101 protein-coding genes and 1 riboswitch (1 of these 102 cut by a window edge) are annotated in these 113515 nt (G+C 60.5%); of the genes, 56 read left to right on the top strand and 45 right to left on the bottom strand.

Going from position 1 to position 113515, the window contains the following annotated elements; all coding sequences use genetic code 11:
- Positions 1–443: the 3' end of a bifunctional phosphopantothenoylcysteine decarboxylase/phosphopantothenate--cysteine ligase CoaBC gene (coaBC, locus tag AC1DV6_RS16940; RefSeq protein WP_477979517.1), read on the top strand. 784 nt of this gene lie to the left of the window's left edge; the window shows 443 of its 1227 coding nt (coding positions 785–1227); the start codon falls outside the window, past its left edge; its stop codon occupies positions 441–443.
- Positions 440–889 (top strand): dUTP diphosphatase, encoded by a 450-nt coding sequence (dut, locus tag AC1DV6_RS16935; protein ID WP_477979491.1) that lies wholly within the window; start codon positions 440–442, stop codon positions 887–889. The genes coaBC and dut overlap by 4 nt, the downstream gene beginning before the upstream one ends.
- 300 nt (positions 890–1189) lie before the next feature.
- Here dut and AC1DV6_RS16930 read toward each other — a convergent pair whose 3' ends face one another.
- On the bottom strand, positions 1190–1723 hold the full coding sequence (locus AC1DV6_RS16930) for an FKBP-type peptidyl-prolyl cis-trans isomerase (RefSeq protein WP_477979489.1): 534 nt from the start codon (positions 1721–1723) through the stop codon (positions 1190–1192).
- Between the two features lie 16 nt (positions 1724–1739).
- Here AC1DV6_RS16930 and AC1DV6_RS16925 point away from each other — a divergent pair, with 16 nt between their 5' ends.
- The 3 genes from AC1DV6_RS16925 (at position 1740) to AC1DV6_RS16915 (ending at position 3721) form a co-directional block, all read left to right on the top strand.
- Positions 1740–2873: a JmjC domain-containing protein gene (locus tag AC1DV6_RS16925; RefSeq protein ID WP_477979487.1), complete on the top strand. Its 1134-nt coding sequence runs from the start codon at positions 1740–1742 to the stop codon at positions 2871–2873.
- Entirely contained in the window at positions 2860–3363 is a 504-nt protein-coding gene (locus tag AC1DV6_RS16920) for a hypothetical protein (protein WP_477979485.1), read from the top strand. The genes AC1DV6_RS16925 and AC1DV6_RS16920 overlap by 14 nt, the downstream gene beginning before the upstream one ends.
- A 157-nt stretch (positions 3364–3520) precedes the next feature.
- The gene (locus AC1DV6_RS16915; protein ID WP_477979483.1) at positions 3521–3721 is read left to right on the top strand and encodes a hypothetical protein; all 201 of its coding nucleotides are present in this window, start codon (positions 3521–3523) and stop codon (positions 3719–3721) included.
- Between the two features lie 150 nt (positions 3722–3871).
- On the opposite strand, the gene bamC is transcribed toward AC1DV6_RS16915, so the two are convergent.
- The 5 genes from bamC to AC1DV6_RS16890 are packed head-to-tail and all read right to left on the bottom strand — an operon-like array spanning position 3872 to position 7834.
- Positions 3872–4963 carry an outer membrane protein assembly factor BamC gene (bamC, locus tag AC1DV6_RS16910; RefSeq protein ID WP_477979481.1) on the bottom strand — a complete coding sequence of 364 codons (1092 nt, stop codon included), beginning with the start codon at positions 4961–4963 and terminating at the stop codon, positions 3872–3874.
- Positions 4964–4988: 25 nt separating this feature from the next.
- Positions 4989–5885: a 4-hydroxy-tetrahydrodipicolinate synthase gene (dapA, locus tag AC1DV6_RS16905; RefSeq protein ID WP_477979479.1), complete on the bottom strand. Its 897-nt coding sequence runs from the start codon at positions 5883–5885 to the stop codon at positions 4989–4991.
- A gap of 33 nt (positions 5886–5918) precedes the next feature.
- Positions 5919–6482, bottom strand: coding sequence for a class I SAM-dependent methyltransferase (locus tag AC1DV6_RS16900; RefSeq protein WP_477979477.1), 564 nt, complete (start codon positions 6480–6482; stop codon positions 5919–5921).
- 1 nt (position 6483) lies between these two features.
- Positions 6484–6609, bottom strand: coding sequence for a hypothetical protein (locus AC1DV6_RS16895; protein WP_477979475.1), 126 nt, complete (start codon positions 6607–6609; stop codon positions 6484–6486).
- A 4-nt stretch (positions 6610–6613) separates the two neighbouring features.
- Complete coding sequence (locus AC1DV6_RS16890) at positions 6614–7834, bottom strand: MFS transporter (RefSeq protein WP_477979473.1); 1221 nt, start codon at positions 7832–7834, stop codon at positions 6614–6616.
- A gap of 126 nt (positions 7835–7960) precedes the next feature.
- Between AC1DV6_RS16890 and AC1DV6_RS16885 the strand changes: the two genes are divergently transcribed.
- The 5 genes from AC1DV6_RS16885 (at position 7961) to AC1DV6_RS16865 (ending at position 14976) form a co-directional block, all read left to right on the top strand.
- Entirely contained in the window at positions 7961–9943 is a 1983-nt protein-coding gene (locus AC1DV6_RS16885) for a DNA topoisomerase IV subunit B (protein WP_477979471.1), read from the top strand.
- Positions 9915–10796: a lytic transglycosylase domain-containing protein gene (locus AC1DV6_RS16880; RefSeq protein WP_477979469.1), complete on the top strand. Its 882-nt coding sequence runs from the start codon at positions 9915–9917 to the stop codon at positions 10794–10796. The genes AC1DV6_RS16885 and AC1DV6_RS16880 overlap by 29 nt, the downstream gene beginning before the upstream one ends.
- Positions 10797–10823: 27 nt before the next feature.
- Complete coding sequence (gene parC / locus AC1DV6_RS16875) at positions 10824–13202, top strand: DNA topoisomerase IV subunit A (protein WP_477979467.1); 2379 nt, start codon at positions 10824–10826, stop codon at positions 13200–13202.
- 58 nt (positions 13203–13260) lie between these two features.
- Entirely contained in the window at positions 13261–13914 is a 654-nt protein-coding gene (locus AC1DV6_RS16870) for a hypothetical protein (protein WP_477979465.1), read from the top strand.
- 96 nt (positions 13915–14010) lie between these two features.
- Positions 14011–14976 (top strand): chemotaxis protein, encoded by a 966-nt coding sequence (locus tag AC1DV6_RS16865; RefSeq protein WP_477979463.1) that lies wholly within the window; start codon positions 14011–14013, stop codon positions 14974–14976.
- A 34-nt stretch (positions 14977–15010) separates the two neighbouring features.
- Here AC1DV6_RS16865 and AC1DV6_RS16860 read toward each other — a convergent pair whose 3' ends face one another.
- Positions 15011–15868 (bottom strand): DMT family transporter, encoded by an 858-nt coding sequence (locus tag AC1DV6_RS16860; RefSeq protein ID WP_477979461.1) that lies wholly within the window; start codon positions 15866–15868, stop codon positions 15011–15013.
- Between the two features lie 72 nt (positions 15869–15940).
- On the opposite strand from AC1DV6_RS16860, the gene AC1DV6_RS16855 reads away from it, so the two are divergent.
- Both AC1DV6_RS16855 and AC1DV6_RS16850 read left to right on the top strand, forming a co-directional pair.
- The gene (locus AC1DV6_RS16855) at positions 15941–16315 is read left to right on the top strand and encodes a DOPA 4,5-dioxygenase family protein (protein ID WP_477979459.1); all 375 of its coding nucleotides are present in this window, start codon (positions 15941–15943) and stop codon (positions 16313–16315) included.
- 129 nt (positions 16316–16444) lie between these two features.
- Positions 16445–19093, top strand: a complete 2649-nt coding sequence (locus AC1DV6_RS16850; protein ID WP_477979457.1) for a PAS domain-containing protein — start codon at positions 16445–16447, stop codon at positions 19091–19093.
- A 3-nt stretch (positions 19094–19096) separates the two neighbouring features.
- Here AC1DV6_RS16850 and AC1DV6_RS16845 read toward each other — a convergent pair whose 3' ends face one another.
- Positions 19097–20131: an aminopeptidase gene (locus AC1DV6_RS16845; protein ID WP_477979455.1), complete on the bottom strand. Its 1035-nt coding sequence runs from the start codon at positions 20129–20131 to the stop codon at positions 19097–19099.
- Positions 20132–20243: 112 nt separating this feature from the next.
- On the opposite strand from AC1DV6_RS16845, the gene AC1DV6_RS16840 reads away from it, so the two are divergent.
- Positions 20244–20642 carry a nuclear transport factor 2 family protein gene (locus AC1DV6_RS16840; protein ID WP_477979453.1) on the top strand — a complete coding sequence of 133 codons (399 nt, stop codon included), beginning with the start codon at positions 20244–20246 and terminating at the stop codon, positions 20640–20642.
- A gap of 82 nt (positions 20643–20724) precedes the next feature.
- Here AC1DV6_RS16840 and AC1DV6_RS16835 read toward each other — a convergent pair whose 3' ends face one another.
- Genes AC1DV6_RS16835 through AC1DV6_RS16825 form a run of 3 tightly spaced genes read right to left on the bottom strand, consistent with a single transcriptional unit; the run spans position 20725 to position 26560 of the window.
- On the bottom strand, positions 20725–22125 hold the full coding sequence (locus AC1DV6_RS16835) for an efflux transporter outer membrane subunit (protein WP_477979451.1): 1401 nt from the start codon (positions 22123–22125) through the stop codon (positions 20725–20727).
- Positions 22118–25273 (bottom strand): efflux RND transporter permease subunit, encoded by a 3156-nt coding sequence (locus AC1DV6_RS16830; protein WP_477979449.1) that lies wholly within the window; start codon positions 25271–25273, stop codon positions 22118–22120. Before AC1DV6_RS16830 ends, AC1DV6_RS16835 begins: the two co-directional genes overlap by 8 nt.
- Positions 25274–25285: 12 nt before the next feature.
- On the bottom strand, positions 25286–26560 hold the full coding sequence (locus AC1DV6_RS16825; RefSeq protein ID WP_477979447.1) for an efflux RND transporter periplasmic adaptor subunit: 1275 nt from the start codon (positions 26558–26560) through the stop codon (positions 25286–25288).
- A gap of 149 nt (positions 26561–26709) precedes the next feature.
- On the opposite strand from AC1DV6_RS16825, the gene AC1DV6_RS16820 reads away from it, so the two are divergent.
- The 3 genes from AC1DV6_RS16820 to AC1DV6_RS16810 all read left to right on the top strand — a co-directional run bounded on the left by AC1DV6_RS16820 (position 26710) and on the right by AC1DV6_RS16810 (position 30005).
- Complete coding sequence (locus AC1DV6_RS16820) at positions 26710–27333, top strand: TetR family transcriptional regulator (RefSeq protein WP_477979445.1); 624 nt, start codon at positions 26710–26712, stop codon at positions 27331–27333.
- A gap of 185 nt (positions 27334–27518) precedes the next feature.
- Positions 27519–29063 (top strand): serine hydrolase, encoded by a 1545-nt coding sequence (locus tag AC1DV6_RS16815; protein ID WP_477979443.1) that lies wholly within the window; start codon positions 27519–27521, stop codon positions 29061–29063.
- A 183-nt stretch (positions 29064–29246) separates the two neighbouring features.
- Complete coding sequence (locus tag AC1DV6_RS16810) at positions 29247–30005, top strand: hypothetical protein (RefSeq protein WP_477979441.1); 759 nt, start codon at positions 29247–29249, stop codon at positions 30003–30005.
- Positions 30006–30167: 162 nt separating this feature from the next.
- Here the strand turns inward: AC1DV6_RS16810 and AC1DV6_RS16805 are convergent, their stop codons facing one another.
- From AC1DV6_RS16805 to AC1DV6_RS16775, 7 genes are all read right to left on the bottom strand, one after another.
- On the bottom strand, positions 30168–32474 hold the full coding sequence (locus AC1DV6_RS16805; protein ID WP_477979439.1) for an FdhF/YdeP family oxidoreductase: 2307 nt from the start codon (positions 32472–32474) through the stop codon (positions 30168–30170).
- Entirely contained in the window at positions 32467–33084 is a 618-nt protein-coding gene (locus tag AC1DV6_RS16800; protein ID WP_477979437.1) for a nitroreductase family protein, read from the bottom strand. Before AC1DV6_RS16800 ends, AC1DV6_RS16805 begins: the two co-directional genes overlap by 8 nt.
- A gap of 6 nt (positions 33085–33090) precedes the next feature.
- On the bottom strand, positions 33091–33921 hold the full coding sequence (fdhD, locus tag AC1DV6_RS16795) for a formate dehydrogenase accessory sulfurtransferase FdhD (protein ID WP_477979435.1): 831 nt from the start codon (positions 33919–33921) through the stop codon (positions 33091–33093).
- Between the two features lie 111 nt (positions 33922–34032).
- Positions 34033–34782, bottom strand: coding sequence for a molybdate ABC transporter substrate-binding protein (modA, locus tag AC1DV6_RS16790; protein ID WP_477979433.1), 750 nt, complete (start codon positions 34780–34782; stop codon positions 34033–34035).
- A gap of 66 nt (positions 34783–34848) precedes the next feature.
- Positions 34849–35085, bottom strand: a complete 237-nt coding sequence (locus AC1DV6_RS16785) for a hypothetical protein (protein WP_477979431.1) — start codon at positions 35083–35085, stop codon at positions 34849–34851.
- Between the two features lie 33 nt (positions 35086–35118).
- Positions 35119–35781, bottom strand: coding sequence for a DsbA family protein (locus AC1DV6_RS16780; RefSeq protein ID WP_477979429.1), 663 nt, complete (start codon positions 35779–35781; stop codon positions 35119–35121).
- A gap of 2 nt (positions 35782–35783) precedes the next feature.
- A complete protein-coding gene (locus AC1DV6_RS16775) occupies positions 35784–36650 on the bottom strand; it encodes an MBL fold metallo-hydrolase (RefSeq protein WP_477979427.1) in 867 nt (288 codons plus the stop codon).
- 124 nt (positions 36651–36774) lie between these two features.
- On the opposite strand from AC1DV6_RS16775, the gene AC1DV6_RS16770 reads away from it, so the two are divergent.
- From AC1DV6_RS16770 to AC1DV6_RS16755, 4 genes are all read left to right on the top strand, one after another.
- On the top strand, positions 36775–37665 hold the full coding sequence (locus tag AC1DV6_RS16770) for a LysR family transcriptional regulator (RefSeq protein ID WP_477979425.1): 891 nt from the start codon (positions 36775–36777) through the stop codon (positions 37663–37665).
- 364 nt (positions 37666–38029) lie between these two features.
- Complete coding sequence (locus tag AC1DV6_RS16765) at positions 38030–40153, top strand: EAL domain-containing protein (protein ID WP_477979423.1); 2124 nt, start codon at positions 38030–38032, stop codon at positions 40151–40153.
- A gap of 92 nt (positions 40154–40245) precedes the next feature.
- Positions 40246–40560 (top strand): glycine zipper domain-containing protein, encoded by a 315-nt coding sequence (locus AC1DV6_RS16760; RefSeq protein WP_477979421.1) that lies wholly within the window; start codon positions 40246–40248, stop codon positions 40558–40560.
- Between the two features lie 24 nt (positions 40561–40584).
- Positions 40585–40989: a DUF2177 family protein gene (locus AC1DV6_RS16755; protein WP_477979419.1), complete on the top strand. Its 405-nt coding sequence runs from the start codon at positions 40585–40587 to the stop codon at positions 40987–40989.
- Between the two features lie 16 nt (positions 40990–41005).
- Here the strand turns inward: AC1DV6_RS16755 and AC1DV6_RS16750 are convergent, their stop codons facing one another.
- Positions 41006–41617, bottom strand: coding sequence for a glutathione S-transferase family protein (locus tag AC1DV6_RS16750; protein WP_477979417.1), 612 nt, complete (start codon positions 41615–41617; stop codon positions 41006–41008).
- Positions 41614–42873 carry an MFS transporter gene (locus AC1DV6_RS16745; protein WP_477979415.1) on the bottom strand — a complete coding sequence of 420 codons (1260 nt, stop codon included), beginning with the start codon at positions 42871–42873 and terminating at the stop codon, positions 41614–41616. The genes AC1DV6_RS16750 and AC1DV6_RS16745 overlap by 4 nt, the downstream gene beginning before the upstream one ends.
- Positions 42874–43182: 309 nt before the next feature.
- On the opposite strand from AC1DV6_RS16745, the gene AC1DV6_RS16740 reads away from it, so the two are divergent.
- Positions 43183–43923, top strand: a complete 741-nt coding sequence (locus AC1DV6_RS16740) for a hypothetical protein (protein ID WP_477979413.1) — start codon at positions 43183–43185, stop codon at positions 43921–43923.
- Between the two features lie 31 nt (positions 43924–43954).
- On the opposite strand, the gene AC1DV6_RS16735 is transcribed toward AC1DV6_RS16740, so the two are convergent.
- The 3 genes from AC1DV6_RS16735 to AC1DV6_RS16725 are packed head-to-tail and all read right to left on the bottom strand — an operon-like array spanning position 43955 to position 47657.
- On the bottom strand, positions 43955–44791 hold the full coding sequence (locus AC1DV6_RS16735) for a transporter substrate-binding domain-containing protein (protein ID WP_477979411.1): 837 nt from the start codon (positions 44789–44791) through the stop codon (positions 43955–43957).
- Between the two features lie 23 nt (positions 44792–44814).
- Positions 44815–45417 (bottom strand): L-lysine exporter, encoded by a 603-nt coding sequence (gene lysE, locus AC1DV6_RS16730; protein ID WP_477979409.1) that lies wholly within the window; start codon positions 45415–45417, stop codon positions 44815–44817.
- Positions 45418–45431: 14 nt separating this feature from the next.
- Positions 45432–47657 (bottom strand): molybdopterin-dependent oxidoreductase, encoded by a 2226-nt coding sequence (locus AC1DV6_RS16725; protein WP_477979407.1) that lies wholly within the window; start codon positions 47655–47657, stop codon positions 45432–45434.
- Positions 47658–47813: 156 nt separating this feature from the next.
- On the opposite strand from AC1DV6_RS16725, the gene AC1DV6_RS16720 reads away from it, so the two are divergent.
- The 9 genes from AC1DV6_RS16720 to pepF all read left to right on the top strand — a co-directional run bounded on the left by AC1DV6_RS16720 (position 47814) and on the right by pepF (position 59211).
- Positions 47814–48014: a CsbD family protein gene (locus AC1DV6_RS16720; RefSeq protein ID WP_477979406.1), complete on the top strand. Its 201-nt coding sequence runs from the start codon at positions 47814–47816 to the stop codon at positions 48012–48014.
- Positions 48015–48049: 35 nt separating this feature from the next.
- The gene (locus AC1DV6_RS16715; RefSeq protein ID WP_477979404.1) at positions 48050–48775 is read left to right on the top strand and encodes an SGNH/GDSL hydrolase family protein; all 726 of its coding nucleotides are present in this window, start codon (positions 48050–48052) and stop codon (positions 48773–48775) included.
- A gap of 59 nt (positions 48776–48834) precedes the next feature.
- Positions 48835–48939, top strand: a riboswitch (TPP riboswitch).
- 99 nt (positions 48940–49038) lie between these two features.
- Positions 49039–51171: a TonB-dependent siderophore receptor gene (locus AC1DV6_RS16710; RefSeq protein ID WP_477979402.1), complete on the top strand. Its 2133-nt coding sequence runs from the start codon at positions 49039–49041 to the stop codon at positions 51169–51171.
- 7 nt (positions 51172–51178) lie between these two features.
- On the top strand, positions 51179–51796 hold the full coding sequence (gene pnuC, locus AC1DV6_RS16705) for a nicotinamide riboside transporter PnuC (protein WP_477979400.1): 618 nt from the start codon (positions 51179–51181) through the stop codon (positions 51794–51796).
- Complete coding sequence (locus AC1DV6_RS16700; RefSeq protein WP_477979398.1) at positions 51796–52317, top strand: AAA family ATPase; 522 nt, start codon at positions 51796–51798, stop codon at positions 52315–52317. Before pnuC ends, AC1DV6_RS16700 begins: the two co-directional genes overlap by 1 nt.
- Before the next feature lie 338 nt (positions 52318–52655).
- On the top strand, positions 52656–55583 hold the full coding sequence (locus tag AC1DV6_RS16695; RefSeq protein ID WP_477979396.1) for an aconitate hydratase: 2928 nt from the start codon (positions 52656–52658) through the stop codon (positions 55581–55583).
- A 61-nt stretch (positions 55584–55644) separates the two neighbouring features.
- Positions 55645–56823, top strand: coding sequence for an FAD-dependent monooxygenase (locus tag AC1DV6_RS16690; protein ID WP_477979394.1), 1179 nt, complete (start codon positions 55645–55647; stop codon positions 56821–56823).
- A 67-nt stretch (positions 56824–56890) separates the two neighbouring features.
- A complete protein-coding gene (locus AC1DV6_RS16685; RefSeq protein ID WP_477979392.1) occupies positions 56891–57274 on the top strand; it encodes a PilZ domain-containing protein in 384 nt (127 codons plus the stop codon).
- 14 nt (positions 57275–57288) lie between these two features.
- Positions 57289–59211: an oligoendopeptidase F gene (gene pepF / locus AC1DV6_RS16680; RefSeq protein ID WP_477979390.1), complete on the top strand. Its 1923-nt coding sequence runs from the start codon at positions 57289–57291 to the stop codon at positions 59209–59211.
- A gap of 4 nt (positions 59212–59215) precedes the next feature.
- Here pepF and AC1DV6_RS16675 read toward each other — a convergent pair whose 3' ends face one another.
- From AC1DV6_RS16675 to hutC, 5 genes are read right to left on the bottom strand one after another with little or no spacing between them, the layout of a single operon-like run.
- Positions 59216–60595, bottom strand: coding sequence for a formimidoylglutamate deiminase (locus tag AC1DV6_RS16675; protein WP_477979388.1), 1380 nt, complete (start codon positions 60593–60595; stop codon positions 59216–59218).
- Positions 60592–61389 carry an N-formylglutamate deformylase gene (gene hutG / locus AC1DV6_RS16670; protein ID WP_477979386.1) on the bottom strand — a complete coding sequence of 266 codons (798 nt, stop codon included), beginning with the start codon at positions 61387–61389 and terminating at the stop codon, positions 60592–60594. The genes AC1DV6_RS16675 and hutG overlap by 4 nt, the downstream gene beginning before the upstream one ends.
- The gene (gene hutI / locus AC1DV6_RS16665) at positions 61386–62603 is read right to left on the bottom strand and encodes an imidazolonepropionase (protein ID WP_477979384.1); all 1218 of its coding nucleotides are present in this window, start codon (positions 62601–62603) and stop codon (positions 61386–61388) included. The genes hutG and hutI overlap by 4 nt, the downstream gene beginning before the upstream one ends.
- The gene (locus AC1DV6_RS16660) at positions 62600–63184 is read right to left on the bottom strand and encodes a HutD/Ves family protein (protein WP_477979382.1); all 585 of its coding nucleotides are present in this window, start codon (positions 63182–63184) and stop codon (positions 62600–62602) included. Before AC1DV6_RS16660 ends, hutI begins: the two co-directional genes overlap by 4 nt.
- The gene (gene hutC / locus AC1DV6_RS16655) at positions 63181–63882 is read right to left on the bottom strand and encodes a histidine utilization repressor (protein WP_477979380.1); all 702 of its coding nucleotides are present in this window, start codon (positions 63880–63882) and stop codon (positions 63181–63183) included. The genes AC1DV6_RS16660 and hutC overlap by 4 nt, the downstream gene beginning before the upstream one ends.
- Positions 63883–63964: 82 nt before the next feature.
- On the opposite strand from hutC, the gene hutU reads away from it, so the two are divergent.
- The 6 genes from hutU (at position 63965) to AC1DV6_RS16625 (ending at position 70611) form a co-directional block, all read left to right on the top strand.
- Positions 63965–65656 (top strand): urocanate hydratase, encoded by a 1692-nt coding sequence (gene hutU / locus AC1DV6_RS16650; RefSeq protein ID WP_477979378.1) that lies wholly within the window; start codon positions 63965–63967, stop codon positions 65654–65656.
- A gap of 24 nt (positions 65657–65680) precedes the next feature.
- Positions 65681–67231 carry a histidine ammonia-lyase gene (gene hutH / locus AC1DV6_RS16645; RefSeq protein ID WP_477979375.1) on the top strand — a complete coding sequence of 517 codons (1551 nt, stop codon included), beginning with the start codon at positions 65681–65683 and terminating at the stop codon, positions 67229–67231.
- Positions 67232–67323: 92 nt separating this feature from the next.
- Positions 67324–67944 (top strand): LysE family translocator, encoded by a 621-nt coding sequence (locus tag AC1DV6_RS16640; RefSeq protein WP_477979373.1) that lies wholly within the window; start codon positions 67324–67326, stop codon positions 67942–67944.
- A gap of 36 nt (positions 67945–67980) precedes the next feature.
- A complete protein-coding gene (locus AC1DV6_RS16635) occupies positions 67981–68796 on the top strand; it encodes an AraC family transcriptional regulator (RefSeq protein ID WP_477979371.1) in 816 nt (271 codons plus the stop codon).
- Between the two features lie 47 nt (positions 68797–68843).
- Positions 68844–70286, top strand: a complete 1443-nt coding sequence (locus AC1DV6_RS16630; protein WP_477979369.1) for a hypothetical protein — start codon at positions 68844–68846, stop codon at positions 70284–70286.
- 49 nt (positions 70287–70335) lie between these two features.
- On the top strand, positions 70336–70611 hold the full coding sequence (locus tag AC1DV6_RS16625) for a hypothetical protein (RefSeq protein ID WP_477979367.1): 276 nt from the start codon (positions 70336–70338) through the stop codon (positions 70609–70611).
- A 56-nt stretch (positions 70612–70667) separates the two neighbouring features.
- Here AC1DV6_RS16625 and AC1DV6_RS16620 read toward each other — a convergent pair whose 3' ends face one another.
- Complete coding sequence (locus tag AC1DV6_RS16620) at positions 70668–71765, bottom strand: AI-2E family transporter (RefSeq protein ID WP_477979365.1); 1098 nt, start codon at positions 71763–71765, stop codon at positions 70668–70670.
- A 178-nt stretch (positions 71766–71943) separates the two neighbouring features.
- Between AC1DV6_RS16620 and AC1DV6_RS16615 the strand changes: the two genes are divergently transcribed.
- The 6 genes from AC1DV6_RS16615 (at position 71944) to AC1DV6_RS16590 (ending at position 76853) form a co-directional block, all read left to right on the top strand.
- The gene (locus AC1DV6_RS16615; protein WP_477979363.1) at positions 71944–72933 is read left to right on the top strand and encodes a hypothetical protein; all 990 of its coding nucleotides are present in this window, start codon (positions 71944–71946) and stop codon (positions 72931–72933) included.
- An 18-nt stretch (positions 72934–72951) separates the two neighbouring features.
- A complete protein-coding gene (locus tag AC1DV6_RS16610; protein ID WP_477979361.1) occupies positions 72952–73455 on the top strand; it encodes a DinB family protein in 504 nt (167 codons plus the stop codon).
- 59 nt (positions 73456–73514) lie between these two features.
- Positions 73515–73814, top strand: coding sequence for a DUF705 domain-containing protein (locus AC1DV6_RS16605; protein ID WP_477979359.1), 300 nt, complete (start codon positions 73515–73517; stop codon positions 73812–73814).
- A gap of 96 nt (positions 73815–73910) precedes the next feature.
- Positions 73911–74390 carry an aspartyl protease family protein gene (locus AC1DV6_RS16600; RefSeq protein WP_477979357.1) on the top strand — a complete coding sequence of 160 codons (480 nt, stop codon included), beginning with the start codon at positions 73911–73913 and terminating at the stop codon, positions 74388–74390.
- Between the two features lie 299 nt (positions 74391–74689).
- Positions 74690–74965, top strand: a complete 276-nt coding sequence (locus tag AC1DV6_RS16595) for a hypothetical protein (protein WP_477979355.1) — start codon at positions 74690–74692, stop codon at positions 74963–74965.
- 19 nt (positions 74966–74984) lie between these two features.
- A complete protein-coding gene (locus tag AC1DV6_RS16590) occupies positions 74985–76853 on the top strand; it encodes a serine hydrolase domain-containing protein (protein ID WP_477979353.1) in 1869 nt (622 codons plus the stop codon).
- 112 nt (positions 76854–76965) lie between these two features.
- Here the strand turns inward: AC1DV6_RS16590 and AC1DV6_RS16585 are convergent, their stop codons facing one another.
- The 4 genes from AC1DV6_RS16585 to kynU all read right to left on the bottom strand — a co-directional run bounded on the left by AC1DV6_RS16585 (position 76966) and on the right by kynU (position 81530).
- On the bottom strand, positions 76966–78588 hold the full coding sequence (locus tag AC1DV6_RS16585; RefSeq protein WP_477979351.1) for a hypothetical protein: 1623 nt from the start codon (positions 78586–78588) through the stop codon (positions 76966–76968).
- Between the two features lie 33 nt (positions 78589–78621).
- Entirely contained in the window at positions 78622–79272 is a 651-nt protein-coding gene (locus AC1DV6_RS16580; protein WP_477979349.1) for a diguanylate cyclase domain-containing protein, read from the bottom strand.
- Between the two features lie 91 nt (positions 79273–79363).
- Entirely contained in the window at positions 79364–80239 is an 876-nt protein-coding gene (gene kynA, locus AC1DV6_RS16575; protein ID WP_477979347.1) for a tryptophan 2,3-dioxygenase, read from the bottom strand.
- 1 nt (position 80240) lies between these two features.
- Positions 80241–81530 carry a kynureninase gene (gene kynU / locus AC1DV6_RS16570; protein WP_477979345.1) on the bottom strand — a complete coding sequence of 430 codons (1290 nt, stop codon included), beginning with the start codon at positions 81528–81530 and terminating at the stop codon, positions 80241–80243.
- A 205-nt stretch (positions 81531–81735) separates the two neighbouring features.
- Between kynU and AC1DV6_RS16565 the strand changes: the two genes are divergently transcribed.
- Entirely contained in the window at positions 81736–81933 is a 198-nt protein-coding gene (locus AC1DV6_RS16565; protein ID WP_477979343.1) for a hypothetical protein, read from the top strand.
- Positions 81934–81950: 17 nt separating this feature from the next.
- Here the strand turns inward: AC1DV6_RS16565 and AC1DV6_RS16560 are convergent, their stop codons facing one another.
- Positions 81951–82895, bottom strand: coding sequence for a hypothetical protein (locus AC1DV6_RS16560; RefSeq protein ID WP_477979341.1), 945 nt, complete (start codon positions 82893–82895; stop codon positions 81951–81953).
- Between AC1DV6_RS16560 and AC1DV6_RS16555 the strand changes: the two genes are divergently transcribed.
- Positions 82894–83475, top strand: coding sequence for a Crp/Fnr family transcriptional regulator (locus tag AC1DV6_RS16555; protein WP_477979339.1), 582 nt, complete (start codon positions 82894–82896; stop codon positions 83473–83475). The two genes, AC1DV6_RS16560 and AC1DV6_RS16555, sit on opposite strands and share 2 nt — an antisense overlap.
- A 2-nt stretch (positions 83476–83477) precedes the next feature.
- On the opposite strand, the gene AC1DV6_RS16550 is transcribed toward AC1DV6_RS16555, so the two are convergent.
- Genes AC1DV6_RS16550 through AC1DV6_RS16540 form a run of 3 tightly spaced genes read right to left on the bottom strand, consistent with a single transcriptional unit; the run spans position 83478 to position 85972 of the window.
- A complete protein-coding gene (locus AC1DV6_RS16550; protein WP_477979337.1) occupies positions 83478–83780 on the bottom strand; it encodes a YkgJ family cysteine cluster protein in 303 nt (100 codons plus the stop codon).
- A 3-nt stretch (positions 83781–83783) separates the two neighbouring features.
- Positions 83784–84755 (bottom strand): ornithine carbamoyltransferase, encoded by a 972-nt coding sequence (argF, locus tag AC1DV6_RS16545; protein WP_477979335.1) that lies wholly within the window; start codon positions 84753–84755, stop codon positions 83784–83786.
- Complete coding sequence (locus tag AC1DV6_RS16540; protein ID WP_477979333.1) at positions 84752–85972, bottom strand: acetylornithine/succinylornithine family transaminase; 1221 nt, start codon at positions 85970–85972, stop codon at positions 84752–84754. The genes argF and AC1DV6_RS16540 overlap by 4 nt, the downstream gene beginning before the upstream one ends.
- Positions 85973–86205: 233 nt before the next feature.
- On the opposite strand from AC1DV6_RS16540, the gene AC1DV6_RS16535 reads away from it, so the two are divergent.
- Positions 86206–86541 carry a DUF3579 domain-containing protein gene (locus AC1DV6_RS16535; protein WP_477979331.1) on the top strand — a complete coding sequence of 112 codons (336 nt, stop codon included), beginning with the start codon at positions 86206–86208 and terminating at the stop codon, positions 86539–86541.
- Between the two features lie 6 nt (positions 86542–86547).
- On the top strand, positions 86548–90201 hold the full coding sequence (locus tag AC1DV6_RS16530; protein WP_477979329.1) for an ATP-binding cassette domain-containing protein: 3654 nt from the start codon (positions 86548–86550) through the stop codon (positions 90199–90201).
- Between the two features lie 115 nt (positions 90202–90316).
- Here AC1DV6_RS16530 and rpsT read toward each other — a convergent pair whose 3' ends face one another.
- A complete protein-coding gene (rpsT, locus tag AC1DV6_RS16525; protein ID WP_477979327.1) occupies positions 90317–90616 on the bottom strand; it encodes a 30S ribosomal protein S20 in 300 nt (99 codons plus the stop codon).
- Between the two features lie 207 nt (positions 90617–90823).
- On the opposite strand from rpsT, the gene murJ reads away from it, so the two are divergent.
- Positions 90824–92383: a murein biosynthesis integral membrane protein MurJ gene (gene murJ / locus AC1DV6_RS16520; RefSeq protein WP_477979325.1), complete on the top strand. Its 1560-nt coding sequence runs from the start codon at positions 90824–90826 to the stop codon at positions 92381–92383.
- A gap of 29 nt (positions 92384–92412) precedes the next feature.
- A complete protein-coding gene (locus AC1DV6_RS16515) occupies positions 92413–93264 on the top strand; it encodes a SirB1 family protein (RefSeq protein WP_477979323.1) in 852 nt (283 codons plus the stop codon).
- 9 nt (positions 93265–93273) lie between these two features.
- Here the strand turns inward: AC1DV6_RS16515 and AC1DV6_RS16510 are convergent, their stop codons facing one another.
- Positions 93274–94071, bottom strand: a complete 798-nt coding sequence (locus AC1DV6_RS16510) for a division plane positioning ATPase MipZ (protein WP_477979321.1) — start codon at positions 94069–94071, stop codon at positions 93274–93276.
- Positions 94072–94216: 145 nt separating this feature from the next.
- Positions 94217–95260 carry a phosphoribosylformylglycinamidine cyclo-ligase gene (gene purM / locus AC1DV6_RS16505; protein WP_477979319.1) on the bottom strand — a complete coding sequence of 348 codons (1044 nt, stop codon included), beginning with the start codon at positions 95258–95260 and terminating at the stop codon, positions 94217–94219.
- Positions 95261–95385: 125 nt separating this feature from the next.
- Here purM and AC1DV6_RS16500 point away from each other — a divergent pair, with 125 nt between their 5' ends.
- From AC1DV6_RS16500 to AC1DV6_RS16475, 6 genes are all read left to right on the top strand, one after another.
- On the top strand, positions 95386–96468 hold the full coding sequence (locus tag AC1DV6_RS16500; protein WP_477979317.1) for an AI-2E family transporter: 1083 nt from the start codon (positions 95386–95388) through the stop codon (positions 96466–96468).
- A gap of 9 nt (positions 96469–96477) precedes the next feature.
- Positions 96478–97170 (top strand): DnaA regulatory inactivator Hda, encoded by a 693-nt coding sequence (gene hda / locus AC1DV6_RS16495; RefSeq protein WP_477979315.1) that lies wholly within the window; start codon positions 96478–96480, stop codon positions 97168–97170.
- Complete coding sequence (locus tag AC1DV6_RS16490) at positions 97167–97841, top strand: histidinol-phosphatase (protein ID WP_477979313.1); 675 nt, start codon at positions 97167–97169, stop codon at positions 97839–97841. The genes hda and AC1DV6_RS16490 overlap by 4 nt, the downstream gene beginning before the upstream one ends.
- A 5-nt stretch (positions 97842–97846) precedes the next feature.
- Positions 97847–99424 carry a polynucleotide adenylyltransferase PcnB gene (gene pcnB, locus AC1DV6_RS16485; protein ID WP_477979311.1) on the top strand — a complete coding sequence of 526 codons (1578 nt, stop codon included), beginning with the start codon at positions 97847–97849 and terminating at the stop codon, positions 99422–99424.
- 15 nt (positions 99425–99439) lie between these two features.
- Complete coding sequence (folK, locus tag AC1DV6_RS16480; RefSeq protein WP_477979309.1) at positions 99440–99910, top strand: 2-amino-4-hydroxy-6-hydroxymethyldihydropteridine diphosphokinase; 471 nt, start codon at positions 99440–99442, stop codon at positions 99908–99910.
- A 64-nt stretch (positions 99911–99974) separates the two neighbouring features.
- The gene (locus AC1DV6_RS16475) at positions 99975–101522 is read left to right on the top strand and encodes a methyl-accepting chemotaxis protein (protein ID WP_477979307.1); all 1548 of its coding nucleotides are present in this window, start codon (positions 99975–99977) and stop codon (positions 101520–101522) included.
- A 289-nt stretch (positions 101523–101811) separates the two neighbouring features.
- On the opposite strand, the gene AC1DV6_RS16470 is transcribed toward AC1DV6_RS16475, so the two are convergent.
- The 3 genes from AC1DV6_RS16470 to AC1DV6_RS16460 are packed head-to-tail and all read right to left on the bottom strand — an operon-like array spanning position 101812 to position 105901.
- Positions 101812–102270, bottom strand: a complete 459-nt coding sequence (locus AC1DV6_RS16470; protein ID WP_477979305.1) for a RidA family protein — start codon at positions 102268–102270, stop codon at positions 101812–101814.
- Positions 102271–102280: 10 nt separating this feature from the next.
- Entirely contained in the window at positions 102281–103249 is a 969-nt protein-coding gene (locus AC1DV6_RS16465) for a transglutaminase family protein (protein WP_477979303.1), read from the bottom strand.
- Complete coding sequence (locus tag AC1DV6_RS16460; protein WP_477979301.1) at positions 103250–105901, bottom strand: circularly permuted type 2 ATP-grasp protein; 2652 nt, start codon at positions 105899–105901, stop codon at positions 103250–103252. It lies immediately after the preceding gene.
- A 125-nt stretch (positions 105902–106026) separates the two neighbouring features.
- On the opposite strand from AC1DV6_RS16460, the gene AC1DV6_RS16455 reads away from it, so the two are divergent.
- A complete protein-coding gene (locus tag AC1DV6_RS16455) occupies positions 106027–107118 on the top strand; it encodes a sensor histidine kinase (RefSeq protein ID WP_477979299.1) in 1092 nt (363 codons plus the stop codon).
- Entirely contained in the window at positions 107115–107888 is a 774-nt protein-coding gene (locus AC1DV6_RS16450) for a LytR/AlgR family response regulator transcription factor (protein WP_477979297.1), read from the top strand. Before AC1DV6_RS16455 ends, AC1DV6_RS16450 begins: the two co-directional genes overlap by 4 nt.
- Before the next feature lie 1008 nt (positions 107889–108896).
- On the opposite strand, the gene AC1DV6_RS16445 is transcribed toward AC1DV6_RS16450, so the two are convergent.
- A complete protein-coding gene (locus AC1DV6_RS16445; protein WP_477979295.1) occupies positions 108897–109676 on the bottom strand; it encodes a substrate-binding periplasmic protein in 780 nt (259 codons plus the stop codon).
- Positions 109677–109685: 9 nt separating this feature from the next.
- Complete coding sequence (locus AC1DV6_RS16440; RefSeq protein WP_477979293.1) at positions 109686–113234, bottom strand: transglutaminase family protein; 3549 nt, start codon at positions 113232–113234, stop codon at positions 109686–109688.
- Positions 113235–113515: the final 281 nt, after the last annotated feature.

Raw genomic sequence — 113515 nt, 5'->3', positions numbered from 1 at the left:
AAGCCGCCGTAGAACGTGCGCAAGCAGCTAGCATATTCATAGCAAGCGCAGCGGTGGCCGACTGGCGTCCGGCGCAGGCCGCGGACCAGAAAATCAAAAAAGACGGCTCCGGCCAGCCGCCGACGCTGGGGTTTGTCGAAAACACAGACATCCTGGCCACCATTGCAAAGTCGCCGCGCGCACAAAGTGGCGCGCTGTATTGCGTAGGTTTTGCCGCCGAGAGCCATGACCTACTGGCCCATGCCACTGCCAAGCGTGAACGCAAAGGCGTGCCGCTGCTGGTCGGTAACATCGGCCCGGCTACTTTTGGTCAGGACGACAATGCCTTGCTGCTGGTCGACGCCAAAGGTTCCAAAGAAATCCCCCGTAACAACAAACTCACGCTGGCCCGTTTGCTGGTCGCCGAGATTGCATCCCGCTTATCTGTTTCTTCCTCAAAATGAAAATCGACGTCAAAGTTGTAGACCCCCGCCTCATCGACAACCTGCCCAGCTACGCCACGCCTGGTAGCGCTGGTCTGGATTTGCGCGCTTGTCTGGACGCACCGCTGACACTTGAGCCCAATGCCTGGCAACTGGTGCCGACAGGCATGGCCATCCATCTAAACGATCCCGCTTATGCCGCACTGATCCTGCCGCGTTCGGGGCTGGGTCATAAGCACGGCATCGTGTTGGGCAATCTGGTGGGTTTGATCGACAGTGATTACCAAGGCCAATTAATGGTCAGCGCCTGGAATCGCAGTGATGTGGCCTTCACCATTCAGCCGATGGAACGCATTGCGCAATTGGTGATCGTTCCGGTGGTGCAGGCGCAGTTCAATATCGTGTCGGAGTTTGCTGCTGCCTCAGAGCGCGGTGAGGGTGGTTATGGGTCTACTGGGAAGCAGTGACGCTCATTCGGGATTGGTCCTCGCCCGCTGATAGTGCGGGGTAAGCCCCAAAGGGAATGTCCCCCGGCCTTCGGCCTCCTCCTTGATTTCCCAATGGGGCCAACCCCGCACCATCAGCTTGAGACACAGTAGCCGAAAGTGAAGTCCTGGTAGTTGACACGCCAACACCGTCTCAGATCAGGTGGGTTGGGTGCTCCCCGCAGCGAAATCAAGGGGGAGGCCGAAGGCCGGAGGACATTCGCGGAGGGGAGTATCCGACACGCATGATCCAGAAGGGGAGCTTCCGAGTCTGACCGTTAGTCAGTGCAAGTGATCGTTACCCGGACCTTGCTCGTGCAAAGGTTGAATACGAAAGAAGCCAGTACCGGCAGACCCACGACCAATCTCTTCGTCGGTTGCCTCACGAACACTTTCCACTTTCAAGCTGATACGAATCGCAATACCCGCCAGCGGGTGGTTGCCGTCCAGCACCACATGCTCGGGGTAAATGTCAGTCACGGTGTACAGCGTGTCGCGCGGTGCATCCGGGTTGCAGCCTTCAGGCAGGGCAGAGCCTTCAAAGGTCAGTCCTTCCTGCAAATCCACAGGGAACAGTTCGCGCGGCTCCAGAAACAGCAACTGGTCATTGAAATCGCCAAAGGCCTGTTCGGGTTCGATCTGTAAATCCAGCGTGGCGCCTGCAGAGTGTCCTTGCAGCGCAGCTTCAATCGGGGGCAGCAGGTCGTGGCCGCCCAGCAAAAATTCGACTGGATCGTCCAGAACGTCCAATACTTCGCCCAAAGTGTCTTTCAGCGTCCAGGTAAGGGCAACGACGCATTGCGGTGTAATTTCCATAGGCGAGAATTGTCCCATGAACGTTCAACAAACTCTTCCCCTGCTCGGCGGCCTGTCGCCTGCCACTTTCATGCGCCGCCACTGGCAAAAAAAGCCATTGGTGATCCGGCAGGCGATTCCCGGCTTTCAGCCTTTGCTGGACCGGTCCGAGTTGTTTGAGATGGCTGCCAGTGAAGATGTGGAATCCCGCTTGGTGGTGCACAAGGCGGTTAAGTCCGGCCCAGGCTGGCAGATGCGCCACGGGCCGTTTGAGCGCAAGTCCCTGCCGCCGCTGAAGCAAGCGGGCTGGACGCTGCTGGTGCAGGGCATGGATTTGCATGACGATGCAATGCATGCGTTGTTGAATCAGTTCCGCTTTGTACCGGATGCGCGGCTGGACGACCTGATGGTCAGCTATGCGAGCGATGGCGGTGGCGTGGGGCCGCACTTCGACAGTTACGACGTGTTCTTGCTGCAAGCGCGTGGTCGCCGCCGCTGGCGTATCGGCAAACAAAAAGACCTGACATTGCAGCAGGGCGTGCCGCTGAAAATCCTGGCGAACTTTGAGCCTGAAGAAGAGTTTGTGCTGGAAGCCGGTGACATGTTGTATCTGCCGCCGCGCTACGCGCACGATGGCATCGCCGAGGGCGAGTGCATGACCTATTCCATTGGCTTTCGCGCGCAGGGTGCAGCAGAGGTCGCGCAAGAGGTATTGCAGCGCCTGGCTGAAGGATGCACAGAAGAGGGCGCAGGGGTTTTGTACCGCGACCCGACGCAGTTGGCGGTGGAACAAAGCGCTGAGATTCCACGAGCGCTGGAAGCTTTTGCCCGAGCGGCTCTGGAGCAGGCATTGAAAGATCCGCTGGCAGTCGCACGCGCGCTTGGCGAGCACCTGAGCGAGCCCAAAGCCAATGTCTGGTTTGAAGACCAGGAGGATGCGCAACTGCAAGGCGCCATCCGGTTGGACCGCCGTACCCGCATGCTGTACGACGAACACCATATCTTCATCAATGGCGAAGGCTTTCGCGCGTCAGGGCGGGATGCCAAGCTGATGCGGCAGTTGGCGGATGCGCGTATGCTGGATGCGAAGGCGGTGGGTTCGCTCAGCGGCCCGGCCAAAGACCTGGTTCAAGAATGGATGGAAGCGGGGTGGTTGCATGACGAATCCTGAAGACCCTCAACTGTTGGCGACAGGCCCTTTCTCCGGCCCGGCGGAATTCACTGCGCTGGTACGCAGCGCCATCGCTTGCGCGGCGCGCGAGGGATGGAAGCAGATGACTTGGTGCGATACCAATTTTGAAGACTGGCCCTTGCGCGAGAAGGCTGTCGTAGAAGACTTGCACGCATGGGCTGGCACCGGTCGCAAGCTGGTGCTGCTGGCGCAGAATTTTGACGCGATAGAGCGGCACCACGCGCGTTTTGTGGATTGGCGCATCCGTTGGGACCATATCGTGGAGTGCCGCGTCTGCCGCCCGCGTGCAGGTACTGAATTCCCCAGCGTGTTGTGGGGGCCGCACTGGTTTATGCACCGGCTCGATTTGGTGCGCTGCCGCGGGGTATCCAGTTATGAAGCCCAGACGCGTGTGGGCCTGCAGGAGGAGCTGGAAGAGTTTCGCAAACAGAGCACGCCAGGCTTTCCCGCGACCCGTTTGGGTTTGTAAAGTTGGGCTGCGCCCACTTTTGGGGCATTTAGTCGCTGTTATATAATTTAGGGCTCTGGTAGGAGGAGATCGAACGCTTTTTACCAGGGCTTCGGCGGCTTGCTGCCTGAGCAATTTCCGGAAATTGTTTCGTCAACTCACTTAATTGTCTTTAAAAATGAACAAATCTATCGTTTTGGCAGCTGTTATCGCTGCTGCTGCTCTGGCCGCTTGCGGTAAAAAAGAAGAAGCTGCTCCTGTTGCCGCTCCTGCTGCTGCCGCTCCAGCACCTGCTGCTGCTCCTGCTGCTGACGCATCTGCTCCTGCAGCTGCAACTGCTGCTCCCGCAGCCGCTGCTTCCGAGCCAGCTAAGCAGTAATCTGCCCAAGCGAAAAAAAACCACCTTCGGGTGGTTTTTTTTCGTCCCCAAGTTGGGGATCTGATCAGTTGGGGTCAGAGCACATCACTGCGTGAGTGGTCTGACCCCAAAACTCGGCCCCAAGAGGCGCGAGTGGTCTGACCCCAAAGTTCACTTCAAGTCGTCAGCGATCACTTTGATGATGCGCTGTGCATTTGCGGAGTTGTCAGGTGCACCCTTGGCGTCCTGGATGGCCACAGTGGTCAGCTCGCCCTGGCTCTTGACTGTGATCTGGTACTTCAGCGCGTCAATCGCCTTCTCGCTGGAGAACAGCTTGGCAAAGAAGCCTGGCTCGTTGCCATCCTTGTCCGACGCGTAGCGCACGAAGTAAATGCCCTGTTTGCGGTCGCGGTCTTCGACGGTGAAGCCTGTGCGATCCAACGCCAGGCCGACACGGCGCCAAGCGCGATCAAAGCCTTCTTCGATCAGCACGACTTGCTGACCATTCACAGTGGATACGCTGGAGCTTGACTTCACGGGTGCGGCGCTGGAAGCGGCCACCAATGTCGCAGCCTGCTCCTTGGTGGATCCCAGTCGGACCATCAGGCGGCGCAGGAATTCGGCCTCGAGTTCGGGGTCCGTGGCGCGGGGCTGCCAACGGGTGTTGTCCTTGGACTCAGAGGTGTAAACCTCGATCATGCCGCGGTGGCTGATGTAGATTTCGGTGTTGCCATTGGCGTCGCGCTCCAGGCGGGTGCGGAACTTGTCGCGCTCACTGGTGGAGTACAGACCGTCGAGAATTTTGCCCAGCGCGGTGCGGATGAAATCCTGTGGAATCTTGGCACGGTTTTCGGCCCAGTCGGTTTCCATGATGCCCAAGGTGTTTTGGTCTTGGGTCAGGGTGAAACCGTTGTCGGTCCAGAAGTCTTTGATAGGCTCCCACAGCTTGTCGGCCGGACGGGCCACCACCAGCCAGCGCTGGTTGCCCTGGCGCTCGATGCGCACATCGCCCAACGTCGTGGCGGCAACAGGCGCCTTGTCGGCTACGGGCTGGTTGCCCTGAAAGCCGGAGGCAGACACGGCCCCACCCACCACGGTATAGCGGGTGTCTCTGGACAATTGGGTCAGATCAGGCGGTATATCCAGGGACGGCGCCTTGGCTTTTGCGTTACTGCGGTAATCAATCTTCTCGCCATCCAGGGAGGAGCATGCTGCCAATGACAGGGCAATGCCCAGAAGTGCCAATTTGGGGGAATGGTTCACAAATATCCTTAAAGGGAGAAAAACTTCAAATCAGGCCAGTGGATTGCATAACGCGCTCCAAGGTCTGCTGGTTGGCCGGTGTCAACGGAGTCAGTGGCAGGCGCAACGCCTCACCACACAGGCCCATGCGGGATGCTGCCCACTTCACGGGAATGGGGTTGGATTCAACAAAAAGCGTTTTGTGCAGAGGCAACAGGCGCATCTGGATGTCCATCGCCTTGGCAATGTCGCCGGCCATGGCCGCCATACAAAGTTCGTGCATCAGTTTAGGTGCAATATTGGCCGTGACGCTGACATTGCCATGGCCGCCGCACAGCATCAGTGCGACTGCGGTCGGATCGTCACCGGAGTAGATGGAGAAGCTTTTTGGAACTTCCTTGATCAGCCATTGCGCGCGTTCGATGTTGCCGGTGGCTTCCTTGATGCCCACGATGCCAGGCACCTGCGCCAGACGCAAAACCGTTTCGTGCGCCATATCGGCAACCGAGCGGCCGGGCACGTTGTACAAAATGACGGGCAGATCGCCAGTGGCTTCGGCAATCGCCTTGAAGTGCTGGTACTGGCCTTCTTGTGTGGGCTTGTTGTAATAGGGAACGACCTGCAACTGGCAGTCCGCGCCAACCTTCTTGGCAAACTGGGCCAGTTCAATCGCTTCGCGCGTGGAGTTGGCGCCGCAACCGGCCATCACGGGTTTGCGGCCTGCGGCTTGCTCGACCGAGACGCGGATGATCTCGCAATGCTCTTCTACCGTGACGGTGGGCGACTCGCCGGTGGTACCGACCACGCCAATGCAGTCGGTGCCCTGGTCTATGTGCCAGTCAATCAGCTTGCGCAATGCGGGGTAGTCCACCCCGCCGCTTTCCAGCATGGGAGTGATGAGTGCAACGATGCTGCCGCGGATCGGGCCGGTAGAGGAAGTCATGAAGGCAAATGTTTCAGGAAACGGGCATTTTAACTAGAGTGGATAGCGCTTTCGGGCCAGGTCTGTGTCACTGCCCGGTAAAGGCTTGACGGCCGCGATGCGCTGCACAAAACGCGCGGGCGCCTCCAGTGTGCCATTCTCATAGGCCACGATGTGCCAACCGCGGCAAAGTTCCAGCAGCTCGCCTGGTTGCAACAGGAAGTCTGCGCGACTGGGGCGGCCTACCGTTTCGTTGCCCATAGCGAAGGTTTCGTACAGCAAAACGCCACCCGGCGCCACGCTTTCAAGGATGGTGGGCAGCAGCGCGCGCCACAAATAATTGGTGACTACAACAGCGCCGAACTGGGTTGGATGCGATGCAGTGAGCAAAGGCCAGGGATTGGCTTCAATGTCTGCGGCAACCAGTGTGCCCGGGCACCGCGCTGCGTTGGCTGAGGTCAGGTCGCGGTCCACGCCAGTGACGGGGTGACCACGGCCATGGAACCACGCCATGTGCCGACCTGATCCGCAGGCCACATCGAGCACACTGGCGCCCGGCGGCACCAAGTGCGACCAACGGGCAATCCATGGCGAGGGAGGCGAAGTCTGGCAATCCACCTTAGAAACAGGCCCAGATCTGGTTGGAGATTTGCACCAGAAAATCGGGCTGCATATAAAGACTGGCGGCAGCGGCCAGGGCCAGCCCTGCTACCAGATACCAAAGCCAGTGCTTGCTGTGGTTCATGGTGTCAGTGGGCACCGGCCAGCGTCGGGCGGGCAATGGCCCGCTCCTTGATTGGCAAATTCACCAGCGCAGCCAGTACGCCCAGTGCAATCGCGATGTACCAGACGATGTCGTAGCTGCCGGTGCGGTCATACAGCACGCCGCCCAGCCAGACGCCCAGGAACGAGCCAATCTGGTGGCTGAAGAACACAAAGCCGCTGAGCATGGACAAATGTGCGACGCCGAAAATCTGCGCCACCGTCGCGTTGGTCACCGGAACAGTAGAGAGCCACAAGAAACCCATTACGCTGGCGAATATGTAGACGCTGGCGGGTGTCAGCGGGGCGATCAGGAACAGGGAGATGGCCACGGAGCGGGCGAAGTAGATGAAGGCCAGTATCTTTCGCTTGGCCATTTTTTGACCGAGCACGCCTGCTGTGTAGGTGCCGAACACATTGAACAGGCCGATCAGCGCCAGCGCGTAACTGGCGACTTCAGGCGACAGGCCTTTGTCTTTCAAATAGCTGGGCATGTGCACACCGATGAAGACGACCTGGAAGCCGCACACAAAGTAGCCGGCCATCAGCAACTGGAAGCTGGGGTACTTGAAGGCTTCTGCTACGGCCTGCATCACCGTCTGCTCCCGTTTCGGCGCAGTGCCGCCGGCAAAACCCGGTTCGCGCAGGCCCCAAGCCAGTGGCGCCATGATCAGCGCGGCCAAGCCCAGCAGCGTCAGCGCTTCTTGCCAGCCAAAGGTGCGGATGGCAAAGCCTTCGATAGGCACCATCAAAAACTGCCCGAACGAGCCGGCTGCCGCTGTGATGCCCATCGCCCAGGAGCGCTTGGCTTCGGGCACGTTGCGACCGATGACGCCGTAGACCACGGCGTAAGTGGTGCCGGCCTGAGCGATACCAATGAGGATGCCGGTGGACAGACCAAACAGCAATGGGGTATTGGCATAACCCATGCCGATCAGACCTAACGCATATAGAAGAGCGCCGCCCACGATCACGCGGAATGCGCCAAAACGGTCGGCAACGATGCCAGCAAAGATGCCACTGACGCCCCAGGCCAGGTTCTGGATGGCGATTGCAAAGGCAAAGGTTTCGCGGGTCCAGTCCCGGTCTTGGGTGATCGGCTGCAACCACAGCCCAAAGCCATGGCGTATGCCCATGGACAGCGTGACGATCATCGCCCCGCAGACGAGGACCTGGGTCATGGATAGGGTTTTGGGGCTGGTATGCATGCCGCCTAATGTAGCGATTTCGGGTTGGCGGCGCAGTGCTGACGATGACACCCTTGTCGTCAGTAGAATTGGCTTACTGTGGTTTCGTACAGTGAATGAGCATCCGCCGAACTACAATCCCGCGCTATGGCAACAAGCAACTCCGTCAAACCCAACTCCGAATACTCCGAAGGCTCTATCCGCGTCCTCAAGGGACTGGAGCCTGTCAAACAGCGTCCGGGCATGTATACCCGGACCGACAACCCGCTGCACGTGATCCAGGAAGTGTTGGACAACGCGGCCGATGAAGCGCTGGCCGGCTTCGGTAAGAAGATCAAGGTCATCCTGCATACCGACGGTTCGGTCACCATCGAAGACGACGGCCGCGGTATTCCGTTCGGCATGCACCCGGAAGAAAAAGCCCCGGTGATCGAGCTGGTCTACACCCGTCTGCACGCAGGTGGCAAGTTCGACAAGGGCAAGGGCGGCGCCTACAGCTTCTCCGGCGGCCTGCATGGCGTGGGTGTGTCCGTGACCAATGCCCTGAGCAAACGGCTGGAGGTGACCAGCTACCGCGAAGGCCAAGTGGCCCATATCGTCTTTTCCGGCGGCGACGTCACCGAAGCGCTGCAATTGCGCAAAGCCGGTGAAGGCGACCGCAAGTCGGGCACCACGGTACGCGCCTGGCCGGACGCCAAATACTTTGAGTCAGCGGCGCTGCCCATGGCCGAGCTGACCCATTTATTGCGTAGCAAAGCGGTGCTGATGCCGGGCGTCAGCGTGACGCTGGTGGTTGAGAAGACCAAAGACACACAGAACTGGCTCTACAAGGGCGGCCTCAAAGACTATCTGATGCAGACGCTGAACGGCGACCCTGTCATCCCGCTGTTTGACGGCGAAGGCTTTGCGGATGCGCAGAGCGACAACTTTGCCGAAGGCGAGGGCGCCAGCTGGTGCGTGGCTTTCACCGAAGAAGGCAACCCGGTGCGCGAGAGCTATGTGAACCTGATCCCCACCAGCGCTGGCGGCACGCACGAAAGCGGCCTGCGCGATGGCTTGTTCACGGCGGTGAAAAGCTTTATCGAGTTGCATAGCCTGCTACCCAAAGGCGTCAAGCTGATGCCAGAAGACGTGTTTGCGCGCGCCAGCTATGTGCTGAGCGCCAAAGTGCTGGACCCGCAATTCCAAGGCCAGATCAAGGAGCGCCTGAATTCGCGCGACGCGGTGCGCCTGGTCTCCAGCTTTGTACGCCCCACGCTGGAGCTGTGGCTGAACCAGCATGTGGACTACGGCAAGAAGCTGGCCGAGCTGGCCATCAAGGCTGCACAGACCCGGCAGAAAGCCGGGCAAAAAGTTGAGAAACGCAAGAGCAGCGGCGTGGCCGTGTTGCCCGGCAAGTTGACGGATTGCGAAAGCAAAGACATCGCCTACAACGAAGTGTTTCTGGTCGAGGGCGATTCGGCGGGTGGTAGCGCCAAGATGGGCCGCGATAAGGAGAATCAGGCGATCTTGCCGCTGCGCGGCAAGGTGCTGAACACCTGGGAGGTGGACCGCGATCGCCTGTTTGCCAATACCGAAATCCATGACATCTCGGTCGCTATTGGCGTCGATCCACACGGCCCGAATGACACGCCCGATCTGTCCGGCCTGCGCTACGGCAAGGTATGCATTCTGAGTGATGCGGACGTGGACGGCTCGCACATTCAAGTGTTGTTGCTCACGCTGTTCTTCCGCCACTTCCCCAAGCTGATCGAGACCGGCCATGTGTATGTGGCCCGCCCGCCACTGTTCCGTGTCGATGCGCCGGCGCGCGGCAAGAAGCCAGCGTCCAAGGCCTATGCCCTGGACGAGGGTGAACTTACCGCGATCCTCGACAAGCTGCGCAAGGAAGGTGTGCGCGAAGGTGCTTGGTCCATCAGCCGTTTCAAAGGCTTGGGCGAGATGAATGCCGAGCAGTTGTGGGACACCACGCTGAACCCAGACACGCGGCGTTTGCTGCCTGTTGCATTGGGCGCGATTGACTTTGGCGCCACCGAGGCGCTGATCACCAAGCTGATGGGCAAGGGCGAAGCGGCGGCGCGGCGTGAACTGATGGAGTTGCATGGCGACTCTGTTGAGATTGATGTTTGAGTTTGCTATAAAAAAAGTAGCTGCTTACGCACTTCTACTGTGCGCTGCAGCCTCTTTTGATGCAAAAGCAGATGTCTGGAGCTATGTTGATGAGCGCGGCGTGGCGCACTTTGCGTCCACACAACTGGATTCGCGGTACGAAGTTTTTTTTCGTGGTGGGATGAACCCCGATCCGCTGTCAGACGACAACCGCGCGGTGCCAGTGATATTGGACAGCTCGGCCACCAACAAAGTCATGGCCTGGCTGGATTCGTCCTCCAACTTCCGCTCGGTGGAGCATCTGGTGCGCAGTGCGGCTACCACGCACAAAGTGGATTTCGCGTTGTTGAAAGCTTTGATCGCCACCGAGTCCGGTTTTGATGCGTCTGCCGTGTCGCCCAAAGGCGCGGTGGGTTTGATGCAGGTGATTCCTGATACTGCGAACCGCTACGGTCTGATGGGCAACCGCAAAGTGTCGATACAGACCAAACTGAAAGACCCGCACACCAATTTGCAGGCGGGCACGCGCTATTTGCGTGACCTGTTGAACATGTTTCCCGGCCAACTGGAGCTGGCGCTGGCGGCCTACAACGCAGGTGAAGGCGCGGTGCAGCGGGCCGGCAACAAGATTCCCAATTACCCCGAGACGCAGAACTACGTGAAGACGGTGATGCAGCTGTACTACAGCCTGAATCCGATGGCATCCTCCCGGGGCGCTCGCACGCCGCTCAACGCCGCAAGCTCCGGCAATGGGGTTGTCACCAATATCAACCCATCCCCCGGTCCGCAAATCGGAACGACACGGCGCGGCAATATGGTGCCGTCGGTAACCAACATTCCCGCTGCGCCCGCACCCGCGACGCGCGCACCCTGACCCCAACCTGATTTCAATCGAACTGCCATGGACCAACCCACTCTTGACCTGTCCCGCCCCGAAGACGGAGGAGACGACGAACTGAACCTCGCGACCTACGCCCAGCGCGCCTACCTCGAATACGCACTGAGCGTGGTCAAGGGCCGCGCACTGCCTGACGTCTGCGATGGCTTGAAGCCCGTGCAGCGGCGCATCCTGTATTCGATGTCGCGCATGGGGCTGGGCTTTGGCGGCGCCAATGGCAACACCGGTGCCAAGCCGGTCAAGAGTGCCCGAGTGGTGGGTGACGTGTTGGGCCGCTTTCACCCACACGGCGACCAGTCGGCGTATGACGCGCTGGTGCGCATGGCGCAGGACTTTTCGCAGCGCTATCCATTGGTGGACGGTCAGGGAAATTTCGGTTCGCGCGACGGCGACGGCGCCGCGGCGATGCGCTACACCGAAGCGCGCCTGGCCAAGATCACCAGCCTGTTGCTGGACGAAATTGACCAAGGAACGGTGGACTTCCAGCCCAACTACGACGGCTCTACCGAAGAACCGTGCCAGTTGCCTGCGCGCCTGCCCTTCAGTTTGTTGAATGGCGCCAGCGGCATTGCGGTAGGCTTGGCGACAGAAATCCCGAGCCATAACCTGCGCGAGATTGCCGACGCCTGCGTCGCGTTGATCAAGACGCCAGCGATGGCGGACGCCGAGTTGTACACGCTGGTGCCCGGCCCGGACTTCCCCGGTGGCGGCCAGATCATCAGCCCGGCGAGCGACATTGCCGACGCCTACCGTACCGGCCGCGGTTCGCTGAAGGTGCGTGCCCGCTGGAAGATTGAAGACCTGGCGCGTGGCCAGTGGCAACTGGTCGTGACCGAGTTGCCGCCCGGCGTCAGCAGCCAGCGCGTGCTGGAAGAAATCGAAGAGCTGACCAATCCCAAGGTCAAAGCTGGCAAGAAGGCGTTGTCGCAAGAGCAAACGCAATTGAAAGCCAGCATTTTGAGTGTGCTGGACGTTGTGCGTGACGAATCGAACAAGGACGCAATGGTGCGTCTGGTGTTCGAGCCCAAGACCAGCCGCATTGAGCAGCAGGAATTGATTACGGCATTGCTGGCCCATACCAGCCTGGAAACTTCTTCACCGATCAACCTGACGATGGTGGGGCTGGATGGGCGGCCCACACAGAAATCGCTGCGCCAGATGCTGACCGAGTGGATCAGCTTTCGCCAGACCACGATTGAAAAGCGCAGCCGCCACCGCCTGGGCAAGGTGCTGGACCGCATTCATATCCTCGAAGGCCGCCAGCTTGTTCTGTTGAACATCGACGAAGTGATTGCCATCATCCGCCAGGCAGACGAGCCCAAGGCGGCGCTGATAGAGCGCTTCAAGCTGAGTGATCGTCAGGCCGAAGACATCCTCGAAATTCGCCTGCGCCAATTGGCGCGGCTGGAAGCCATCAAGATCGAGCAGGAACTGTCTGAGCTGCGCACCGAGCAGGGCAAACTGGAAGAAATTCTGGGCAGTCCCGCCGCGCTGCGCCGTCTGATGGTGAAAGAGATTGAGGCCGACGCCAAGGTATTTGCCGATGCGCGCCGTACGCTGATCCAGACCGAGAAAAAGGCCGTGGCCGAAGTCAAGGTGGTGGACGAACCGGTGACCGTGGTCATTAGTGAAAAAGGCTGGGTGCGGGCACGCACGGGCCATGGCCATGAAGCCTCCACCTTTGCCTTCAAGGCAGGTGACGGCCTGTACGGCACGTTTGAGTGCCGCAGTGTCGATACGCTCCTGGTGTTTGGCTCCAACGGGCGCATCTACTCGGTGGCGGTGTCGCTGCTGCCCGGTGGCCGCGGCGATGGCCAGCCGGTGACGACCTTGATCGAGCTGGAAAGCGGCACGCAAATACTGCATTACTTCGCAGGCCCATCCAATGCCACGCTGTTGTTGTCCAGCACCGGTGGCTATGGCTTTATGGCCACAGTGGAAAACATGATTTCGCGCCAGAAGGCGGGCAAGGCGTTTGTCGGTGTTGGCGAGGGCGAGACCCAATGCCGTCCCTCGCTGGTTTCTGGCGCCCAAGGCAGGGTCACTGTGGCGGGCACGCCTGCGCCGTTGGTGGCACCCGCAACCCATGTGGCCTGCGCATCGACCGGTGGCCGCATTCTGACCTTTGAGATCAGCGAACTCAAGACCATGGAAAAGGGCGGTCGTGGCCTGATGCTGATCGACCTGGAGGCCAAGGACACGCTGGCCGGTGCGGCGGCCTATACGCGCAGCATCCGCATTGACGGCATAGGCCGCGGCGGCAAGGAGCGCGACGAGACGCTGGAGATTCGCAGCCTGAACAACGCCCGTGCAGCGCGTGGACGTAGGGGCAAGGCGGCAGATCTGGGGTTCAAACCCACTTCCATTTGCCGTGTAGAGTGAGTAAATTCAGGGCGGTATCCAAAAAATCCATAAAACCGTTGTCGTTGACCCTAAAACTATGTTTTCCTTTGTCAAAAAGAAACCCGCTGCTGCCGTAGTTCCAGATGCAGACAATGCGCACGCCCAGCGCATGACGCTGGAGGAGCGCATGGCCTTCCGGCGCGAAATGCTGTACCAGAGCATTCGCGATACTTTTCTGGCCATGGAAGTCATCGCCAGCATGTACAAGTTCAAAGTGATGCCGGTTGATGAGCGCCACCACCGGTTTATCGTGATGATTGACGTCGCCAAATCCTTTGTGACCAACCGGCCCAACAAGACCAAGAGTTTTGCTGCCTTCGAGCAGATGATGCGGGTCGATGCCTACAAGCGCTTCGGTATCCTCATCAACGCCACTTACTGGCGCGTCAGCGAAACGGAGAGCCAGTTCGAGTTCCACGCCCGCGTCACCGATCACGGTGATTCCGCCGCTGTCACTTCGCGCAGTCAGGAAAGCGCCATAAAACCGGCCGGTCAGAGCCGCGTAGCGGCCATCGGCGGTTCCAACTACGAACCCATTTCGGAAGAAGAAACCCGCGCCTTCATGCAGGCATTGAAAGGCGGCTACGCACCGCCGCCTATGATGGTGGGTGACAAGGAGTACCAGAGCGATCTGGCACCGCTGGATGGCGGCATCATGATCGGTGGCACGCAGTACGGTAGTCTGGACTAGCGCACCGTATGGATCTGTACCTGGGTGGAAAATGGTTTCCCCAGGGTGCATACTGCTAGCCAGACTGCATTCAGTCTGAAAGCATTGGGAACACTTATGAACAGTCCAACGGTCGCAAAATCCAACGGTCAAGCCACCTCTGCGCGGGACCGCAGGTTTGAGCTGCTTTTGTTCCGCTTGGGCCAGGACTCCGGGCTGAAGCAACGCGAATTGTTTGGCATCAATGTGTTCAAGGTGCGCGAAATTGTGGTCGCGCCCCACATCACCTCCATCGTCAATGCGCCGAAATTCAACATGGGCTTGGCCAATGTACGTGGGCAACTGATCCCGGTGATTGACCTGCCCGGAGTGGTGGGCTGCGTTCCGCAAACGGATTCCCGTATCGTGCTGGTGACGGAATTTGCCCGTACCACGCAGGCTTTCCTGGTGGATGAAGTGGTTGAAATCGTGCAGCTGGACTGGAAACACCTGCAATCGGCAGACTCCAGTGGTGCCGGTTTGATATCCGGCATTGCGCGGCTGGATGGCGATGCGCCGGATTCCCGGTTGGCACAGGTGCTCGATGTGGAACAAATTTTGCGCAATGTGGCCCCGGCTTCGCAAGGCGCTGCGGTAGACCATTCCGCGCTGTCAGAACTCCATTTGCCGGAAGGCTCCACGATCCTCTTTGTAGACGACTCCGCGGTGGCCCGCGCGTTGATTGAAGAGGGCTTGAAATCCATGAATCTGCAATTCCAGGTGGCCAAGAACGGCAAGGAAGCCTGGGAGCGCTTGGCCACGATCCAAGCCGAGGCTACTGCCCAGGGCAAGATGGCGCGGGACAAAGTGGCACTGGTTTTGACGGATTTGGAAATGCCGGAGATGGATGGCTATTCATTGACGCACAACATCAAGCAAGACCCCCGTTATGCAGGGATTCCGGTCATCATTTACTCATCGTTGACCGGTACGGCCAGTGAAGGTCACGCAAACAGCGTGGGCGCTGATGCCTATGTTGCCAAATTCGAGCCCAAGGAATTGCGCGAATCGATTCGCCGTACCCTGGCGCTGCGCCACAACTGAGCCCGGTGTTTGTAAGCGCAGTGCCCTCGCCAGGTCACTTGCGGGCCAGATAAACCCCGCCAACGGTTAGCGCCATCCCGACGATGGCAAGACCGGCAAGCGTCTCGCCAAACAGCATCCATGCAAATAGCGCAGTGCAAGGCGGCACAAGGTAGAACAGGCTTGCGACGTTGACTGCGCTGCTCTGGCGTATCAGCCAATTCAGCAAACTCACTGCGCCAATGGACAATACCAACACCAGCCAGCCCAGCGCGAACACCAGCTCTCCGGTCCAGTCCACGTAAAAGCTTTCGAATAGCCAGGCAGCGGCCAGTGTGGCCAATGCAGTGGGTACAAATTGCGCAATCGCACCAGTGCGCCAGTCCAGGGTCGGGCAGTAGCGCTTCTGGTACAGCGTGCCTGCGGTGATACCGATCAGCGCAACGGCAACTGGCAGCAATGCCATTGCAGAGAAACCTGCACCGATCTTTCCGGCCACTACCAGCGCAACACCGGCCAGACCCAGCAGCAAACCCAGCCACTGTCGATTGAGTACTTTCTCGCCCAGCCACCATCCCGCACCCACCGCTGTCAGCAGCGGTTGCAAACCAACAATCAGGCTGGCAACGCCTGCTGGCAGGCCCATTGAAATGGCAATGAACACACCGCCCAGATAGATGCCATGTACCAGCAAACCCGCAACGCCGATATGGAACCAGTCCTGCGCGCGCGCAGGCCAGGGTGCACGCGATATCCAGGCAACGGGTGCCATCAGGCAAATCACAGCGACATAGCGGATCAGAAGAAAGGTCAGGGGCTGTGCATGTGGCAGGCCCATGCGGGCACCGAGAAAACCGGTGGACCAGAGCAGCACAAAGAGCAATGGAAAGGCTTGGGCGTAGCGGACTGGCATTGCGTTGATTGTCGGCGGCTTAGCTTGCAACAGCCTTGCGTGGGTCGTGGTCACCGTTAAGATGGCCCAACCATGTCGACCACTGATTCGTCTACTTCCCCTATTCGTGGCTACCACGCGCACATCTATTTTTCACAGAAAACAATAGCCCAGGCGCGTGCATTGTGCGAAGCGGCCGCTGCACAGTTCGACGTGGCAATGGGGCGTGTGCATGAGAAGCCGGTGGGCCCGCACCCGGACTGGAGTTGCCAACTGGCATTCAAACCCGCGCTATTTGGCGAATTGGTGCCGTGGCTGGCACTGCAGCGCAATGGCTTGGTAGTGTTTGTGCACCCCATCAGCGACAACGAGTTGCTCGACCATACGGACCGTGCAATGTGGATGGGCGCAGTGCGACCGCTGGACTTGAGCGTGCTGCATACCGGGCCAGGAGACGATGTCTTTTAGGGCATTTTGGCTGCGCATAGCAAGCTTTTAGCCTTCCCGAAGCAGCGTCATGCGGCGCTGATTGTTCAGCGCGTACACTGTCCTGAAATGAGCCCTTGGGAGGCTGTAGTCAATGGACAGAACTTCGCTATGCCCCAGACCCAATTGAAGCTTGCCAAGCTGGAACGGACCCAGTGGCGTATTGCCATTTTCGTGCTGGTGGCGTTTGGGCTCTTCCTGGCCTATTTCATTCACCATGAGCGTACGCTGACACTCAACCGTGAGCGGGATCGACTGTTTACCCAGGTCCGGGTAATCGATGCGCTGCTGACGCAGCAATTGATAGGTGTCAATGAGGCGATGCTTAGCATGCGCCCGCAATCCGCAGTGTCGGTGCAGGACACGGCCCACAACCCGGGGCGCTCCGCCACCATGCGTGTGCTGGCGGATGCAATGCCAGCAGTGCGCACCATGCTGATGATTGACCCGCAAGGCATCGTGGTATCTACCAATCGGACCGACACATTGGGTTTTGATGCCAGCCACCGTGACTATTTCCTGGCTGCCAAGAACGCGCCCAGCGCCGACACTCTGTATGTGTCTGCGCCGTTCACAACAACACTGGGTGCGTATGCAGTGAACATGGCCCGTGCCTGGACAGGCGACAGGAATGCGCTGTTGGGAGTTACGACAGCGACGCTGGACCCCGATTTCTTGAAAGTGCTTTTGCTCTCGGTGCTCTATGCCAAAGACATGCGCGCCAGTTTGATCCACGGGGATGGTCTGGTCTTCCTGACGCAACCTGAAAGCAAAGTCATTCAGGGGGCTGACCTGAAAAAACCTGACACGCTCTATACACGGCACGTGAACAGTGGACGGGTCGAGAACTTTTTTGAGAGCACCGTGCCACTGACAGATGACACACGGCTGGTGGTGTATCGAACGGTGCAGCCTCAACAGTTGCGCATGAACAAGCCGCTGATGCTGGCGGTCAGCCGCGGGCAGGCGGCGGTCTTGATGCCCTGGCGGCAACTGGCGCGGGTGCTGGGAGTGACCTATGCCGGGGTGTGTGCTTTGACATTGGGTGCCATCTATTTTTTCCGGCGCAGGCATAAAGCCCTGCAGCAGGCGGCGCAAACCCGCGCGCGCGAAGCGCAAGAACAGGCAGAGCGACTGGACCTCGCTTTGGCGGGTGGTGACCTGGGCCTGTTTGATCTGGACTTGGTGACCGGCATACGGCGTGTCAATGCGCGTGGGCAGGAGATTGTGGGCGATGGCCCGGAAGATCCGGTCGATACCCTGGAGCAATGGTCGCAGCGCGTACACCCGGACGATCGGCTAGCTGCCCTTGCGCTGCGCGGGGCGCATGAACGCGGGGAGACGCCCTTCCTGGTGTTGGATTACCGGGTGAAACACAAGCAAGGCCACTGGGTCTGGGTACACAGCCGCGGCAGGATCACACAGCGCCGGGAAGATGGCACGCCCCTGCGCATGGTAGGCACCAACCTGGATATCACCGAACGGCGGCAGGCTGAGAAAGTATTGCGCGAAGAGCGGCAGCGTCTGTCCAACATCATTGCCGGTACCAATGCAGGCACCTGGGAGCACGACCTGACGACAGGCAGTGACCAGGTCAATCAGGAGTACGCCCAGATGCTGGGATACACCGTTGAGGAAGTGGTTTCGCGTATTGATGGTGACTTCCGCAATATTGTTCACCCTGATGACCTGCCTCAGGTGACCGCGCTGTGGGAAGCGCATCTGACAGGCACTACGCCGGTCTACGAAGCCGAGTTTCGCGTGAGGCACAAGGACGGCCACTGGGTCTGGATCATGTCGCACGGCAAAGCCTGGAGCCGCGATGGGGATGGCCGCGCGCTGAACATCTCCGGTATCCATCTCGATGTGTCCGCCATCAAGACGGCGCAAGCCCGCCTCGAGGAGCTCAATAGCAATCTTGAGCTTCGTGTCGAAGCGCGCACCGCGGAACTGGAAGCCACCCTGGAGCAACTGCGTGAATCGCAGCAAAGCCTTGCCAGCAGCGAGGCACGCGCCACGATGAGTACCCTGGTCGCTGGGCTGTCCCATGAGATCGGTACGCCGTTGGGCAACAGCATCATCGCGGCGAGCACCGTGTCGGCGGGGTCGCGCGATTTTCGCAAGCTATTGGCCGAAGGCGGCCTCAAACGCTCTGACATGAACTATTTTCTGGAGCAGGTGGACCAGGGTGCGGACATCATTGAGAGCAACCTGCTCCGCGCAAACGATCTGATGAAAAACTTCCGCCAGGTGGCAGCCGATCAGGCGAGCGAGCAGCGGCGTTCGTTCGATCTGGCACAGGCGGTCAAGGAAATTCTGCAGACTTTAAGCCCCACCCTGAAGCGCCACCCGCACCGCGTCGTGCTGGATATAGCGGACGGCATCGCGATGGACAGTCTGCCAGGTCCGCTGGGCCAGATCATCATCAATCTGGTCAACAACGCCTATCTGCACGCCTTTGAGGGCATGGCACAGGGTGAGTTGATCATCTCGGCACGGGCCCATGGGGATTGGGTGGATATGGAGGTGCGCGACAACGGGCGCGGCATTCCCGCAGACAACCTGAAGAAGATGTTTGAACCCTTCTACAGCACCAAGATTGGCGAGGGCGGCACCGGCCTGGGCATGGCCATTGTGAAAAATCTGCTGACAAAGACCTTGGGCGGCAGCATTGAGGTTCGATCAGTGGTTGGGCAAGGTACGACATTCACCATCCGGTTCCCCCGCGTCTTGCCGGTAGCCGCACCGGTGGCGGCCTAGCGCCTAAAGCTTGCCGTTCTGCAGCTGCTGCAAATGCAGCGTGCGCTCCTCGCGCGGCAGCTTGGCAAGTGTCTTTGCTGCAGCGTAGAAAGCAGCCCAGTCACCGTGCTGTTGCGCAAACAGAACTTCAAACGCATCGACCCAATCGTCATAGGCCGAAAGCGCCGCGAAGGCCGCGTTATTGGCGTTGGCTACCCAAAGATCGTAGCGGTCGTAGCCGCCCCAACTGGCTTTGAGTTGTGCGTATGCCGCACGGAACTCCCCATAGGCCGCCGCTTTCAGGGCCTCTTGTTGTGGCGTTGGGGTGGACTGGTCATCACCATCTCCGTAGATAGAAATCAGTTTCTTGCGCGTCTTTGCCGCCAAAGCTCTGAAAGCCTGGCGGCGTGCGCCAAAGCTGGTGTATTCGTGCCGCGCAACAAAGTGGGCGGGGATGGCGAGCCATGCCGCGCTGCCCAGCCGCTCCACCGCCGTAGCGAATGACTCGTTGAATGCCGTGTCGTCCTGCACGTACAGCACCTGGTGCGCCAGTTCATGAAAAATCATGCGTGCCAGTTCGCCCTGTGGATAGTGGATGAATGTGCTCAACAGTGGGTCACCGCCCAGCCAGTTGGTCCAGCCCAACGTGGAATAGGCGGGAACCGGGAATACGCTGGCCTCCCAGCCTTCCTGGCGCAGGGTGCTGGCCAGCGCTTGCGCATCGTGTTCTTCGAAGTAGCCGCGGTAGCTCACGCAACCCGTCACCGGAAAACACCAGGTCTTGGGTTTGAGCGAGTAGGTGGGGGCGGCAACGACGTTCCACACCACCGCGCGTCGCTGCAAAGCGGCGTAGCGGGTGTAGCTGGCGTTGTCGGGAAGTTTCAGCGTCTCTGCTGCGTAGCGTCGCAGTTCTTGTGCCAATCGCAAACGCTGCTTCAGTGCGTCGGGCGTCGTGTCTTCTGCCAGCCATTGGTCTACGGGCTTCGCGGCTTGCACGATGGCGACGTGGCCTTTGACGGACTGCAGCAGGTAGCCCATGTCCGCGCAGCCTGATGCCATGCATGCGAAAGCTAACGCCGCCACGAAACGCAAGGGAGTATGGAAAAGTGAGCGTGTCATATTGCCAAGCATCGTATGCTAGTGGCCTCACAGCCCCAACCGGAGAATTCTGATGCCCATGAACACCCTCGAAGCCTGGCACAAGATCGTCAAATCCCGCGACTCCAGCGTGCTGGGCACGTTACTGGCGCAGGACGTGGTGTTTGAGTCGCCGGTGGTGCATAAGCCGCAGCATGGCCATGCCATCGCCTATATGTACCTGAATGCGGCGCTGCATGTGCTGAACAACGACAGCTTCGTCTACCTGAATGAGTGGAAGGGTGAGAACTCCGCCGTGCTGGAGTTTCAAAGCACGATAGACGGCATCACCATCAACGGCGTGGACATGATTACCTGGAATGCAGCGGGGCACATCAGCCATTTCAAGGTCATGGTGCGCCCGCTCAAGGGCATGAACAAGTTGCATGAGCTGATGGGGGCCATGCTGCAGAAGATGGCGCCGCCCGCCTGATTGCTATAAAAAAAGGAGCTGCTTACGCACGTTCCATGCGCTTCGCAGCCCTATTTTGTTCCAATTTCCCAGTGAAACTGGCTTACTGCCAACCGCCGCCCAGCACCTTGTAGAGCGTCACCAGGTTTTGCACCTGTTGCAACTGCACCTGAATCACGGCTTGCTGCGCCGCGAACAGTGAGCGCTGTGCGTCCAGCACATCGAATGAACTCGAAGCCCCATGCTTGAAGCGCAGGTCCGTCAACTCAGTGCGCGTTTTCTCGGCATTCAATTGCGCAGTTTGGGCGCGCAGTTGCTCGGTCAGCGTGGCCCGGCCGGCCAGTGCGTCGGTCACTTCCTTGAAGCCGGTTTGAATCGCCTTCTCGTACTGGGCCACAGCGATATCGCGTTGAACCTTCGCACTGTCCAGATTGGCGCTGTTGCGGCCTGCATCAAAGATAGGTAGCAACAGTTGCGGTGCGAAAGTCCAAGCCGATGCAGCGCCGTTGAACAACTTTTCCAGATCACTGCTGGCGACGCCAGCGCTGCCGGTCAGCGTGATGCGCGGAAAAAATGCAGCACGGGCAGCACCGATGTTGGCGTTGTTAGCCAATAGTTGCTGCTCCGCCGCGCGGATGTCCGGGCGACGTACCAAGACCTCGGACGGCACGCCAGCGGGCAAATCGGTCACCAGGCCTTGGGCTGTCAGCGGCAAACCTGCGGGCAGGTCGGCGGGCAGGGGCTGGCCCAACAACAGCGCGAGGCTGCTTTCATCCTGCGCGCGTTGGCGCGTGGTCTGGGCCAGTGCCACCTTGGCGGCTTCCAGCAACGACTCGGCCTGGCTCAGGTCCAGCTTGGACGCAGCTTCGTTGTCGAACTTCAGCTTGGTCAGCTTCAGTGATTCCTGGCGTGTCGTCAGCGCCGATTGCGCGATGCGCAGCAACTCGTCATCGGCCAGCAGGTTCAGGTAGGTGTTGGCAACGGATGCCACCAACGCCATCTGCACCGTCTTGCGGGCTTCTTCGGTGCCCAGCAATTGCGCTTGTGCCGATTCTTTCAGCGAAGCAACGCGGCCAAACAAATCCAGCTCGTAGGCCGTGACACTCAGACCCGCGGTGTACAGGCTGGTGATCTCGCCGGAGGCGGCAGGGCCCCGCGTGCCATTGATGCCCGCGTTGAGCGTGGGCCACTGGTCAGCGCGGCGTACACCGAACTGTGCGCGCGCCTGCTCGATGTTCAGCACGGAAATCCGCAGGTCACGGTTGTTTTGCAATGCCAGGCCCACCAGGGCTTTCAGTCGCGCATCCTGGAAGAACTGTTGCCAGCCCAAATCAGCGGTAGGCCGTACGCCGGCACCGGCGGGGGCGTTGCCGTCAAAGCTGGCTGCTACAGGCGCGGCAGGGCGCTGGTATTCAGGCGCCAGGCTCATGCAGCCGCCCAGCAGCAGGGCCGCCGTCAGCAGCGCCAGGCGTGAGGTGTTGGAAGTCATAGATGGTTTATTCATGGCTTGGAGCCTCCGACACATGGGCGTGTTGCGCATCAAACTGGCGCTGGCGTTCGCTGCCCTTGAACAGGCTGCGCACGACCACAAAGAAGATCGGTACAAAGAACACCGCGAGGAAGGTGCCGATCAAGCTGCCGCCGATCACGCCGGTGCCGATGGCACGCTGGCTTGCCGAGCCTGCACCACTGGCAATTGCCAGCGGCAGCACGCCCAGCACAAACGCCATCGACGTCATCAGGATAGGGCGGAAGCGCAGATGCGCAGCAGCCAGCGCTGCTTCGACCGCGCTCTTGCCCTGCGCCTGCAGGTCCTTCGCAAATTCGATGATCAGAATCGCGTTCTTGGCCGACAGGCCGATGATGGTGATCAGGCCCACCTGGAAGTACACATCGTTGGCATAGCCGCGTAGCACCGTGGCCAGCAGCACACCCAGAATACCGACCGGTACGACCAGAATCACGGCCAGCGGAATGGTCCAGCTTTCGTACAGCGCAGCCAGACAGAGGAACACCGCCAGAATCGCGAAACCGTACAACACGATCGCCTGCGAGCCGGCGATTTTTTCTTCGCGCGATTGGCCGGTCCACTCGAATGCAAAACCCTCAGGCAGTTGCTTGGACAGATTTTCCATCTCGGTCATCGCATCGCCCGAGCTGAAGCCCGGTGCAGCAGCGCCGCCGATACGCATGGCCGGATAGCCGTTGTAGCGGATGGTCTGCATAGGACCCTTGATCCAGCGCGTGCTGGCAAAGCTGGACAGTGGAACCGGCTTGCCTTGTGCATTGGATGCTGTCAGTTTCAGGATGTCTTCGGGTTGCATGCGCGCCGGCGCATCGGCCTGCACCACGACGCGCTGCAAGCGGCCCTGGTTCGGGAAGTCGTTGATGTACGACGAGCCCAGCGCGGTGGAGATCGTGCTGTTGATCGAATCAAAGCTCACGCCCAGCGCGTTGGCCTTGTCGCGGTCGATGTCGACTTGCAATTGCGATGCGTCTTCCAGACCGTCCGGACGTACTTGCGTGAGTACCTTGCTCTTGGACGCCATGCCCAGCAATTGATTGCGTGCGGCCAAAAGTGCATCGTGGCCTTTGCCACCGCGGTCTTGCAGGCGGAAGGTGAAGCCCGACGCCGTACCCAATTCGGGAATGGGAGGAGGCGACAACGGGAAGATGAAGGCATCACGAATGCCCATCAGGCCACCGAATGCACGACCCGCCAATGCCGCTGCCGAGTGCTCGGCGCCTTCACGCTCATGCCAGTCTTTCAGCGTTACGAACGCCAGGCCAGAGTTCTGCCCCTGACCGGAGAAGTTGAAGCCCAGGATGCCGACCATGCTTTGCACTTCCGGCTGCTTCAGGATGAATGCTTCGACCTGTTCCATCACGTTTTGCGTGCGTTCCAGCGTCGCGCCTGGCGGCAGGCTCACGTTCACCAGCATCGTGCCCTGGTCTTCACCGGGCAGGAACGAGGTGGGCAGACGCACATACATCACCGCCACAGCGGCAATGATCGCCACATAGATGACCAGATAGCGGCCGGCGCGCTTCAGGATGCGCGCGACCACGCTTTCATAGCCCTTGGCCGTCTTGGTAAAGCCACGGTTGAACCAGCCAAAGAAGCCGGTCTTTGCATGGTGGTGACCCGCTTCCACGGGTTTGAGCAGCGTGGCGCACAAGGCCGGTGTCAACGACAGGGCCATGAACGCCGAGAAGGCGATGGAGCTGACCATCACCGCAGAGAACTGGCGGTAGATATTGCCGACCGAGCCGGCAAAGAACGCCAGCGGCACGAACACCGCAATCAGCACCACGGTCACGCCAATGATGGCGCCCGAGATCTGGCCCATGGCCTTCTTCGTAGCTTCCAGCGGCGGCAGGCCTTCCTCGCTCATGATGCGTTCGACGTTCTCGACCACGACGATCGCATCGTCCACGACGATACCGATCACCAGCACCATGCCGAACATGGTCAGCACGTTGATCGAGAAGCCCAAAGCCAGCAGCGTGGCAAAGGTACCGAGCAGGGCCACAGGCACGACGATGGTCGGGATGATGGTGTAGCGGAAGCTCTGCAGGAACAGAAGCATCACCAGGAACACCAGCACCACGGCTTCAATCAGTGTCTCGGCCACCTGGCTGATGGAGATCTTGACGAAGCGCGAGCTGTCGTAGGGGATCGTCCACTTCACGCCCTTGGGGAAGTAGGGCTGCAATTGCTCCATGCGGTCACGTACGGCTTTGGCCGCGGCCAACGCGTTGCCGCTGGGTGCCAACTGGACACCAATACCGGAGGCTGGTTTGCCGTTCAGGCGGGCCGCGGTCGCAAAGGTTTGCGCGCCCAGCTCAATGCGGGCCACGTCTTTCAGTCGCACCGCAGAGCCGTCGGCATTCGCGCGCAGCACGATGTTGCCGAACTGCGTGGTGTTGCTGAGTTGGCCGTCCACCACCACGGTGGCCGAGATCGATTGGCCGCCGATATTGGGCAGATCGCCAATCGCGCCAGGCGAGACCTGGGCGTTTTGCGCGCGGATTGCGGCGTTGACTTCGGCGGCAGACAGGTTGAAGCCGGTCAACTTGGCCGGGTCAATCCAGATGCGCATTGCGCGCTCGGTACCGAACAACTGCGCCTGGCCAATGCCGGGCAGGCGCTGGATTTCAGGCAACACGTTGCGCGAGGCGTAATCGCCCAGACCCACCACGTCGATGTCCGGGTTGTCGGACGACAACATGATGAACACCAAAAAGTTGGCACGCGATTTGTCCACGCGCACGCCAGCTTGCGTCACCGCAGCCGGCAGGCGCGGTGCAGCGCGCGACAGGCGGTTTTGCACATCGACCTGGGCCAGATCGGCGTTGGTGCCGGGCTCAAAGCTGATCGTGATGGTGCCGGTGCCGTTGGCTTGCGCGACCGACTCCATATAGATCATGCCAGGTGAGCCATTCATTTCGCGCTCGATCACGGACAGCACGCTGTCCTCCAGCGTCTGGGCGGATGCACCCGGGTAGCCGGCCGAGATCACGATGGAAGGCGGCGCCACCGGCGGATATTGCGAGATGGGCAATTGCGTAATCGCCACGCCGCCCATCACCAGGATGAACAGGGCGATCACCCACGCGAAGATGGGTCGATTGATAAAAAACTGGGCCATGGATCGACTCTCTTATTTCTTGTCAGATGCTGCGGCTGCAGGGGCCGATGCGGCCGGGGCTGCAGCAGAAGCGGCTGCGGCAGCAGGCTTTGCGCCGGGTGTCCACGGCACGGGTTTCACCGGCGCACCAGGCACCATCATTTTCTGGAAGCCATCGACGATGACCTGGTCGCCGGCTTGCAGGCCGCTCAGAATGACCCACTGGCCGTTTTGCGAATTGCCAACCTTGACCGGGCGTGGGCCGGGCTTGTTTTCAGGGCCAACGACCAGCACGCTGTCGCCTTGGTTGCTGCGTGTCACGGCTTGCTGCGGCAACAGGATGCCGCCGGGCAGTTCGGCCTGCGACAGTCGCACGCGCACATACTGGCCGGGCAGCAACATACCGTCCGGGTTCGGTACTTCGGCGCGCAGCGTGATCTGGCCGCTGGTGGCGTCCACCGTCAAATCAGAGAAGAGCAGCTTGCCAGCGCGTGGCAATTCGGTTCCGTCTTCCAGCACCACACGCACAGGCACGGAGCCATCGCCCGAAGCACGCAGTTGTTTGGATGCAATCGCCTTGCGCAAACGCAGCACCTCAGTGCTGGACTGCGTGAAGTTCACATAGACAGAGCTGGTTTGTTGAATCACTGCGAGCTGTGTCGCTTCAGCGGCGCTGACCAAGGCGCCTTCGGTCACCAGCGACTGGCCAATGCGGCCCGAGATGGGTGCGTAGACCGATGCGTAATCGACATTGATCTGCGCGGTTTGCGCAGCGGCCTTGGCGGTGGCAACGTCGGCTTCGGCCTGCTTCTGCGCAGTCACCAGGGTGGTGTATTCCTGTTTGCTGACCGCATTGGCTTCGACCAGCGGCTTGTAGCGTTCGACCTGCGCGTTGGCTTGCGCCACGTTGGCTTGCGCCTTTGCCACGCTGGCCTGCGCGCTGTCCAGCGCGGCCTTGTAAGGGGCTGGGTCAATCTGGTACAGCGCCTGGCCGGCCTTCACTTCGCTGCCTTCGCGAAACAGGCTGCGCAGCACAACGCCGTTCACCCGTGCGCGCACTTGCGCTACGCGCACGGCGCTGACACGGCCGGGCAATTCGCTTTGCAATGCAACCACGGTGGGTGCAATCGTGACGACGCCGACTTCAGCCGGTGGCATGCCGCCGCCAGCGCCGCCCGGCGCGCCGTCTTTGGCGCCACAAGCAGCCAACATCAATGTGACAGCGGTGGCCAGCAGGGCCATCTTGGTGGGAAAGGGGGAGGTAGCAGAGGCAGGCGCGCGCGCCGCAAGTTGGCTGGATGGGGACATGGGTAAGCCTTTTTCAGAAAAAAGTAGTGCGCAGACGGCAACGCCATCAGAAAAAAATCGGGGGTGAACCTTGTAAATCAAAGATTCGGTCTTAGTATACATACACTTGTGAATGTATGCTGACAACCCTTAAAAATCACCTCTAGCCCATGGCCCGCCGCACCAAAGAAGACGCACTCGTTACCCGCGAGCAAATACTGGACGCTGCCGAAAGCGTGTTCCAGCGCCGCGGCGTGTCCCGTACGTCATTGCAAGAGATAGCGCAAGAAGCGGGCCTGACCCGCGGTGCCATTTACTGGCACTTTCAGAACAAGGGCGACGTCTTCAACGCGATGATGGAGCGCGTCACTCTGCCGATGATGGCCCGTATGACGGAAATCACTTCGGTTGACGAAGAGCGTCCCCTGGACAAGATTCGCCGCAACACGGCCTCCGCTTTGCATCAGATTGTCAATAACCCTCAGGTACGCCGCGTGTTCGAAATTGCCACACAGAAAGTGGAGTACGTGGACGATCTGCAAAGCGTGCGCGAACGCCATATCGCCGGACGCAGCGAATACATAGACGACATGCACCGTCTGATACAGCTGGCGCGCGACAAAGGGCAGCTCCGCACGGACATGGACCTGCGCCACGCCACGCTGGGCCTGTTTGCACTGATTGGCGGGCTCAAGAACAACTGGTTGTTGGATCCCGATGCCTTCGACCTGGAGGTCGTTGGCGCGCAGACGCTGGAAGCGTATCTGACAGGGCTAGCTGTCGCAAAAAACTAGCGTTCCGTTTTCATCACTTGCGGGCAGAGGAGCCTTCACACCATCGCTGTTGTAACTGATGGCAGCAAGTCTGCATTCCGTCTGTGCGAACCGCATTTCGTCACCTCGCTAATGCGCAAATACCGGGCCCGGCCTAAAGTGCGGTTTCCTGACGGCAACCCTTGTCCGTACGTATCAATCTGCAGATGACCATTCCTATGCCCAACCTCAAGACAAGCAAGCTGTGGCTGACCCCGGCAATTTATGTGATGGCGGCGGTGGCGTTGGCTGCGACCACTCCAGCGCAAGCGCAACCCAAACCCGCTGAAGCTGCTGCCCAGGCCGCACAGACTGCTAAAGCATTGCGCATCAAGACATTGCTTTCCCAATACCATGCCATCGGCCAACTCAACGGGGCGGTGCTGGTGGCCGACCATGGCAAGGTGGTCTACCAGGGCGCCTTTGGTCTGGCCAGCCACGAGTGGAAGATTCCCAACGCGACCGACACGGCCTTTCGTATTGCCTCGCTGACCAAACAGTTCACAGCCGCGCTGACCATGCAATTGGTTGAGCAGGGAAAAATCAAGCTGGACGACAAAATCGGGACGTACGTGCCCGACTTGCGCGCGGACATTGGCAGCCAGGTAACGATTCACCAATTGCTAAACCACACCTCCGGCATCGTCGACTACGCCAACTTTCCCGGTTTCTGGGAGAACCGTCTGGGCGCCAAGGTGTCGCGTGCGGAGTTTCTGGAGATCATGAACCGTGATCTGGAATTCACGCCAGGTTCGGTAGGCAAGTACAACAGCTCTGGCTACTACTTGCTGGGCCATGTGATCGAAAAGGTCACCGGCAAGTCCTATGCGCAGGCGCTGGACGACATGATCCTGCACCCGCTGCATATGGCGCGTTCTGGTTACGAGTTTCCCGAGCGCATCGTGGCGCGCAAGGCCACGGGTTATGTCCGGGCACCCGGCGGGACGTTTGAGAGTGCTGCGCCCATGTACATGCCCAATGGATATTCAGCCGGCGGCATGTACAGCACTATCGGCGATCTTCTGCTTTGGGATCGTGCCTTGTATGGCAGCACCCTGCTGTCGGAATCCTCCAAGCAACGTATGTTCACGCCCTATGTCAAAGACGACATTCGCGGTGATTTGGGCTATGGCTACGGTTGGATGATCGGAAACCGCAAAGTGGGCGGGCGCGACATCACCGTGCATGAACACGGTGGCAACGCCAATGGCTTTCGCAGCCTGATCACCCGGTTTCCCAACGACCAACGGCTCGTCGTGATTTTGCTCAACGATGGCGGCGGCACCATCACGCCCGCCATTTACAAGTTGTCCGCTGCCATCACCAGCGTGCTGTATGACTTGCCCACGCCCGCACCGCAGCGCGCGCTCGCAGACACGCTGGCCCAGGCCATTGCCCAGCATGGGCCGGATGCGGCGCTTGCCAAGTTCCAACAGAGTCCCGGGGCATTCCCTGCTGTGGATGGTGCGAACGAACTGAATCAGCTGGGCTACCACTACCTGACGCATGGACATTTGCCAGAGTCGATTGCGGTGTTCAAGCTGAATGTGGAACTGTTTCCCAAAGACGGCAATGGCTATGACAGTCTGGGTGAGGCCTACATGGTTCAGGGCGACAAGGCGCGGGCCGTCGTGAATTACCGCCGTGCTCTCGAGCTGGAGCCCAAGAATTCCAACGCGGTGGAAATGCTTCGCAAACTCGAAACACAGTAGCGCTTCGCAGCGCATGGGTGGGCCAACGAGTATTGAACCGCGGAGATAGGGCGCGCAGGCGAGGGACTTGTTGCGTCTGTTCAGGCATGATGGCGTGAAATGCGGATCCATCATGTTTTCCCTGACATAAAGACGGGGCTTGAACAGGTCGCCAAACCCAGGAGGCGGCATCTGTCGCGGGCCGTGTCGACCCCATGGGGCCTGGCTCTGGTCCTCAGCCTGGTCTGCATTCCTGCAACGTGCGTTGCACGCAACCTGACTATTTGCATCTCCCAGAACCCGGTTCCACCGCTGACATATCCGGACAAGGAAGGCGAGGCGCAGACGCTGGTTCGATTGGCGGTGGAACGTCTGGGTGATACCGTCAATTTTGTGCCGCTGCCGTGGGTTCGCTGTCGGCTGAGCGTCAAGGCGGGGACCTACTTTGCGGCCTTGCCTTTGGCGGCAACACCGACCAACTTGACGGATTTTTCGTTCCCGATGCGCAATGGCTATGTCGACAAGACGCGCAATACCGGCAGCATGGTGATCGGTGTGGTGCGCCGTATTGGGAGCCCCATTGGCTGGGATGGCACTGCCTTCTCCAACCTCAATGTGCCCGTGATGGTGTTGCCCGGGCAGATGAGTGCACGCGACAAATTGATTGAGCTGGGTGTCGCGCAGGACGCCGGTGCGGTCAATGCGGAATCGCTTTTGCGAAAACTGGTGCTAAGCCGGGGAGACGTGGCTGTTTTGCCTATGGGAATCATCGACTCTGCATTGAAGTCTGAAGAATTTCGCGAATCGCTGGAAGTTATGCGCGCACCACTGGCTACCGAGATAACTTTCCTGGGCTTCAACCGGGAGTTCGAGCAGGCCGAGCGTGCTTATGTTCAGTCGATATGGATGGAGATCAGCCGGATTGCATCCTCCCGGAACCGAAGGCCCGCGGTGGGGCCGTAGCCGCTATAACAACTTCAGTTCAATTGGCTTATCCATTTGACATGGCATGTGCCGGTACGACAATTTGCTTCCTGCCGTTGCGATCATGGGCAACAGCATTGCAACCAATGCAAACAGGAGACCGTACACCGCCTCTGATGGCTTGAAGGTGACCACGCTCATTTATGCAGCTTGTTGTTGCCTCGCCGAGCGCTGAATCCGTATCGGAACTGACTTGAACGCTGGCGTGCCGCTTTGCTTGTCGCGGCTCCAGGATGGGATCAGCACATTCGCTTCCGGATAGTAGGCACCCGCACAACCCTTGGGGATGTCATACGCGACCGCCGTCAGACCCGGCATCACGGCGCTTTCTGCACCGTCGCCACCGGTGTGTGCAGCAACCACGTCCACGCGGTCCCCGGCGGCGATGCCGCGTTCGGCGAGGTCTTGCGCGTTCAGGAAGATCACATCGCGGCGGCCAAAAATTCCACGGTAGCGATCATCAAAACCATAGATCGTCGTGTTGTACTGGTCGTGGCTGCGCAGCGTGGCCAGTGTGAGCACGCTGGCATCCACAGCACTGGCGTCTTCGCGCACATCCTTCATCACAATAAACTCAGCCTTACCCGACGCCGTGCGCCAGATCCGCTCCGTAGGTCCAATCGGCAGACGAAACCCCCCAGGAATACGGATGCGCTCGTTGTAGTCCTTGAACATGGGCAGCACCGCTTCAATACTGTCGCGGATGCGGTCGTAGTTGGCCACCATGCCATCCCAATCGATGCCGTGGCGTGTTCCCAAAACCGCCTTGGCGATGCCGGCCACGATGGCGGGCTCCGACAACACGTTGGGGGACGGTGGCGGAAGCTTGCCGGTGGAGGCGTGCACCATGGACATGGAGTCTTCCACGGTCACCGACTGCGGCCCTTCGGCCTGCATGTCCAGCTCGGTGCGGCCCAGGCATGGCAACAGAATCGTCTCTTTCGCGATCAGCAGGTGCGAGCGGTTGGGCTTGGTGGCGATGTGCACTGCCAGGTCCAGCTGGCGCATCGCAGGGTAGGTGCGCTGTGGATCAGACATGGCGACCGCCAGATTGCCGCCCAGACACACCAGCGCTTTGGAGCGGCCTTCGACGATGGCGTCAAGCGCATCGCCAGCATCGTGCCCATGCGCCTCGGGAGGCACAAAGCCGAACACACGCTCAATCCCCTGACGCAGCGCCAGCGGTGCTTTCTCGTCAATGCCCACCGTGCGGTCGCCCTGCACATTGGAGTGTCCGCGCAAAGGACAGATGCCCGCACCCGGTTTGCCATAGTTGCCGCGCAGCAGCAGCAGGTTGGATATCTGCTGCACGTTCTGCGTGCCATTGCGGTGCTGAGTGACTCCCATGCCATAGCAAATGATCACGGACTTGGCCTTGCAGTAGAGCTGTGACACATGCTCCAGCGCTGCGCGCGTCAAGCCCGAAGTCTGTTCAATCTGCTCCCAACTGGTGGCGTTGAGATCTTCCAGCAAAGCATCGATGCCATTGGTGTGTTCGGCGATGAAGGTCCGATCCAGCATACCTGCGCCGCCAGCGGCCAGATCTGCTGCGTCCAGCGCCAGTACGCCTTTCATCACGCCTTTCAGCGCAGCGGCGTCGCCGCCCACTTTCACCTGCAGGTAGTCGCTCGCAATATTGGTTGAGCTGAGCGTTGCCATCTCCACCGCATCCTGTGGATCGGCAAACCGCTCCAGCGCGCGCTCCTTCAGCGGGTTGAGCACGACGATGGGCTTGCCCCGCCGCGCCACATGGTGCAGCGTGCCCATCATGCGCGGGTGGTTGGTGCCGGGGTTGTGGCCAATCGAGATGATCATGTCGGTCTCGTCAAAGTCATCCAGCGAAACGGTGCCCTTGCCGATACCGATGGACTTGGGCAAGCCGACGCTGGTGCCTTCGTGGCACATGTTGGAGCAGTCCGGAAAGTTATTGGTGCCGTAGGCGCGCACGAACAGCTGGTACAGAAAGGCCGCTTCATTGGATGCGCGCCCCGACGCATAAAACTCCGCCATGTTCGGGTCGGGCAGGGCGTTCAGGCCAGCGGCGATGCGCGCATACGCTTCGCTCCATTCGATGGCACGGTAGGTATCCGAGGCCTTGTCATAGGCCATCGGTTGCGTCAGGCGGCCCAGGTTTTCGATGTCATGGTCGCGCCAAGTGAGCAACTCCGTCACCGTGTGTTTGGCAAACACCTCGGGCGTTGCGCGCTTGGTGGTGGCTTCCCAGGAAACGGCCTTCGCGCCGTTTTCGCAGAACTCAAAGGCTGATGTGTGCTTCGGGTCTGGCCATGCACAGCCCGGGCAGTCGAAGCCATCGGGCTGGTTGTTCTTGAGCATGATCTTGGCGCCGGATATCGCCTTCATCTGCCCCTTGATGGCCCGCGCCGTAGCGCCCAGCGCACCCCAGCCACCAGCTGGATCGTTGTATTTGCGAATTCCGTTGTCACTCATGTTTGCAACTCTCCGTAATGGAATTGGCGGGTGATGTCGCCCCGCACCATTGGCTTAGATAAGGTTCCAGCGCTTTGTCTGCCGCCGGCTTGGGCGCTTTGAGGATGCTGCCTGCGCTGATGAAGCCAGCGAGCTGTTCGTGTGGGCCAATGCCCAGCTCGCTCAGCAGTGTCGCGTCGCTGCAGCGGTCGCCGCTGAGCACGATGCCGCCAAAGCCCATTGCGTCAATCGCATTGAGCATATTGCCCAGCGCAGCGCCAGCGGCCAGCCATTGCTCATGCACAGGCACCGTCACATGTGCCCGCAGACACACGACAAAAGCCAGCAGCATGGGGGCGTTGGTGGCATGGGCGCGGGCGCGTTCCAGATCGTCGGCGCCGACCAATGGGTCACGCCGAAGTTTCTCTTGTGCAAAAAGCTCTGCAAGCGCCGCGCGCTGGTGATCGGCAAATTCAATCACCCGCCAAGGCACCAGGCCGCCATGGTCTGGTGCGCGCAGACCGGCGCGTACGATGTCTTGTATCTGCTGCAGATTGGGGCCAGGCAGGCCCAGGCGCTTGGGCGAGACCGAGCGGCGTTGCAGCAGGGTTTGCAGATTGCGGTTGTCCATGCTGGCTCAGCCTTGCAGGTTCAGACGATCCGAATGGCTGTACACAGACACATTGCCATCGCGGGCAAAGCCGGCCAGCGTCATGCCCGCGGTCTGCGCGACATCCACGGCCAGCCCGGTCACGCCAGACACTGCCGCCAACAGGCCCACACCAGCGACCGCCGCTTTTTGCACCATCTCGTAGCTGGCGCGGCTGGTCACGGCGATGAAGCCCGTCTCTGCGGGGTACCGCGAACGCGCCAGTGCACCCACCAACTTGTCCAGTGCGTTGTGGCGGCCCACATCCTCGCGCAGCAGTTCAATCTGGCCTTGGGCATTGCACCAGGCCGCAGCATGGGTGGCGCCGGTTGCAGTGAGCAACAGTTGGCGTTCGCGCAAGCCGGCCATCGCGGTGGCGATGGCCTTGGCGTCAAAGCGCTGTGCTGTTTGTAAAGGGATGGGCTGGCGCACTGCTTGCGCCAGGCTTTCGGTACCGCACAGGCCGCAGCCGGTGCGGCCCGCCAGATTGCGGCGTTTCTCCTTCAGGCGCGCAAAGCAGGAAGCCGCAATCCGCAGGTGCAGCGTATAGCCGTCGGAAGAACGGCTCCACTCGCAGTCCAGCATTTGAGCGGCGCTGTCCACGATGCCTTCGGTGATGGAAAAACCGTAGGCAAAGTCCTCCAGGTCATCGGGCGTCGCCATCATCACGGCATGGGCGATGCCATTGAATTCGAACGCCACGGGCACTTCTTCGGCCACGCAATCCTGGGTATCCAGGGCTTGGCCAGCACGCAAGCCCCAAACCTGCAGCGCGCGGTAGGTCTGCGCGGCCGGTTGGGGGGTGTCAGACATATTCATGGTTCGCTCCCGCTAAGGGCAGCTGGCGAGTCGTCAGTCTTGGGCTGTGTGGCCTGCGCCGCCGCCAGTTGCTGTTGGTTGAAGCACAAGTATGACCGCTTCTACTTCCATTTAAAGCTCGTAGCCAAACGACCTGATGATGGCAGTGGCTTTGTCGCCCTTCAAATAGGCCATCAAGGCGGCCGCAGCTGCGTTGTCTTTGCCCGCAGTGAGGGTTACGGCGTCTTGCCGGATCGGCTTGTGCAGGTGGGCCGGGACGACCCAGGCAGAGCCTTCCTTAATTTTTCCATCCGCCGTCACCTGCGACAGCGCCACAAAGCCCAGCGGCGCATTACCTGTCAGCACGAACTGGTAGGCCTGCCCAATGTTCTCGCCCTGAACCACTTTGGGTTGCAAGGTTTGCAGCAAGCCGAGTTGGGTCAGCGTCTCTACAGCTGCCGCACCGTAGGGCGCCAGTTTGGGGTCGGCAAGGGCGATGTGCTCGAAAGACCCTTTGCGCAACACTTCGCCCTTGTCATCCACGACGCTTGCTTGCTTGCTCCAGAGCACCAGCCTGCCGGTGGCGTAGGTGAATCGTGTGCCAGCTAAGGTAGCGCCTTCCTTCTCCAGTCGCGCTGGTGTTTCGTCGTCTGCAGACAGCAGGATCTGGAACGGCGCGCCATTCTTGATCTGGGCATAGAACTTTCCGGTGGAACCGAAGGAGAGCACCGCCTTGTGCCCCGTATCCTGCTCAAAGGCAACCGCAATTTTCTGCATGGGCGCCGTGAAGTTGGCGGCAACCGCCACACTGACTTCTCCAGCGTAGGCGGACCCCATGGCAAAAAGACCCAGAACAATGGCAAGGCGTGAAAGAACTTGCATGGAAACTCGCTAGTCACAATTGGAATATCGAAGTATCACTGATGCCCCCGAGTATCGGGTCGGCAGCTACTCCAGCAAATTGGCCTCAAATCGCTCCAGTTCTTCATCCAGCGTGCCTCGACTGCGGAAATGCCGGTTGGCCTTGCCGTACCAGTACTCTGCATCTTCCAGATCGCCTTCCTGAATGTGCAGGATGCCGTGCAGCCAGGCCGCCAACTCCGAGCCATCGTCTTGCACGAGGTTGTGCGCTTCGCTCCAGCGGCCCGCATGCAAGTGCGTCAGAACTTCGTGAAGTAGTTTCATCGAGAGCTCCTTCTGAGGATTGCAGTGGTTGCTTCAGGTCGCTGCAATGTGGCTGAGCAAAATGTCAAAGCTGCCATACAGCGCATCGCCGCGCAGCAACCGACTGCCATTGTCGTCCGTAACGATCAGCGCCGGTACACCTTGCGCGCCAAAACGCTGCATCAGGCCCCGCGCCTTGTGGACGCGCGCTGCGTTGGCGGCCAACAACTCTGCATCACCCGCAATCAAGCGGTCGGCGGCAGGCCCCAACCCTGTGTCACGCAGCAACTTCTCCACCGTCGGCACGGTGCAGGTGTCCAACCCCTGCACGTAGCGGGCTTCCTGCAAGACTTTCAACGCTTCCAGTTCACGCGCAGGTTCCGTTAGCGCCACAGCTGTGAGCGCCAGCGTGGTGGTGGCTGAGTCAAAGCGGCTGCCAACCTTGCCCAGCACTTGCGTGCGGTAGTCTTCAGTAAAGCGCTGGCCGGTGAGTTTTTCAATACGGACATCGTTGGACCATGCATATTCAGCAAACGCTGCATCCATGGTGCGCCCGCTTCCGGAGAACAGGCCCGTGGGGGCCAGCTCGAGTTGAATACTGGCATGTTGGTCCAACTGCTGGATCGCGGGCGAAGCACCGTAGCACCAGCCACACAGCGGGTCGAACAAATACGTGACTGTGGTCGTGCGCACGGTGCGGTCTCCTCCCAGATTCATTCTTACCACTTCATTTCGCCGGTGTTGACCTTGGCGCCAATGTCCAACGACAGGGCTCCTTCGGTCAACGCGGGGTAGGCTTGTTTCATCGCGGGAATCAGCGTTGCGCTGGTCTTGTTCGCAGCCAGGTTTTTCTCGAACGTCTGCAAGTAATCCTTGGTGAAGGTGATCGCGCTGGCATCGACCTTGGTGCCCGCCTTCATGTGGCCAGGGACCACCAGCTCAGGCTTCAGTGCGGCCATCTCGTCCAGCTGCGCAACCCAGGCGGCGCGCTCGGCGGCGGTTTGGGTGTCGGCGGTCCATACATGCATATTGCCGAACACGCCAATGTTGCCAACGATGGCCTTGATCGATGGGATCCACGCGTAGGGGCGGTGTGCCAACACGCCTTGGGTGCCGCGGATCTCAATCGTCTGGCCTTCCAGCGTCAAGGTGGTGCCTTCCAGCGCGCGGGGCACGACTGGCTTGCGCGGCGCATTGGCGCCCATCTTGGGACCCCAGAACGCGACCTTGCCTGTCAGCTTGGGCGACAGCTTCGCCAAAACGGCGGGAGTCGTCACCACATCGGCGTTGGGGAAAAATTCCTTCAGTGTTTCCACGCCAAAGTAGTAATCGGGGTCGGCCTGGCTCACATAGATGGTGGTGAGCTGCTTGCCGCTGTCCAGCACGTTGGCCGCAATGCGCAGCGCGTCAGCGCGGGTGAAGCCAGCGTCGATCACCATGGCTTCCTTTTCACCAACCACCAACGTGGAGTTGACGTTGAAGCTGTTGCCATCCGCGTTGTAGACCTTGACGGTGAGCGGTTGGGCGGCCTGGGCGCTGGTGAAAGCGATGGCCAGGGATGCGGCGAGTACGGTAGTGCGGATCATGGGGAGCTCCAATCGGGTAGAAGTTGAAAGGACGCCTTGCAGCGCTGGGGTGAACTTTAGTTTCAATATTCGCGCAGATAAACCCGATAATTCGGTCATTACTGTTTCACATATTGAGCAAATCATGGATCGACTGACCGCCATGCAGGTGTTTGTGGAGGTTGCCCACAGCGGCAGTTTCAGCGCCACGGCCGACAAGCTGGACATGTCGCGCGCCATGGTCACGCGTTATGTGGGTGAGTTGGAGCAGTGGCTGGGTGCACGCCTTTTGCAGCGCACCACGCGCAGCGTCACGCTGACCGATGCGGGCGAAAACTGCCTGCGCCGCAGCCAGCAAATGTTGGCGCTGATGGAAAACGTGGAGGAAGAAACCCATAGTCATGATGGCGCCTTGCGCGGGCAATTGCGCATCACCTGCAGCATGTCTCTGGCCTACGCGCAGATGGCAGCGGCAGTGGCAGACTTTCTGAAGCTATATCCGCAGCTCAAAATCGATTTGAATGCCAGCGAGGGGGCACTCAATTTGGTGGAGGCGCGCATTGATCTGGCCATCCGCATCAGCGCGGAGCCCGACCCCACGCTGATTGGTCGCGTACTGGCGCCGTGCACGTCGGTGTTGGTCGCGTCGCCCGAATACTTGCGCGCGCAGGGCACGCCCAAGCTGCCGGCGGACCTGATCGCGCATCGCTGCCTGAGCTATGCCAACTTTGGAAAAAGCGTGTGGAAGCTGCAGCGGGGAGACGAGCATGCGGAGGTGCGCGTAGGCAGCCATTTCAGCGCCAATGAAGCCACAGCCCTGATGCGAGCCGCGTTGGCCGGCGGCGGCGTGGCCCTGCAGCCTACCTATCTGGCCAATCCGCATCTGCGTGATGGCACCTTGCAAGCGGTGCTGCCGGACTGGAAACTGCCAGACATGGCGATCTACGCGCTGTACCCCTCGCGCAAACATCTGTCGCCCGCTGTGCGCGCATTACTGGATTTTCTGGTGGAGCGGTTTGCCATCGTGCCTTGGTAGTACGCCCAGAACGGCAAGCAAATGGCAAGACGCAACGTGCCGGCTGGCGTAACGCGCAGTAGCTGGTGCAGAGGTGTCTCTTGCTCTGGGCGGCGGGCTTCAGTTGGTCGGGCTCTTCGGACCTGACAGTCGGCTGACAGGCGAGGGCAAAGCAGTGGCCCATGGGGACGAATCTTCACTGGTCGATGCTATCGATTGGATAGCTGCTTACGCAATATCTGCGGGCGTTTCAGAGGTATTTTGCAAGAATTTTAGGTGTGCAGACCTAGCCCCAAAAAATACCCTTCAAACACACTTTTTACCAGTGGCTGCCTACACTACGACTGAGGAGTCAGGTGTCCGTTTCGCCGTGTAGTCAGTTGTTATGCAATCAGCCCTTGTCGATGTCAGCTACAACCATTGGGTAGTGGCGCTCTCGTTTGTGATTGCCAGTTTCGCGTCGTACGTGGCGCTGAATCTGGCCAAGCGCGTGCGCTCGCAAGACAAGGCCATTGCACAGGCCTGGTGGGTGGGCGGCTCCATGGTGATGGGCACCGGCATCTGGTCCATGCACTTTGTCGGCATGTCCGCCGCCTCGCTGCCTTTTGCGGTGGGGTTCGATTACCTCATCACCGCGCTGTCCTGGGTGGCAGCAGTGGCCGTGTCGGCAGTGGCACTGTATGTCGCGAGCTATTCCAAACTTACCCTGGGCCGGTTGACCGCCGGGTCGCTGACCATGGGCGCCGGAATTTGCACCATGCATTACACCGGCATGGCGTCGCTGGACATCGCACCCGGTATCCAGTGGAACTGGCTTTTGATTCTTGGTTCCGCCGCCATTGCGGTTACTGCATCCACGGTGGCACTGCTGATCTTCTTCATGCTGCGCAACCTGACCGGTAGCGCTGAGCGCAACTGGCAAATGGTCGCGGCGTTGGTGATGGGTGCCGCCATTTGCGGCATGCACTACACGGGCATGGCCGCGGCCGGGTTTTCGGCAGATAGCGTATGCCTGAGCGCAAACGAGCTGCGTGGCGATAGCCTGGGCCTGTTGGTCACGGTTGCTGCCGCCATTCTGCTCAGCATCACCATGTTCACATCGACGCTGGATGCCCGCATGCAGGGCAAAGCCGAGACATTGACTGCGTCGCTGAAGGCTGCCAATACGGAGCTGCAGCAGATCGCGTTTCGGGATGCCCTGACCGGATTGCCCAACAGGCTGCTGTTCGATGACCGCGTCAGCTCCGCGGTGGAGCGCTGCCGCCGTGACGACACCAGCATGGCCATTCTGTTCATCGACCTTGACGGGTTCAAACCGGTGAATGACTCGTTCGGCCACCGTATCGGCGACGGCGTATTGCGTGAAATCGGTCGCCGCCTTTCGATTCAATTGCGCGCAACTGATACCGCGGCCCGTGTGGGTGGTGATGAGTTCGTGTTGATGCGCGAAGGCGCATCCGACTCGGCCGCCATTGCGCAGATGGCACAACGCATCATTGACGTGATCAACGAGCCCATGAGCGAAGAGGGGCATGAGATTCACCTGTCATGCTCCATCGGTATCGCGCTGTTTCCGTCTGACGGGTCGCAGGAAGATCTGATGGCACACGCGGATGCGGCCATGTATTCGGCCAAACGGGCCGGCGGATCCAGTTACGCATTCTTCGAGCCCCACATGAACGCGGGTGTGCGCGAGCAGATTGAACTTCAGCGTGACTTGCGGCAGGCCATTGAGCGCGATGAGCTTGAGCTGTACTACCAGCCGAAGATGAGCGCAAGCCACTCCACCATTACCGGCGTTGAGGCGCTGGTGCGTTGGCACCATCCACAGCGCGGCATGCTGAGCCCAGCGTTGTTCATTCCTGTGGCCGAGCGCTTCGGCCTGATTGGTTCACTGGGCAGTTGGGTGATCGACGAGGCATGCCGGCAGGTTGCAGTTTGGTCCGCGCAGGGCATGCGAATGCGTGTCGCAATCAACCTTTCGGTGCACCAGTTGCGCCAGGAAGACCTGGCACAGCGTATTGCGGCAGCGGTTGCGCACCACAAGATTGATCCGGTATTGCTGACGTTCGAAATTACGGAATCGGTGGCGATGGAGGATGCGCAGAGCACGCTGCAGGTGTTTGAAGACCTGAGCGGTATTGGCGTGAAGCTGTCGATTGACGACTTTGGCACCGGCTACTCCAGCTTGTCTTACCTGCGAAGGCTGCGGGTGGAAGAGCTGAAGATTGACCGTTCGTTTGTGCAGGACCTCGAATTCAGCGCCGACGCACGGGCCATTGTGGAGGCGGTGATCGGTCTCGCCCATGTGTTGGGGCTCAAGGTGGTGGCCGAAGGCGTGGAGACGGCCGCCCAGCGCGATGTGCTGACGAGTCTGCACTGCGACGATCTCCAGGGTTTTCTCTTTGCCAAGCCCATGACGCCGGACACCATGGTTTCATGGGTCAATGGCAATGACCAGCCCGTTCCTCAGGAACAGCGGCTGCTCGGCAATGCGGCCGTTATGTAAGGCAGTGCACAGACGGGGCGATTGATGGGGTATTGAATCCGCTTAGCCGACAGTTTCAGGCAACGGTTTCATTTCTTTTACAGGAGCCCCCTATGAACACCCACACACGCAACAAGAACAACGGTTCCGACAACATGAGCTCTGCAGAAGCGCTGGTCGTGGGCGCCGTGACCGGCGCACATGACATGGTCGATCATGCGGCAGACTTGGGTCATCAGGCGATTGACAGCGCCGTGGCAGTGGCCGAGCCTGCGCAGGCCTGGATCAGTGAGAAGTCCGATTCTCTGATGGCAATACAGCACACCGCCCTGGAAAACACCCGCAAATATATCGTTGCCAATCCACTTCAATCCATTGGCATCGCACTGGCGGCAGGACTGTTGATAGGCCGCTTGAATAGCCGCTGAGTGGTCGTCGCGAAATGATGCCGGATGATTAAGTATCTTGCGGCCTACGTGGGAACTGCGGCCGTCATGGTCGCGCTCGACATGCTGTGGCTGAGGTTGATCGCAAAAACGATCTACCAGCAGGGCATTGGGCACTTGATGGCTGATCAACCAAGGATGGTTGTCGCTGCGTTGTTCTACGCGGTGTACGCAGCTGGCATCATCGTCTTCGCGGTTGTGCCGCAAGCCGGTGAATCAACTTGGGGCAAGACCCTAACCATGGCAGCGCTGTTTGGATTCTTTGCCTACGCTACTTACGATCTGACCAATCTTGCGACCTTGCGCGATTGGCCAGTGGGGCTGACACTGATCGACATCGCCTGGGGCACCTGCGTCAGTGCGATATCTGCTGCGGGCGGCAAGTTGGCGATGGATTGGGCCGCCAAATGACCCGTGTGCCGGCCTGCTATTCCAAACCCTGGAATGGATCGCGCCAGGCGTCGAGCTCGTCCAGCTGGTTCGACAGGCGTTGGACTTCGGGGTAGTCGGCCAATGGCAGACCTGCTTTGGCCGCATACGGGAAGACGAGCGCCACGCGGAAGTCGGCATAGCTCAGTGTGTCGTCGATCAGCCAGCGTCGGCCTTTCAAGGCGCCGTTTAGGATGTCTGCGAACCGACGGAACTCCTGCATATGGGCGTCCATGGCAGACTGCTCAGCCCGGTCCGTCGTGAACGTGGGTTTGACGATGTTTTCAAAGTAGAACGCGCTGCACGGCGGATTGAAATGCTGGTGCGCCCAGCTCAGCCAACGCAACAGCTCAGGCAGGCGTGCGGGGGCGGGCCACAAATCGGAACCTGTCAGCTGGCACAGTCGGCAGGCAATGGCATCGGCCTCCCAGAGGGGCACACCGTTTTCGACCAGGATGGGAACGCGAATATTCGGATTGAGCGTACGGAAGAAATCGATCTGTTCGGGCGCGAGCGGCGCTGCACGGACGAACTCCACCGGTGCCTGCACATGCCGTGCGACGGCTACGGTCATGCGTGGGTTCGAGTTGTGAGAGTAATAGAGTTTCATTTGGCCTCCAGCATTGCTGCATGTTCCCGTATGCCCTTTTGCACTTTCCACACCAGCCCCACAGAGATCAGCGTGGTGACCACCACGACGTAGCCAACGACCGTGAAGTTCTGCAGCTTGCCGTCCGCGCCCAGGGCGACGATATGGCCCGCAACCAGCGAGGCAAAGCCGCCCGAGAGTTGCTGGGTCGACGCGCTGATCGCGCTGAAGGCGCCACGCTGGGTCACATCGGGCACCGAGCTGACCATCGCCTGGAACGGAATCATGCGCGAGAAGATACCGATGAAGAGAATCACGTTGATCACCACCACAACCCAGAACGGCACCATCTCCAGGTGCGTGTAGATCATCACCATCAGTATCGTCAGCGCACTGCCAGCGATAAACACAGGCAGCTTGCCAATTGCATCGGCCGCCTTACCTACCAGCGGGCCGACGAAGATCGTGAACAGGCCGGTGATCAGATAAATCGTCGGCAGACGCTCCAGCGGAATACCCAGGTTATTGACCGCAAATGCGCTGCTAAATGGCATCAGCATGAAGCCGCCGGTGGAGAGCAGTGCGGTGGTCGCAAACGCTGTCAGGTAGCGCGGCTCGCTCAGCGTGTGCAACAGATGCGCGAAGGCGCTTCTCTCCTGCGGCTTGCCCAAGTGATCTGCCACCGGCTGCATGCGCCAGGCGATGATGCCTCCGCCAATCGTGCCAAATACCACCAGAGCCAGGAACGGCGCGTGCCAGTCGAAGTGGTTGGACAGGTACAGCGCGGCGGGCAGGCCCATGACCTGGCTGGCAGCAAACGCGGTCTGGATGATGCCCATCACGCGGCCACGCAGTTGCGGTGCGTACAGGTCGGTGGCAATCGCCATCACGATGGAACCGATCACGCCGCCGAAGATGCCAGTGACGATGCGCGCCGCCAGCAGCAGTTCAAACGTTGGCGCCAGCCCGCACCACAGCGTAGCCAACACAAAGCCCGTGTAGAAAAACAGCAGCAGCTTCTTGCGGTCATAGCGATCCGCAAAGCCCGCCGTCAGCAGCCCGGAGATACCGGCGGCAAAGGCGTAGGCCGATACCACCATGCCAAACTGGCCTGGCGTGATGTGCAGCGCCGGCATGATCATCGCGCCCAGCGGCGACATCACCATGAAATCCAGAATCACCGCGAACTGCAGGAAAGCCAGCAGTCCGGCGACGAATTTCTGGTAGCCGGTGAAGGTTGCCGGTGCGCCGGCTGCGTTAGGAGTAGATGGCGTCATGCTTTTATCGAATCGGTTTTTCCGATGATAGCGACCGCCACCTAGCCGCGCTGGGGACCCTTCTTTTCATCAGCCGGAATCGATTGTTCCTGCCCCGGCTTCTGGCGCTGCCATGGCGCAACGGGTATCGGAAAGCCGACGAAGCACAGTACCAGCAGCACCGGCAGCAGACAGTAGAAAAGAGGGCGCTTCCAGTTGAGCCTGAGATTCATCGTGTCCCGCAGGTGGGGCGCGACGGGTGCTTTGCAAGGCCGGGGTATTCCCCAGGCACTACCATGGCAGCTTCTAAAGATACAAATGGGGAAATTGATGGGCATACGCCTTGGCTGGTATGCGCTGCCACTGGTGGCAGGCGCAGCGTTCGCACAAACTGCGCCACCGGCTTACCAGCTTGAGTTGGGGTCGGTTTCGGTGAACTTGAATTCCGACCCGGCATGGCGGTCATACAAGCAGCTCAAGGTGGGCGAGGTAGCTTTCAATAAATACCACCGCCTTGCGCCACGCGCCGATTTGTATTTCGCACTTTTTCCGCGTCAGCCGTGGCTGGACTTTGACGGTGTCGCGATGTCGATTCAATTCGATGAAGGCATAGTCCCTGTCCCTCTGGGGCCATTGGGCAGGTTCCGGCTGCCTGAAGTGAAGACTGCGAATCTGGAATCGGCCGAACTGGTGTTAAACCAGAAAAGTGGTACCTACCGCTGGCGCCCGGACATCCGCTCGCCGGATGTTCCCCCCAATTTCCGCAGATTGGGTGACCTGCGTCTGGAGTGCGAGGTATCGGATGCCGTCAATGGCAATACGGGCCGTCTCTTTCCTCGCCCGCTGTTTAGTTCGGCGGACGGTAGCTGTAGCAGCGATCAGGTTAAAAACTTGTTTCCCTCATCCAAGTCGGTCGTTGCCATTCAGATGGCATATGGCAATCGGATCCAGATTTATCACAATCTGCCGGGCAAGAAGTACGACGGCTATGTGTACTACGTGCCGTTGCATGACCAAGGCTGGCCGGACGACACCTTGTTTGAGCTGATTTACCGGGATCCGACGCAGTAGACGCTCAGCCGTTCAGCGAACGGCGAGGGTATTACTTGCCCCAGACGTCGAGTCCGAACTTGCCGAAATACTTGTCGTTGATGGTTTTGTAGGTTCCATTGGCGCGGATGGCCTTGATGGCGGTGTTGAGCTCAGCCTTGAACGCGTCCTGCCCCTTGCGCATGCCAATGCCGACGCCGATGCCGAAGTATTTGGGCTCGTACAGATCCGGGCCGACAGCCTCGTAGTTTGCGCCTTCAGGCTTGCTGAGGAATCCACCCAGGACTTCCACATAGTCAGACACGGTGCCATCCAGACGGCCGGACTTGATGTCCAGGTAGACCTGGTCTTGCGCTTCGTAGGGGACGATCTTGACGCCAGCGGGTGCCAGCTCACCCATCGCGTACTTCTCCTGAATAGTCGATTTGCCGACACCAATGCGCTTGCCTTTGAGGGAGGCCGGATTTTCGTATTTGGTGCCTTTCTTGACGACGATGCGGCTCGGCGTGTTGACGTACTTGTCGCTGAAATCAATTTGCGCCAAACGCTCTTCGGTGATACCCATGGAACTGATGATCACGTCGTACTTTTTGGCCATCAGCCCCGGGATCATGCTGTCCCAGGTCTGCTCGACGAATACGCAGTTGCGCTTGATTTCGGCGCATACGGCCAGCGCAAAGTCGATGTCAAAGCCGGTGGGCTTGCCATCTGCGGTTTTGAAGGTGTAGGGCTCATAGGTGGGGTCGATTGCCACTTTCAGATCTGGAGCGGCAGCGGGGGCAGGCGCGCTGGCGGCCGCAGTCGCTGGTGCTTCGTTAGGTTTGCTGCATGCAGACAGCGCGATGGCAAGTGCGGCAGCCAGAGCGGCTGCGGGCAGGGATTTTTTCATGGGAACTCCGGGTGTAGAAGCATTCAAACAAACAGCAGGCTGATGCCCAGACCGAACATCACCAGCGCAATCAACGAATCCAGAACGCGCCATGCTACCGGTTTTCTGAACACGGGTTCCAACAGTCGCGCGCCAAATCCCAAGCTGAAAAACCAGACAAAACTGCCCGTGACTGCGCCACCGCCAAATACCCAGCGCCCCTCTTCACCGCGCTGGCTGGCCAGCGAGCCCAGCAGGATCACGGTATCCAGATAGACATGCGGGTTCAGGAATGTGAACGCCAGACACGTCGCCATAGCCGCAGCCAGCGTGCTGCCCTCGTTGGAGTTGACGTTGAGTTGGTGGGGCTGCAGGGCGCGCCGTGCGGCCGTCCATCCGTAGTACAGCAGGAAGGCTGCTCCGCCGTAGCGGGTTGCGCTCAGTAGCATGGGGTTGGACTGGATCAACGCACCCAGACCTGCGATGCCAGCGACGATCAGCAACGCATCGGCGATGGAGCAGACCAGCACGATGGGCAGCACATGCTCACGCCGTATGCCCTGGCGCAACACAAACGAGTTTTGCGCGCCGATCGCAATGATCAGCGCAGTGCCGGACAGAAAGCCGGCGATGAAGTCAGCGGTCATGCCGTGGGGAAATCTCAGGCAGTTGCGACAGCGCGCATTGTGATGGCCACACCGCCCAGCACAGCATTGCCCGATAAAGGGTCGCGCAGTTGATCGTCCAACAGCGCGTTCAGGTTGGCACCGGGCCGCTCGGCGGCGAGCGTCAACTTGGCACCCTTGAGGTCATGGCCCCAGCCGTGCGGCAGGCTGACCACGCCGGGCATCATTTCGGCGCTCACGTGCACCTGCGCTTGCACACTGCGCGGGCCGCTCGCTATATGGGCGAGCGCGCCATCCTGCAGGCCCAGGCGCGTTGCGTCGGTCGGGTGGACCAGCGCGGTGCAGCGCATCGGGCCCTTGGCGAGGATGGGCAGGTTGTGCATCCAGCTGTTGTTGGAGCGCACATCACGCCTTCCAATAATGACCAAATCGGCCGCTGGCGCGCGCAGGGATTGCGTAGCCCGCTCTAAATCTTGTAGCAACATGGGTGGCGCCAGCTCCACCTTTCCGCTCGGTGTGCGCAGCATTTCGGGGATGCGCGGTTGCAGTTCGCCCAGATCAATGCCGCCTTTGGCGTTGGATGCGACGACCTTGGCCAGTGTCAATCCATCCGGTTTGCGGCCGAATTGGTCGCCGTAGGGCCCGGTGCGCAATGCGACTTCGAGGCCGCGTGACGGGCCGCGCAAATTTTTTGTTGCGGCAATCACCGCGCCGGCATGTTCTCCAAACAGACGCTGCGCGTCTTCCGCAAACTGCGCATCGTCCAGTGCATTCGCGTTTGCCTGCGCGCCTTTGCCCTGCACGATGGCGGCGAGTTTCAAGATCGTTTGCCATTCTTCGGGTTGACCTTCGGGGGCTGCAAACACTGCAGGGCTGTAGCGCGCGTGGTTGCGCCAGGAGAGCTGCGGGAAGGCTACGTCGTAGTGCATTTCCTCCAGCGGCGACAGACCGGGCAGGATCACGTCGGCATGGCGCGTGGTTTCGTTCAGGTAGATGTCCAGGCTGACCATGAAGTCCAGCTTGTCCAGCGCTTTCGCCAGGCGCGGGCCGTTGGGGCTGGACAGCACCGGGTTGGTCGCCACCGTGAACAGCGCGCGCATCTGGCCTTCGCCTTCGGTCTCAATCTCTTCGGCGATACAGGTCATCGGCAGTTCGCCATAGACCTCGGGCGCGCCGCTGACGCGGGCCTTGTGGCGGCCGGTGGTTACCCCTTTGCCAATGCCGGGCTTGCCAGTGGTGTTGGTCGCGAATGCGGCGGATTTCGCAAACAGCATGCCGCCTTCGCGGTCCAGATTGCCAGTGAGCGTGTTAAGCACATCGACCAGCCAGCTTGCGAGGCTGCCGTACTCCTGCGTGCAGGTGCCAATGCGCGCGTAGACCGCCGCGCGCGGCGCAGCGGCCAATTGGCGGGCTAGCGTGCGGATGGCATCCGCGTCCAAGCCGCAGCGTGCGGCCACCACTTCAGCAGTGAAAGGGGCAACTGCTTGTTGCACTTCGTCTACGCCGTTAACCCATTCGGCCTTGTCGCCCACCTTCACCAGCTTTTCTGCAAACAGCGTGTTCACCATCGCAGCCAACAGAAACACATCGGCGCCGGGGCGAATGAAATGGTGCGCATCAGCCATGGCCGCGGTCTCGGTACGGCGTGGGTCAATCACGACCAGCTTGCCGCCGCGCGCTTGCAACGCCTTGGCCTTGCCTTTGAAATCGGGGACGGTCCACATGCTGCCATTGCTGGCCAGCGGATTCGCGCCAATCACCAGCAGCAGGTCGGTGCGGGTGATGTCGGGCAGTGCCACAGACAGCCAGTGGCCGAACATCAGGCCGCTTGAGAGCTGCTTGGGCATCTGGTCCAACGTCGATGCAGAAAACACATTCTTGGTGCCCAGCGCGCGGGCCAGCTTGCCAAAGTAGGTCAGCAGGCCAATCTTGTGTGCGGAGGGGTTGCCAACAACGATGCCGGTGGCGTTGCGGCCATGCGCGGCGATGATGGGGAGTAGGCGCTTTTCAATCTCGGCGAAGGCTTCTTCCCAGGTGGCTGTCACATGCACGCCGTTGCGTTTGATCAGCGGTGTGCGCAAGCGGTCCGGGTCTTCGTGCAGGTCTTTGAGGGCCACGCCCTTGGGGCAGATATAGCCCGCGCTGAAGACATCGGCTTCATGCCCGCGGATGCTGGCGACCTTGCCGTCAGTGACCTTGATTTCCAGCCCGCAGCAGGCCTCGCATAGGGGGCAAATACGGTGGTGTATCGATTCAGTCATGGGGTGTCTCCAGAGGGCGAAACACCATGTTACGAGATTTGCTGCATATGTGCGCAAGGGCACAGTCAGCTTGGCGACTCACTCCTACCATGCAGTTGAGTTCGGGCAATTCTCTCTCGTGCTCTTTTCAACTTAACCACTTGCAAAGGAACCATCATGAATACAAATCAAGCCCACGGTGCGATCGAAGAACTGGCTGGCAAGGTCCAAGAAAAAGCAGGCAAGCTGATTGGCAGCACCGAACAGCAAATCAAAGGCATCGCCAAGCAGGTCGAGGGCCGCGCCGAAAAGAACCTTGGCGACATCCAGGAAAAAGCCAAGGACGCCAAGAAGACCTTGCGCGACTACCTGTCGTGATTGATTAGCACGCACATTGGCCCACGTACTGCCCCATGTCTGACTTGGAACGTTACTTCTGGATGGTGGTACTGGGGCCAGTTCTCTGGCTGCAAGCTAAGTACGTGCGTCGAATCACTCCACGCCTGCCTGAGCCTCCGGGTGCGCGCAGCGGTATGGCCGGTAGCGGCCCACTGGTGCGCCTCCTGGTTGCTGGAGATTCGGCTGCGGCAGGCGTTGGCGCCACGTCCCAGGATGAGGCTCTGTGTGGGCAACTGGTGAGCCTGCTGTCCGAACACAATACCGTGCAGTGGCAACTGATGGCCATCAATGGTCTGGATTCTCCCGGTCTGGTGCAGTTGCTCGAAGACGCACCGCGCGAAGCCTTCGATGTTGTCATTATTTCAATGGGCGGCAACGACGTCAGCAGCCTGCGCGCACCGCGCGATTGGGTCACTTGGCAAAACCGTCTGGCGCATGTGGTGGCGCGCCGTTTCAATCCGCGTTTGCTGGTGCACAGTGCAGCTCCACCCTTACACGCCTTCTCCGCCATTCCTCAGCCGCTGCGCTGGTTTTCCGGACGTTGGGCCAGTGAAATGAACCGCCATCTCGCGCACGGATTGGTGGGCACGCAATGTCGCCGCACCATGCTGCGGCATCCAGATATGTCCGCCGCATTGGGCCTGGCCGAAGACGGCATCCACCCTGGCCCCAAGGGCTATTCCGCATGGGCCCGCGAGTTGAGCCAACACATCCGGCAGTCCATTCCGCAATGGCAATGAACTAGGGTCCTGCGCGACCCGGATTACAATTCACACATCGGCTGGGCTTCAAGCCCGGTCGTACACGCTAGGGGTGCTGACGGTCGGCAAAGACCAACGGCTGAGATAACACCCTGGAACTTGATCAAGGTAATACTTGCGCAGGGAAGCGTCGCTCCAACACCCGAACTCCGTCTTAACAGGGCCGTTTGGCTATTGGTGCACACCCCCTGCCGTCGAAAAGGACTTTCTCGATGGCGTTTCTATGTCTTCGCAAAACTGCCATGGCAACCGCCATCGGTACGTTTGTTTTATCGCCCCTGTGGGCACAAACCCAACCCGCTTCGCTCAGCAATGTCGTGGTTTCAGCCAAGGCTGCACCAGTGCTCGATGCCGATCGCGCCGACGTCAGCGGTTGGGGCATACCACTGTCGCAAACGCCGCAAAGCATCACCGTGCTGGGCGCTGATCTGCTGGGTGTCAATGCCACCAGCAGCCTGTCGCAGGCGATCAAACTCGACGCCTCGCTGGCAGACAGCTACAACACCACTGGCTACCTGGAAAACCTGTCGGTGCGCGGCTTCACGCTGAACAGCGATGGCAACACGCTGCGCAACGGTCTGGCGGTTTCCAGCTACACGCCGATTGCGCTGGAGAACAAGGAGCGCATCGAAGTGCTCAAGGGCGTCAGCGGTCTGCAATCCGGCGTCAGCGCACCGGGCGGGCTGATCAATCTGGTGACCAAGACGCCGACGCCTGATGCATTCACCACATTGATGGTGGGCACGGATCAGGAGGGCGGCAGCAAAGTGCATCTGGACACCAACACAAAGTTGGGTGCGGTGGGCTTGCGGGTCAATCTGGTGCAGGAAAATTTGCATCCAGCGGCGGACAGTGCCAATGGCAAGCGCGAGCTGGCCAGTGTGGCGCTCGCGTTGCCACTGTCTGCGGATACGAGCCTGGCGGCAGACCTGGAATACCACCACAAGGTGCAGCCTTCCGTGCCAGGCCTTGGCTTGCTGGACAGCAATGGTGATTTCGTGGGCGACGCCTTGCCCGCACGTATTCAGCCGCGCCTGAACCTGAACAACCAGAGCTGGTCGCTGCCGATGGAAGCCACCAGCACCATTGCGCAAATGACGGTCAAACACCGTATCAACACCGACTGGCAGGCGCAGGCTGGGTTCAGTGCGCAGCGCACGGTGATCGATGACCGATTGGCCTTCCCCGATGGCTGTGGCAATGTCTACCCGGGCTTGTGCAGAAACGGCGATGTCGATATCTACGACTTCCGCAGCGAAGGCGAAGTGCGCAAGGTGCGCTCCTGGGACGCACAGGTCAAGGGCAATACCGTCGCGCTGGGGCTGCCACAGCAACTGCGCTTTGGCTTCAGCGGCCGTGAGAACACAACCGATCTGGCGCCGCTGCAGGCCTACAACTATGTTGGTACCACCAATATCTACCAGCCGATTACGCTACCTGCAGACCCGTCGTTGACCGCGCTCAACACCAACAGCCGTGAAAAAACCACCGAAGGCTATGCGGCGATCAGCACGCAGTGGACCTCCACGGTGCGCTCGTTTGCCGGTGTGCGCGTCAGCCAACTGGACCGCAACAGCGCGCGCAGCGATGGCAGCCGCGCCATTGCGTTGTCGCAAACCGTAAGTACGCCATGGGCTGGCGTGGCCTGGACAGCAATGCCTTCCACCACCTGGTACGCATCCTGGGGGCAGGGCGTGGAGCTGGACGCGGTACCCAACAAGACCAAAGAATTCTCCAACGCAGGAGAGGTGCTGCCGGCACAAAAGAGCGAGCAGGTGGAGCTGGGTGTGAAGTGGCAGGCGCTGGATCGCTTGCTGCTGACCGCCGCGGCGTTCTCGATTGACAAGCCGTTTGCTGACGACACGCCGGTCGCTGGTGGTTTGTTGCAGCGTGTGGGCGGCGCCAAGACCGCGCGCCACAGTGGGCTGGAACTTGGTGCCGCAGGCGCTCTGAGCAGCCAATGGTCGCTGCAAGCTACCGTCTCGCTGCTGGAAGCACGCTGGGTCAGCGCTTCCCTGTCGCCCGCGCTGGTGAATAAGCCGGTGACCAACGTACCCAAGACCAAGGCATCGCTGTTTGTGGACTACAAGGCGGCAGATCTGCCGGGCTTCTCGGTGCATGGTCTGCTGGTGGCCGAGGGTGAGAAGACGGCCAACGCCGACGGCAGCACCAAGCTACCCGCCAGCTGGCAAATCGATGCAGGCGCCAGCTACCGCCACCGAATCGGCGGCCAGTCATTGGTGTGGAATCTGCAGGTGGAAAACCTGACGGACCGCATCTATTGGCGTGAAGCACCCACTACCTACTGGGGGGCAACCTATGTGTTTGCGTCTACACCGCGCACCGTGCATGCCAGCGTGACGCTGGAATTCTGAGCACGCCATGCTGGAAACTGCATTCACCTTGATGGGCACACCGGTGACCTGGCTGGAGGTGCTGGCCTTTGTGCTGGCGCTGGCCAACATCGCTTGCAACGTGTGGGAAATCCATTGGGGCTGGCCGCTGACCATTGTGGCCAGCGGTCTGTACGCGTGGTTGTTTTACACCAGCCATTTGTACGGCGAGGCCAGCGTCAATGTGTTTTTCGCTGTGGCTGCAGTGTGGGGCTGGTGGCAATGGCTGCGCGGGCACAGGGGCGACAGTGACGAGCCGCTGCATGTGGAGAAGTTGGATGCATTGGGTCTGAAGAAGACGGCTGCATCCTGGCTGGTGCTGTGGCTCATCTGCAGTGCCTTGCTGCACTTTGTCACCGACTCTGACGTGGTCTGGGCCGATGGCTTTGTGACAGCGGGCAGCATCGTTGGCACCGTGTTGCTGGGCCGCAAGTTCATTGACAACTGGCCCACCTGGGTAATCGTCAACGTGGCCAGCATTGCGTTGTTTGCATACAAGGGCTTGGCCTTGACCGTGATGCTTTACGTCATCTTTCTGGGCCTGGCGTTCTGGGGCTGGTGGGGCTGGCAGCAGCGCTACCTGCAACGTACTTCCGTATCGCGCTGATGCAAACCCAACTTATCTGCCTTATCGGTGCTGAGTGCACTGGCAAGACCACGCTGGCGCAGGCTTTAGCGCAGCAGTTGGATGGGCTCTGGGTGCCTGAGTATTTGCGTACTTTTTGCGACGCACGCGGACGCACGCCGGTGCCGCGGGAGCAAGCGCACATCATGGAAACCCAGTACCAGCAGGAAGAAGCGGCTCTGCAACGGGCCCAATCGGAAAGCAAGCGTTGGGTGTTTTGTGACACTGCGCCTTTGCTGACGGCGATCTACAGCGATTTCATTTTTGGTGACAAGTCGCTGTTGGCGTCGGCCCGGATGCTGCACACGCGTTATGCGCTAACGCTACTGCTGGAGTCCGACATCCCCTGGGAGGCCGACGGCATGCAACGCGAGGGTGACCATGTGCGGGCGCCGATTCAGGCGATGCTGGAGGCGGAGCTGGCGCGCGTCGGTCAACCCGTGGTGCATATATCTGGCACCGGAGCGGCGCGGTTGGCTGCGGCGCTGGAAGTCCTGCGTTAGTTCGGGAACAGGCAGGTCGGGTACTCCCCTCAGCGGATGTCCCCCGGCCTTCGGCCTCCTCCTTGATTCCGCCCAGGGGAGCACCCAACCCGCCTGATCTGAAACGGTGCTGGTAAGCCCGGGACCCGATTTCATTTCAGGCGTGCTGTTTGCTCAAGCGGATGGTGCGGGGTAGGCCTCATTGCGAAATCAAGGAGGAGCCCGAAGGGCGGGGGACATTCGCTTTGAGGTCTACCCCGCACCGTCAGCGGGCGAGAACCAATGTGGAATGGGTTTACCCCGGATACATGCAAACCCATTCCAACTCCGTCACAATGATCCAAAACAAGGAGTAACCCATGCCCCACGCTTTTTCCTCCACCCTCAAGAACTTCAAAACCGCCTCCGGCAAGACTGGCAAGTTCTACTCGTTGCCCGCACTGGCCAAACAGTTCCCCAATATCCACCGCCTGCCCGTATCGGTTCGCATCGTGCTGGAGTCTGTATTGCGCAATTGCGATGGAAAAAAAGTCACGGCCAAGCACGTGGAGGAGGTGGCTAACTGGAAGCCCACGGATGCGCGCACCGACGAGATTCCGTTTGTCGTCTCCCGCGTCGTACTGCAGGACTTTACCGGCGTGCCGCTGCTAGCCGACTTGGCCGCGATGCGCAGCGTGGCGGTGAAGTTGGGCAAAGATCCCAAGCGCATTGAGCCGCTGGTGCCGGTCGATCTGGTGGTGGACCACTCGGTGATGGTGGACCACTATGGCAAGAAGAATTCGCTGGACCTGAACATGAAGCTGGAGTTCCAGCGCAACCGCGAGCGTTACGAGTTCATGAAGTGGGGCATGCAGGCGTTTGACACCTTCCGTGTCGTGCCGCCGGGTTTTGGCATCGTGCACCAGGTCAATCTGGAATACCTGGCGCGCGGCGTGCACAAGACGGCGGACGGTGTGTACTACCCCGACACGCTGGTCGGCACCGACAGCCACACCACCATGATCAACGGCATTGGTGTCGTGGCCTGGGGTTGTGGCGGCATTGAGGCAGAGGCTGCGATGCTGGGCCAGCCGGTGTACTTTTTGACGCCCGACGTCGTGGGCTTTGAACTCTCGGGCCGCTTGCGTGAAGGCGTGACAGCGACTGATCTGGTGTTGACCGTCACCGAAATCCTGCGCCGCCACAAGGTGGTCGGCAAGTTTGTTGAGTTCTATGGCGAAGGCACACGCACGCTGAGCCTGCCGGACCGCGCCACTATTGCGAACATGGCGCCGGAGTACGGCGCGACGATGGGCTTCTTTCCGGTGGATGAGAAGACGATGGAGTATTTCGAAGGTACCGGCCGCACTAAACCCGAGATGGAAGCCTTTGAGGCCTACTTCAAGGCGCAGGGCCTGTTTGGTGTGCCCAAGTCGGGCGACATTGATTACTCGCAGGTGGTGAAGCTGGACCTGGGCAATGTCACGCCCAGTCTCGCTGGCCCCAAGCGGCCGCAAGACCGCATTGAGCTGGGCAAGGTGGCGAGCCAGTTCGAATCGCTGTTCTCCAAGCCCAATTCTGAAAACGGCTTCAACCAGAGCGCGGCAGTGTTCCACACCCGCCACCTCGCGCGTACCTGGGACGACCTGCCACCAGCCAAGGTACCCAAGTCTCCCCCCACGCCGCTGGGCGCGCCACGCCAGGTGGTGGAAATGGAAAGCAGCAAACCCACGCTGGCGGCCCACCATGCACCGAACACCTCCACTACCGCTGTGGCGGCAGGCAGCGGTTCGGACGTGACCGTCGGTAACGGTGACGTGCTGATCGCGGCGATCACCAGTTGCACCAACACCTCCAACCCCAGCGTGCTGCTGGCCGCCGGCCTGTTGGCCAAGAAGGCGGTGGAAGCGGGCCTGAAAGTCAAGCCGCACATCAAGACTTCGCTAGCCCCCGGCTCACGTATCGTTACCGAATACCTGACCGAAACCGGCCTGTTGCCCTACCTTGAAAAGCTGGGCTTTGCGCTGGCGGGCTACGGTTGCACTACCTGTATCGGCAACGCGGGCGACCTGACGCCGGAGTTGAACGAAGTCATCACCAAGAACGACTTGATCTGCGCCGCCGTGTTGTCCGGCAACCGCAACTTCGAAGCGCGGATTCACCCCAATCTGAAAGCCAACTTCCTGGCCAGCCCGCCGTTGGTCGTGGCCTACGCGATTGCCGGTACCGTCAACCGCGACCTGATGACCGAGCCGGTCGGCAAAGGCAAAGGCGGCAAAGATGTTTATTTGGGCGATATCTGGCCGACCAGTGACGAGATCTACAAACTGCTGAAGTACGCGATGAAGGGCAAAGCCTTCCGCGAGAACTACGCGAAGGTCAAGACCGAGCCGGGCGTGTTGTGGGACAAGATCAAAGGAGTGGCCGGTCAGGCCTACACCTGGCCTACCAGTACCTACATTGCAGAGCCACCGTTCTTCGCTGACTTTGCTATGGATTCCATAGCTGCTCACGCACGTTCTGCGGGCGCTGCAGGCAAAAAAGGCACTGAATCTCCAGCGACAGACTCGGTACAAGGTGCCCGCATCATGGCGCTGTTCGGCGACTCCATCACCACCGACCACATCTCGCCCGCAGGTTCCATCAAGGAAAGCTCACCGGCTGGCCAATGGCTGCGCGCGCACGGTGTGCAGAAGGCCGACTTCAACAGCTACGGCGCGCGCCGCGGCAACCACGACGTGATGATGCGTGGCACCTTTGCCAATGTACGCATCAAGAACCTGATGATCCCGCCCGATGCCGCCGGTTCGCGCGAAGAGGGCGGTGTGACGATTTACCAGCACGACGGCCCCGACCAGGGCAACAAGATGTTCATTTACGACGCAGCCATGCAGTACATGGCCGACGGCGTGCCCACGGTAATTTTTGCGGGCGAGGAATACGGCACCGGTTCCAGCCGCGACTGGGCTGCCAAGGGCACGCAGTTGCTGGGCATCAAGGCCGTCGTCGCCAAGAGCTTTGAGCGCATCCATCGTTCCAATCTGGTGGGCATGGGCGTCTTGCCGCTGCAGTTCAAGGGTACGGACTCTTGGCAGTCGCTGGGCCTCAAGGGTGATGAGCGCATTGATGTGATCCCCGATGCGAACCTCACGCCGCAAAGCGACGCCACGCTGCGCGTGACGCGCGCCGATGGCTCGACCCATGAGATCACGTTGACATTGCGCGTGGATACGCCGATCGAGGTGGACTACTACCGCGCAGGCGGCATCCTGCCATTTGTGTTGCGGCAGTTACTGACTGACCGCTAAGCACCTTTGTGCGTTGATCTGACGCAACACACATCCGCCTGAGCGCGGCGACAATCAGGCCATGGCAAGCGACATGGTCATAGCAGGCGGCGGTATTGGCGGATTAGCCGCAGCGCTGGCGTGCGGCCTTTCGGGCCACCGTGTGCATCTGATCGAGCAGGCTGCCCAGTTCGGTGAGGTGGGGGCAGGCATCCAGTTAGGCCCCAATGTCGGGCGCGTGCTGGAATCCTGGGGCCTGACCGATGCGCTGGATGCGGTTGCGTTCAAGCCTTCGGCGCTTCAGGTGCGCAGTGCGATGTCTGCAAAGTTGCTTGCTACGTTGCCACTCGGGCAGGCCATGGTGGCGCGCTATGGCTCAGCCTATCGCACCATCGCCCGCGCCGATCTGCATGGCATTCTGCTGCGGGCGGTACAAGCTCTGCCCGACGTCACACTGCAACTGGGAACGGCGGTGACCCCCGTAGATCATGAGGCCGATGGCGTGACTTTACGAACTTCGCTCGGCCAATTGCTGCGCACGCCGCTGTTGGTAGGCGCGGATGGCGTGTGGAGCCGCGTGCGCAGCAGCGTGGTCTCGGACGGCAAACCCCGTGTGACGCGGCATCTGGCGTACCGGGCCATGGTGCCGCAAACCAGTCTGCCTGCCGCTTTGCGTTCCGACGTGGTGACTGCGTGGATGGGGCCGCGTTTTCATGCGGTGCAATACCCGGTGCAGCGCGGCGAATGGCTGAACGTGGTGGTCATCGTGCAAGGCCAGGTCTATGGCGACCCCAGCCAGTGGGACCAGAGCGCCAACCCCGATGAACTGCGCCGCCGCATGCAGGGGGCCGCGCACCCACTGATGGATCTGGTGGATGCGATTGCGACCTGGCGCTTGTGGGCGCTGAGCGATCGCCCACCCATGCAAAGCGCTGCCGAACATGCCAAGGGCCGCATCGCTTTGCTGGGCGACGCAGCGCATCCGATGCGGCCGTACCTTGCGCAGGGTGCGGGCATGGCCATCGAAGACGCGTCGGCATTGGCCCAAGCGCTGGCTGAGAACACGGATATTCCCGCCGCCTTGCAGCGCTACGCGAACGTGCGCTGGCAGCGTAACGCCCGTGTACAGGCCCGCGCCATCCGCAACGGCGAGATATTCCATCTGGACGGTCTGATGGCCACCGGGCGCAACATGGCGCTCAAGCTGCTGGGCGCACGATTGCTGGATGTGCCCTGGCTGTACCGGGGTGCGCCGGATTAGTTGGCGCTTCTGCATTGCATATTCGCGCGAAGCCGCGTAACCTGCCTGCACGTTTTGAAAGCCCAGCATGCCAACCACCGAAGCCCCTGCCAAAGACCTGCGCAAATTTGTCCGCATTCCTTTCAATGCCGACGTTCAGTTGCGATTGAGCGACCGCACGATCAAAGTCCATCTGATGGACATCGCGCTCAAGGGTGCGCTAGTACAAAGCGACGCGGCCCACACGCTGGCGCTGAATGACACCTGTCGGCTGCGCCTGCCGCTGGCAGACGATGGCGAAGGTTTGACGATGGCTGGCAAGGTCGTTCATCTGGAGGCGCCGCTGATCGGCATTGAGTGCCTGGACATCGACGTGGTCAGCCTGACCCGGCTGCGCCGCCTGATTGAGTTAAATTCTGGCGATCCGGCATTGATAGACCGGGACCTCACGCGTTTGTTTGCAAAAGATTAATTAGGAGCTTTGATTTGAACCCCTCGATTTCGACCCGTCGGTTTTTCCTGCCTACCCATGCCGCGCTGGCCTGCGCCGCGCTGCTGCAGTGTTTCTGCACTGGTGCGCTGGCACAAACTGCAGCATCTGCAGATGCCACCAAAGCGCCCGCCCTGTCGCGCACCGACCCACGTTTTATTTGGGACCTGACCCGTCTGTACGCCACCGATGCCGCCTGGGACGCAGAGCGCACCGCCGTGTTGGCCGAGGTGCCGTCGCTATCGGCGTTGAAGGGGACTTTGAACACCGCCGCTGGCCTGCGCGCCGGGCTGGATCGCATCTCCGCGCTGACACGGCGTTTGCAACGCCTGTCGGTCTACGCCAGCACACAGCAGAGCACCGACAACCGCGACGCCCGCAACCAGGAGCGCGCTGGGCTGATGCGCGCCTTGGGCGGACAGTTCAGTTCGGCGATTGCCTGGGTCAATCCTGAAATCCAGGCTCTGGGCAGCGACAAGGTAGAAGCCTTCATTCGCGCCGAGCCAGGTCTGAAGAACCACACGGTGCGTCTGCGCGATACCTTGCGCACTGCAAAGCACACACTTGGCGCTGAGGCCGAAGGTGCTATCGCCGCGTTCTCGCCCGTCATCGGTGCCCCCACCAATACGCGCACCTTGCTGGCGACTGCTGACACCGTGTGGCCCACGATTACTGTAGACGGCAAACCAGTCAAGGTGAACGAAACGGGTTATCAGAAGCTGCGCGAGCACCCGGATCGCGCGGTGCGCAAGCAGGCCTTTGACGCCTTCTTCAAGGCGCTGGGGCAATACGAGAACACCTACGGCTCCACGCTGGCAGCAAGAGTCGAGGCGGGTGTGGTGAATGCGCGTATTCGCAAGTACCCCTCTGCAGTGGCTGCCAGCCTGTCCAACAATGAAATTCCGGAAACGGTGTACCGCACGCTGGTGGCGGAGGCCAACACCGCGTTGCCGACTTTGCACCGCTACCTGAAGCTGCGCCAGAAGCTGCTCAAACTGCCAGACCTGCATTACTACGACATCTACCCTGAGCTGGTCAACATTGGCCGCAGCTACCCTGCAGACCAGGCGATAGACCTGACACTGGCCGCAATGAAACCCATGGGCGAGGAGTACCAGGGCCTGCTGAAGGAAGCACTGAGCATGCGCTCCATGCACACCTATCCGGTCGAAGGCAAATCATCCGGTGCGTACCAGACGGGCGTGTACGGCATCGTGCCGTTCGTGTTCCTGAACCACCAGGACAACTTCGCCACGATGTCGACGTTTGCGCACGAGTGGGGCCATGGCATCCACACCATGCTGGCCAACAAGAACCAGCCGTTTGAGACGGCAGGCTATTCGCTGTTTCTGGCGGAGCTGGCCTCGATGACCAATGAGGTCTTGCTGTCGGACTACATGCTCAAACAATCCAAATCCAAGGATGAGCGGCTGTTTTACCTGAGCGAAGCGCTGGAGCGCCTGCGCGGCGGTTTCTTCCGCCAAACCATGTTTGCCGAGTTCGAGCTGGCCACGCATGATGCACTGGAGCGCGGAGAAGCGCTGTCGGGCAAGAAGATGACACAGATGTACTGCGGCCTGCTGAAGAAGTACCACGGGGCCGATTCAGGCGTGATGCAGATCGATCCGCAGTACTGCCAGGAGTGGGCGTTTATTCCCCACTTCTACCGCCCGTTCTACGTGTATGTCTACGCCACCTCGATTGCCGGGGCCACCGCCTTTGGCGAGCGCATCCTGACCGGCAAGCCCGAAGAGCGTGACACCTTCCTCAATGTGCTGCGCGCTGGTGGCTCGGTGCCGCCGTATCAGTTGCTCAAGAACGCCGGTGTGGACATGGCCACACCGCAGCCCTACCAGGCGCTGAACAAGCGCATGAGCGCCATCATTGACGAGATGGAAGCGCTGCTGGCTGCCAAGTAGTTGGCTATCCCCACAGGCCTTGCATCACCTGCGCAAAGCGCGCGCTGATGGAGGCCTGGTCCGCGTGGCGGCCGTCGGCAATGACTTGGCGACCCGCCACGTAGACATCCTTGAAAGCAGGCCTGTCGGCTGCGAATAGCAGCGCGTCCAGCGTGTGCGAAGCGGGGGCTCCCAGCAAGCCCGGGCTTTGCGGGTCCAGAACCAGCGCATCGGCCCGTGCGCCCACTTCCAATCCCCACATTTTTTGGCCTGCTGCGGGGCCGCCTGCTGACAGGGCTGCTTCAAACAATCGCTCGGCTGTGCTGCCCGCGTATTGCGCTGGGCTGGCCGCGACGTTGCGGCGTTGCAGGTTCAGGCGTTGGCCATATTCCAGCCAGCGCAACTCTTCGGGCCACTGGCGGCAGACATGGCTGTCGGAGCCAATCGCCATGGGTACGCCCGCGTTGAGCCAGCCGGGCAAATCGGTCAGACCGTCCCCCAGATTGCCTTCGGTGCTGGGGCAAATGACGATGCCCGCGCCCTGATCTGCAATGCGATGAATTTCTGCCGCAGTGGCATGCGTGGCGTGCACCAGTTGCCAACGGGCGTCGAGAAGGTTTTGCTGCACCAGCCACTCCAGTGGGCGCTGGCCGGTATGCGCCAGGCAGTCGTTGACTTCCTGCATCTGCTCGGCCACATGGATGTGGATGGGCATGTCTGCGTCACCCACTTCTGCCAATAAAGCGCGTATAGCTTCTGGCGATGCAGCGCGCAGTGAATGGATGGCCACACCGGCATTGGTCAGTGGGCGCTTGGCATTGGCCATGTCGCGCTGCAGCGATGCGATATAGCTTGGCGTGCCAGCGAAGCGCCGCTGATCCGGGCGCAGCGTGGCTTGCGTAAATCCCGCGCGCTCATACAAAACAGGAAGCAGCGTGAAGCCCAGACCGGCTTGCTGTGCCGCGTCGGCCACTGCCCAGGCCATCGTGGCCTGGTCAGCGTACGGCGCGCCGTCTTCCTGGTGGTGCAGGTAATGGAATTCGCAAACCTGCGTGTAGCCACCTTGCAGCATCTCCACATACAGCTGCGCGGCAATCGCCTGCATTTGCGCTGGCGTGACACGCAGCGCCACACCATACATCCGGTCGCGCCAGGACCAGAAGTCATCATTCTCCGAAGTGCGCCGTTCGGCCAGGCCCGCGAACGCGCGTTGAAAGGCATGGCTGTGTGCGTTGACCATGCCGGGCAGTACGGGGCCAGCGAGGACGGTTGCGGCCTTGGGGGGCCTAGCGATATCGGCGTTGATTTGACTCCAGTGCCCCGACGCATCCACTTCCAGACAGACGTCGGTTTGCCACCGGCCTTGCACCCAAGCCCGCGGTGCCCACAAAACCGAAGCTGTCATTGCGGGCGCCAATCAATCATCGTTTGCACCAGCGCGCGCAGCACCGGCATCACATGGGCAGATTTGCAGGGGTCAATCGCGAAGGGCGGCTCTTCGGGCATGTAGCAGCGCCAGCACATCTCCAGTTGCACTGCGTGCAAACCCAGTGCAGGCTGACCGTAGTGGCGCGTGATGTGGCCACCTTTGAAGCGGCCATCGACCACGTGGCTGAAGGTGTCTTGCATTTGCAATACCTTGGACAGCGACTTGCGCAGATCGGGTGCGCAACTGGTGCCCTCTACCGTGCCAAGGTTCAGGTCGGGCAACTGGCCGTCGAACAGCCAGGGCAGTTGCGACTTGATGCTGTGTGCATCAAACAGCACGGCGTGGCCATGGCGGGCCTGGATGCGCGCGAGTTCCGCGTCAATCGCTTCCCGGTACGGACGCCAGTAGGTGTCGGTGCGGCGCGTAATCTCAAAGTCGTCGGGCGCTTTGCCATCGCGGTACAGCGGCTCGCCGGTAAAGAAGCGCGTAGGGCACAGCTCGGTGTTGTTGGCGCCTGCATACATTGGCGTGTTTTCGCTGGGACGGTTCAGGTCAATCAGATAGCGCGAGTAATGCGGAACGATCAAGCTGGCGCCCATCTCGCGCACAAAGCTGTACAGCGCGTCCAGATGCCAGTCGGTGTCTTCGACATTCAGCGCGCGCTCGGTGTAGCGCGATTGCAAGTTGGCGGGAATCAAGGTGCCCGCATGCGGCACGCTGACCAGTAGCGGTGCATCGCCGCTGTAAAGGGTAAACATATCTTTGTTCATACGGTCCTCTCCTGACCATCCACGATCACACGTTCGCATGGGTTGTGGCCAAACCAGTAAGCCAGCTCGTTCGGGTGCTCCACATTCCACACGCAAAAATCTGCGCGCTGGCCTACTGCCAATGTGCCACGGTCGTGCAGGCCTAGCGCACGTGCGGCGTTGACAGTCACGCCGCGGAGTGCCTCTTCGGGCGTCAGGCGGAACAGCGTGCTGGCCATGTTCAACATCAGCAACAGGGAGAGGCCAGGCGACGAACCGGGGTTGTGGTCTGATGCCACGGCGATGGGGACGCCATGTTGGCGCAACGCAGCAATGGGAGGCAAATGGGTATCGCGCAGAAAATAGTAGGCACCGGGTAGCAGCACGGCTACCGTTCCAGCATCTGCCATCGCGCGGATGCCCGCTAGGTCCAGATGTTCCAGGTGGTCACACGACAGCGCACCAAACTCGGCGGCCATGGCGGAGCCACCCAGATTGCTGAGTTGCTCAGCATGCAGTTTCACCGGCAGGCCAAGGGCCCTGGCTGCTTCAAAGACACGGAGGGTCTGCGCCAGCGTGAAACCTATGTTTTCGCAAAAAGCGTCTACGGCATCGACCAGGCCCTGGGCATGCAGTCGTGGCATCCATTCGCAAATGGCAGTCACATAGTCATCTGCACGGCCTTCAAATTCGGGTGGGAGTGCGTGGGCGCCCAGAAACGTGGTGCGCACCGTCAGAGGCAGCGTGGCGCCAAGCTGGCGTGCAATGGACAGGCAGCGCGCTTCGTCCGCTTCGCTCAAACCGTAACCCGATTTGACTTCCAGTGTTGTGACACCCTCCGCCATCAGCGTGCGTGCGCGCTGGGTAGCGCTGGTCAACAGCTGGGCGTCTGTGGCGGTGCGCGTTGCGGCCACTGTGGATCGGATGCCACCGCCTGCGCGGGCAATTTCCTCGTAGCTGGCGCCTTGCAGTCGCATTTCAAACTCATGGGCGCGGTGACCGCCATAGACCAGGTGTGTATGGCAGTCGATCAGACCCGGCGTGACGAGTGCGCCGCCAAGGTCAAGTTCCTGCGTGACTTGGCTACGCGCTTCTGTGGGCATGGCAGCTATCGCACCAACCCACTCCAACGTATCTCCGCGTGTCAGCAGCGCGCCGCTTTCCACCAGACCCCAGCCAGAGGTATCCGCCAGTGTGGTTAGCCGCGCGTTACGCCAAAGGGTCAGCGGTTTCATCGTGTGTTGGGTGTGAAGGCAATCCACCAAGCCAGGGTTTGCCGGTTTCGGGTTTCGGGTGTAAATGTCCACAGAGCTGCGTTGTCGCCATGGTTCCACAGCAGTGTGTGGGCTGCAAGCGCTGCAGTCTGTTTGCCGTCGCTCCAAATTCCTGGAACGCTGGTGTACAGGCCCTGCGCGACGTGCGCGGTGTTCCAGGATTTACCGACTGTTACAGCTTGCATACGACCTTGGCCGTTGCGCACCATCAGGTTCAGGTCCTGTGTAGGCCCGTCCAAAAGTGTGCACAGCGGCGCTGCGGCACCGTCAAACTCAAAAGCTGCATCACCCCGGTGCAAGATCTTCTGGCCATCGGCAAAGTGCAGCGCCACACCGGCACCTTCCAGCACCACAAACCAGCGTTGCACATCCGGGAAGGCGGAGAAGGGTCCGTCGGCCTCAATGTCCGCGCGGCTGATGCGCACTTGCCATCCCGTACCGGGCGGCCACGCCAGCAGCTCGCGCGTTTGACCTCCGCCATTGCGCCACGGTTGCGGCGGCGTGTCGTTGGCGTGAACGATGGTGGGTGCGCTGGCTGTCATGGCTTGAACTGTCCGTGAATCTGGTAACGCGCGCCGGGATGCACCAGCCGTGCCAGCGTGATCGGAACGTCGCGGTTGATGGTTCGTCGCACGACGATCAGGCAGGGGTCGTGCGTAGCGATGCCCAGCAGGCGGGCTTCTTGCACGGTGGGTGGCCCTGCTTCTATGGAGTATTGCGCTTCCCACAGCGGCGCCACGCCCAGCAGGTACTGCGTGGGTGTGGTCTGCGTGAAATCGGTTTGCAAGTAATCGGGCGCGCAAGCGGGGTTCACATAGCGGTCTTCACATTGCAACGGCACGCCGTTTTCAAAATGAACAATCAGTGTATGGAACACGACGGCGTCTTTTGCCAAGCCCAATTGGCTGGCCAACTCGGCAGACGCTAGCTCTTCGCGGGCCAGTGCCACCTGCGCGTGGTGCCGGTGACCGCGCGCGACGATCTCTTCGTGCAGGTCGCGGATCGTCAACGTGGACGACACGCGGCCCAGATGTGCTGCGAATGTGCCCACGCCCTGCACGCGGGTGACCAACCCTTCGGCCTGCAGTTCACGCAGCGCACGGCCCACTGTCATTCGGCTGACCTGGAACTGGGCTACCAGCTCGGCCTCGGACGGCATTTGCGCGCCCGGCACCCATTCGCCCTGGGCCAGGCCGGATTTCAGGAATTCCTTGACGCGGGTGTAGGGGGCAACGCTCATGGGTAAATTGTATTTGCATAGACATGTCTAGACAAGTACACTTGTGCAATATTTCAACCCCTGTTCCTGTACTGGAGCTTTCATGTCCGCAATCCTCCCTGCCGGCCCGCGTCCGGTACGCGCGCCTCGTGGTACCGCCATCACCTGCAAAAACTGGCTGATCGAAGCGGCGTATCGCATGCTGCAAAACAACCTGGATCCGGAAGTCGCCGAGAACCCGGACGCATTGGTGGTCTACGGCGGTATTGGCAAGGCCGCGCGCAATTGGGAATGTTTTGAAGCCATCCTGACCAGCCTGCAAAACCTGAACGAAGACGAAACACTGTTGATCCAATCCGGCAAGCCGGTTGGCGTGTTTCGCACGCATCCCGATGCGCCACGCGTGCTGCTGGCCAACTCCAACCTGGTGCCCAAGTGGGCGACCTGGGAGCACTTTGACGAGCTGGACCGCAAGGGCCTAATGATGTACGGCCAGATGACGGCCGGTTCGTGGATTTACATCGGCAGCCAGGGCATTGTGCAAGGGACCTACGAGACCTTTGTCGAAGCCGGCAAGCAGCACTACAACGGCGATCTGGCCGGCCGGTGGATTCTGACCGCGGGCCTGGGCGGCATGGGCGGCGCGCAACCGTTGGCTGCGAGCTTTGCGGGCGCTTCGTCGCTGAACATCGAATGCCAGCAAAGCCGCATCGACTTCCGTTTGAAGACGCGCTATGTCGACGAGCAGGCGAAAGATCTGGACGACGCACTGGCACGTTTGGCGAAGTACGCCAAGGAAAAGAAAGCCGTTTCCATTGCGCTGTTGGGCAACGCTGCGGACGTCTTACCCGAGATGGTCAAGCGCGCGAAAGCCGGTGGTCTGCGTCCTGATCTGGTCACCGATCAAACCTCTGCGCACGACTTGGTGAATGGCTACCTGCCCAGCGGCTGGACTGTTGAAGGCTGGCGCGCCGCGCAGGCGGATACGACACAACACGCTGCGTTGCGCGTGGCTGCGGCCAAGAGTTGTGCGGTGCATGTACAGGCCATGCTGGATTTCCAAGCTTTAGACATCCCTACGGTGGACTATGGCAACAACATTCGCCAGGTCGCTTTCGACCAGGGCGTCAAGAACGCGTTTGACTTCCCCGGCTTTGTGCCCGCCTACGTGCGCCCGCTGTTCTGCAACGGCAAGGGCCCGTTCCGCTGGGTTGCGCTGAGCGGTGACCCCGAAGACATCCGCAAGACCGATGCGAAGATGAAAGAACTGTTCCCCGAAGACGCGCATCTGCACCGCTGGCTGGACATGGCGGGTGAGCGCATCGCGTTCCAGGGCCTGCCTGCACGCATTTGCTGGATCGGTTTGGGCGAGCGCCATCGCGCAGGTTTGGCGTTCAACGAGATGGTGAAGAGCGGCGAACTGAAGGCACCCATCGTCATTGGCCGCGACCATCTGGACAGCGGTTCCGTGGCGTCGCCGAACCGCGAGACCGAAAGCATGAAAGATGGCAGCGATGCCGTGTCCGATTGGCCGCTGTTGAATGCGCTGCTGAACACTGCAGGCGGTGCAACCTGGGTGTCGTTGCACCACGGCGGCGGTGTGGGAATGGGCTACTCGCAGCACAGTGGCGTGGTCATCGTCTGCGATGGCACGGAAGCTGCGGCCAAGCGCATTGAGCGCGTGCTGTGGAACGATCCTGGCACCGGCGTGATGCGCCATGCGGACGCGGGCTACGAGTCCGCCCAGGATTGCGCCCGCGAACAAGGCCTGAATCTGCCCATGCTGGGCCGTTGATTTCATTGCGACGATAGACAAAACATGACAAAAACACTGACCCTCCAGCCCGGCGCCCTGACGCTGGACGACCTGACCGACATCCACCGCGAACTGCACACGCTGAGCCTCGCACCCGCTGCACGCGAAGCGATCCGCAAGTCGCATGCCATCGTCAAAGCGGCGGCAGAAGGCGACGAGCCGGTTTACGGTGTGAACACCGGCTTTGGCAAGCTGGCTAACAAGCGCATCAGCAAAGACCAGCTCGCCACGTTGCAGCGCAACCTGATCCGCAGCCACAGCGTGGGCGTCGGCGAACCGCTGTCGGCGCCCGTGATGCGCCTGATGATGGCCACCAAGGCGGCCAGCCTCGCGCGTGGCCACTCGGGTGTGCGCGAAGTCGTCGTCGATACGCTGCTGGCGGTGCACAACGCGGGCCTCGTTCCCTTTGTGCCATCGCAAGGTTCGGTCGGCGCATCGGGCGACCTCGCGCCGCTGTCGCACATGAGCCTGGCGCTGATGGGCGAGGGCGACATGCTGGTGGAGGGAGTTCGCGTCCCCGCGGCCGAAGCGTTGAAGAAGGTGGGCATCGCGCCGCTGGCGTTAGAAGCCAAAGAAGGGCTGGCGCTGATCAACGGCACACAAACTTCGACCTCGCTGGCGCTGCATGCGCTGCTGGCCTTTGAGCCTGTGCTCGAAGCTGCGCTGGTCATTGGCGCGTTGACGCTGGACGCGGCGCGTGGCAGCGACGGTCCGTTTGATCCGCGCATCCACGCTGTGCGCGGCCAGCCTGGTCAGATTGACACCGCGCAGTACTACCGCGCGCTCCTGGTTGGCAGCGAGATTCGCAAGTCGCACGAAGAGGGCGATGACCGGGTGCAAGACCCGTACTGCCTGCGCTGCCAGCCGCAGGTCGTCGGCGCCTGCCTGGACCAGTTGCGCCACGCCGCGCGCGTGTTGCTGATCGAGGCCAATGCCGTGACCGACAACCCGCTGGTGTTCCCTGACGATGGTGCGATGATTTCCGGCGGCAACTTCCATGCCGAACCCGTGGCACTGGTTGCCGATGGCATGGCGCTGGCGATTGCCGAAGTGGGCGCGATTGCCGAGCGCCGTATCGCGATGCTGATCGACAGCGGCGTATCGCGCCTGCCGCCATTTTTGACTGCCGATGCGGGCTTGAACAGCGGCTTCATGATCGCGCACGTCACTGCCGCAGCACTGGCGTCGGAGAACAAATCCCTGGCCCACCCCGCCAGCGTGGACAGCTTGCCCACCAGCGCGAACCAGGAAGACCACGTGTCCATGGCCACCTTCGCCGCGCGCCGCCTGCAAAGCATGATCCATAACACGGCCCACATCTTGGGCATCGAACTGCTGGCCGCCGCGCAAGGTATCGAGTTTTTGCGCCCGCTGAAAAGCTCTCCCGTGCTGGAAGAGGTACATGCGCTGTTGCGAAAAGATGTGCCCGCGCACGATGTGGACCGCTACCTAGCCCCCGACATTGCACATGCCACGCAACTGGTGCGCGACGGCGCGGTGGCGAAACTGTTGAAGCCCATGAAGGACTTGCCCAAGCTGTGGATTCCGGGGTGATCTGATTTCGCAGAATCGCGCAATTTCGTTCAATACAGATTGATCGCAACCTAAGACACTGCACCCCATCGCATCATGCAGTGGAGAGGGTTATGCAGGCAGTGTTGGTATCAATGGTGGTTTTTGCGCTGATTGGGGGAATCACCCCAGGGCCCGTCAACGTGCTGGCGGCGAACCTGGGTGCGCGCTGGGGCTGGCAAGGCGCCTGGCCGCACGTGTTGGGCGCGTCCATTGGCTATTGCGCCATGGTGGGAGCGATGGGCTCAGGGCTGCAACTGTTGCTGGCACAACACCCTACGGCCACGCTGCACATCCAATGGTTGGGTGCTGGCTACATTCTTTTTTTGGCCTTTCGTATTGGCACTGCAAGCGCCGGCACGCCACCCAATGTCAACCCGCTCTGGAAGTTTCGCTCTACCCAATTGCAAGGCCTGTGGAGCGGATTTCTAACGCAGACGCTCAACCCCAAGGGCTGGCTGGTCGCCATGTCCGGTATCGGAATGTTCGTGGCCGGGGCTGCCGATGAGGTTCTCCACCTTCAGGTCTTCTGCGCTGTGTCGCTGGTTGTGTGTTTTATCGCCGTATCCGCCTGGGCGGGTTTGGGCGCAGCCATCAAGGGCTGGATGGCCGAACCGCAACACCAGCGGTGGTTCAACAGAAGTTGTGCCCTGGCGCTGGCCGCCTGTGTGCTGCCCATGCTTGGCAATGCCTAGGCTGGCTTACCATTCAACACCAACTGAAGGATGGACGTGGCCACCGTTACCCCGCACATTTTTGCCAGGCATCCGCAATTGCCGGATGTGGAAGTTCGCACGGCGCGGGGCTCTGCCGCCTGCTACTGGACGCATACGCATGAGGAGTATTCGATAGGCATCATCGATGCTGGCGCCGCCGTGTATGACCACGGCCCCCACCAGGCCCGCATTGCTGCTGGCACCACCGTGATGGTTTCGCCGGGTCTGGCCCACTCCTGCAACCCCGAGCCCGGGCAGGTGTGGTCTTACCGCATGATGTTTTTGCAGGCCCCGTGGGTGTTGCGCAGTTTGGGCCTGGACGCGGCGCTCGGTACCGGCCTGTCGGCACCGCCCTTCAAGCAGTCCCTGCTGCAATCTCCCGGTGTCTACCGCCGGATGGATCGCATTTGCAAAGGCATTGCGTTGGTATCCAACCCGCTGGCCATTGAGGAGGAGCTGGTGGCCTTGCTCGGCACCTTCATCAGCCCCACTGCCAAGCCCACAGCGGGCATAACCGCCGTGTCACCGGCTCTGCAACGCGCCAAGGACATATTGAACGAGCGCCTTGAGGAATTGGTGACATTGGAGGAGTTGGCCCAGCAGTGCGATATGGATGCCTTCCAGCTGATTCGAAAATTCAAGGCGGCGTTTGGTCAATCGCCCCATGCCTTTCAGCTGGACCAACGCATCAACTTGTCCAAGCGGCTCCTGAAGCAGGGGCATAGCCTGGCCGAGGTCGCGTTTCGTTTGGGCTTTGCCGACCAGGCGCATTTCCAAAGGCACTTCAAGAAGCGCCACGCGATCAGCCCCAGTGCCTATCTGCGGGGCTAACAACCCCCATTTTTATCAGCCGCATTGGCGGCTTTCTTTTCGACGACATGACTTCATTGATTTCCATTTTTTTCAAATTTCTTGGCCGCATCAAGGCCCAAGTCGCTTGGTGTGCCGCACTGGGTTTGACGCTGACACTTGCCGCTTGTGGTGGCGGTGGCGGCGGTAGTGCAAGTGGTGGAAGCGAAAGCCCGCCTCCACCCACCCCTCCGATCAGCGTGAGCACGGCCGGGCTTGCCACCATCAAGGTGCGTTCTCAAGCACGCGGCTACGTGATGCTGGAGGAGCGCCTCATCTCGATTTTTGAACAAGGCCCGGTGCGGCGCATCAGTGTCGCCCTCAACAACGGGGCGGCCAGCGGCAGCTATGCAGCGCCAACAGGCTGGTCGGTGATCGACTTCGCGCTGCACCCTTCTGGCGACATCACCGTGGCGCTGGCGGACCTGCGCAATGTGCGGCTCGTGCGCCTGGACCGCTTTGCTGTGGTGCGCAACGAGATGGCGCTGACCGATGCCCAGGCGCCGCTGGATCCTTACTACAACCTGGATGGCGGCGCCAAAGACGATACCTCCATGGTGCCGATCCTGATGCGCGATGCAATACGACTGGTGCCACTGGGCGAAGATGTGGGGGTGGCACTGCGCACCGGGCGCAACGCGGTGGTCGCCTACCGATACAACTACGGCACTGCCGGCTACGCACGCGCCTGGCGGACCCTGGTGGAGCCCGGTACATCCATCGCCGGCCACATATTGCGCGAAGGCAGCTTCGATACCTTCGGTCAACTCGAAAACCATGTCCGCGTGACCTTTGACGCAGACGCCGACGGCAACATGGCGGTCGGCGCCGTCGGCGACACCATGCTTTCGTTTGTGTTCCAAGCCCACGCCCTGCATTTCGTTGAGCCCATCAATGCCGTTAACGGCGTGCTGGTGACCCGTCTTTCCCCCTCGGGTACTCGCCTCGGGACCACACTGGTGGAGACCGTCCGCCGCAGTGAGGCACACAGCCTGCGAGCAGCCAACGGCAACTTCGCGGTTGTGGGCCGCGTATTCAGTGAGCAACGGACTGATGGAACCGGATGGAACGCTTACGCGGCCATCGTCAACGGCACGAGCGGCGCAATGCATGCTTATCGGGTGCTCGATGTCGATCGCGGCGACGTCCTGTTTGACATTGCCCCGCTGGCGCAGGGCCGCTATCTTGTGGGTGGTGCGACCGGCTATATCCAGAACCCGGGCGGCGCCAGTATTTCGGAAGAGGGGCAGCCTCTGTTGGCGGTCCTGGAAGAAGACGGCAGCCTGCGCCAGCGTATTGCGTTTACCGGTGGGCCGCGCCAAAACCAGGTGCGCTCGCTATGGCAACACAGCACCGGCAATTGGCTTATTGGCGGGCTGGTGAACGGACCGGGCACCCACTCTGGCGACGGCGATTTGTCCCGGGTCACCGCGGATGGCTTTGTGCGCGAAACAGTGCTGACCGTGCCGTGACCCACGGCTGCGCCCACACGCTACCATTGACCAACGGAGAGTGAAAACCATGTTCAAAATCTACTGGACCGACGAGAACAACCAGACCCATGGCGAGGAGACCGCCGAGCTGGTTCAGGCCCTGAAAATCACCAAGGACAAGCGCGACGCGGGCTACAGCTTTGTCACCATGGCCAGTGAGAACACGCAGCATGTGGGCAAGCCAGGCGTGGACACCATCGTTGACGGCAAGACACCCGATGGTCAGGACTACGACTGGTCCAAGGCCGGGCGCGCCGGCAGGCCGCGCAGGAACGACAAGCTCATCACCAACAAAGACCGTTGAGCTGCATTCGGCGCGGCAATGGCACTGCGTGGTCGCCGCGTGAATGCCGTTTGCAGCTATTCAGTACCTTGGTCTTCGCTGGCGGTTTCGGTCAGAGCCGGACTGGAATAGATATGCCAAACCGCCATGAACATGGCCGCAATGGCAGGCCCCACAACAAATCCGTTAATCCCCATGACGGCCATGCCGCCCAGCGTGGTGATGAGCACGACGTAGTCGGGCATGCGTGTGTCTCTGCCAACAAGAATGGGTCGTAAAAGGTTATCCACCAAACCAATCACCAGCACACCCCACGCGGTCAGCGCCAGGCACTGCCACAGGGCTCCCTGCATGAGCAGGTAGATGGCCACAGGCACCCATACCAAACCGGCCCCCACAGCGGGTAGCAGCGACAAAAAGGCCATCAGAACGGCCCACAGTACCGGCGCACCTATGCCCAGGACCCAGAAGGCCACTCCACCCAGTGCACCTTGCAAAGCGGCGACAAACAGGTTGCCCTTGACGGTGGCGCGAATCACGGTAGTGAACTTGAGCCCAAGCTCCCGTTTGTGTGCATTGGACAGGGGGACTCCCTTGCGCACGGTGTGCAAAACGCTGTCGCCATCGCGAATCAGGAAAAAGGCCAAGTACAAGGTGACAAACAGGTTGGCGACGAAGTCAAAGGTGAACTGCCCGATGCTCAGTGCCTGGGTGGCAATGAACTGCGATGCCTGTGACAGAAGTACGCCGACACGTGCCTGCAATCGGTCGAAGTTGGTAAGGCCAAAATAGTCCAACACCGAGCCCATCCAATTTGGTAAAGCTTCAAACACTCCACGGAAATACCGGACCGGGTTCAGTTCGCCAGACTGCAGTTGCTGAAACAAATTTGTGGCCTCGGTGGCTATGGAGATGGTAATCAGCACGAACGGCAACACCACGACCAACAGCACTACGAGCATGGTGAGCAATGCGGCCCTGTTGCGATGGAACCGCATGCGCGGAAGCAGCCAATGCTGCATTGGCGTAGCCAGCAAAGCAATGATGAATCCCCACAATATCGCGCCATAGAAGGGCAGCAAGATCCAGCCCAGTGCCAGCGATATGCCAATGAGAAGAACGAGCAGCGCGGGCTTGTCTGCCAAGCGCGCTGCGGATGGTTTATGTGCGGTCATGGCGCATTGTCACCCAGCGTCCACGCACCGTCTTATTAGGCCATTTCGCGCGTAAGCGAGCCGGTGGCGCACCCCGGGAGCGTGACATTAGGGCGCTGAGGCCAGAAAACGAAGAAAATAGGCGCAACCCTCTCGTCCGCTTGGACCCGCTGGGCATTTATCTTTATCGAGGTTTCCCATGAATCAGTCCGCCGCCGAACGCCCTGACCCAACGATCCAACGCAAGGCCGCCATCGCGCGCGGCGCCGCGCTGGAACACACCGGCAAGGTTCAGATCAAGCCGATCCCGAAATTCGATCTCGACCGCACTATCTTCAAGACCCTGGAGGGCGGTGCTGCCCGCTACGTGATGACGACCCGGGTGGGCAAGGAGGCGCACTTTGACACTGCTGCCGCAAAGGCCGTGCAGGCCGAGTACGTGGCAGCCCGCGCAGCGCATACGCTGCCTCCCGTGAGCCCGGAGCTGATGAACTTCCTGGTGAGCGAGTGCGACTTCAATGTGGAGCATGCCGACGGTTCCTTCCTGGACCACCTGTATTTCTGCTTTGAGTACAGCGTGCAGCACTACCCCCAGCACTCCGCGCTGGTGATGCTGCTGCACTCCATCCTTGGCACCGGCACCAACACCTTCGCAATGACCGCCGACAAGATCCCGGCGCTGCAACCGCTGATGACGCCCTGGGAGTGGACACAGGTGGAAGCCTTCCCCTCGGTGCTGCGGCTGCTCTATGCCGGCCCGCTGCGCCAGGAACTGCGCGCAAACGCCCAGCGTGCCGATGCCATGGCTTCGATCTCCTTCCATCGTGTGATTGACAACGCACCGATCACGATGAGCGGAGAAGACTTCTGGACCGCGCTCAATTACCAGCTGATCCATCTGGTGGATTTCCTGCCGGTGGCGAACTGGCCGCTGCACCAGAACGACACCTCGTTCATCCTGTTCCGCGATCTGTACGACCTCTTGGAGAAGGCCGGCAAGCGCGAGGCTATCGTGGGTTACACGCCCACCTCCGGCCCGCGCAAAGCAGAAGGAGAGTCGCAGGGCGTAGGCGAATGGCTGACCACCCTGATCCCGGTCAGCGTCAGCGAAAAGATGGCGGCCAAATCGGTGACCCGTTTCTCAGAGCGCATCGGGCACTCGCTCGACTACCGCATCACCTGGGCCTGACCCTACAACGGACTCCCCATGTCTCTTGCGATATTGAAAACCCTCTATGCCCAAAAGACGTGGGCCAATGCCGAGCTGTATGACCGCGTAACCACGGTGGATGCGGTCCAGCACGCCGAGCCGCTGCACACCGCGATTCGCACGCTGAACCACATCTACGTGGTGGATCGCATCTTCCGCGCCCATTTGCTGGGCGAAGCGCATGGCTATGCGCAGACCAACACGGAAGAAACGCCCACACTGGGGGAGCTTCATTTCGCTGCGGCCGAAACGGACCTCTGGTTCGAGTCTTACCTCACCGGGCTGGACACAAACGCTTTGGCAGAAAGCCTGCGTTTTCAATTCACCGATGGCGATGCCGGGCGCATGACACGCGAAGAGATGCTGTTCCACGTGGTAACCCACGGCGCCTACCACCGCGGCAACGTGGGCCAGGTGCTCAAGGGCATAAGCATCACGCCGCCGCGCGATCTGTTGACCAAGTTTTTGCACCAGCGCGAGCCTGCCCGACGGCAGGGCTGAGGGTTTCTTGATTCAATGGACTGGGCGGAACAACTGAATAGGTCGCCCTTAATCGTTTTATGACCCCAAAAGTTATTTTTGTAGATATTGACGACACGATGGTTCGGTCGGTCGGCGTTAAGCGCATTCCGATGCCCGCAGTGATTGAAAAAGTAAAACGCCTTAAATCTGAAGGTGCGACGTTGTACCTGTGGAGTTCTGGCGGCGCCGAGTACTGCCGGACTACTGCGGCCGAACTTGATATCACGGATTGCTTCGATGGCTTCCTGCCCAAGCCAACGGCCTACATTGACGACCAGCCAGTGCATGAGTGGCGGTTTTGCAAGCATCTATATCCGTCGCAGGCCGAGGATGCATAGCCTGGTGTGCGGCGAAAGCGGACTCCCAGTAGCCGCGTCCAGTTGGATAGGATCTCCGTGGCTTCCCCACACATTGTTCGTTAGGCGTCACAACTCATGATCAACTACTGTCGGCTCACTATTGGATCCCTCTTACAGGTGGCGCTATTGAGCGCGCATGCAACGGAAACGCCATGTGGATCAAACGTTTCACTTCACCTATTTGCTGAGAGAACTGGACACGTTTCGGTCTCAATCGATATTGCAGGGCAGCCAGTCCGCTTGCTTGTCGATACCGGGGCAAACGTGAACACGTTGGATCTAAACGAAGGTCGCAAGCTGAATCCGGTAGTGCTGGGACAGCCTGGTCAACCGCAAGGTTATGGCCGCACTCAACTTCGCGTATCCGCAGCTGGAGTTGATCTTGGAATGCAGGAGTTCTCAGTGATGGACCTCTACTTCATCAACATCCCGTCGAAGAAGTACAACACTGAACCTTTTGTAGGTCAGCTTGGGGCAAGTTTCTTCACTCAATTTGGGGCTCGCATCCTCTTCGACAAAATGACCCTCTGTCTTTCCAAGACTTCAATCAAGTAGTCCCCGCCTTAGTGACGTCAGACCTAACCGCCAAACCTAAAGATACGTGTCCGCTTTCTAGCGACCAAAAAGTCTGACAGCGGACTAAAGCAGACGCATAAGTTGTGACTTGCAAATTCGCATATGTAATTCCGGCATCTTCTATTAGAGTTTTTGCTCAGGTGCGCATTGCTTGCGATTGAAATGGAAGCGGCTCATGCCCGGTTCCAAGGGGATGACGTCCCACTTCTTCACGCATGAAACGGAGTCTTTAAGACACCGTTTAGACTCGTCGCACCTCCATTTCTTCCAGTTTCTCAATGCCCACAACCACCAATCTCTCCACTACCGCCACCTCCGAATCCCAAGCCTGGGATGCGCTAAAGACATTGGGCGACGCTGCGCTCGCGCAGGGCGGTTTGCAGGCGGTGTTGCAGATGTTTGTGGGTACGCTGACTGGCGCCGAAGAAGTGGCGCGCGTGAGCGAAGAGGCGGGGCACCCTGAGAGCATGACGTCTGAGGTGATCGCACAGTGGATCACTACCGACTACGTGCCCGGCATGCAGCAGGCGATGGCGCAAGGTGATGCAGCGTAGTCCGCAGGGTAAGCATTCAATGAACCCACTATTCCCGGCTTTGCGCCTGCCGCTGGCCATCGGCGCTTTGACCCTGCTGGCAGCGTGTGCCACCCAGATGCCCGCCGCCCCAACGCAGGTTGCGCGTGGCGATTTCGGCGCTGTGCAGCGCTATGCGACCACGCTGAGTGAGCAGGCGATTGACAAGAAGTGGGTGCAAGGCATCAGCATCGCGCTGGTGGACGACCAGCGTGTGGTGTGGTCTGGTGGTTTTGGCTATGCGGATGTGGAGGCCCAACAATTGGCCACGGCAGACACGCTGTACCGCGTGGGCTCCGTCGCCAAGCTGTTTACCGACACGGCCGCCATGCAACTGGTGGAGACGGGCCAGCTGAAGCTGGACGAACCGGTGAAGGCCGTGCTGCCCGGTTTCTCACCCAAGTGGTGGGACGGGTCCGCAGCGCCCATTACCCCTCGCATGCTGATGACGCACCACTCGGGCCTGCCGCGCGATGTGCAAAAGTCGTTTCAGAGCCCGCAGCCTCCGCGCTTCACCGACGAGGCGGGCAACTTTGACGGCTATCTGGCGTACCGCCCGGGCCAGATGTTCTCGTATTCCAATGTGGCCCTCAGCGTGCTGGGCTCCATGGTGGAGAAGGCCAGCGGCATGCGTTTTGAGGACTACATGCACACCGCTGTGCTCAAGCCCCTGGGCATGCGCGCTTCCGCGTTTGACGTAGCCGCGCCGCAGGATGCAGCGATGGCCAAGGGCTACCGTGGCGCTACGGTGCTTGCGACAGTGCCAATGCGCGATGTGCCGGCAGGCGGACTCAACAGCAGCGCGAATGACCTGAGCCGCTTTCTGATGATGGTGTTTGCACAGGGGCAGGCCGGCGGCCAGCGCGTGCTGCGCCCGGAATCGGTGGCCGAGATGCTGCGGCCGCAGAACACGAATGTGCCTCTGGACTTTGACAGTCGCATGGGCCTGGGCTGGTTTCTGCAAAGCCCCGACACAGCGCGCATCGCGGGCGGCGGCTGGAACGCGATGCACGATGGTGCGATTGACGGCTACCGCAGCACGCTGATGGCATTGCCGGAACAGAAGCTGGGTGTCGTGGTGCTGACCAACTCCAGCGCGGGCGCCGGTATCGCGCGCACGATTGCCGCGCAGATGCTGAAAGTGGCACTGGAGGCCAAGACCGGCATCCGCCAACCCGGCACGGATGACGCCGAGTCGGGTGGGCTTGCGGCCAAGCCCGGCTTTGTGGATACACCGCTCACTGCGGAGCAACTGGCAAGCTGGCCGGGCCACTACAGCACCCGCCTGGGGCCTGTGCACATTTACACCGCTGACAACAAGACCTTGTGCATCGATGCGCAGGGCTTCAGTGGTGATTTGCTGGAGCGCAAGGATGGCCACTTTGGCTTGCGCTACAAGCTGCTGGGTCTGCTGCCCGCTCCGCTCGGCCCACTGGGTACGCAGGGCTTCTCGCGCCGCACCGTGCAGGGCCGGGAATTGATCACCGCGCGCGAATATGGGCGCGACACACTGGTTGGCGAGAAGCTGCCCGCTGCCGCGCTGGTGCCGACACTCACACCGGCGCTGCGCGCGTTTGTGGACACCTACAGTGGCAGCTACACATCGGTGGATACCGGCGACGACAAGGTCGAGTTCAGTGGTGTGCGCGTGTTCGAAGACCAGGGCGTTCTGATGGCGGAAGTGCAGTACACAGGCCGTCCGCAAACCCGCCGCATGATGCTGCGCCCGATCAGCGGCACACAGGCCCTGGTACTCGGTTCACTTGCCGATGGCGGTGACTTGATCCAGGGCGTAACCCAAGGCGATGCCCAAGTGGAGCTGCACGCCATGGGACTGCGGTTTCGCAAGGTGGCGCCAGCCAGGCTTTGACGCGAAGGGGATACGCCTGCGGATGCTACAAAATCAGTAGCTGCTTACGCACATCCCATAAGCTCTGCAGGCCTTTTTTCTTGGAAATTCCTGTGCGGTGCGGCGGCTGCCGCTAGCTGCCGAGCGAGAACAGCACCGCGTTGTTGATCGCAAACACGGCACCGCCGGGGCCAATCGCTGTCGGTGTGTAGGACTCGCCCAGGCCATTGGTTAGTTGCATTTTCTGGATCAGCGTGTTGGTGGTCAGGTCCCAGCGGTAGACGCAGCCGTCTTCGTTGTTGACCAGCACGCTGCGCGTGAACGGGTCCACCGCAGCCGTGTTGATGCACCACTCGCGGACCGCGCCAGTACCTGAATACACAGAATCCGGCGTGGGGCCGAGTACGGTATGGATTTCCTTCATCACCAAGGTGGCGTTGGTCACCGGGTCAGACTGGGTCTGACCGGGGTCCACAATGGCCAGGCGGTTCTTGCCGTCGCCCGTGCCGGTGCCGTAGTAGTTGTTGTACTTCAGCATCAGCAAATAGCTGGAAGGCCCCACGTAGGCTGGCACCATGCTGACCGGCACGATCGATGCGGTGTCGTCCCATCCAAACCCGCCGGGAGTTTTTGTGACGCCGAGGTCAGCATTGAAGTGCAACATCCAGCCACGGTAGTTGTGGCCGGGCGGATTCGATTCAATGACGCCGTAGTAGACGTCGCCATCGGGTCCTATCGTGGGCGAGGCGGTGGAGTTGTCGTTGACCCAGGCGGGTTGGCCGGTAACTGGGTCCAACAACCGCACCTTGCTTTTCAGCACCAGCGTCGTGGCATCCAGTGCCAGCAGGTAGCCGTTTTGCCGCACGCCCGGTATGTCGGGTGAGGTGTTGACTGCGATGTACACCGTCTGCCCATCGCGTGACAGCGCGGGCGCGCAGTTCATCGCCACACGGTCAATCGTGCCGTCGCCTGCCAGTACGCTGGCGGCCTGCCAGATGCCGACGCCGCCAGCCGTCACGCGCGCAATGCCGCTGCGCAATCCAGACGGGTTGGACGCCAGCGCGATGAATCCGAAGTAGATATTGCCTTGTGCATCCGACGTCAGCGCCGTGTTGATGAACACGCTGGCGTCGAGCGCCGCCTTGTTGCTGTCGTAAGTGGATTGCCCGTAGAACACCACGCTCTGTGCGACTGCGCTGGTGCTGTCCGCATCCGTGCGCATCCAGAGCTTGCCGCCGGAGCCGGGTGCATAGACGCGGTTGGACGGCGTGATAACCAGATTGAAACTGGGCGTCCAGTTGTGGGCTGGCAGCACGTAATCGCTGGTGGAACTCCACAAGAGCGCGCCACTCGCACCCGCGCGGCCTTCGAATCGAAAGCTGCCGCCACGGGCGGTCTTCAAGGGCACGATGACCGTATTGGTGGCGGTGATGACTGGCGGGCCGTAGTGGCTCAACAGACTGCCGCCCGACGTGTATTCAGGCAGCAAATCCACGGGCGTCTGCCACTGGATGCGGGTCATCGTCTGCGTTGCCACTGCGCTGAGACCTGTGTGCTGCGCGTCACCCGCAAAACCGGTCCAGGGCGGGCCGTTGACGGTAGACGGTGGCGGGGTCACGCCACCGCCGCCTCCGCCCGAACTCGCACCGCCACCACCGCCGCCACCACAGGCGCTGAGCGCAACAGCCGAGCCAGCCGCCAACAACAATTGCCGCCGGTCGAGTAAGGATGGGGTGAGGGCGCAGTGTGTGTTCATGGCGTCACAGGAGAGTTGGGGAAGTTTGCAACTTTAGGCCAGCGGCATCAACCCCGAGGTTTTGCAGGTGTACATGGCTTGGTCCGCGACGTCGAGAATATCGCGCAGGTTGTCGCCGTCTCGGGGGTACCAGGCATAGCCCACACTTGCGCCTACGGCCACGGTAACGCCGGAATCCAGTAGCAGGTCCTGCGAGATCACGTCCACCAGCTTCTGGCCCAGTGCCTCCAACTGCGCAGGCTCGGTAATGGACTCCACGATCAGCACGAACTCATCGCCACCCAGCCGCGCCACCGTGTCGGATTCGCGCACGATGGATACCAGGCGCTTGGCCACAGTGACCAGCACCTGGTCGCCCGCCGCGTGGCCGTGGGTGTCGTTGACGGCTTTGAACTTGTTCAGGTCCAGCATCAACACTGCAAACTGCTTGCGGCTGCGCCGGGCATGGCGCATGGCCACCTCAAACCTGTCCATCAGCAAGAGCCGGTTGGCCAGTCCGGTTAAGGGGTCCAGAAAGGCGTTCTTTCGGAGCGTCCGTTCGGCATCCTTCAACTTGACCAGGTATTTTTTAAGCTTGGTGTGTTTTGCCTGGATTCGCCGCAGTCGCAAGCCGAAATACAGGACTAGCAATGCGAACAAAAGAGACAGTGCCGCAAAGAAATAGGCGGAGAGAAAATTCTGCATGGTGTGCAAGTATTCTGGGCTCGGCACGCCTTGCTGTCTCTGGCACGAACACTTTTTTACAAAGCGATGCGTGCAATAAGACGCAGAATGTTCACAAATTTGTTCGCAGGGTCCAGATTTCCGGGAAGAGCACTACGTCCAGCATCTTGCGCAAATAGCTCACGCCGCCGGTACCGCCGGTGCCGCGCTTGAAGCCGATCACGCGTTCTACGGTCGTGACATGGCGGAAGCGCCACAGGCGGAACGCGTCTTCCAGGTCGGTGAGCTCTTCTGCCAGTTGGTACAAGTCCCAGTTGGATTCTGGCGCGCGGTAGACGCTGAGCCATGCAGCCTCGACTTCGGGGCTGGCTTCATAAGGCTGGGTCCAGTCGCGTTGCAGGTGACTGGCGGGCACGGCAATGCCGCGGCGTGCCAGCAGCCGCAGTGCTTCGTCATAGAGCGACGGCGATTCGTACGCAACCTGCACCACGGCCAGACGCTCCGGCGCATGGGCATGGGGCTTGAGCATGGCGGCGTTCTTGTTGCCCAGCGCGAACTCGATGCAGCGGTACTGAAAACTCTGGAAGCCGCTGCTTTGCCCAAGGTAAGGCCGCATGGCGCTGTACTCGGGTGGCGTCATTGTGGCCAGCACGTCCCAGGCGTGGACGAGCTGCTCCATGATTTTGGAAACCCGGGCCAGCATCTTGAAGGCGGGCGCCAATTCGTCTTTGGCAATGTGGGCGATGGCAGCATTCAACTCATGCAGCATCAGCTTCATCCACAGCTCGCTGGTCTGGTGCTGGATGATGAACAGCATTTCGTCATGCGCGGGGGAGAGCGGCTTTTGCGACGACAGGATGCTGTCGATCTGCAGGTAGTCGCCATAGCTCATGCTCTTGCTGAAGTCGAGTTGGGCGTTTTCTTCGGCGACGATGGATTCGCCAGCGGGTTTGCTGCCCATAGGACAACCGGAAGTGGGTTGGGTCATATCAGGTCACCGCGTGTTTCTGGTTGAACTCAGGTTTCTTCCATTCTTCGGTCTGCAGCACCTGGCGCAGGTGTTCCACTGCATTCCAGACGTCTTCAAAGCCTACGTAGAGCGGCGTAAAGCCGAAGCGCAGGATGTCCTTGTGGATACCACCATCACCCGCGCGGAAGTCGCCAATCACGCCGCGTGCAATCAGCGCCTGCATGATGGCGAAGGCGCCCGAGCCTTCAGCGGAATTCTCTCTGGTCAGACAAATCTGCGAGCCACGCTGCGCATGTTCGCGTGGTGTCGCCAAGCCCAGACCGAAGCCCTGGCAACGCTCTTCGACCAACTGGATGAACAGGTCAGTCAACGCCAGCGATTTGGCGCGCAGCGCGGTCATGCCACCCAGTTTTTCCGCAGCGGCAAAACAGTCCAGCCCGCATTCCAATAGCGACAGGCTGACGATAGGCTGCGTGCCACACAGGTAGCGCGTGATGCCACTGGCGGGTTGGTAGTCGGGCGTGAAGGCAAACGGCGCTTCGTGGCCGAACCAGCCGGAGAGTGGCTGCCAGCAGCGATCGGTGTGGCGTGGGTTGACCCACACAAAGGCCGGCGCACCAGGGCCGCCATTGAGGTATTTGTAGCTGCAGCCCACAGCAAAGTCAGCATTGGCGTCTTTGAGCGCCACGGGTACTGCGCCGGCGCTGTGCGCCAGGTCCCACACCATCAGTGCGCCAGCCTGCTGCACGGCGGCGGTGACTGCGGCCATATCGTGCATGGCGCCAGTGCGGTAGTTCACATGGGTCAGCATCAGAACGGCGAGTTCGCTGTTGATGTTGGCGGCGACCTCTTCGGGTTCCACTAGCTTGAGCGTGTAGCCGTGCTGCTTGCACAGGCTTTGCGCGATGTAGAGGTCGGTGGGGAAGTTGTTGCGTTCGCTGACCACCACGTGGCGTTCCGGCGCGTCTGCCTTGGCGATGGATAGCGCGGCGCTCAGGGCTTTGTAGAGGTTGATGGAGGTCGTGTCGGTGACGACCACTTCGCCGTCATCTGCGCCGATCAGGCGGGCGACCTGGTTGCCCAGCTTGTGCGGCAGGTTGACCCAGCCAGCGGTGTTCCACGAGCGAATCAGGCCCTGGCCCCACTCCTGGCTCACGACTTCTGCAGCGCGTGCGGTGGCGGCTTTGGGCATCACGCCCAGCGAGTTGCCGTCCAGGTAGATGACGCCTTCGGGAATCGTAAAAAGCGCGCGCAATGCGCGCAGCGGGTCTGCGGCGTCTTGTTGTTGGCAGTCGGTAAGTAGGATCATGGCGATGCAGAGGCGTGGGCTAAGGTGGGCGGCAAAGGTAACACTGCTTGCACAGCCGTGGTGTCGGTAATTTCCAACAGGCTTGGCGAACCAGCGACCCCAGTCCACGAGGTCGGGAGTTAAGACCCTGACTTGCGTCCTATCCCGGGGTTTATAAAGCGCAAAAGTTTCCTAAAATGGAGACATTGTTGGCACTAGAAAAAGCATGAAAAAGGAAAAAGAAACCCCGGTCTGGCTCACCATCATCAAGCTGGTGGTGCTCGCGACCGTCCTCATCGGTGGCGTGGGCTTGGCGCTATGGTGGGCAGGGCGTCAGCAAACGACGAATTCCCCACCTGCAGTCTCAGCGCCCAGCCAGTCCTGGGGCATTGCTGGCGACTCGCCGGTACGCAGCAAGCGTTAAGAACGCTTAAACCCGGCCTACTGCAATTTTTCGAACACCAGGGGGTGCCAAAGCTCCTTGCGGTCCAGTGGCGTCGCCTTGGGTAAATAGGCATTGGGTATGTGGAACAGTTTGCGCTTTTCCAGCCCGGCGGCGGCAAGCTGCGGGCCTATGCGCTTGGCAAATAGCGCATCAAAGCTGCGGTCCTTGATGGCCGCCTCAAAACCGTATTGCAAGCGCTCGGCCAGTTCGGGTCGGGTTTTGCTGACAAAAATATAGTAGGCCGTGGGGTAGGCGACGGCCCAGGTGGAAATCACGGCGAGCCCGCGTTTTTTGGCGATAGGTGCGACTTCCACGACCCCCAAAGGCATGAGGGACAGCGTGCCCTTTTGCAACTGGTAGATTCCAGCGTCAAAATCAGCCAGCCGCTCTACAGTGAGGCCCGCATCTTTCTGGATGTTGTAGTCGGGCCAGTCAAACACCAGGCCCATGGGCACCTGCTTGATTTCTTCCTTGGTCTGGATGTGGTTGAGCGTTTCCACCGCAGTCTTGGTGCCCATGCCGATTCGCATGCCCAGCAAGCCCTTGTACAGGCAGTAGCGAATCGGTATCGCCATTTGCTCGCGGGACTCGTCGGTCATCGAAGTCGTCAGATCGATATGGCCCGCTTGCAATTCACGGAACACGCGTCCCTGCGACATGCCGCTGCCATTGATGAACTCGATCTTGTAAGCCCCATATTTGGCCCGGCTTTTTTCCAGTAGCAAGTGGATCACCTCACTCTTGAAGCTGCGTTCCGCGGTGTTGTTCTGCCCGGTAAAGCTGGCCCGTACCCGCAGGGGAAGGTCCGCCGCCACTGCCGAAGTGCAAATGCTTACAAAGCCGATGGCCCACGCCACAGCATGCCGCTTCAGGTTGCGGGTGCGCGGCGTGTAGGATGCAGCTTTGCTACCGCGTGACGACCCATGTGCTTTTACCAACATGTCCACAAAGATTGATCCTGCTGTTATCCAGATGTTTGCCGAGAACGTGCGCGCCCAGGTGCTGCCCAAGCTCGGCACGATCAAACTCGATGCATCTATCGTACAGAAGATTGCCCAACGGGTTCCGGTATTTGCCGGGATGAGCGCGGAGTGCCTGATGTCGACCCTGGCCACTGCGGAGAATTATCCGGTCAAGGCGGGTGAGGCCGTGTTCCGGGAAGGTGATATCGGCAGCGCGTTTTATGTGTTGATCGCCGGCGAGGTGATCGTGGAGAAACACAGGGATGGTGCGAATGTGGAACTGGCCCGTTTGGGTACGGGCCAGTGTTTTGGTGAGATGGCGCTGGTACAAAACGATGTGCGCACGGCCTCGGTAGCCGCGCTCAGCGATAGTGTGACCATGCGTTTTGAGCGGGAGCGCATCGATGCGATACCCGAGAGCGCTCACGTTATCTATCGCAATATCGCGAAGATTCTGGCCAGTCGGCTTGATGAATCCAGCGTGATGCTGGCCGAGCTGATGGTGCAACAGAAAATGCAGTCTGGCCCGATGCCGCTGGACGGCAGCATCGATATCTAAATCTAAAGATTAGGAAGGCCGTGGCGGCTGCGTGCGCGGTTGCAGGCGTCGCTGCCTTCTTCCAGTTCGCGGCACGGGGAGGGGCGCCATTCATAAATGCCGCAGGCTGCCTTGACGCCAATCTTGCCTGTGAGCGCTGCGCAGCGCACGGGGCTATGGTCCGTGCCCCGCATGCGCATCGTGTTGGACGTTACTTCTACGGTGAGACCTGATGGCACTTGACCACCTTGGTCGTCAAGTTCCTGAACCGCAAAGTCGACCCGAAAGCAAGCGCAGCACGCCCCGCAAGACAGGCAGGCACTCATGACCTAGTTCTGCTTACCCAGCAGCAGGTATTCCATCAACGCCTTCTGCACGTGCATGCGGTTTTCTGCCTCGTCCCAGACCACGCTTTGTGGCCCGTCAATGACTTCCGCTTCGACTTCCTCGCCGCGGTGGGCAGGCAGGCAGTGCATGAAAAGCGCGTTCGGTGCGGCAACGGCCATCATCTCGCGGTTGACGCACCACTTCGCAAAGGCTTCACGGCGCACCGCGTTCTCGGCTTCGAAGCCCATGCTGGTCCAGACGTCGGTAGTCACCAGATCGGCGCCAGCGCAAGCATCCATCGGGTTGCTATAGGTTTTATAGCTGCCTGTGCGCATCCCTCGGGCGGTTTTGGCCATTTTTTCATCTACTTCATAACCACCGGGTGTGCTCACCCGCAAGTTGAAGTCGAGCAATGTCGCGGCTTGCAGCCAGGTGTTGGCCATGTTGTTGCCATCGCCGACCCAGGTCACCGTCTTGCCCTGGATCGGGCCGCGGTGTTCGATGTAGGTGAAGATGTCGGCCAGGATCTGGCACGGGTGAAACTCGTTGGTCAAACCATTGATCACCGGCACCCGGCTGTGCGCCGCAAATTTTTCAATCTTGGTTTGCTCAAACGTGCGGATCATCACGATGTCGGTCATGCGGCTGATCACGCGGGCCGAGTCTTCAATCGGCTCGGCACGACCCAATTGGCTGTCGCCCGTGGTCAGGTGCACCACGCTGCCGCCCATCTGGTACATGCCTGCTTCAAAGCTCACGCGGGTACGCGTCGACGCTTTCTCGAAAATCATCGCCAGCGTGCGGTCTACCAGTGGCTGGTGACGCTCAAAGCGTTTGAATTTGGCCTTGATGAAGGCCGCTCGACTCAGCAGATACAAATGTTCTTCTGCAGTGAAATCGTTGAACTGCAGAAAGTGCCGGACTGGCGGAGCACCCTGAGGCAGAGTGCTGGGGATGGGAGAAAACGCACTCATGCGGCTTCCTTCAGAAACGTCGAAATCAAAGGGCACAGGATGGCAACAATTTCGTCGGCTTCGGCGCGGCTCAAGATCAGCGGCGGTACCAGTCGCACGACGGAGTCGGCGGTGACGCTGATCAGCAGACCGGCATCCAGCGCGCGCTGCACCAGCGCACCGCAAGGCTTGGACAAGTCCACGCCAATCATCAGGCCCTGGCCACGCACTTCCTTGATGGCACCGCTTGCGAGTTCTGCTTTGAGGGCGGTTTCCAGCCCGGCTTTCAGATGGGAGCCCACCGCTGCTGCATTGGCCAGCAGGCCTTCTTCTTCCATGATGCGAATGGTTTCAACCCCGGCGCGCATTGCCAGCGGGTTGCCGCCGAAGGTGCTGCCGTGGTTGCCCGGCGCGAAAATGTTGGCCGCTTTGGGGCCCGCCACCACTGCACCGACTGGCACGCCAGAGCCCAAGCCTTTGGCCAGCGGCATCACGTCCGGAACAATGCCTGCCCACTGATGGGCAAACCACTTGCCGGTACGGCCCATGCCGCACTGCACTTCGTCGATCATCAGCAGCCAGTTGCGCTCATCGCACAGCTTGCGCACATCGCGCAGGTAGTCCATGTGCATGGGGTTCACGCCACCTTCGCCCTGGATGGCTTCAAAAAACACAGCGACGACATTCGGGTTGCCTTCGGTTGCTGCTTTCAGTGATTCAATGTTGTTGATCGGCACGCGAATAAAGCCTTCCACCAGCGGGCCGAAGCCTGCCTGCACCTTGGGGTTGCCGGTGGCGCTGAGCGTAGCGATAGAGCGACCATGGAAGGCCTTTTCATAGACCACGATTTCCGGGCGTTCGATACCACGGTCATGGCCGAACTTGCGGGCCAGCTTCAGCGCGCACTCGTTGGCTTCTAGGCCGGTAGAGCAGAAGAAGACGTTGGTCATGCCGGAGCGCTCGACCAGCAATCGGGCCAGCACTTCCTGGTGCGACACATGGTAGTAGTTGGAGGTGTGAATCAGCTTGGTCAGCTGGTCTTGCAGCGCAGGCACCAGCTTGGGGTGGTTATGGCCCAAGGTGTTGACCGCAATGCCGCCCAGCGCGTCCAGGTATTCGCGGCCATTGGTATCCCACACACGGCAGCCCTGGCCGTGCGACATGGCGACAGGCAGGCGGCCGTAGGTGTTCATCACGTGGGGTGAAGACGGCGTGGCGGATGTGGAAGCGGCGGTCATGGGTCAAACTCCAGTTTTGGCTCAAAAACAAGGCGGCCCAAGGTAGGTTGGGCCGTCGGAGCCCGATTTTAGGCGCATCACCGGCGGCCAATGGGTGCTCATTTCTCATTACAGTGATGCGCAGACGCACGAGTTACCAGTCATTTACATGAAAGCCAGGGGGTTAGAATTCTTGTGCAGTGCAATAGCCCACAAGGCTGCTGTGACCAGCGCACTGCGATCCACATCACCCCATGGTTTCCACCACTTCAAAAGAACTCTACATACTGGGCGTCACCCACCAGGGCCGGACCTTTAGGCCCAGCGATTGGGCGGAGCGTCTGGCGGGGGTGATGAGCCAGTTTCGGCCGGGCGGCCCGCAACCGGGCAGCCATCTGGGCTATTCGCCTTGGTGCGTTCCCACTTCGATTGGCCAGGTGAAGTGCGTCATCATCCACCGCGATCTGCGTGACTACGACGTGATGGCCTGGGACTTTTGCCTGAACTTTGCCCGCGACAACGAGTTGCAGGTCAGCGAAACCCGCCCCGAGCCACCGTCCACACCGGCCGCGCGCGAATCCCGGGAATAAGGCCTGGTGACAGGCTTTTTCCGATCCCTCGTTGACGACTACCAGACCGGGCTGACGCCCCGGCTCAAACGCGTCGCGCATGAGGGATTTGTGCCCGGTATCCAGGACATTGAGCCCCGCGTCGAGGCGCTGGAGCAGCACAACGGCCGCGCGCAGTTGAAGCTTGAGACGGCGAGCGGCGCATGGCCCTTGATCCGCAGCCTGATGCAGTCGACACGGCCTCAGGGATGGCGCACGCTGGTCTATATGGTGGTGAGCACGATCGCCGCTGCGGCACCGGCGCTGTTGATCGAGCAGGTGATGACGCGCTTCGATGCGATCCGCCTGGACCCACTGGCGCCGCTGCACTTGGCGCTGATGTTTGCCTTTCCGCTGACGGTCTACATCACCAACGTCAGCTTCGTGCGCTACCTGAAGGCGTTTTCGCAGGCCCATGTTTTGCAGCGCAGTGCCCTGATGCACGCCTTTGCGCAGAAGTGGTTCCGGCTCGACCCCAAAGTGCGGCAGGAGCTGCCACAGGGGAATATTCAGAACCTGATGCACATCGATGTGCAGGCAGTCAGCCACTGTGTGGAGCGCGCTGTGGACGCGGTCATGGTGCTGGTGCACATCCTGATCGCGGGTGTGTTGCTGTGGCGTTATCTGGGCGTGACCGCGCTGCTGGGCCTGGGCCTGATGGCGCTGAGCATCCCGGTGCTGCGCTACATCGTGCGCGAAACCGGTAAACGCCAGACCGCCTTGCTGCGCGCACGCGACGGGCGGCTTGATCTGTTCTCGCAGATCCTGGCGGCAGCAAAGGTCATCAAGCTGTCCGGCTGGTCGTCCCTTTTCCTGCGCCGGGCCCGCGCAGCGCGGAGTGTCGAAGTGGACCGCCTGATCTCGGTGATGCTGCTGCAAACCCGCGCGGCGCTGGTGTTTTCGTGTACTGGCCTGGTGGTTGCCACCTTCACCTATGGCATCCACATCCTGCGCGGAGGCGAGCTGCATGCGGCGATGCTGCTGCCTACGCTGTTGATCTTCACCGGGCTGGAGTTTCCCTTCATGGTGCTCAGCGACGTCGCCAGCGTGTTCGCGCAAACGGAGGTGTCGGCCAATCGTCTGCTGGATTTTTTCAATCTGAAAGATGAAACGCCAGCAGCAACTGCAACTGCTGATTCCAAGCAATCACCTGCACTACAGGTCCGCGACCTGACTTTCAAAACCGATGCGGACCGCGTCATCCTGAAGAACATTTCCTTTGACCTTGCGGTGGGCCAAAGCCTGGCCATCGTCGGCCCGGTGGGGGCTGGCAAAACCGTGCTGCTGCGCATGCTGCTGGCGGAGTACGCGCCCAGCTGCGGCACGCTGCATTGGAGCGACAAACCTGTCTTTGCCTACTGCCCGCAGGAAACCTTTATTGCCAACGGCAGTTTGCGCGACAACCTGACGTTGCATGCGCCGGGATTGGCGGACGCGGAACTGCAGCGGGCGCTGGCCTTGGCCCATCTGGACCGCGAGGTGGCCCAGTGGCCAGCTGGTCTGGACACGGAGGTGGGCGAGCGCGGCCTGAACCTGTCGGGCGGGCAAAAGCAACGCGTATCGCTGGCGCGTGCGGCACTGCACCCGGCCAATGTGGTGTTGCTGGATGACCCGCTGTCGGCGCTGGATGTCAACACCGAGTGGCAAATTGCGGACGACTTGCTTTTCGGTGCTTTCGCCGATCGCCTGCGCATCTGCGTGACGCACCGGCTGGCGCATCTGGAGCGTTTCGACCGCATCCTGTTCATCGATGACGATGGCCACGGCGAGTTCGGCAGCTTTGCCGAATTGCAGGCCTCGCATCCGCGCTTTTCCAATTTCCTGCGCATTGAGACCGAAGGCCACGGGGATCACGACGCAGTGGCCGCCCAACTTGGCGCGCGGACAGAAGCACACGCTGGCAAGGAGCAGGCCTTGACCGGCGTCGAAGAGCAGGCGGTAGGCCGGGTTCGCGCTTCGGTCTGGAGGGACGTGTTGCTGACGTTGGGCGACAGCAGTTGGCCGGGCCGCGCGCGGGCCGGCGCCGTGTTGGCATTTGGTCTGGTGCTGCTGGCCAGTGTGCTGCCGCTGGGGCAACAGGTGTTGATGTCGCGCATGAACGGTGGCGATGCCCTGAAGCCTTTGCACTTTTTCATTGCGTTTGCGGTGTTAACGGTAGTCATTGTCATCGTCACCTACATCGCCCAGGCCACCTTCCGCCGCGCCTGCGCCCACGCCGCGCAGCGTGCGCACGACAAGATGCTGGCCGGTGTGATGGCTTCGCCGTTGCGCTTCTTTGAAGTCACGCCTTCGGGGCGTTTGATGAACCGCTTTTCGGCGGACATACAGCAACTGGATGTCGAACTGGCCAGCCGCGGCATGCGCTTTACCCAGGGTGCGACGGCTGCTATGGCCAGTGCAGCAGGCGTTGTTGGCGTGGCCTTCGCCGCGCTGTTGCCTTTCGGCGCGGCAGTCTATGTGGCGCAGCGGATTGCGGGCCTGTACGGTGCATCGGTGCGCGAGAACTCGCGGCTGGCATCCATCGTGCGCTCGCCGGTGTTCTCGCTGTTCAACGACTGCCTGCGAGGCCACTCCACCTTGCGCGCCCATGGCGGCGAGGCACGCATGGTGCAGAAGTTTGACGACGCCAACCGCATCAGCCTGAACGCGATCCAGCAGCGTTGGCATCTGATGTTTTGGCTGTCGATGCGCCTGACGGTGGTGTCCTGCGTGTTGATCAGTTGCATGCTGACTCCGTTGGTATGGGGTGGCTCATTAGACGGCTGGTTGCCGTCCTTGACCAGCGGCAGCATGGGCCTGTTGCTAGCGTTGAGCTTTGGCCTGCTGGGTCGCATTGAACGGATCCTGCACGACTTCTTCTCGCTGACCACCGTGCTGGTGCCCTGGGAGCGCTGCCACCAGTGGGCGCAATTGCCGCCGGAAGAGGGCGCACAGAGTGAGACTGCAATACCCGCCGATTGGCCACAACGCGGCGAGATCGAATTCCGCCATGCCTGCCTGCGCTATGCGCCGCATTTGCCAGCTATCGTCGAGGATGCCAGTTTTCAGGTGCCAGCGCGCACACATGTGGCGCTGTTGGGCCGCACGGGTTCCGGCAAGTCCACAGTGTTGCTGGCGCTGTTGCGCACCCTCAGCGTGGAGCGCGGCGACATTCGGATCGACGGCATCGACATCCGCGACGTGCCGCACACGCGCTTGCGCCAGTCCATCGCCTATGTGCCGCAAGACCCGGTGCTGTTTCTGGGGCCATTGCGCGAATCGATTGATGTGACCGGTGAGTACAGCGACGCGGCCGTCCACGCCGCGTTGGACCAGATCGGCCTGGCAGATTTCGTTGCCAGCCTGGAGCATGGCCTGGCAACTCCGCTGGAAGAGGGAGGACGCAACATCAGCGCCGGTCAGCGCCAGCTGATTTGCCTGGCCCGTGCGCTGCTGTCGGGCGCCCGGATTGTGCTGATGGACGAGGCGACGGCCAGTGTCGATGTCGAAACCGATGCGCTGATCCGCGCGGCGATCCAGAAGCATTTAAAGGACACGACCATCCTGCTGATCGCCCACCGCCCCAGTTCACTGGCGCTGTGCGACCAATGGATCCATGTGGAGCATGGGCGCACGACCAGCACCTTCAGAGCTGATAGATAAAACAATCGGGCACAAAAAAGCCGTCTTTCGACGGCTTCCCTGCTTTTTGCTTGCTGACAGCGCACCCGTTACAAACGGCTGACTCCCGAAAGAGTCAGTGCGATTTGCCTAAAAATTAGGCGGCGAGAGCCAAGGTTTTCACCTTGGTTGCCAGACGGCTCTTATCGCGAGCTGCCTTGTTCTTGTGGAAGATGCCCTTGTCGGCGACGGTGTCGACAACAGCTTGCATCTTCGCAAACAGTTCAGCGGCCTTGGTCTTGTCACCGGCCAGAACTGCCTTCTCTACGTTCTTGACCGCAGTACGGTACTTGGAACGCAGGGAGGTGTTAGCTGCATTGATTTTGACGTCCTGACGGACGCGCTTACGGCCCGACGCGAGGCGCGGGTTCTTTTTCTTGGGTTTTCCAGATGCCATAGTAAATATTCCTTGTGTCGTAGGATGTTGTCAGCAAAGCCCGCGATTGTACCACTTCGTCTTTTTGCTGCCTACATTGGCTTTTGGGGGCGTTTGCACACGCACGGGCGCGGCCGGGCTATAGGCCCCGGCCTGCCCGGCCCAAGCGCTCCAGGCAGTCTCCGCCACCCAAATATCGGGTCTGCAGGGGGGCTACACTCAAAACCTGTGAGCCTCATCAAATCCGCCTCCATCGTCTCCTTGCTGACCCTGGCCTCTCGTATCACCGGTTTGGTGCGGGACCTGTTGATGGCCTCCATTTTTGGGGTCAGCGCCATGACCGACGCCTTCTGGGTGGCGTTTCGCATCCCCAATATGCTGCGCCGCATGTTTGCGGAAGGGGCCTTTAGCCAAGCGTTTGTGCCGGTCTTGGCCAGCACCAAGGAGCAGGAAGGCGAGGCGGCGACTCATATATTGATCAACGCTATTGCAACCTTGTTGACGATAACCCTGCTGATTGCCTGCGTATTGGGCATCGTGGGTGCGCCGATTCTGGTCTACATCCTGGCCAGCGGGCTGAAACCCGAAGGCTTTGAGGCGGCGGTGGTGATGACGCGCTGGATGTTCCCGTACATCGCCTGCATGTCGCTGGTGGCGCTGGGCGCGGGGGTGCTCAATACCTGGAAGAAATTTGCGATTCCTGCTGCCACGCCGGTGCTCTTGAACGTGTCCATGATTACCGCTGCCTGGCTGGGCGCTCCATGGTTCAAGCAGATGGGAATTGAGCCCATTTACGCGATGGCGGGTGGCGTAATGGTTGGCGGTGTATTGCAACTGGGGGCGATTTTTCTGGCACTGCGGCGTATGGGCCTGGCCCCGAAAATCAAGATCAATCTGGCTGCAGCCCGCGAAGCGTGGGCGCAACCAGCTACCAAAAGAATAGCGCACCTGATGGGCCCAGCCCTGCTGGGCGTCAGCGTTTCTCAGATTTCGCTGCTGATTAACACGCAAATCGCGTCCCATCTGGCTATCGGCTCGGTGACTTGGTTGAACGGCGCCAGCTTGCTGATGGAGTTTCCGACCGCGATGCTGGGGGTGGCGTTGGGGGTAGTGCTTATGCCGCAACTGGCGGCTGCCAAGGCGGTCAACGACTCGGCGCGGTTTTCCGAAATGATCGATTGGGGTCTGCGCCTGGTCATCTTGCTGTCGGTGCCCAGCGCAGTGGCGTTGATTACGTTTGCGCAGCCACTGGTGGCGGTGCTGTTCCACAACGGCGCCTACAAGGACACAGACGTCTTGCAAACGACCGCCGCATTGATGGGCTATGGCTCCGGCTTGGTGGGGCTGGTGGCGATCAAGGTGCTGACGCCGGGTTACTTCGCGAGCCAGAACATCAGGACGCCTGCACTCATCGGCATTGCGGTACTGGTCATTACCCAAGCCCTCAATTTCGTCCTGGTGCCATGGATCGCCCACGCAGGCTTGGCTTTGTCTATTGGGCTCGGTGCGATGGTCAATGCGGTGTGGCTACTGGGAGGCTTGATTCGCACCAAAACCTACGCGCCGCTGCCGGGTTGGGGGCGCTTTACCCTGCAGGTGTTGGCGGCCAGCGCTCTGCTGGCGGTGTTTTTGATGTGGGCGAATAGCTCCGTGCCCTGGCTGGCGCTGAAAGCTGAGAAGTTGCAACGTACCGGGTGGCTGACGCTCTTCGTCATCGGCGGTGTTGCTATCTACTTCGCGGCGATCCGGGCCGCGGGACTAAACTTGCGGCAGTTTCTGCGCCGTTGAATCGCACTACCAAACCCTAGGGGAATGACATGGACCTGATGTTTGATGTACCCACTCCCCTGGAATTTTTTGCATCGCTGGTACAGGAAGACAGCGATTTCGCATTGCTGGAAGCGGCCATTTGCCTGGCGCAAGACGAGTATCCCGATGTGGATGTGGAGAGCGTGCTGGAAGAAGTGGACCAGCTGCTGGCCCGCCTGAAGCGCCGCATTCCGGCCGATGCGGGCCCGCTACACAAGCTGCGTCTGCTCAACCAGTTCTTCTTTCAGGATTTGAAGTTTGGCGGCAACGTCAACGATTACTACGACCCCGACAACAGCATGATCAGCGTGCTGCTGCACACGCGCCGTGGTATCCCGATTTCATTGGCTGTGCTGTGGATGGAGCTGGCCCAGGGGTTGGGCCTGACTGTACGTGGCGTGGGTTTTCCAGGGCATTTTCTGGTCAAGGTCAATTTGCCCATGGGCCAGGTGCTGATCGACCCGATGAGCGGGCGGTCGCTCAGCCGTGAAGAGCTGGCTGAACTGGTGGAGCCCTTTCGCCTCGGTAGCGGCCAGGGTGAAGATATGGAGGCGCCGCTGGGCCTGTACCTGCAGACCTCGCCGCCACGTGAAATCATTGCCCGCATGCTGCGCAACCTGAAGGAGATTTACCGCAACCAGAACGACTGGCAGCGCATGTTGCCGGTGCTGGAGCGGCTGATCATTCTGCTGCCCGAGTCCTGGCAGGAGCTGCGTGATCGGGGGCTGGCGCATGCGGAATTGGGTCAGGTCCCAGCCGCGATCCTCGATCTTGAGGAGTACCTGCTGCATGCCCGCGACCTGACGGATGTGCAGGCGGTGGCTGACCAACTCGATGCGCTGCGCCGTTTGCGGGACTGAAGCGGAAAACTAAAGGGCTGTGCCCGTAGGCCGGGTCATCGCATAGACATTGCCATGCGTCAGGCCACTCTGGGCCGGCATCAGGCTGGCAGCGCGCGGCGCGTGCGGCCATTGGGATGATTCGGGCTGTTCGACCCGAATTTCTGGGATAGGCACAGGCAATGGCCTGGATGGCAGTTTGGCGATGGGGCGGATCCAGTCCAGGATGGGCTCCCACTGCGCCAGATCGGCGGGTTGGGCTCGGGCGCCCAGGTCGAAAACGGTCAAGCCACTGTCCAGTGCTTTGACATACACCTGTGTCTCGCGCAGCGCGCCGAGAAACGGTACCTTCAAATCCTTCGCCCAGCCCTCCAAGTTTTCGGCAGCACGGGTGCGGGCGTCAATGCGCATGCCCACGACGGCCAACTGGCAGCGCCCGGAAGCGACCCGCGGCAGTGTGGACAACTCTGCATGGCAGGCGGCGGCGGATTCTCGGTCAAACATCGAATGGCACACGGGCATCAGCACCGCATCGGCCGACATGATGACTTTGGCCAATTCAAAACCGTGCATGCCGCCGGGCGTGTCCAGCACCACATGGGTCACACCAGTGGGCACACGCAATACATTTTTTTGGTCCAGCGCCCACGGAACGATAGCGGGTAGGGACGCGTCACGGCGTTTGAGCCAGGCTTTGGTGGACTGCTGGCGGTCGACATCGCCCAGCATCACGGCACAGCCCTGGCGCGCCAACCAGGCTGCCAGGTGCGTTGCGACCGTGCTTTTGCCACTGCCGCCCTTGCGATTGATCACGGCAATGATGGGCATTGCGCTCTCCAAAATGTCTCCGGGAGACAAAGTTTGGAGCAAAAAAGCCCGGAAGTCCAGTCCTACTGTGCGTAGGCAGCTATAAATTTACTAGCAAGTGTGACGAAATGCGTCAATCGACTGCTGGTTTTCGACCGGACCAGGGTCAGGCCACCACGACGGCAGCACCTTGTCCGATGGGGGCAATGCTGCCAATGGTGTAAACCGCTTCACCGGCTGCGCGCAGCGTGGCGGCGGTGGCTTCCGCGTGGGCTGCGTCCACAACAACGACCATGCCAATGCCGTTGTTGAAGGTGCGGTTCATCTCGATGTCATCAATGCTGGCGGTCTTTTGCAGCCAGGCAAACAGCTCAGTTTGTGGCCAGCTTCCTTTTTTCAGGTGGGCGGCTGTGCCTTCGGGCAGCACGCGGGGAATGTTTTCCAACAGGCCGCCACCGGTGATGTGGGCCAGCGCCTTGATCGGGTGGGCAGCCAGCGCGGCCAGCACATTTAGCACATACAGACGCGTGGGTTCCATCAGCGCCTGCTTGAACGGCTTTCCGTCCAGTGTGGCGGGGGCGTCGCTGCCCGCGCGCTCAATGCACTTGCGCACCAGGGAAAAACCGTTGGAATGCACGCCGCTGGACGCCAGGCCCAGCACCACGTCGCCAGGCTTCACATCAGCGCCGGTCAGGATCTTGGACTTTTCGACAGCGCCAACGCAAAAGCCGGCCAGGTCGTACTCGCCCGCGGGGTACATGCCCGGCATTTCGGCAGTCTCGCCGCCAATCAGCGCGCAGCCAGACAGTTCGCAGCCCTTGGCGATGCCACCCACCACTGCCGCGGCGGTTTCCACATCCAGCTTGCCGCAGGCAAAGTAATCCAGGAAAAACATCGGTTCGGCGCCCTGTACCAGCACGTCGTTGACGCTCATGGCCACCAGGTCGATGCCCACGGTGTCGTGCATGTTCCATTCAAACGCCAGCTTGAGCTTGGTGCCCACGCCGTCGGTGCCCGAGACCAGCACGGGCTCCTTGTAGCGCTTGGGCACTTCAAACAGTGCGCCAAATCCGCCAATTCCCGCCAAAACGCCTTCGCGCATGGTCTTTTTGGCCAGCGGCTTGATGCGCTCGACCAAGGCGTCGCCGGCAACGATATCAACGCCAGCGTCTTTGTAGGAGAGGGGGGTGGAAGCAGCAGATTGGGTCATGGGAAGTGGTTTGAAGGCTGCAGCCAAGGCTGGCCCCTATAGAATTTGCCCAGATTTTAGCTGCGACGTAACAAAGCCTCCGGGTAATTGTTAGTCTTCGCTGAAACAATGCTTTAGTTCACCCAATGCAATTCACCTCCACCCAAAAACAATTCGGCGCATGGGCGCTCATCGCGGTCCTGGCGGTCGCTGCGCTGTGGCTGCTGGCGCCCGTGTTGGCGCCATTTGTCGTGGCCTCGGTGCTGGCGTATGCGCTGACGCCGCTGGTGGATTGGTTGGATGATCTGGGGCGCGGGCGTATCCCGCGGCTGCTGGCCGTCATCGTCGTGGAAGTGGTTTTCATTTTGGCGCTGCTGGGCGTTGCATTGCTGATCGTGCCCATCCTGGCCAAGGAGTTGCCGCTGATGCGTGAGCAATTGCCGGCGTTGCTGGACAACGCCAACAAGTCGCTCAAACCCTGGCTGGCGCAGTGGGGCATTCACATTTCGTTGGATATCGCCAGCATCAAATCCTTTGTGATGACCTACCTGAACGCCAACGTAGAAGACGCGCTGGGCTCGGTGATGACATCGGTCAAGCTGGGTGGCAGCGTGGCCTTTGCGATTATCGGCAATGCCATCCTGATCCCGGTCGCGTTGTTTTATCTGCTGATGGACTGGGACCACTTCGTGTCCAAAATGCGCGGACTGATCCCGCCGCGCATGCGCACCAATACCGACAGTTTTCTGGCCGAATCCGACGCAGTGCTGGGCCAATATCTGCGCGGGCAGTTGCTGGTGATGGTAGTTCTGGCGGTGTACTACAGCGTGGCGTTGGCACTGTTCGGTCTGGATCTGGCGCTGCCGATTGGCATCTTCACGGGTCTGGCGATCTTTGTGCCGTACCTCGGTTTTGGGGTGGGTCTGGTGTTGGCGATTTTGGCGGGTTTGCTGGAGTTTGCGTCCACCCCTGGCATCGGCTACGCGGTCATCATGGTGGCCGTGGTGTACGGACTGGGACAAGTGGTGGAGAGTCTGTTTTTGACGCCAAGGTTGGTCGGTGAGCGCATTGGCCTGCATCCGTTGGCGGTGATTTTTGCGTTGCTGGCGTTTGGTCAGCTCTTCGGCTTTGTTGGTGTGCTGATCGCGCTGCCTGCCAGCGCTGTGCTTCTGGTCGCTATGCGTCGGCTGCAAGTGAGCTACGTGGCCAGCAAGCTCTATCAAGGCTGATCTGACACCATGAAGCAAATCGCGCTGGACATTGGTTTGTCCACCGGGCCAACAGTCGCCAATTTCTGTGCAGGCCCCAATGCGGAGGCACTGCGCCATCTGGAGCTTTGGATCGGTAGCAGTGAACAGGGGCAGGGCACCACCCGCTCCCCGGTGCCGACCTACTACTGGGGACCAGAAGGCAGCGGTAAAAGCCACCTGCTGAAGGCGGCTGAATCCGCATTGCGCGAGCAGGGTGCACGTGTCGGATGGCTCGACGCGTCGATACACGAAGCGCCCGAATTCAACGAGGCCTGGGCGGCAGTGCTAATGGACGATGTGCATCTGTATACCGCCGCCCAGCAGCACACGGCCTTCAACTGGTTCGTCAATGCGCAGGCTTTGCAGCGCCCGGTGATGGCAGCTGGCGAGTTGGCACCGGTGGAACTAAAGCTGCGCGAAGACCTGCGTACCCGTTTGGGCTGGGGCCATGTGTTTGGCCTGCACTCCTTGAGCGAACCCGAGCGCCGCTCCGTGTTGCGTCAGGCGGCCGATGCCCGGGGTGTATTTTTGAGCGATGAGGTGATGGACTACATGCTGACCCGCTTTTCCCGCGACCTGGGCAGCCTGATGGAGCTGCTGGGGCTGCTGGACGGCTACGCGCTGCAGACCAAGCGCGCCATCACTATTCCGCTGATCAAATCGATGATGGACAACGCATGACTTTGCCAAAGATTGCTTTTTTTGACCTGGACAACACGCTGATTCCCTTCGATTCGGACTATGCCTGGGGCGAGTTCACCACCCAGCGCGGCTGGACCGATGGTGCTGAGTTTGACCGACGCAACAACGCGTTTTATGAACAATACAAGGCCGGAACCTTGGATATCCATGCCTATGTACGCTTCTCTACCGAAGCCATTCGCCGTCAGGGTGCTACCAATTCGATAGCTGCTCACGCCGATTTCATGGGCTCTACGGTCCAAAAAGACATCAAATCCCAGGCGCTGGAACTGGTACAGAAGCACCAGCAAGCGGGGGACGCCGTGGTGGTAGTCACTGCCACCAATGAGTTTGTGACCCGCCCGATTGCCAAGGCGCTGGGAGTAGAGGAGCTGATCGCGATTGAACTGGAAACCGACAGCACATCGGGCTGGTACACCGGCGAAATCAGGGGCACACCGTCCTTTCGGGAGGGCAAAGTGACCCGTGTCAGCCAATGGCTGCACAATCGGGGGCTGGACTGGGCTGGCATTCACAGCACCTTCTATACCGATTCCATCAACGATCTGCCCCTCATGGAGCGGGTCAATGTGCCGGTAGCAACCAACCCGGACGCCACTTTGCGCCAGATAGCTCTGGAGCGCGGGTGGCGCATACTTGATCTCTTTTAGAGCCAATGATTAAGAAATTCATCGACAAACTGCTGGGCAAGACCCCGGCCAGCACCAGCAGCAAGAAGCCTATGTTCGGCAAGCGCGTAGTGGTGCAAGCCAGTGAACACGGCATTGATCCGACACTGGTAGACGAACGCGCGACCAACGTGACGCGCACGCTGCAAAACGCAGGTTTTGAGGCTTATATCGTCGGTGGCGCCGTAAGAGACTTGTTGCTGGGTCTGCGCCCCAAGGACTTTGATGTGGCCACCAACGCCACGCCCGAGCAAGTGAAGGGTTTGTTCCGTCGCGCCTTCATCATTGGCCGCCGCTTTCGCATCGTGCACGTGGTCTATGGCCGTGGCCGCGAGCATGAAGTCATCGAAGTCTCCACCTTCCGCGCCTATCTGGACAACGCCGCAGCCGAGCAAGTCGCCGGCAACGAGAAAACAAGCAAGAGCGAACTCGCAGGCATGAAGCACGCCGTGGACAGCACGGGCCGCGTGCTGCGCGACAACGTGTGGGGGCCGCAGGAAGAAGACGCCGTGCGCCGTGACTTCACGATCAACGCGATGTACTACGACCCCGAGACGCAAATCGTGGTCGATTACCACAACGGTCTGAAAGACGCGAAGAGCAAAACCCTGCGCATGATTGGCGACGCCGCCACGCGCTACCGCGAAGACCCGGTGCGCATCATCCGTGCCATCCGTTTTGCCGCGAAGCTGAGCCCGCTGGGCTTCAAGCTCGAAGCCAAGACCGCAGGCCCGCTGATCAAGAGCCAGTCTCTGTTGAATGATGTGCCGCAGAGCCGTTTGTTTGACGAAATGCTCAAGCTGCTGCAAACCGGTCACGCGTTGGCGTCCATTGAGCAGTTGAACAAACTGGGCATGTCGCGCGGTATCTACCCGTTGCTGGATGTGGTGGTTGAGCGTGCCGAACAGACGTTTGTCAATGCCGCGTTGAAAGACACCGACCGCCGCGTTGGCGAAGGCAAGCCGGTGGCGCCGAGCTTCCTGCTGGCCTGTGTGCTGTGGGCCGATGTGCGCGATGGCTGGGCCCAGCGTATTGCAGAGCGCCAGCACAGCCACCCTGCGCTGCAGGACGCGATCGAAGACGTTTTTAATGCCCGCATTGGCGATGTGTCGGGCCGCGGCAAGCTGGCCGGTGACATGCGTGAAATCTGGCTGATGCAGCCGCGCTTTGAGAAGCGCGCAGGCAGCGCCGCGTTTGGTCTGGTTGATCAGCCGCGTTTTCGCGCTGCGTTCGACTTCATGCGCCTGCGTGCCGATGCCGGTGAAGTGGACGAGGTGCTGGCCGACTGGTGGCAGGAGTTCAGCATGGCCAGCGACGAGGTACGCCAGGAATTGGTCGATGCGGTACGCCAGGAGCAACAGCAACGTAAGCCCCAGCCGCGCGTACAGCGCGCACAAGCCCCCGCAAAAGCACGGGACGGCACACAGTCCGGCCCCTCCGATGCACCACCACCGCCCGCCGAAGAAGCCAGCGATGCGCCCCGCAAACGCCGTCGCCGCCGCCGTACCGGTGCGGCACGCGGTGAAGGTGGTGGCGGTGAAACTGGACAATCATCCGGCGAGTAATCGCTTTAACCAGCCATGCGCGATTGGGTAGATGCCTATATTGGGCTGGGCGGCAATTTAGGAGACGCCCGAGTTGCAGTGCAAGGCGCCATCCACAGTATCGCGGCCCTGCCGGGCGTAGAGCTGGTCGCGCAGTCCTCCCTGTTTGGCAGCGCTCCGGTAGATGCGGGCGGCCCTGACTATGTCAATGCAGTCGTCAAGGTTCGCAGCGGTCTCAACGCGATGGCCCTGCTGGAACAACTGCAGACGCTGGAACTGCAGGCAGGCCGGACACGGCCCTACATCAATGCCCCGCGTACGCTTGATCTGGATTTGCTGTTGTATGGTGATGCGCACATCATGTCAGCGCGATTGACTGTGCCGCATCCGCGCATGTTGCAGCGGGCATTTGTGTTGCACCCATTGGCGCAAATAGCGCCACATCGCGTGGATGCTGCAGTGCTGCAGGCTGTTTCTGAGCAGCAGGTGTGGAAAATTCTGAATTAGGGATTGCCCCGTTGTAAAGGCGGCAAGCACGTCGTAGTGTGAGGCACTTGATCAGGAGGCCTCCATGAGCGGATTCAACAAACTGCGTATTGCCACGAAACTCTGGGCCTTCATTGCCCTGATTCTGCTGTCGCTGGTCCTGATTGCTGGCGCCGGGTTCACCCGCAGCGCCAAAATTCTGGGCGATGGCCGGGCTCAACTGCAGACCTCCAGTGACATTGTCCGGGTGACCAACCGCTGGAATGGCTACACCGAGCTGAACGCCGCGCGCAACAACGCGATCCTGGTCAGCAGCGAACCCAAGGTCGCCGATAACTTCAAGGACGCGATTGCCGCGACCAGCGCTGAAATCTCCGAACTGCAAAAGCAACTGGAAGCACTGCCGTTGACCGAGGGCGAGCGTGCCCAGCTGAAAAAAATTGCTGAATTCCGCAAGGTGATGTTTGTTGCGCGCGATGCGGCCAAGAAAGCCAAAGCCGATGGCCAGAGCGATGCCGCAGCGCAAATCTACAGCGGCCAATATTTGCCAGCGATGCAGGCCTACATCGCCAGCCAACGCGATTTGGTCAAGCTGGCTGAGGAGCGCGTGGTGGAGGTGCAGGCCGAAACCGAAGGCCTGCGCCAGACCAATTCCGTGATGATGATCAGCGGTCTGTTGGGCATCATGGTCGTCATTTTCATCGGTACTTTCTGGCTGGTTCGTTCGATCCGTGAGCCGCTGGACCGCGCCAATTTGCTGGCGGCGCGTATTGCCGAAGGGGATTTGAGCTCCCATATCTCGACCGACCGGCACGATGAATTTGGTGCCTTGCTGCGCTCGCTGGCAACGATGAACGAATCGCTGGGGCGCATGGTGTCGCAGGTGCGTGTCAGCACCGACAGCATCGCCACGGCCAGTGCCGAAATCGCCCAGGGCAACAACGACTTGGCTGCGCGCACCGAACAAACCTCCAGCAACCTGCAGTCCACCGCATCCAGCATGGACGCACTGACCATCACCGTGAAGCACAGCGCAGACAACTCGCGTCAGGCGGCAGCGCTGGCAGGCAGTGCGTCCACTGTGGCGCAGCGTGGTGGCTCGGTGGTCAAGGAAGTGGTGTCCACAATGCAGGAGATCGACGCCAGCAGCAAGAAGATTGCCGACATCATCAGCGTGATCGACGGCATCGCATTTCAGACCAACATCCTGGCGCTGAATGCAGCGGTTGAAGCGGCGCGCGCTGGCGAACAGGGGCGTGGCTTTGCCGTGGTTGCCAGCGAAGTACGCAGCTTGGCGCAGCGCAGTGCGGAAGCAGCGCGTGAGATCAAGACCTTGATTACGACTTCGGTGTCCAAAGTGGAATCTGGCACGCGGCTGGTCAGCGACGCGGGCAACACGATGGACGACATCGTGCAATCGGTACGCCGTGTGGCGGACGTGATTAACGAAATTACCTCTGCTGCGAACGAGCAAAGTGCTGGAATCGCGGGTGTCAATGAGGCTATTGGTACGCTGGATCAGATGACCCAGCAAAACGCCGCACTCGTGGAAGAAAGTGCAGCTGCCGCCGAGAGCTTGCGCGAGCAGGCGGATCGGATGAAGCAGGCGGTTGCTGTGTTTAAGGTTGCCTGAGTTTTTGTTCTGAGCCCGCTACGGAGCTAAGGCGGACTGTTTTGCTACGTGTCCCCCGCCCGCTACGCGGTCTCCTCCTTTACCTTCGCAAAACAGCCCGCCTCATCCCCGCAGCTACGTCGAAGTGACTCTGGTATTCCTGAGGGCGGTGCCAATACGTTCGCTGGAACTGACGGGGTGCCTGTTTTACGCAGGTAAAGGAGGAGGCACTGCGTAGCAGGGCCGGGGGACACGGAGTAAAACAGGCACCCCGTCAGTTCCCCCAATACGGTGACGACAAGACGACCGGTTATTCGATCTCAGCAATCAACTCAATCTCAACGCAGGAGCCACGTGGAATTTGGGCCACGCCAAAAGCGCTGCGTGCATGCGCACCCTTGTCGCCAAACACCTGACCGAACAATTCGCTGGCGCCATTGGTGACCAGATGCTGTTCGATAAAGGTATCGGTGGAGTTGACCAGCGACATCAGCTTGACGATGCGCTTGACACGATTCAGGTCACCGACGGCAGCGTGCAATGTGCCCATCAACTCAATGGCGATGGAACGCGCTGCGGCTTTACCTTCTTCCGTGGTCATGGTTTGACCCAGCTTGCCGACCCATGGGTTGCCGTCTTCCTTCTTGGCGATATGGCCGCTGATAAACACCAGCTTGCCAGTCTGTACAAACGGCACATAAGCCGCTGCTGGAATGGCCACCGGGGGCAGGGTGATGGAGAGTTCGGCCAGTTTGTCGTACACGCTCATAGGATGTCCTTCAGCTTTGAGATTGGGATTGTGATTGTGATTGCGATGGTGTGGCTTGCGCGCTGCGCACCGCTGGGGCCGCATTGTCGCCTATGGCCTGTACCGTCACTGCCACCTGCAGCGTGTGGCTGGCGCCACCGTGGATCACACCCTTGAGCGGCGATACATCGCCGAAGTCGCGGCCAAAGGCCAGCGTCACGTAATCGGCTCCCGGTGCATGCCAGGCCCAGCGGTTGTTGGTCGGGTCAAAGTCGCACCAGCGCGCGCCCTCGGGCAGGTCTGCGAGGTACACGCTAATCCACGCGTGGGATGCATCGCTGCCGACCAGCTTGGTCTGCCCTGGCGCGGCTTCGGTCAGCAAATAGCCGCTGACATAACGCCCCGGCAGGCCCAGGCTGCGAAGGCAGCCCAGCATGATGTGGGCGAAGTCCTGGCACACACCGCGGCGCTCCTGCAGCGCCTGCAATGCAGGGGTGTTGATCTCTGTGCTTTCGCTCTCGTAGCGGAAGTCCGTGTGCATGCGCTGCATCAAATGGATGGTGGCTTCCAGGAGCGGAATGCCGGGTGCAAAGCTGGGCCGTGCGTAGGCCGCGAAGTCGGGGTGGCGCGGCACAAACGGCGAGGCGTAGACAAATTCGCTGGCGGCGTCGTAAGGCGCGCCTGCCTGGTAGCGCAACGCTTCGCGTGCGACCTCCCAGACGACTTCGCTGTGCGGCAAGGCGTGTTCGCGGGTGCGCACCTGGCTGTGCGAGCTGACCACCAGCGAATCATGCGGAATCTGCAGCGAGAAGAAAGTGCGCGTGTTGCCGTACACATCTTCGTTGTCCTTTTGCTGGGCCGCAAAAGGCGCAATCGCCAGCGCGTGGCTGACCAATTGCTGGCCCGCATGGGTGCGCGGCGTGAGGTAAGCCATGTGCTGCGCAGTCTCCACCACCGGACGGTACCGGTAGCGGGTTTCATGCAGGACGTCGAGCAGCATCTAGCTACCTACGCTGAAATTGGTCTGACCGGAATGGGTGAAATAGGTAGCGCTGATGTCGTCGGAGATGGCGTACGCCGCATCACCCAGTGCAGACAGCAAATCCAGCAAAGACACGGGTGCGAGCAGCGCGGGAGCGCTTTGCAGATCAACATCAAAACCCCAGTCGGCCGGGTCTGGCACCTTCATGGATAGAGGGCCCAACACGCCCGCCGGACTGCCATCGAGTTTGGCCAGGCGACCGCGCAGCGTATGGGCCACCCAGGCCAATGACCGCGGGTTGTCGCGGTCCTGCACGAGCAGGTCGGTCAATGCCGGTAGTTCGCGGCTCTGCTGGAATTGCGCGTGGAAGGTAATGCTGCTGTCAAACAGCGCCAGCATGGCTTCGAAGCCGCCGTTGCTTTGCAGGCTCTCGGTCTCCAATCCGCAGGCCAGTGCGTTGGACAAGAAGCCCAATCGCTCGACCAGACGACCCACGCTCAACAAGCGCCAGCCGTCGTCGCGCGTCATGCGGTCAGTCTGCGCGCCGGTAATGGCGGCCAGATGGCCGCTGGCCGATTTGAGCACTCGCAGCGCCGCTGTGGTGGCGTAATCGCCGCGTGCCACATGGCGTTTGCAGCGCGCAGACAGCTCTTCCTCGGCCCTGACAATCACGCTCCAGTGTTCCTGCGACAGCCGCTCGCGCACGGCAGCTGCGGCCATCTTAAGCGCGCGCAGGTTGTAGCCCACGCTGGTTGCGCTCTCGCTGTCGCTACCGCCCAGACTTGCAATCAGCGAGCGCTCAAACACGCGGCGCGCCTGTTGCGGGCTGGGCACGCCGGGCAGCACCAGCGTATTGCGCAGCGCCAGCGTGTTCAGCCATTGCAACAGCGCCGGGTCATCTTGGTCTTCACCGGCCAGACATTCCAGTATAAGCACCGCCAGGCGCACCGAGTTTTCGGTGCGTTCGGTGTAGCGGCCCAGCCAGTACAGATTTTCTGCGGCGCGGCTGGTCACCAGGCGTTTGCGCTGTGCCACCAGTGCCGGGCTGTGGACGTTGTGCAAGAGCGTGTCGGTATCCACCTCGCCATCGGTCAGCGCCCAGACATCGGCACTGCTGCCGCCGCGCTGCATCGATGCAATATCGGCCTGGCCCTTGGCCACACGGGCCAGGCCGCCTGGCAGCACGCGCCAGCGTGGCTTGCCGTCGGCCGCCGGAACGTCCGACACCGCAAACACCCGCAGCAGCACCGAGCGCGCCTGCATACGCCCGGTCGCGCCCGGTTCGCTTTGCCATACTGGTATTTGCGACAGCGGCATGTAGGCCTGTACCGTGTGTTCTTCGCTCTGGCGCATGATGCGACCGGCCCAGGCGTCCAGCTCGGCTTGGTTCAACGTGTTGCCGATCACGGCATCAAAGTTGCCATGCAGCGACGAGCCGGGATAGGTTGGCTTGATCGTGTGTTCAGACAGTTGCGGCAGCGCTTCTTCCATCGCGCTGCGCTCGCCGCACCACCAGGTGGGCAAGGCGGGCATGTGCAATTCCTCGCCCAGAACATGCTTTGCCAGCCCAGGCATGAAGCCTAGTAGCGCGGGCGACTCCAGAAACGCCGAGCCTGGCGCATTGGCCACCAGCAGGTTGCCTGCGCGTATGGCTTGCAGCAATCCGGGCACGCCTAAAGTGGAGTCCGAGCGCAATTCCAGCGGGTCCAGATACTGATCGTCGACGCGCTTGAGCAAACCGTGCACCGGAACCAGGCCGCGCAGGGTCTTGAGAAACAGGCGATCCTCGCGCACCATCAGGTCGCTGCCTTCGACCAGTGTCAGGCCCAGGTAGCGCGCCAAGTAGGCGTGTTCAAAATAGGTTTCGTTGTACGGGCCAGGCGTCAGCAGCGCGATGTGCGCGTCGGTGCCGGCCGGGCTGCGCGCCTTCAGGCTGTCCATCAGCGCGCGGTAGGTCGATGCCAGGCGCTGCACATGCAATTCGTGGAAGGCCTGCGGAAACTGGCGCGACACCGCGAGGCGGTTTTCCAAAAGATAGCCCAGGCCCGATGGGGCTTGGGACCGTTGCCCCAACACCCACCACAGGCCGTCTGGCCCGCGCGCCACATCGAATGCAGCGATATGCAGATGCTGCCCGCCCACCGGCGCCACGCCGCACATGGGCCTCAAGAAGCCGGGGTGGCCGTGCACCAATGCCGGCGGCAGCAAACCCTGTTTGATGAAGTTTTGCGGGCCGTAGGCATCCGCCATCACGGCCTCCAACACCGCCATGCGCTGTTGTACGCCGGCCTCAATGTGCTGCCAACTGGCGGGGTCGATGATCAGCGGGAACAGGTCCAGCGACCAGGGGCGCTGTGGGCCTTCGGCATCGGCGTAGACGTTGTAGCTGACGCCGTTGTCGCGCACCTGGCGCTGCAGGCTGGCAAACCGTACATCCAGATCGGCACTGGTTGCCGCTTCAGATTGGGCAAAGAATTCGGTCCAAGCCCCCGTCAATGGTGCGTAAGAAGCTCCTGAATTTATAGCGCCCTGAGGGACCACATCCGGCGTCAAACCGCCCCGAAGCTCATCAAAATGCCCGGAATTGGCCTCGCAGGCCTGCGCTTGTGCGCTGACATCCAGGCCTGCTGGCGCAGGCTCGGGGGGGCGTATTTCGGTGGGAGATGTCACAGTGTCAGAGTATGCCAGTGGTGTCAGAGGGGTTAATACGGCTTTTGGCGCAGTCTGCGCCCGCAAAACCGCGCTTTATCCTGAATGCGATTGACCCTTTGGGGCCTCGGCCCTATCGTTGGAGCATGACTTTTCCCTCTACCAACCCTGTAACCCCCACAGATGCCGACAAGGGCCTGTGGGACCACCACCGCCTGAAACCCACGCTCCAGCAATTTATCGCGGTCATGGGCCTTGCGCTAGTCGCTGCGGTGAGCTTGATGCCAATCACCCGCAACAGCTTTGTCGAACTGCTGGGCGAAACCTGCTTTGTCGGTGTAGTGCTGCTGTTTGCGTTCAATTGCTCCGGTGCCTTGCGCCAGAAACTCTTGCCCCGTTGGGTCGCCCAATTGATGGCCGTCACATTTGGCGCCATCCTGGCGCCGCTGGTCGTTCAGCTGCTGGGCACCGGCGGCAGCTTCCATGATTTCATCACCTCGCGCTCGCTGGTCGGGGGGTATTTCATGGTGATGTTTGGTGGCCTGATCACAGGCAGTTTGATCGCCATGGGCGCGCTGTACCGCGAGCGCGACGCGCAGGCGCGGGCTGCTGCGCTGCAGTTTGAACTGGAACGCGAGACTCTGCAGCGTCAAGCCGCAGACGCGCGCCTGCATTTGCTGACCGCACAAATCGAGCCACACTTTCTGCTCAACACATTGGCCAACGTACAAACCCTGGTGGAAACCGGCTCGCCGCGCGCGGTACCGGTGTTTCGCAGCCTGATTGCCTACCTGCGCGGCGCGATGCAGCAGTTGCACCAGGAAAGCGCCACGCTGGCGGACGAAGAGCGGCTGGTGCGCTCCTACCTGGAGATCATGGCCATGCGCATGCCAGACCGCCTGACCTACAACGTGGATATTGATACCTCGCTGGCAACGCTGCGCTTTCCGCCGATGGCCCTACTCACGCTGGTGGAAAACTCGATTCGGCACGGCATAGACCCAGGCATCGAAGGCGGCCATATTGTTGTGGGCGCCCGGGCAGTGGGGGCCGACGGTGTGCACATCTGGGTAGCAGACACCGGCGTGGGCATGTCTGAAGAAGCGGGTCAAGGTACGGGGCTGACCAATCTTCAGCAGCGGCTGCAAGCGTTCTTTGGCAATGACGCGACAATGGAGTTGCTGGAGCAGTCGCCCCACGGCCTGCGCGTAGACCTGCGTTTCAAGAGGGCTGTATGAACACAGTGACTGCACTGATCGCCGATGACGAGCCTTTGCTGCGCGAACAGCTCGCATTGCAACTGAAACGCCTGTGGCCCGAGCTGGAAATCGTCGCCCAGGCGCGCAATGGGCGCGAGGCGGTGGAACTGTTTGACGAGTTCCAGCCCGCCGTGGTGTTTCTGGACGTCCACATGCCGGGCATGAACGGTGTCGAAGTGGCGCGTTGCATTGGGCGACGTGCGCAGGTGGTGTTTGTCACCGCGTTCGATACCTACGCCGTAGAGGCCTTCCGCCAGGGTGCCGTTGACTACTTGGTCAAGCCGCTGGAAGAGTCGCGCCTGCTGGACACGATTTGCCGCCTGAAAGAGCGCTTGCAAAAGCCCGCGGACAGCGCGCCCACCGAGCTGGATGCCGTGCTGGAACAAATGGCCAGCCAGATGCGCGAACGCAGCGAGCCACGCGCGTGGCTCAAGTGGATCAAAGCGTCAGTGGGCAATGCCGTGCGCTTGATTCCGGTGGAGCAGGTGCAGTACCTGAAGTCGGACACCAAATACACGCTGGTCGTATGGGAAGGCGGCGAGGCGCTGATACGCAAAACCATCCGCGAACTGGCCGACGCGCTGGACCCCGAACTGTTCGCACAGATTCACCGTTCGGTGATTGTCAATCTGCACCAGGTTGCGCAGTACACCCACGGCCCCGGAGACTCGGGTGAAGTTCAACTCAAGGGGCGCTCAGAGAAGCTGCCGGTGAGCCGGAGTTATCTGCATTTGTTTAGGCAGATGTAGGGGGAGTTTGAGTGTTGGGCGCGTTGGGTGATGTCGGCTTCAGGCTGTTAGCGGTCTTTTCTTCCGCTACAAAGCAGACATCCACATGCAACTTTAAAGTGGAGGCCACCGGAACGCAGCGTGCGCCGCGCAGCAGCAACTTCTACTGTGTGTCCGCGTGGGCCAACCGGTTAGGCTTAGGTTGTTCCCAAAGCATTTTCAATGATTAGCCACGCGTTTTCTATGTTGCGCCTTCGCCTTCAAATAGAGGCCTGCACCGTATACGCCGGTGCCAGTGAAGCAGTAGCCTACCTCATAGACTTTCGCGGTCTTGTTCGTGAAAATGACGATCAAGGAACAAGAGTTTTCAGGGCTTGAGATAACCCCCGCGCAGCGGTCGCGTGTAAGCGATATCTCCCCATCTAGGTTGCCATAGCGCGGTGCTCCGTCCGGTGCCATGTCCCCCAGAGCCTGCATTTCCACCTTCGCGGTTGCAGACCCATTGTCAGACACAGTGGCTTCGCCTACATGAATATAGGACCCTCCCTTTCGGACATACCGTGCTCCATGAATGCAATCCTCCGCCAACACGTAGCTTGAACAGAGTAGCAACGGCAGGGCTATAGCGACACCAAACAGTATGCGGAAGAGAGGTCTCATCACCTGCGCCTAGCGTGTTTTGGACATCAAGCAGGTCACATGAACAACTTTTTTTCGCGCCATGATTGCCTCCCAGTATTTTTTTAAAAGTGTTTGATTTATAGCTGACTTTTAGTGTGAGGTGGCAACTCGGTGCTTACGAAAATGCCGACTGATTCTGCAAACCCGCTTGTGAACAACTCGGTTTGATGATGATCAAAATGTAAGGAAGTGCGATAACGCATTGAATTGATTCGGAAATCTCAATTTCGCTATGCATTTAGTAGCGATAACAGAATCGGCAAGCCCAGCAAGCGCCGAAATCAGGCGGCTACTCTCAAAGACTGCTTTCGCTGCATAGCCGCAGCGATCTTAAGCCGCAACTTGGGTTCAATACACCAAGTCCCCAGCGTTCTTTTTCCACAACTTCTGTACCTCACCCGCCTTCTGCATTTTCTGAAATGCATCATCAAACAGCGGCAGCAATAGCGCGGCGGGGCTGCCCTTGGCGGCGATCAGGTGCATGGCGGGGCGGGTGGCGCCTTCTACGCCGTTGTGGCGCAGCTTGGGGTCTTCCAGGTAATGGTCGCGCCCGCCGTTGAGATGGGCGATGACCTCCAGTTCTTCGACAAAGTATTCGCAGCGTTTGATCTTCAGTTTCTCAATCATGCCGGCGTAGCTGCGGCTGCCCTGATCCAGATCACCGGCTCGCAGCCCATAGTGGCTATAGCTGGAGCCGTTCATGCCGCAGCCGCGGTAACGGCGCAGGTCTGCTATGGATTGGATCTTGACGGCCGATCCCGCCAGCATGAAGGCCTGCGGGGTTAGCGTTTTGTAGGGTTGGGAGTAGGTATAGATTTTTTCGCGCTCTTCGCTGAAGTAGGCGCCAGACGCCAAGTCAATTTCTCCCGCTGCAACCATCTTCAGGCAGCGGGCCCAAGGCAAGTCGCCGCGAAAGGCGACGGTTTTTCCCGATCGGGCAAACGCCGCGTGGATCATGTCGTAGGTGAATCCGGCCAGCTTCTGTGGTGTGGCCGCGCCGGGCGTCTTTTGCCAATAGAGCCAAGGCGGGCCGTCGCCGGGTTCGCTGCAGATGCTGACCGAGCCTTCTGCGCGGGCCATGCCTGCCCACAAGAAAACGCAAACCAGCAACAGCGCGAATCGGCTCATGGATGCAGTCTACGATCTGCGCAGGTCCTTTGTAAACGGGAATTCCTTGCTGCCCGCCACGTTGATGGTGGCCGGTGGCACGACCAGTGTGCCCGGCGTATGGCCCAAGGTGCTGAAGCGTGCCAGTCGCCGGCTTTCGGCTTCGTAGCTGTTGACCGGGAAGGTGTCGTAGTTGCGGCCGCCGGGGTGGGCCACAAAGTACTGGCAGCCGCCCAGCGAGCGTTTCATCCAGGTGTCGACGATGTCAAAGGTCAGAGGAGCGTGCACACCAATCGTGGGGTGCAGGCTGCTTGGCGGGTTCCAGGCCTTGTAGCGCACTGCGGCAACAAACTCGCCCACGGTACCGGTGCCGTGCATGGGCAGCGCTTCGCCGTTGCAGGTGACGACATAGCGGCTCTGGTTGAGGCCGGTGACGCGCACCTCGATGCGCTCCAGGCTGGAGTCCACATAGCGCGCGGTTCCGCCTGCCGAGCTTTCTTCGCCCATCACATGCCAAGGCTCCAGCGCGTTGCGCAGCGTCATCTCCACGCCCGCGCTGTTGACCGAGCCCAGCAGTGGGAAGCGGAACTCGTAGTGCGGTGCAAACCAGCTTGGATCAAACGCATAACCGGCTTGGTTCATTTCGGCCATCACGTCATCAAAATCCATCTTGATGAAGGTCGGCAGCATGAAGCGATCGTGCAACTCGGTGCCCCAACGGGTCACCGGCGCCTTGTACGGCGACTTCCAGAAGCGTGACACCAGCGCGCGCAGCAATAGTTGCTGCACGCTGCTCATGTGCGGATGCGGCGGCATCTCGAACGCGCGCAGTTCCAACAGGCCCAAACGCCCCGTGGAAGAGTCGGGCGAGTACATCTTGTCGATGGAGAACTCGCTGCGATGCGTGTTGCCAGTGACGTCGATCAGGATGTTGCGCAGCGTACGGTCCACCAGCCATGGCGGCATGGTCTGGCCATACAGCTCGCGGTTTTTGTAGATCTGCTCGATGGCGATTTCCAGTTCGTACAACTGGTCGTTGCGCGCTTCGTCCACGCGCGGCGCCTGGCTCGTCGGGCCGACAAACATGCCGCTGAACAGATAGCTCAAGCTTGGGTGGTTGTGCCAGTACAGCAGCAGGCTGGCCAGCAGCTCGGGCTTGCGCAGGAAGGGGCTGTCGGCGGGCGTTGCGCCGCCCATCACAAAGTGGTTGCCGCCGCCGGTGCCGGTGTGGCGGCCATCGACCATGAACTTTTCGGCCGACAGGCGCGACTCAAACGCGGCGTTGTACAAGAACTCGGTGTTGTAGACCAGCTCTTTCCAGTTGGCGACCGGGTGGATGTTGACTTCGATGACGCCGGGGTCGGGCGTGACCTGCAACAGCTTCAAGCGCGGGTCGCGTGGCGGTGGGTAGCCTTCCAGCACGATTTGTACACCCAGCTCGGTTGCCGTGGCTTCAATTGCGGCCAGTAAATCCAGATAGTCTTCCAGGCGCTCCAGCGGCGGCATGAAGATGTACATCACGCCGGACTTTTGTCCTACGGCTTCGGCCTTGGGGCCGCTTGCGCGGCGTGGGTCGCGCACTTCTACGCACAGCGCGGTACGCGTGATCCAGTGGGCGGATTCAAAGCGCGACGGTTGCGCGGCGTAGGCGGCGGGCTCTGGTTGCAACGGGGTTTGCGCGTTGAACGCGGCTTCGCTAACCGGGGCGGTGGCTGATTGCAGGGTGAGCTTTGCAGTGGGTGCGACTGGCGCACCCGCGACATACGGCACTTGCTCAGCTCGCGCAGACGTAGGAGCTTCAACCGTGGCTGTCGACGCGGTCGTTGTCGTGCGGATGGTGGCCGGTGTTTGCGCATAGCGTGCCGCAAATGCGTTGTGCGGCGGCAAGTTGCCGCGTGCAACCGTCGGGTCTTGTTCGACCAGATACGGGAAGTCGGCTTCACTGACCCAAGGAAGCGAATCCAGCGGCAGGCGCAAACCCATCGGCGAATCGCCGGGCATCAGATACATGCGCTCATCGCGGAAGAACCACGGGCCTGTGGTCCACACCGGACCGGAAGCACGTGGGCCTTCGGCCACCTTGAGCGGCAGCACATAGCCCACTTCAGAATCGAGCTTCTGCTCGAACACGCGGCGCAAGCGGGCGCGCTCCATTTCGTCGTCGAGTTTGGAGTTGAACGGGTCTACGTTGACCGGCAAGCGGCGCTCGCGCCACAGGTAGTACCAGCTGTCTTCATACCCAGCTTGTACAAACTTGTCGGTCAGGCCCAGCTTGGAGGCCAGCGTGCGGATGAAGTAGCCCGCGTCTTTGGCGGTGTAGTGGGTGGGCTTGCGCTCGTCGGTGAACAGCGCGGGGTTGTTCCAGACTTTTTGCTTGTCGGCACGCCAGTAGATGTTCAGCGCCCAGCGCGGCAGCTGTTCGCCGGGGTACCACTTGCCCTGGCCGAAATGCAGAAAGCCGCCCTGGCCGTATTCGTCGCGCAGCTTGTGCACCAGCGCTTGCGCAAAGCCGCGCTTGGTGGGGCCGAGCGCGTCGGTGTTCCATTCGCCAGCGTCGCGGTCGTCGACAGCCACAAACGTTGGTTCGCCGCCCATGGTCAGGCGCACGTCGCCTGCCACCAGTTCACGGTCCACCTGGTCGCCCAGCTTCATCACATCGGCCCACTGCTCTGGCGTGTAGGGTTTGGTGACGCGGGGGGATTCGTAGATGCGCGTGACCTGCATGTGGTGGCTGAATTCCACCTCGCTTTTGTCGACGCCGCCTTCAATCGGCGCCGCGCCCGAAGGCTGCGGTGTGCAGGCCAGAGGAATATGGCCTTCGCCGGCCATCAGTCCCGACGTGGCATCCAGCCCGACCCAGCCCGCGCCGGGTAGATAGACCTCGCACCAGGCGTGCAGATCGGTGAAATCGACTTCAGTGCCGCTGGGGCCGTCGAGCGATTTCACATCGGGCTTGAGTTGAATCAGATAGCCCGACACAAAGCGCGCGGCCAGACCACAGTGGCGCAGCAATTGCACCAGCATCCAGCCCGAATCGCGGCACGAGCCACTCGCTAGCGTCAGCGTTTCTTCCGGCGTTTGCACGCCAGGCTCCATGCGGATGGTGTAGGCCACAGCCTTGTGCACCAGTTGGTTCAGGTCCACCAAGAAGTCAATCGTGCGGCGGCGTTTGCGGTTGGTGCTGTTCAGGAAATTCTTGAACAACGGCGTCAGCGGGTCAGCAATCAAGTAGGGCGCAAGCTCCTGCTTCAGCGAAGGCTCGTACTTGAACGGAAACTCCTCAGCCGCGGGCTCCAGAAAGAAGTCAAACGGGTTGTAGACCGCCATCTCGACGACCAGATCGACGGTGACCTTGAATTGCTTGGTCTTCTCCGGGAATACCAGGCGGGCCTGGTAGTTGGCATAGGGGTCTTGTTGCCAGTTCAAGAAGTGGACTTCGGGCTCAACCTTCAGTGAATACGACAGCACCTTGCTGCGGCAGTGGGGGGCAGGGCGTAGCCGGATGACCTGGGGACCTAGATTGACCAGGCGGTCATAGGTGTAGTGCGTGACGTGGTTCAGCGCTGCGTGGATGGACATGGGCCGTTCTCAAAGTTGCCCTGCGTTCCCCGCAGGGCGGATGCGTCGTTTCCGCATGGTAGCAAGTGTTTCTGTCGTCAGAATGACTATGTCTAGCAAGAGATGGGCCATCGCGTCTTTGGTAGTTGCCTTTGTGTCCTGCCGCAGTGGGGAATGCCTGGGGGCCTCATGGTGTGCCTAAGGCCACACAAAATCGGCCCTGCGCATACCCCCTCACTCCACGAGCCCTTGGTATTCTGGAGCGTGTAAAAACTGCCTCACTTCTCGCCGGAGTGGGGGAT

This window comes from Rhodoferax sp. P2_H8_2 (genome assembly GCF_056403235.1).
The sequence above is the reverse complement of the archived record's forward strand: the minus strand, read 5'-3'. Positions and strand labels throughout refer to the sequence as shown.

What these genes read in the sequence shown, in the direction of transcription:
- hda (WP_477979315.1), top strand. Translation starts at nt 96,478, where the DNA reads ATGAAGCAAATCGCGCTGGACATTGGTTTGTCCACCGGGCCAACAGTC.
- hutC (WP_477979380.1), bottom strand. Translation starts at nt 63,882, where the DNA reads ATGAGCGTTGCCCCCTACACCCGCGTCAAGGAATTCCTGAAATCCGGC.
- AC1DV6_RS16765 (WP_477979423.1), top strand. Translation starts at nt 38,030, where the DNA reads ATGCAATCAGCCCTTGTCGATGTCAGCTACAACCATTGGGTAGTGGCG.
- AC1DV6_RS16925 (WP_477979487.1), top strand. Translation starts at nt 1,740, where the DNA reads ATGAACGTTCAACAAACTCTTCCCCTGCTCGGCGGCCTGTCGCCTGCC.
- AC1DV6_RS16620 (WP_477979365.1), bottom strand. Translation starts at nt 71,765, where the DNA reads ATGACCGCACATAAACCATCCGCAGCGCGCTTGGCAGACAAGCCCGCG.
- AC1DV6_RS16865 (WP_477979463.1), top strand. Translation starts at nt 14,011, where the DNA reads ATGAACAGTCCAACGGTCGCAAAATCCAACGGTCAAGCCACCTCTGCG.
- AC1DV6_RS16515 (WP_477979323.1), top strand. Translation starts at nt 92,413, where the DNA reads ATGGACCTGATGTTTGATGTACCCACTCCCCTGGAATTTTTTGCATCG.
- AC1DV6_RS16800 (WP_477979437.1), bottom strand. Translation starts at nt 33,084, where the DNA reads ATGGACAACCGCAATCTGCAAACCCTGCTGCAACGCCGCTCGGTCTCG.
- AC1DV6_RS16445 (WP_477979295.1), bottom strand. Translation starts at nt 109,676, where the DNA reads ATGAGCCGATTCGCGCTGTTGCTGGTTTGCGTTTTCTTGTGGGCAGGC.
- AC1DV6_RS16805 (WP_477979439.1), bottom strand. Translation starts at nt 32,474, where the DNA reads ATGAGTGACAACGGAATTCGCAAATACAACGATCCAGCTGGTGGCTGG.
- pnuC (WP_477979400.1), top strand. Translation starts at nt 51,179, where the DNA reads ATGCTGGAAACTGCATTCACCTTGATGGGCACACCGGTGACCTGGCTG.
- AC1DV6_RS16885 (WP_477979471.1), top strand. Translation starts at nt 7,961, where the DNA reads ATGGCAACAAGCAACTCCGTCAAACCCAACTCCGAATACTCCGAAGGC.
- AC1DV6_RS16675 (WP_477979388.1), bottom strand. Translation starts at nt 60,595, where the DNA reads ATGACAGCTTCGGTTTTGTGGGCACCGCGGGCTTGGGTGCAAGGCCGG.
- AC1DV6_RS16915 (WP_477979483.1), top strand. Translation starts at nt 3,521, where the DNA reads ATGAACAAATCTATCGTTTTGGCAGCTGTTATCGCTGCTGCTGCTCTG.
- kynA (WP_477979347.1), bottom strand. Translation starts at nt 80,239, where the DNA reads ATGACCCAACCCACTTCCGGTTGTCCTATGGGCAGCAAACCCGCTGGC.
- purM (WP_477979319.1), bottom strand. Translation starts at nt 95,260, where the DNA reads ATGACCCAATCTGCTGCTTCCACCCCCCTCTCCTACAAAGACGCTGGC.
- argF (WP_477979335.1), bottom strand. Translation starts at nt 84,755, where the DNA reads ATGAGTGCGTTTTCTCCCATCCCCAGCACTCTGCCTCAGGGTGCTCCG.
- AC1DV6_RS16490 (WP_477979313.1), top strand. Translation starts at nt 97,167, where the DNA reads ATGACTTTGCCAAAGATTGCTTTTTTTGACCTGGACAACACGCTGATT.
- AC1DV6_RS16700 (WP_477979398.1), top strand. Translation starts at nt 51,796, where the DNA reads ATGCAAACCCAACTTATCTGCCTTATCGGTGCTGAGTGCACTGGCAAG.
- pcnB (WP_477979311.1), top strand. Translation starts at nt 97,847, where the DNA reads ATGATTAAGAAATTCATCGACAAACTGCTGGGCAAGACCCCGGCCAGC.
- AC1DV6_RS16660 (WP_477979382.1), bottom strand. Translation starts at nt 63,184, where the DNA reads ATGACAGCCAGCGCACCCACCATCGTTCACGCCAACGACACGCCGCCG.
- AC1DV6_RS16715 (WP_477979404.1), top strand. Translation starts at nt 48,050, where the DNA reads ATGTCTGACTTGGAACGTTACTTCTGGATGGTGGTACTGGGGCCAGTT.
- AC1DV6_RS16630 (WP_477979369.1), top strand. Translation starts at nt 68,844, where the DNA reads ATGACTTCATTGATTTCCATTTTTTTCAAATTTCTTGGCCGCATCAAG.
- AC1DV6_RS16780 (WP_477979429.1), bottom strand. Translation starts at nt 35,781, where the DNA reads ATGAATCTGGGAGGAGACCGCACCGTGCGCACGACCACAGTCACGTAT.
- AC1DV6_RS16720 (WP_477979406.1), top strand. Translation starts at nt 47,814, where the DNA reads ATGAATACAAATCAAGCCCACGGTGCGATCGAAGAACTGGCTGGCAAG.
- folK (WP_477979309.1), top strand. Translation starts at nt 99,440, where the DNA reads ATGCGCGATTGGGTAGATGCCTATATTGGGCTGGGCGGCAATTTAGGA.
- AC1DV6_RS16855 (WP_477979459.1), top strand. Translation starts at nt 15,941, where the DNA reads ATGTCGACCACTGATTCGTCTACTTCCCCTATTCGTGGCTACCACGCG.
- AC1DV6_RS16690 (WP_477979394.1), top strand. Translation starts at nt 55,645, where the DNA reads ATGGCAAGCGACATGGTCATAGCAGGCGGCGGTATTGGCGGATTAGCC.
- dapA (WP_477979479.1), bottom strand. Translation starts at nt 5,885, where the DNA reads ATGACTTCCTCTACCGGCCCGATCCGCGGCAGCATCGTTGCACTCATC.
- AC1DV6_RS16600 (WP_477979357.1), top strand. Translation starts at nt 73,911, where the DNA reads ATGATCAACTACTGTCGGCTCACTATTGGATCCCTCTTACAGGTGGCG.
- AC1DV6_RS16750 (WP_477979417.1), bottom strand. Translation starts at nt 41,617, where the DNA reads ATGAAACTCTATTACTCTCACAACTCGAACCCACGCATGACCGTAGCC.
- AC1DV6_RS16860 (WP_477979461.1), bottom strand. Translation starts at nt 15,868, where the DNA reads ATGCCAGTCCGCTACGCCCAAGCCTTTCCATTGCTCTTTGTGCTGCTC.
- hutI (WP_477979384.1), bottom strand. Translation starts at nt 62,603, where the DNA reads ATGAAACCGCTGACCCTTTGGCGTAACGCGCGGCTAACCACACTGGCG.
- AC1DV6_RS16770 (WP_477979425.1), top strand. Translation starts at nt 36,775, where the DNA reads ATGGATCGACTGACCGCCATGCAGGTGTTTGTGGAGGTTGCCCACAGC.
- AC1DV6_RS16760 (WP_477979421.1), top strand. Translation starts at nt 40,246, where the DNA reads ATGAACACCCACACACGCAACAAGAACAACGGTTCCGACAACATGAGC.
- AC1DV6_RS16455 (WP_477979299.1), top strand. Translation starts at nt 106,027, where the DNA reads ATGACTTTTCCCTCTACCAACCCTGTAACCCCCACAGATGCCGACAAG.
- AC1DV6_RS16440 (WP_477979293.1), bottom strand. Translation starts at nt 113,234, where the DNA reads ATGTCCATCCACGCAGCGCTGAACCACGTCACGCACTACACCTATGAC.
- AC1DV6_RS16820 (WP_477979445.1), top strand. Translation starts at nt 26,710, where the DNA reads ATGGCCCGCCGCACCAAAGAAGACGCACTCGTTACCCGCGAGCAAATA.
- AC1DV6_RS16775 (WP_477979427.1), bottom strand. Translation starts at nt 36,650, where the DNA reads ATGATCCGCACTACCGTACTCGCCGCATCCCTGGCCATCGCTTTCACC.
- AC1DV6_RS16550 (WP_477979337.1), bottom strand. Translation starts at nt 83,780, where the DNA reads ATGAGTGCCTGCCTGTCTTGCGGGGCGTGCTGCGCTTGCTTTCGGGTC.
- AC1DV6_RS16840 (WP_477979453.1), top strand. Translation starts at nt 20,244, where the DNA reads ATGCCCATGAACACCCTCGAAGCCTGGCACAAGATCGTCAAATCCCGC.
- dut (WP_477979491.1), top strand. Translation starts at nt 440, where the DNA reads ATGAAAATCGACGTCAAAGTTGTAGACCCCCGCCTCATCGACAACCTG.
- hutU (WP_477979378.1), top strand. Translation starts at nt 63,965, where the DNA reads ATGTCCGCAATCCTCCCTGCCGGCCCGCGTCCGGTACGCGCGCCTCGT.
- AC1DV6_RS16500 (WP_477979317.1), top strand. Translation starts at nt 95,386, where the DNA reads ATGCAATTCACCTCCACCCAAAAACAATTCGGCGCATGGGCGCTCATC.
- AC1DV6_RS16565 (WP_477979343.1), top strand. Translation starts at nt 81,736, where the DNA reads ATGAAAAAGGAAAAAGAAACCCCGGTCTGGCTCACCATCATCAAGCTG.
- AC1DV6_RS16585 (WP_477979351.1), bottom strand. Translation starts at nt 78,588, where the DNA reads ATGAACACACACTGCGCCCTCACCCCATCCTTACTCGACCGGCGGCAA.
- AC1DV6_RS16825 (WP_477979447.1), bottom strand. Translation starts at nt 26,560, where the DNA reads ATGTCCCCATCCAGCCAACTTGCGGCGCGCGCGCCTGCCTCTGCTACC.
- AC1DV6_RS16785 (WP_477979431.1), bottom strand. Translation starts at nt 35,085, where the DNA reads ATGAAACTACTTCACGAAGTTCTGACGCACTTGCATGCGGGCCGCTGG.
- AC1DV6_RS16745 (WP_477979415.1), bottom strand. Translation starts at nt 42,873, where the DNA reads ATGACGCCATCTACTCCTAACGCAGCCGGCGCACCGGCAACCTTCACC.
- AC1DV6_RS16470 (WP_477979305.1), bottom strand. Translation starts at nt 102,270, where the DNA reads ATGAGCGTGTACGACAAACTGGCCGAACTCTCCATCACCCTGCCCCCG.
- AC1DV6_RS16475 (WP_477979307.1), top strand. Translation starts at nt 99,975, where the DNA reads ATGAGCGGATTCAACAAACTGCGTATTGCCACGAAACTCTGGGCCTTC.
- AC1DV6_RS16640 (WP_477979373.1), top strand. Translation starts at nt 67,324, where the DNA reads ATGCAGGCAGTGTTGGTATCAATGGTGGTTTTTGCGCTGATTGGGGGA.
- AC1DV6_RS16510 (WP_477979321.1), bottom strand. Translation starts at nt 94,071, where the DNA reads ATGCCCATCATTGCCGTGATCAATCGCAAGGGCGGCAGTGGCAAAAGC.
- AC1DV6_RS16560 (WP_477979341.1), bottom strand. Translation starts at nt 82,895, where the DNA reads ATGTTGGTAAAAGCACATGGGTCGTCACGCGGTAGCAAAGCTGCATCC.
- AC1DV6_RS16920 (WP_477979485.1), top strand. Translation starts at nt 2,860, where the DNA reads ATGACGAATCCTGAAGACCCTCAACTGTTGGCGACAGGCCCTTTCTCC.
- AC1DV6_RS16685 (WP_477979392.1), top strand. Translation starts at nt 56,891, where the DNA reads ATGCCAACCACCGAAGCCCCTGCCAAAGACCTGCGCAAATTTGTCCGC.
- AC1DV6_RS16755 (WP_477979419.1), top strand. Translation starts at nt 40,585, where the DNA reads ATGATTAAGTATCTTGCGGCCTACGTGGGAACTGCGGCCGTCATGGTC.
- AC1DV6_RS16590 (WP_477979353.1), top strand. Translation starts at nt 74,985, where the DNA reads ATGAACCCACTATTCCCGGCTTTGCGCCTGCCGCTGGCCATCGGCGCT.
- lysE (WP_477979409.1), bottom strand. Translation starts at nt 45,417, where the DNA reads ATGACCGCTGACTTCATCGCCGGCTTTCTGTCCGGCACTGCGCTGATC.
- AC1DV6_RS16465 (WP_477979303.1), bottom strand. Translation starts at nt 103,249, where the DNA reads ATGCTGCTCGACGTCCTGCATGAAACCCGCTACCGGTACCGTCCGGTG.
- AC1DV6_RS16895 (WP_477979475.1), bottom strand. Translation starts at nt 6,609, where the DNA reads ATGAACCACAGCAAGCACTGGCTTTGGTATCTGGTAGCAGGGCTGGCC.
- modA (WP_477979433.1), bottom strand. Translation starts at nt 34,782, where the DNA reads ATGCAAGTTCTTTCACGCCTTGCCATTGTTCTGGGTCTTTTTGCCATG.
- AC1DV6_RS16890 (WP_477979473.1), bottom strand. Translation starts at nt 7,834, where the DNA reads ATGCATACCAGCCCCAAAACCCTATCCATGACCCAGGTCCTCGTCTGC.
- AC1DV6_RS16450 (WP_477979297.1), top strand. Translation starts at nt 107,115, where the DNA reads ATGAACACAGTGACTGCACTGATCGCCGATGACGAGCCTTTGCTGCGC.
- fdhD (WP_477979435.1), bottom strand. Translation starts at nt 33,921, where the DNA reads ATGAATATGTCTGACACCCCCCAACCGGCCGCGCAGACCTACCGCGCG.
- AC1DV6_RS16580 (WP_477979349.1), bottom strand. Translation starts at nt 79,272, where the DNA reads ATGCAGAATTTTCTCTCCGCCTATTTCTTTGCGGCACTGTCTCTTTTG.
- AC1DV6_RS16880 (WP_477979469.1), top strand. Translation starts at nt 9,915, where the DNA reads ATGGCGACTCTGTTGAGATTGATGTTTGAGTTTGCTATAAAAAAAGTA.
- AC1DV6_RS16830 (WP_477979449.1), bottom strand. Translation starts at nt 25,273, where the DNA reads ATGGCCCAGTTTTTTATCAATCGACCCATCTTCGCGTGGGTGATCGCC.
- AC1DV6_RS16930 (WP_477979489.1), bottom strand. Translation starts at nt 1,723, where the DNA reads ATGGAAATTACACCGCAATGCGTCGTTGCCCTTACCTGGACGCTGAAA.
- AC1DV6_RS16735 (WP_477979411.1), bottom strand. Translation starts at nt 44,791, where the DNA reads ATGAAAAAATCCCTGCCCGCAGCCGCTCTGGCTGCCGCACTTGCCATC.
- AC1DV6_RS16540 (WP_477979333.1), bottom strand. Translation starts at nt 85,972, where the DNA reads ATGACCGCCGCTTCCACATCCGCCACGCCGTCTTCACCCCACGTGATG.
- AC1DV6_RS16725 (WP_477979407.1), bottom strand. Translation starts at nt 47,657, where the DNA reads ATGACTGAATCGATACACCACCGTATTTGCCCCCTATGCGAGGCCTGC.
- kynU (WP_477979345.1), bottom strand. Translation starts at nt 81,530, where the DNA reads ATGATCCTACTTACCGACTGCCAACAACAAGACGCCGCAGACCCGCTG.
- AC1DV6_RS16845 (WP_477979455.1), bottom strand. Translation starts at nt 20,131, where the DNA reads ATGGCATCAGGCTGCGCGGACATGGGCTACCTGCTGCAGTCCGTCAAA.
- AC1DV6_RS16835 (WP_477979451.1), bottom strand. Translation starts at nt 22,125, where the DNA reads ATGAATAAACCATCTATGACTTCCAACACCTCACGCCTGGCGCTGCTG.
- AC1DV6_RS16555 (WP_477979339.1), top strand. Translation starts at nt 82,894, where the DNA reads ATGTCCACAAAGATTGATCCTGCTGTTATCCAGATGTTTGCCGAGAAC.
- AC1DV6_RS16610 (WP_477979361.1), top strand. Translation starts at nt 72,952, where the DNA reads ATGTCTCTTGCGATATTGAAAACCCTCTATGCCCAAAAGACGTGGGCC.
- AC1DV6_RS16695 (WP_477979396.1), top strand. Translation starts at nt 52,656, where the DNA reads ATGCCCCACGCTTTTTCCTCCACCCTCAAGAACTTCAAAACCGCCTCC.
- AC1DV6_RS16535 (WP_477979331.1), top strand. Translation starts at nt 86,206, where the DNA reads ATGGTTTCCACCACTTCAAAAGAACTCTACATACTGGGCGTCACCCAC.
- AC1DV6_RS16815 (WP_477979443.1), top strand. Translation starts at nt 27,519, where the DNA reads ATGACCATTCCTATGCCCAACCTCAAGACAAGCAAGCTGTGGCTGACC.
- rpsT (WP_477979327.1), bottom strand. Translation starts at nt 90,616, where the DNA reads ATGGCATCTGGAAAACCCAAGAAAAAGAACCCGCGCCTCGCGTCGGGC.
- AC1DV6_RS16605 (WP_477979359.1), top strand. Translation starts at nt 73,515, where the DNA reads ATGACCCCAAAAGTTATTTTTGTAGATATTGACGACACGATGGTTCGG.
- AC1DV6_RS16740 (WP_477979413.1), top strand. Translation starts at nt 43,183, where the DNA reads ATGGGCATACGCCTTGGCTGGTATGCGCTGCCACTGGTGGCAGGCGCA.
- AC1DV6_RS16850 (WP_477979457.1), top strand. Translation starts at nt 16,445, where the DNA reads ATGCCCCAGACCCAATTGAAGCTTGCCAAGCTGGAACGGACCCAGTGG.
- hutG (WP_477979386.1), bottom strand. Translation starts at nt 61,389, where the DNA reads ATGAACAAAGATATGTTTACCCTTTACAGCGGCGATGCACCGCTACTG.
- AC1DV6_RS16615 (WP_477979363.1), top strand. Translation starts at nt 71,944, where the DNA reads ATGAATCAGTCCGCCGCCGAACGCCCTGACCCAACGATCCAACGCAAG.
- AC1DV6_RS16870 (WP_477979465.1), top strand. Translation starts at nt 13,261, where the DNA reads ATGTTTTCCTTTGTCAAAAAGAAACCCGCTGCTGCCGTAGTTCCAGAT.
- parC (WP_477979467.1), top strand. Translation starts at nt 10,824, where the DNA reads ATGGACCAACCCACTCTTGACCTGTCCCGCCCCGAAGACGGAGGAGAC.
- AC1DV6_RS16625 (WP_477979367.1), top strand. Translation starts at nt 70,336, where the DNA reads ATGTTCAAAATCTACTGGACCGACGAGAACAACCAGACCCATGGCGAG.
- hutH (WP_477979375.1), top strand. Translation starts at nt 65,681, where the DNA reads ATGACAAAAACACTGACCCTCCAGCCCGGCGCCCTGACGCTGGACGAC.
- AC1DV6_RS16710 (WP_477979402.1), top strand. Translation starts at nt 49,039, where the DNA reads ATGGCAACCGCCATCGGTACGTTTGTTTTATCGCCCCTGTGGGCACAA.
- AC1DV6_RS16595 (WP_477979355.1), top strand. Translation starts at nt 74,690, where the DNA reads ATGCCCACAACCACCAATCTCTCCACTACCGCCACCTCCGAATCCCAA.